General features: G+C 56.8%; 116 protein-coding genes and 1 other RNA gene (2 of these 117 only partly in view). 29 read left to right on the top strand and 88 right to left on the bottom strand.

Annotated elements, in window-relative coordinates; all coding sequences use genetic code 11:
* Positions 1 to 75: the 3' portion of a catalase gene (locus LG203_RS01705; RefSeq protein ID WP_230344214.1), read on the top strand. Its footprint begins 1392 nt before the window's first position; the window shows 75 of its 1467 coding nt (coding positions 1393–1467); the start codon falls outside the window, past its left edge; the stop codon is at positions 73 to 75.
* Between the two features lie 90 nt (positions 76 to 165).
* Here the strand turns inward: LG203_RS01705 and LG203_RS01700 are convergent, their stop codons facing one another.
* Both LG203_RS01700 and bamE read right to left on the bottom strand, forming a co-directional pair.
* On the bottom strand, positions 166 to 804 hold the full coding sequence (locus tag LG203_RS01700; RefSeq protein WP_230344213.1) for a hypothetical protein: 639 nt from the start codon (positions 802 to 804) through the stop codon (positions 166 to 168).
* Positions 805 to 824: 20 nt separating this feature from the next.
* On the bottom strand, positions 825 to 1130 hold the full coding sequence (gene bamE / locus LG203_RS01695; protein WP_230344212.1) for an outer membrane protein assembly factor BamE domain-containing protein: 306 nt from the start codon (positions 1128 to 1130) through the stop codon (positions 825 to 827).
* A 162-nt stretch (positions 1131 to 1292) separates the two neighbouring features.
* On the opposite strand from bamE, the gene LG203_RS01690 reads away from it, so the two are divergent.
* Positions 1293 to 2351: an NAD(P)-dependent alcohol dehydrogenase gene (locus LG203_RS01690; RefSeq protein ID WP_230344211.1), complete on the top strand. Its 1059-nt coding sequence runs from the start codon at positions 1293 to 1295 to the stop codon at positions 2349 to 2351.
* Between the two features lie 109 nt (positions 2352 to 2460).
* Positions 2461 to 3396 (top strand): DUF808 domain-containing protein, encoded by a 936-nt coding sequence (locus tag LG203_RS01685; RefSeq protein WP_230344210.1) that lies wholly within the window; start codon positions 2461 to 2463, stop codon positions 3394 to 3396.
* Positions 3397 to 3448: 52 nt separating this feature from the next.
* Here the strand turns inward: LG203_RS01685 and msrB are convergent, their stop codons facing one another.
* The 6 genes from msrB to murJ all read right to left on the bottom strand — a co-directional run bounded on the left by msrB (position 3449) and on the right by murJ (position 10371).
* Positions 3449 to 3934 carry a peptide-methionine (R)-S-oxide reductase MsrB gene (gene msrB, locus LG203_RS01680; protein WP_230344209.1) on the bottom strand — a complete coding sequence of 162 codons (486 nt, stop codon included), beginning with the start codon at positions 3932 to 3934 and terminating at the stop codon, positions 3449 to 3451.
* On the bottom strand, positions 3910 to 4545 hold the full coding sequence (locus tag LG203_RS01675) for a sulfite oxidase-like oxidoreductase (protein WP_230344208.1): 636 nt from the start codon (positions 4543 to 4545) through the stop codon (positions 3910 to 3912). Before LG203_RS01675 ends, msrB begins: the two co-directional genes overlap by 25 nt.
* Positions 4546 to 4598: 53 nt before the next feature.
* The gene (lspA, locus tag LG203_RS01670) at positions 4599 to 5054 is read right to left on the bottom strand and encodes a signal peptidase II (protein ID WP_230344207.1); all 456 of its coding nucleotides are present in this window, start codon (positions 5052 to 5054) and stop codon (positions 4599 to 4601) included.
* On the bottom strand, positions 5047 to 7851 hold the full coding sequence (gene ileS / locus LG203_RS01665) for an isoleucine--tRNA ligase (RefSeq protein ID WP_230344206.1): 2805 nt from the start codon (positions 7849 to 7851) through the stop codon (positions 5047 to 5049). The genes lspA and ileS overlap by 8 nt, the downstream gene beginning before the upstream one ends.
* A 73-nt stretch (positions 7852 to 7924) precedes the next feature.
* Positions 7925 to 8833: a bifunctional riboflavin kinase/FAD synthetase gene (locus LG203_RS01660; RefSeq protein ID WP_230344205.1), complete on the bottom strand. Its 909-nt coding sequence runs from the start codon at positions 8831 to 8833 to the stop codon at positions 7925 to 7927.
* Positions 8833 to 10371: a murein biosynthesis integral membrane protein MurJ gene (gene murJ, locus LG203_RS01655; RefSeq protein WP_230344204.1), complete on the bottom strand. Its 1539-nt coding sequence runs from the start codon at positions 10369 to 10371 to the stop codon at positions 8833 to 8835. The genes LG203_RS01660 and murJ overlap by 1 nt, the downstream gene beginning before the upstream one ends.
* A 328-nt stretch (positions 10372 to 10699) precedes the next feature.
* Between murJ and rpsT the strand changes: the two genes are divergently transcribed.
* Positions 10700 to 10963 carry a 30S ribosomal protein S20 gene (gene rpsT / locus LG203_RS01650; protein WP_013441347.1) on the top strand — a complete coding sequence of 88 codons (264 nt, stop codon included), beginning with the start codon at positions 10700 to 10702 and terminating at the stop codon, positions 10961 to 10963.
* A 251-nt stretch (positions 10964 to 11214) separates the two neighbouring features.
* Here rpsT and LG203_RS01645 read toward each other — a convergent pair whose 3' ends face one another.
* From LG203_RS01645 to rplU, 6 genes are all read right to left on the bottom strand, one after another.
* A complete protein-coding gene (locus tag LG203_RS01645) occupies positions 11215 to 12372 on the bottom strand; it encodes a 5-(carboxyamino)imidazole ribonucleotide synthase (protein ID WP_268867307.1) in 1158 nt (385 codons plus the stop codon).
* The gene (purE, locus tag LG203_RS01640; RefSeq protein ID WP_230344203.1) at positions 12369 to 12869 is read right to left on the bottom strand and encodes a 5-(carboxyamino)imidazole ribonucleotide mutase; all 501 of its coding nucleotides are present in this window, start codon (positions 12867 to 12869) and stop codon (positions 12369 to 12371) included. Before purE ends, LG203_RS01645 begins: the two co-directional genes overlap by 4 nt.
* An 11-nt stretch (positions 12870 to 12880) precedes the next feature.
* Positions 12881 to 13999 carry a glutamate 5-kinase gene (proB, locus tag LG203_RS01635; protein WP_230344202.1) on the bottom strand — a complete coding sequence of 373 codons (1119 nt, stop codon included), beginning with the start codon at positions 13997 to 13999 and terminating at the stop codon, positions 12881 to 12883.
* Complete coding sequence (gene cgtA, locus LG203_RS01630) at positions 13980 to 15032, bottom strand: Obg family GTPase CgtA (RefSeq protein ID WP_230344201.1); 1053 nt, start codon at positions 15030 to 15032, stop codon at positions 13980 to 13982. Before cgtA ends, proB begins: the two co-directional genes overlap by 20 nt.
* Positions 15033 to 15158: 126 nt before the next feature.
* Complete coding sequence (gene rpmA / locus LG203_RS01625) at positions 15159 to 15416, bottom strand: 50S ribosomal protein L27 (RefSeq protein WP_013441342.1); 258 nt, start codon at positions 15414 to 15416, stop codon at positions 15159 to 15161.
* Between the two features lie 34 nt (positions 15417 to 15450).
* Positions 15451 to 15765, bottom strand: a complete 315-nt coding sequence (rplU, locus tag LG203_RS01620; RefSeq protein WP_013441341.1) for a 50S ribosomal protein L21 — start codon at positions 15763 to 15765, stop codon at positions 15451 to 15453.
* 213 nt (positions 15766 to 15978) lie between these two features.
* On the opposite strand from rplU, the gene ispB reads away from it, so the two are divergent.
* The gene (gene ispB, locus LG203_RS01615) at positions 15979 to 16947 is read left to right on the top strand and encodes an octaprenyl diphosphate synthase (protein WP_328486291.1); all 969 of its coding nucleotides are present in this window, start codon (positions 15979 to 15981) and stop codon (positions 16945 to 16947) included.
* Positions 16948 to 17067: 120 nt separating this feature from the next.
* Here the strand turns inward: ispB and LG203_RS01610 are convergent, their stop codons facing one another.
* Positions 17068 to 17388: a hypothetical protein gene (locus LG203_RS01610; RefSeq protein ID WP_041361967.1), complete on the bottom strand. Its 321-nt coding sequence runs from the start codon at positions 17386 to 17388 to the stop codon at positions 17068 to 17070.
* A 145-nt stretch (positions 17389 to 17533) separates the two neighbouring features.
* Here LG203_RS01610 and LG203_RS01605 point away from each other — a divergent pair, with 145 nt between their 5' ends.
* The 5 genes from LG203_RS01605 to LG203_RS01585 are packed head-to-tail and all read left to right on the top strand — an operon-like array spanning position 17534 to position 20470.
* Positions 17534 to 18409, top strand: coding sequence for a prepilin peptidase (locus tag LG203_RS01605; RefSeq protein WP_230344199.1), 876 nt, complete (start codon positions 17534 to 17536; stop codon positions 18407 to 18409).
* A 1-nt stretch (position 18410) separates the two neighbouring features.
* Positions 18411 to 19019: a dephospho-CoA kinase gene (coaE, locus tag LG203_RS01600; RefSeq protein ID WP_230344198.1), complete on the top strand. Its 609-nt coding sequence runs from the start codon at positions 18411 to 18413 to the stop codon at positions 19017 to 19019.
* 54 nt (positions 19020 to 19073) lie between these two features.
* On the top strand, positions 19074 to 19832 hold the full coding sequence (gene zapD, locus LG203_RS01595) for a cell division protein ZapD (protein ID WP_230344197.1): 759 nt from the start codon (positions 19074 to 19076) through the stop codon (positions 19830 to 19832).
* Positions 19820 to 20014: a DNA gyrase inhibitor YacG gene (locus LG203_RS01590; protein ID WP_041361966.1), complete on the top strand. Its 195-nt coding sequence runs from the start codon at positions 19820 to 19822 to the stop codon at positions 20012 to 20014. Before zapD ends, LG203_RS01590 begins: the two co-directional genes overlap by 13 nt.
* Before the next feature lie 12 nt (positions 20015 to 20026).
* On the top strand, positions 20027 to 20470 hold the full coding sequence (locus tag LG203_RS01585; RefSeq protein WP_230344196.1) for a copper chaperone PCu(A)C: 444 nt from the start codon (positions 20027 to 20029) through the stop codon (positions 20468 to 20470).
* Between the two features lie 35 nt (positions 20471 to 20505).
* Here the strand turns inward: LG203_RS01585 and LG203_RS01580 are convergent, their stop codons facing one another.
* From LG203_RS01580 to LG203_RS01540, 9 genes are all read right to left on the bottom strand, one after another.
* A complete protein-coding gene (locus tag LG203_RS01580) occupies positions 20506 to 20943 on the bottom strand; it encodes a hypothetical protein (protein ID WP_230344195.1) in 438 nt (145 codons plus the stop codon).
* Positions 20930 to 21880, bottom strand: a complete 951-nt coding sequence (locus tag LG203_RS01575) for a Nudix family hydrolase (RefSeq protein WP_230344194.1) — start codon at positions 21878 to 21880, stop codon at positions 20930 to 20932. Before LG203_RS01575 ends, LG203_RS01580 begins: the two co-directional genes overlap by 14 nt.
* Positions 21877 to 22773: an ATP-binding protein gene (locus LG203_RS01570; protein ID WP_230344193.1), complete on the bottom strand. Its 897-nt coding sequence runs from the start codon at positions 22771 to 22773 to the stop codon at positions 21877 to 21879. Before LG203_RS01570 ends, LG203_RS01575 begins: the two co-directional genes overlap by 4 nt.
* A gap of 25 nt (positions 22774 to 22798) precedes the next feature.
* A complete protein-coding gene (gene argJ / locus LG203_RS01565; RefSeq protein ID WP_230344192.1) occupies positions 22799 to 24025 on the bottom strand; it encodes a bifunctional glutamate N-acetyltransferase/amino-acid acetyltransferase ArgJ in 1227 nt (408 codons plus the stop codon).
* 148 nt (positions 24026 to 24173) lie between these two features.
* Positions 24174 to 24377: a DUF1289 domain-containing protein gene (locus LG203_RS01560; protein WP_230344191.1), complete on the bottom strand. Its 204-nt coding sequence runs from the start codon at positions 24375 to 24377 to the stop codon at positions 24174 to 24176.
* Positions 24378 to 24565: 188 nt separating this feature from the next.
* Positions 24566 to 24841, bottom strand: a complete 276-nt coding sequence (locus LG203_RS01555; protein WP_230344190.1) for a hypothetical protein — start codon at positions 24839 to 24841, stop codon at positions 24566 to 24568.
* On the bottom strand, positions 24841 to 26232 hold the full coding sequence (locus LG203_RS01550) for an ammonium transporter (protein ID WP_230344189.1): 1392 nt from the start codon (positions 26230 to 26232) through the stop codon (positions 24841 to 24843). The genes LG203_RS01555 and LG203_RS01550 overlap by 1 nt, the downstream gene beginning before the upstream one ends.
* Before the next feature lie 77 nt (positions 26233 to 26309).
* A complete protein-coding gene (secA, locus tag LG203_RS01545) occupies positions 26310 to 29048 on the bottom strand; it encodes a preprotein translocase subunit SecA (RefSeq protein ID WP_230344188.1) in 2739 nt (912 codons plus the stop codon).
* A 111-nt stretch (positions 29049 to 29159) separates the two neighbouring features.
* On the bottom strand, positions 29160 to 30038 hold the full coding sequence (locus tag LG203_RS01540) for a M23 family metallopeptidase (protein ID WP_230344187.1): 879 nt from the start codon (positions 30036 to 30038) through the stop codon (positions 29160 to 29162).
* A gap of 27 nt (positions 30039 to 30065) precedes the next feature.
* Here LG203_RS01540 and LG203_RS01535 point away from each other — a divergent pair, with 27 nt between their 5' ends.
* Genes LG203_RS01535 through LG203_RS01515 form a run of 5 tightly spaced genes read left to right on the top strand, consistent with a single transcriptional unit; the run spans position 30066 to position 33603 of the window.
* Complete coding sequence (locus LG203_RS01535; RefSeq protein ID WP_013441323.1) at positions 30066 to 30488, top strand: DUF721 domain-containing protein; 423 nt, start codon at positions 30066 to 30068, stop codon at positions 30486 to 30488.
* Positions 30489 to 30542: 54 nt separating this feature from the next.
* On the top strand, positions 30543 to 31334 hold the full coding sequence (locus LG203_RS01530) for a sulfite exporter TauE/SafE family protein (protein WP_230344186.1): 792 nt from the start codon (positions 30543 to 30545) through the stop codon (positions 31332 to 31334).
* A gap of 13 nt (positions 31335 to 31347) precedes the next feature.
* Positions 31348 to 32100 carry an ABC transporter ATP-binding protein gene (locus LG203_RS01525; protein ID WP_230344185.1) on the top strand — a complete coding sequence of 251 codons (753 nt, stop codon included), beginning with the start codon at positions 31348 to 31350 and terminating at the stop codon, positions 32098 to 32100.
* Positions 32097 to 32909, top strand: a complete 813-nt coding sequence (locus tag LG203_RS01520; RefSeq protein WP_230344184.1) for an ABC transporter permease — start codon at positions 32097 to 32099, stop codon at positions 32907 to 32909. The genes LG203_RS01525 and LG203_RS01520 overlap by 4 nt, the downstream gene beginning before the upstream one ends.
* A 34-nt stretch (positions 32910 to 32943) precedes the next feature.
* Entirely contained in the window at positions 32944 to 33603 is a 660-nt protein-coding gene (locus LG203_RS01515; RefSeq protein ID WP_230344183.1) for a uracil-DNA glycosylase, read from the top strand.
* 78 nt (positions 33604 to 33681) lie between these two features.
* Here the strand turns inward: LG203_RS01515 and ppa are convergent, their stop codons facing one another.
* From ppa to LG203_RS01455, 11 genes are all read right to left on the bottom strand, one after another.
* Complete coding sequence (gene ppa / locus LG203_RS01510; RefSeq protein WP_230344182.1) at positions 33682 to 34209, bottom strand: inorganic diphosphatase; 528 nt, start codon at positions 34207 to 34209, stop codon at positions 33682 to 33684.
* 42 nt (positions 34210 to 34251) lie between these two features.
* Positions 34252 to 35106 (bottom strand): carbonic anhydrase, encoded by an 855-nt coding sequence (locus tag LG203_RS01505; RefSeq protein WP_328486282.1) that lies wholly within the window; start codon positions 35104 to 35106, stop codon positions 34252 to 34254.
* Between the two features lie 59 nt (positions 35107 to 35165).
* Complete coding sequence (locus LG203_RS01495; RefSeq protein ID WP_230344181.1) at positions 35166 to 36065, bottom strand: phosphoribosylaminoimidazolesuccinocarboxamide synthase; 900 nt, start codon at positions 36063 to 36065, stop codon at positions 35166 to 35168.
* Between the two features lie 62 nt (positions 36066 to 36127).
* Positions 36128 to 36541 (bottom strand): phosphate-starvation-inducible protein PsiE, encoded by a 414-nt coding sequence (locus LG203_RS01490; protein ID WP_230344180.1) that lies wholly within the window; start codon positions 36539 to 36541, stop codon positions 36128 to 36130.
* 167 nt (positions 36542 to 36708) lie between these two features.
* Entirely contained in the window at positions 36709 to 37785 is a 1077-nt protein-coding gene (fba, locus tag LG203_RS01485; protein WP_230344179.1) for a class II fructose-bisphosphate aldolase, read from the bottom strand.
* 9 nt (positions 37786 to 37794) lie between these two features.
* Positions 37795 to 39231, bottom strand: a complete 1437-nt coding sequence (gene pyk, locus LG203_RS01480; RefSeq protein ID WP_230344178.1) for a pyruvate kinase — start codon at positions 39229 to 39231, stop codon at positions 37795 to 37797.
* Positions 39232 to 39362: 131 nt separating this feature from the next.
* Entirely contained in the window at positions 39363 to 40544 is a 1182-nt protein-coding gene (locus LG203_RS01475) for a phosphoglycerate kinase (RefSeq protein WP_230344177.1), read from the bottom strand.
* A 10-nt stretch (positions 40545 to 40554) separates the two neighbouring features.
* Positions 40555 to 41553, bottom strand: coding sequence for a type I glyceraldehyde-3-phosphate dehydrogenase (gene gap / locus LG203_RS01470; protein ID WP_230344176.1), 999 nt, complete (start codon positions 41551 to 41553; stop codon positions 40555 to 40557).
* A 74-nt stretch (positions 41554 to 41627) separates the two neighbouring features.
* Positions 41628 to 43613, bottom strand: a complete 1986-nt coding sequence (gene tkt, locus LG203_RS01465; protein ID WP_230344175.1) for a transketolase — start codon at positions 43611 to 43613, stop codon at positions 41628 to 41630.
* Positions 43614 to 43813: 200 nt separating this feature from the next.
* Positions 43814 to 44809, bottom strand: coding sequence for a GGDEF domain-containing protein (locus tag LG203_RS01460; RefSeq protein ID WP_230344174.1), 996 nt, complete (start codon positions 44807 to 44809; stop codon positions 43814 to 43816).
* Positions 44810 to 44864: 55 nt separating this feature from the next.
* Positions 44865 to 45416: a thioredoxin family protein gene (locus tag LG203_RS01455; RefSeq protein ID WP_230344173.1), complete on the bottom strand. Its 552-nt coding sequence runs from the start codon at positions 45414 to 45416 to the stop codon at positions 44865 to 44867.
* Between the two features lie 171 nt (positions 45417 to 45587).
* On the opposite strand from LG203_RS01455, the gene LG203_RS01450 reads away from it, so the two are divergent.
* Positions 45588 to 46319, top strand: coding sequence for a 16S rRNA (uracil(1498)-N(3))-methyltransferase (locus LG203_RS01450; protein ID WP_230344172.1), 732 nt, complete (start codon positions 45588 to 45590; stop codon positions 46317 to 46319).
* On the opposite strand, the gene LG203_RS01445 is transcribed toward LG203_RS01450, so the two are convergent.
* Positions 46316 to 47650, bottom strand: a complete 1335-nt coding sequence (locus LG203_RS01445) for an Nramp family divalent metal transporter (RefSeq protein WP_230344171.1) — start codon at positions 47648 to 47650, stop codon at positions 46316 to 46318. The genes LG203_RS01450 and LG203_RS01445 overlap by 4 nt on opposite strands.
* Positions 47651 to 47801: 151 nt before the next feature.
* Here LG203_RS01445 and argA point away from each other — a divergent pair, with 151 nt between their 5' ends.
* Together argA and LG203_RS01435 are read left to right on the top strand one after the other, a co-directional pair.
* Positions 47802 to 49373: an amino-acid N-acetyltransferase gene (gene argA, locus LG203_RS01440; RefSeq protein ID WP_230344170.1), complete on the top strand. Its 1572-nt coding sequence runs from the start codon at positions 47802 to 47804 to the stop codon at positions 49371 to 49373.
* 116 nt (positions 49374 to 49489) lie between these two features.
* Positions 49490 to 49915, top strand: coding sequence for an Hsp20/alpha crystallin family protein (locus LG203_RS01435; protein ID WP_230344169.1), 426 nt, complete (start codon positions 49490 to 49492; stop codon positions 49913 to 49915).
* 139 nt (positions 49916 to 50054) lie between these two features.
* On the opposite strand, the gene LG203_RS01430 is transcribed toward LG203_RS01435, so the two are convergent.
* Positions 50055 to 51725: a formate--tetrahydrofolate ligase gene (locus LG203_RS01430; RefSeq protein ID WP_230344168.1), complete on the bottom strand. Its 1671-nt coding sequence runs from the start codon at positions 51723 to 51725 to the stop codon at positions 50055 to 50057.
* Between the two features lie 91 nt (positions 51726 to 51816).
* On the opposite strand from LG203_RS01430, the gene argB reads away from it, so the two are divergent.
* The 3 genes from argB (at position 51817) to slmA (ending at position 53989) form a co-directional block, all read left to right on the top strand.
* A complete protein-coding gene (gene argB, locus LG203_RS01425) occupies positions 51817 to 52701 on the top strand; it encodes an acetylglutamate kinase (protein ID WP_013441302.1) in 885 nt (294 codons plus the stop codon).
* Between the two features lie 13 nt (positions 52702 to 52714).
* Entirely contained in the window at positions 52715 to 53344 is a 630-nt protein-coding gene (locus LG203_RS01420; RefSeq protein WP_230344167.1) for a pyrimidine 5'-nucleotidase, read from the top strand.
* Between the two features lie 81 nt (positions 53345 to 53425).
* Positions 53426 to 53989 (top strand): nucleoid occlusion factor SlmA, encoded by a 564-nt coding sequence (gene slmA, locus LG203_RS01415; protein WP_230344166.1) that lies wholly within the window; start codon positions 53426 to 53428, stop codon positions 53987 to 53989.
* A 152-nt stretch (positions 53990 to 54141) separates the two neighbouring features.
* On the opposite strand, the gene LG203_RS01410 is transcribed toward slmA, so the two are convergent.
* The 33 genes from LG203_RS01410 to LG203_RS01250 form a co-directional block, all read right to left on the bottom strand.
* The gene (locus tag LG203_RS01410) at positions 54142 to 54495 is read right to left on the bottom strand and encodes a PEP-CTERM domain protein (RefSeq protein WP_230344165.1); all 354 of its coding nucleotides are present in this window, start codon (positions 54493 to 54495) and stop codon (positions 54142 to 54144) included.
* 316 nt (positions 54496 to 54811) lie between these two features.
* A complete protein-coding gene (locus tag LG203_RS01405) occupies positions 54812 to 56035 on the bottom strand; it encodes a multifunctional CCA addition/repair protein (protein ID WP_230344164.1) in 1224 nt (407 codons plus the stop codon).
* Between the two features lie 13 nt (positions 56036 to 56048).
* Entirely contained in the window at positions 56049 to 56996 is a 948-nt protein-coding gene (locus tag LG203_RS01400; RefSeq protein WP_230344163.1) for a complex I NDUFA9 subunit family protein, read from the bottom strand.
* A gap of 2 nt (positions 56997 to 56998) precedes the next feature.
* Positions 56999 to 58966 (bottom strand): lytic transglycosylase domain-containing protein, encoded by a 1968-nt coding sequence (locus tag LG203_RS01395; RefSeq protein ID WP_230344162.1) that lies wholly within the window; start codon positions 58964 to 58966, stop codon positions 56999 to 57001.
* 137 nt (positions 58967 to 59103) lie between these two features.
* Positions 59104 to 59286, bottom strand: a complete 183-nt coding sequence (locus LG203_RS01390; RefSeq protein WP_230344161.1) for a hypothetical protein — start codon at positions 59284 to 59286, stop codon at positions 59104 to 59106.
* Positions 59287 to 59302: 16 nt separating this feature from the next.
* Positions 59303 to 60232, bottom strand: coding sequence for a UDP-3-O-acyl-N-acetylglucosamine deacetylase (gene lpxC, locus LG203_RS01385; protein WP_230344160.1), 930 nt, complete (start codon positions 60230 to 60232; stop codon positions 59303 to 59305).
* A 243-nt stretch (positions 60233 to 60475) separates the two neighbouring features.
* A complete protein-coding gene (gene ftsZ / locus LG203_RS01380) occupies positions 60476 to 61648 on the bottom strand; it encodes a cell division protein FtsZ (protein ID WP_230344159.1) in 1173 nt (390 codons plus the stop codon).
* Between the two features lie 80 nt (positions 61649 to 61728).
* Positions 61729 to 62967: a cell division protein FtsA gene (ftsA, locus tag LG203_RS01375; RefSeq protein WP_013441291.1), complete on the bottom strand. Its 1239-nt coding sequence runs from the start codon at positions 62965 to 62967 to the stop codon at positions 61729 to 61731.
* A gap of 37 nt (positions 62968 to 63004) precedes the next feature.
* Complete coding sequence (locus LG203_RS01370) at positions 63005 to 63760, bottom strand: cell division protein FtsQ/DivIB (RefSeq protein WP_230344158.1); 756 nt, start codon at positions 63758 to 63760, stop codon at positions 63005 to 63007.
* Positions 63750 to 64712, bottom strand: a complete 963-nt coding sequence (locus LG203_RS01365) for a D-alanine--D-alanine ligase (protein ID WP_328486274.1) — start codon at positions 64710 to 64712, stop codon at positions 63750 to 63752. The genes LG203_RS01370 and LG203_RS01365 overlap by 11 nt, the downstream gene beginning before the upstream one ends.
* Positions 64713 to 65645, bottom strand: a complete 933-nt coding sequence (gene murB / locus LG203_RS01360) for a UDP-N-acetylmuramate dehydrogenase (RefSeq protein ID WP_230344157.1) — start codon at positions 65643 to 65645, stop codon at positions 64713 to 64715.
* On the bottom strand, positions 65642 to 67039 hold the full coding sequence (gene murC, locus LG203_RS01355; protein ID WP_230344156.1) for a UDP-N-acetylmuramate--L-alanine ligase: 1398 nt from the start codon (positions 67037 to 67039) through the stop codon (positions 65642 to 65644). Before murC ends, murB begins: the two co-directional genes overlap by 4 nt.
* Complete coding sequence (murG, locus tag LG203_RS01350) at positions 67036 to 68142, bottom strand: undecaprenyldiphospho-muramoylpentapeptide beta-N-acetylglucosaminyltransferase (RefSeq protein ID WP_230344155.1); 1107 nt, start codon at positions 68140 to 68142, stop codon at positions 67036 to 67038. The genes murC and murG overlap by 4 nt, the downstream gene beginning before the upstream one ends.
* Entirely contained in the window at positions 68139 to 68405 is a 267-nt protein-coding gene (locus tag LG203_RS01345) for a hypothetical protein (protein WP_230344154.1), read from the bottom strand. The genes murG and LG203_RS01345 overlap by 4 nt, the downstream gene beginning before the upstream one ends.
* Entirely contained in the window at positions 68402 to 69565 is a 1164-nt protein-coding gene (gene ftsW / locus LG203_RS01340; protein WP_230344153.1) for a putative lipid II flippase FtsW, read from the bottom strand. Before ftsW ends, LG203_RS01345 begins: the two co-directional genes overlap by 4 nt.
* Positions 69562 to 70944: a UDP-N-acetylmuramoyl-L-alanine--D-glutamate ligase gene (murD, locus tag LG203_RS01335; RefSeq protein WP_230344152.1), complete on the bottom strand. Its 1383-nt coding sequence runs from the start codon at positions 70942 to 70944 to the stop codon at positions 69562 to 69564. Before murD ends, ftsW begins: the two co-directional genes overlap by 4 nt.
* A gap of 17 nt (positions 70945 to 70961) precedes the next feature.
* A complete protein-coding gene (locus tag LG203_RS01330; protein WP_230344151.1) occupies positions 70962 to 71114 on the bottom strand; it encodes a hypothetical protein in 153 nt (50 codons plus the stop codon).
* Between the two features lie 2 nt (positions 71115 to 71116).
* Entirely contained in the window at positions 71117 to 72220 is a 1104-nt protein-coding gene (gene mraY, locus LG203_RS01325) for a phospho-N-acetylmuramoyl-pentapeptide-transferase (RefSeq protein ID WP_230344150.1), read from the bottom strand.
* Positions 72221 to 73594, bottom strand: a complete 1374-nt coding sequence (locus LG203_RS01320) for a UDP-N-acetylmuramoyl-tripeptide--D-alanyl-D-alanine ligase (protein WP_230344149.1) — start codon at positions 73592 to 73594, stop codon at positions 72221 to 72223. It abuts the gene before it with no gap.
* Positions 73591 to 75024 (bottom strand): UDP-N-acetylmuramoyl-L-alanyl-D-glutamate--2,6-diaminopimelate ligase, encoded by a 1434-nt coding sequence (locus LG203_RS01315; RefSeq protein WP_230344148.1) that lies wholly within the window; start codon positions 75022 to 75024, stop codon positions 73591 to 73593. The genes LG203_RS01320 and LG203_RS01315 overlap by 4 nt, the downstream gene beginning before the upstream one ends.
* Positions 75024 to 76754: a peptidoglycan D,D-transpeptidase FtsI family protein gene (locus LG203_RS01310; protein WP_230344147.1), complete on the bottom strand. Its 1731-nt coding sequence runs from the start codon at positions 76752 to 76754 to the stop codon at positions 75024 to 75026. The genes LG203_RS01315 and LG203_RS01310 overlap by 1 nt, the downstream gene beginning before the upstream one ends.
* On the bottom strand, positions 76751 to 77023 hold the full coding sequence (gene ftsL / locus LG203_RS01305) for a cell division protein FtsL (protein WP_230344146.1): 273 nt from the start codon (positions 77021 to 77023) through the stop codon (positions 76751 to 76753). The genes LG203_RS01310 and ftsL overlap by 4 nt, the downstream gene beginning before the upstream one ends.
* Before the next feature lie 5 nt (positions 77024 to 77028).
* Positions 77029 to 77994: a 16S rRNA (cytosine(1402)-N(4))-methyltransferase RsmH gene (rsmH, locus tag LG203_RS01300; protein ID WP_230344145.1), complete on the bottom strand. Its 966-nt coding sequence runs from the start codon at positions 77992 to 77994 to the stop codon at positions 77029 to 77031.
* The gene (mraZ, locus tag LG203_RS01295; protein ID WP_230344144.1) at positions 77991 to 78437 is read right to left on the bottom strand and encodes a division/cell wall cluster transcriptional repressor MraZ; all 447 of its coding nucleotides are present in this window, start codon (positions 78435 to 78437) and stop codon (positions 77991 to 77993) included. The genes rsmH and mraZ overlap by 4 nt, the downstream gene beginning before the upstream one ends.
* Before the next feature lie 350 nt (positions 78438 to 78787).
* Positions 78788 to 79090: RNase P RNA component class A (gene rnpB / locus LG203_RS01290), an RNA gene on the bottom strand.
* Positions 79091 to 79139: 49 nt separating this feature from the next.
* Positions 79140 to 79400: a hypothetical protein gene (locus tag LG203_RS01285; protein WP_230344143.1), complete on the bottom strand. Its 261-nt coding sequence runs from the start codon at positions 79398 to 79400 to the stop codon at positions 79140 to 79142.
* 129 nt (positions 79401 to 79529) lie between these two features.
* On the bottom strand, positions 79530 to 81446 hold the full coding sequence (locus tag LG203_RS01280; protein ID WP_230344142.1) for a peptidase U32 family protein: 1917 nt from the start codon (positions 81444 to 81446) through the stop codon (positions 79530 to 79532).
* A 77-nt stretch (positions 81447 to 81523) separates the two neighbouring features.
* Entirely contained in the window at positions 81524 to 82741 is a 1218-nt protein-coding gene (locus LG203_RS01275; RefSeq protein WP_230344141.1) for a hypothetical protein, read from the bottom strand.
* A 30-nt stretch (positions 82742 to 82771) separates the two neighbouring features.
* On the bottom strand, positions 82772 to 83581 hold the full coding sequence (locus LG203_RS01270) for a transglutaminase family protein (RefSeq protein WP_230344140.1): 810 nt from the start codon (positions 83579 to 83581) through the stop codon (positions 82772 to 82774).
* Positions 83582 to 83603: 22 nt separating this feature from the next.
* On the bottom strand, positions 83604 to 84551 hold the full coding sequence (locus LG203_RS01265) for an alpha-E domain-containing protein (protein ID WP_015829359.1): 948 nt from the start codon (positions 84549 to 84551) through the stop codon (positions 83604 to 83606).
* Positions 84552 to 84652: 101 nt separating this feature from the next.
* Positions 84653 to 86083 carry a circularly permuted type 2 ATP-grasp protein gene (locus LG203_RS01260; protein ID WP_230344139.1) on the bottom strand — a complete coding sequence of 477 codons (1431 nt, stop codon included), beginning with the start codon at positions 86081 to 86083 and terminating at the stop codon, positions 84653 to 84655.
* A gap of 151 nt (positions 86084 to 86234) precedes the next feature.
* Entirely contained in the window at positions 86235 to 87914 is a 1680-nt protein-coding gene (locus tag LG203_RS01255; protein WP_230344138.1) for an ABC1 kinase family protein, read from the bottom strand.
* 56 nt (positions 87915 to 87970) lie between these two features.
* Positions 87971 to 88288: a hypothetical protein gene (locus LG203_RS01250; protein WP_230344137.1), complete on the bottom strand. Its 318-nt coding sequence runs from the start codon at positions 88286 to 88288 to the stop codon at positions 87971 to 87973.
* A gap of 131 nt (positions 88289 to 88419) precedes the next feature.
* Between LG203_RS01250 and LG203_RS01245 the strand changes: the two genes are divergently transcribed.
* Complete coding sequence (locus LG203_RS01245) at positions 88420 to 88965, top strand: C40 family peptidase (protein ID WP_230344136.1); 546 nt, start codon at positions 88420 to 88422, stop codon at positions 88963 to 88965.
* A gap of 66 nt (positions 88966 to 89031) precedes the next feature.
* Here LG203_RS01245 and LG203_RS01240 read toward each other — a convergent pair whose 3' ends face one another.
* Both LG203_RS01240 and LG203_RS01235 read right to left on the bottom strand, forming a co-directional pair.
* Positions 89032 to 89820 carry an EAL domain-containing protein gene (locus LG203_RS01240; RefSeq protein WP_230344135.1) on the bottom strand — a complete coding sequence of 263 codons (789 nt, stop codon included), beginning with the start codon at positions 89818 to 89820 and terminating at the stop codon, positions 89032 to 89034.
* Positions 89821 to 89938: 118 nt separating this feature from the next.
* Positions 89939 to 90214: a SelT/SelW/SelH family protein gene (locus LG203_RS01235; RefSeq protein WP_230344134.1), complete on the bottom strand. Its 276-nt coding sequence runs from the start codon at positions 90212 to 90214 to the stop codon at positions 89939 to 89941.
* Between the two features lie 197 nt (positions 90215 to 90411).
* Here LG203_RS01235 and LG203_RS01230 point away from each other — a divergent pair, with 197 nt between their 5' ends.
* The 4 genes from LG203_RS01230 (at position 90412) to LG203_RS01215 (ending at position 95182) form a co-directional block, all read left to right on the top strand.
* A complete protein-coding gene (locus tag LG203_RS01230) occupies positions 90412 to 91827 on the top strand; it encodes a S41 family peptidase (RefSeq protein ID WP_230344133.1) in 1416 nt (471 codons plus the stop codon).
* A gap of 16 nt (positions 91828 to 91843) precedes the next feature.
* Positions 91844 to 92500, top strand: a complete 657-nt coding sequence (gene coq7, locus LG203_RS01225) for a 2-polyprenyl-3-methyl-6-methoxy-1,4-benzoquinone monooxygenase (RefSeq protein WP_230344132.1) — start codon at positions 91844 to 91846, stop codon at positions 92498 to 92500.
* Positions 92501 to 92518: 18 nt separating this feature from the next.
* Positions 92519 to 92833, top strand: a complete 315-nt coding sequence (locus LG203_RS01220) for a DUF2322 family protein (protein WP_230344131.1) — start codon at positions 92519 to 92521, stop codon at positions 92831 to 92833.
* 225 nt (positions 92834 to 93058) lie between these two features.
* Entirely contained in the window at positions 93059 to 95182 is a 2124-nt protein-coding gene (locus LG203_RS01215) for a TonB-dependent siderophore receptor (RefSeq protein ID WP_230344130.1), read from the top strand.
* Between the two features lie 77 nt (positions 95183 to 95259).
* Here the strand turns inward: LG203_RS01215 and LG203_RS01210 are convergent, their stop codons facing one another.
* From LG203_RS01210 to LG203_RS01135, 16 genes are all read right to left on the bottom strand, one after another.
* Positions 95260 to 95643: a VOC family protein gene (locus tag LG203_RS01210; RefSeq protein ID WP_230344302.1), complete on the bottom strand. Its 384-nt coding sequence runs from the start codon at positions 95641 to 95643 to the stop codon at positions 95260 to 95262.
* A gap of 17 nt (positions 95644 to 95660) precedes the next feature.
* Complete coding sequence (locus LG203_RS01205; protein ID WP_230344129.1) at positions 95661 to 96083, bottom strand: OsmC family protein; 423 nt, start codon at positions 96081 to 96083, stop codon at positions 95661 to 95663.
* Positions 96084 to 96146: 63 nt separating this feature from the next.
* Complete coding sequence (locus LG203_RS01200; protein WP_015829351.1) at positions 96147 to 96614, bottom strand: FKBP-type peptidyl-prolyl cis-trans isomerase; 468 nt, start codon at positions 96612 to 96614, stop codon at positions 96147 to 96149.
* 200 nt (positions 96615 to 96814) lie between these two features.
* Complete coding sequence (dacB, locus tag LG203_RS01195; protein WP_230344128.1) at positions 96815 to 98260, bottom strand: D-alanyl-D-alanine carboxypeptidase/D-alanyl-D-alanine endopeptidase; 1446 nt, start codon at positions 98258 to 98260, stop codon at positions 96815 to 96817.
* A 2-nt stretch (positions 98261 to 98262) separates the two neighbouring features.
* The gene (locus LG203_RS01190; RefSeq protein ID WP_230344127.1) at positions 98263 to 99594 is read right to left on the bottom strand and encodes an adenosylmethionine--8-amino-7-oxononanoate transaminase; all 1332 of its coding nucleotides are present in this window, start codon (positions 99592 to 99594) and stop codon (positions 98263 to 98265) included.
* Positions 99595 to 99615: 21 nt separating this feature from the next.
* Positions 99616 to 100188, bottom strand: a complete 573-nt coding sequence (locus LG203_RS01185; RefSeq protein WP_230344126.1) for a hypothetical protein — start codon at positions 100186 to 100188, stop codon at positions 99616 to 99618.
* Between the two features lie 116 nt (positions 100189 to 100304).
* Positions 100305 to 101789 (bottom strand): efflux transporter outer membrane subunit, encoded by a 1485-nt coding sequence (locus tag LG203_RS01180; RefSeq protein ID WP_230344125.1) that lies wholly within the window; start codon positions 101787 to 101789, stop codon positions 100305 to 100307.
* Positions 101786 to 103792 (bottom strand): MacB family efflux pump subunit, encoded by a 2007-nt coding sequence (locus tag LG203_RS01175; RefSeq protein WP_230344124.1) that lies wholly within the window; start codon positions 103790 to 103792, stop codon positions 101786 to 101788. The genes LG203_RS01180 and LG203_RS01175 overlap by 4 nt, the downstream gene beginning before the upstream one ends.
* Complete coding sequence (locus LG203_RS01170) at positions 103789 to 104952, bottom strand: efflux RND transporter periplasmic adaptor subunit (RefSeq protein WP_230344123.1); 1164 nt, start codon at positions 104950 to 104952, stop codon at positions 103789 to 103791. Before LG203_RS01170 ends, LG203_RS01175 begins: the two co-directional genes overlap by 4 nt.
* A gap of 82 nt (positions 104953 to 105034) precedes the next feature.
* On the bottom strand, positions 105035 to 105679 hold the full coding sequence (locus tag LG203_RS01165) for a hypothetical protein (protein ID WP_230344301.1): 645 nt from the start codon (positions 105677 to 105679) through the stop codon (positions 105035 to 105037).
* 93 nt (positions 105680 to 105772) lie between these two features.
* Positions 105773 to 106135, bottom strand: coding sequence for a DUF3325 family protein (locus LG203_RS01160; protein WP_230344122.1), 363 nt, complete (start codon positions 106133 to 106135; stop codon positions 105773 to 105775).
* On the bottom strand, positions 106132 to 107757 hold the full coding sequence (locus tag LG203_RS01155; RefSeq protein ID WP_230344121.1) for a PepSY-associated TM helix domain-containing protein: 1626 nt from the start codon (positions 107755 to 107757) through the stop codon (positions 106132 to 106134). The genes LG203_RS01160 and LG203_RS01155 overlap by 4 nt, the downstream gene beginning before the upstream one ends.
* Positions 107754 to 108146, bottom strand: a complete 393-nt coding sequence (locus tag LG203_RS01150) for a DUF3649 domain-containing protein (protein WP_230344120.1) — start codon at positions 108144 to 108146, stop codon at positions 107754 to 107756. Before LG203_RS01150 ends, LG203_RS01155 begins: the two co-directional genes overlap by 4 nt.
* 84 nt (positions 108147 to 108230) lie before the next feature.
* On the bottom strand, positions 108231 to 110714 hold the full coding sequence (locus LG203_RS01145; protein ID WP_230344119.1) for a TonB-dependent siderophore receptor: 2484 nt from the start codon (positions 110712 to 110714) through the stop codon (positions 108231 to 108233).
* Between the two features lie 96 nt (positions 110715 to 110810).
* Entirely contained in the window at positions 110811 to 111857 is a 1047-nt protein-coding gene (locus LG203_RS01140; protein WP_230344118.1) for a FecR family protein, read from the bottom strand.
* Complete coding sequence (locus tag LG203_RS01135) at positions 111854 to 112378, bottom strand: sigma-70 family RNA polymerase sigma factor (protein ID WP_230344117.1); 525 nt, start codon at positions 112376 to 112378, stop codon at positions 111854 to 111856. Before LG203_RS01135 ends, LG203_RS01140 begins: the two co-directional genes overlap by 4 nt.
* A gap of 210 nt (positions 112379 to 112588) precedes the next feature.
* Between LG203_RS01135 and LG203_RS01130 the strand changes: the two genes are divergently transcribed.
* The 3 genes in view from LG203_RS01130 to LG203_RS01120 are tightly spaced (at most 12 nt apart) and all read left to right on the top strand, a layout consistent with a single transcriptional unit that may run on beyond the window.
* Positions 112589 to 113851, top strand: a complete 1263-nt coding sequence (locus LG203_RS01130; RefSeq protein ID WP_230344116.1) for a PepSY-associated TM helix domain-containing protein — start codon at positions 112589 to 112591, stop codon at positions 113849 to 113851.
* Positions 113852 to 113863: 12 nt separating this feature from the next.
* Positions 113864 to 114391 (top strand): sigma-70 family RNA polymerase sigma factor, encoded by a 528-nt coding sequence (locus LG203_RS01125; protein WP_230344115.1) that lies wholly within the window; start codon positions 113864 to 113866, stop codon positions 114389 to 114391.
* Positions 114392 to 114393: 2 nt separating this feature from the next.
* Positions 114394 to 115343 carry the 5' portion of a FecR family protein gene (locus LG203_RS01120; RefSeq protein WP_230344114.1) on the top strand. 67 nt of this gene lie beyond the right edge of the window, so the window shows 950 of its 1017 coding nt (coding positions 1–950); the start codon lies at positions 114394 to 114396; its stop codon lies off the right edge, out of view.

Below are 115343 nucleotides of genomic sequence, written 5' to 3'. Positions count from 1 at the left end.
GTACTGGCCCAGTTTGAAAAGGCCGACCCGGCTTATGCTGCTGGCGTGAAAAAGGCGATTGCTGCTATTTCGTAATTCTTCGCCATGAAAAAGCCCCTCATCCTTTTGGAATGAGGGGCTTTTTTTTGCCTCGGCAATGCTTGGATGCCGGGGCAGAAAGCTTACTCAAGGCAGATAGCGCGTTTTGCAGGTTTTTTTGCTTTCATCACAAAGCGTAGCCGACTTGAGGGATTCACGATAAAGCTTGGCATGCGCCGCATCGATCCCCCATAGCGAACTTTGCTTCTCGGCTTCGGATTGCGGGCGCCAGCTGTATTGCACTTTGTAAATGAAATTCTTGCTTTCGTAAAAAGCGACGAAAGCGCCCTCCCCCAGCGGGGCATTTTCGGACGGTTTTCCACAATATCCCCCGCCGAGTGCAGAATAAAGGCCGTTGGCCGTCGTGGTACGCATGGTGATCTCCTCATATCCCGCACATGAGCTAGACAAGCGCTTGACCATGCCTATCAATGCCACGTCCGCCACCTTGAGTTTTGCATCGCGAATTTCCTTCATGGTCTGAGCCGATGGATAGGGTTTTCGGACAATCGAAAGATGCCCCGTTTTCCATGTCTCGACATCCTCCCCAGCCGGCGCGTACTCCACAAAATATTCACCCGTGGAATCACCTTCCATCCAGACAATATTCCAGCCAGGCGGTGGCGTCACATCCAACCGCTCGCCTTTGACATTGAACGGCATGCCAGCCACAGTATCCGCGAGAGCAGGCTCGACCATCTGAAGATGGATGGAAAAAACCAACATTACGAGAAAAATTATCCTGATCATTGAGAGCAAGTTCCTTCCACTTTGTCGATAAGCTTGGTTTGCGGGTTAATGGTGACTTGAAGGTCGTTTTTTGCTTGCCTAACATCTTCGTTATCCTGCCAACCAAAGACGACGGAGCCTTTGCTAAGGCTCACAAAATAAGGATCCCCCATGAGCTTTACCACTTCGTCCTGTGTCATTCCCACCTGCACTTTTTTTCCATCAGCACAGTTGATATAAGGCGCGATAGCGCAAGAGGTTTGCAAAAACAGAATGGCGATATAAAAATAAAATCTAAGTCGGAGGCCTCCAAGAGGTATCAAGCTCTAACTCCATGTCATAACGATTGTTTCAATTTGCGGAATTGTGATTTCAAGACTGCATCATTTATTGGAACACCAGACTATTGCATACTGTCCCACATCAGGTTGTGCCGTTCGGCACAGCCTCTTCTGTTTTATAACAATTCTGCGGAGGTTATCCCCATGGCAAAAGCAATCGGTTATGCCGCTTACGATCCCAAGAAGCCGTTGGCCCCTTTTAGTTTCGAGCGTCGCGAGGTAGGCGCCAATGACGTCGAAATCGAGATTCTGTTTTGCGGTGTTTGCCACTCGGATTTGCACCAGGTGCGGGATGAATGGGGCAATTCGACTTTCCCCATGGTGCCGGGACATGAGATTGTGGGCCGTGTGACCAAGGTCGGTAGCGCCGTCACCAAGTTCAGGGCGGGGGATCTGGCTGGTGTTGGCTGTCTGGTGGACTCTTGCCGCAGTTGTCCGGATTGCGAAGACAGTCTGGAGCAATACTGTAACCACGCGGTTTTTACCTACAACTCGCCGGACAAGCAAATGCCCGGGCAATCCACCTATGGCGGTTACTCCAACCTGATCGTGGTGGAGCAGCGTTTTGTGCTGAAGGTGTCGGAAAAACTGGACCTGGCAGCGGTCGCGCCTTTGCTGTGTGCTGGCATTACCACCTATTCCCCCCTGCGCAACTGGAAGGTCGGCCCTGGTCAAAAAGTCGGTGTGGTCGGCCTCGGTGGATTGGGGCACATGGCCGTGAAGTTTGCGCATGCCTTTGGCGCTCACACCGTGCTCTTCACTACCTCGGCCAGCAAAGTGGAAGATGCGAAGCGCCTGGGCGCGGATGAAGTCGTGATCTCCAAGAACCCGGAAGAAATGGCCAAACACGCGCAGAGTTTTGATTTCATTCTGAATACGGTCGCCGCACCACACGATCTGGACCAATACACCTCCCTGCTCAAGCGCGATGGCACGCATTGCCTGGTAGGCGTGCCGGATAGCCCTCACCCGACGCCGAACATTGGCAACCTGATCTTCAAACGCCGCTCTCTGGCGGGCTCGCTGATTGGCGGTTTGCGCGAAACCCAGGAAATGCTGGACTTCTGCGCCGAGCACAATATCACCTCGGATATCGAGCTGATCAACATGCAGGACATCAACAATGCATTTGAACGCATGTTGAAGAGCGATGTGAAATACCGCTTTGTGATTGATCTAGCCAGCCTGAAACAGGCCGCCTGATAAAAAAAACGATGCATTACCCGCCCCCGCCGCCCTGCGTCGGGGGCTTTTTATTATCTGCCAGACATTCAGGTACACTGGCGACTCATTTGATACACAGGACAACATCATGGCCGGTAGCAGCTTGCTCACCCTGATCGACGACATTGCCACCATACTGGATGACGTTTCCGTCATGACCAAGGTAGCCGCCAAGAAAACCGCAGGGGTACTGGGCGATGATCTGGCACTCAATGCCCAGCAAGTAGCGGGAGTCAAAGCTGACCGCGAACTGCCCGTGGTGTGGGCCGTGGCCAAGGGCTCCTTCATCAACAAGCTGATACTGGTGCCAACCGCGCTGTTGATCAGCGCTTTTTTGCCCTGGGCCATTACGCCCTTGCTGATGCTGGGCGGCGCATTTTTATGCTTTGAAGGGTTTGAAAAGCTCGCGCACAAATTCCTGCATGGCGCCGAAGATGAGACCAGGCACGCCGCACAAGTGCAGGCACTCAGCGATCCGGCGGTCGACATGGTGCGTTTTGAGCGTGACAAGATCCAAGGCGCAGTGCGCACCGACTTTATCCTGTCAGCAGAAATCATTGTCATCACACTGGGCACCGTGGCGGGTGCCACACTTGCCAAGCAAATCTCGGTACTGACAGGCATCGCCATCATCATGACGGTCGGTGTGTATGGCCTGGTAGCGGGCATCGTCAAACTGGATGACGGCGGCCTCTATCTGGCCCAGCGGCGCGGAAAAACATTATTAGCCGCGTTAAGCCGTGGCCTGGGTCGCTTGCTGCTGGCAGGCGCACCATGGCTGATGCGTACGCTTTCCGTCGTCGGTACGGCGGCAATGTTCATGGTAGGCGGTGGGATTCTGGCGCATGGCTTGCCATGGCTGCACCACATTGCGGCAGATGTACAAAGCACGGTGAGTGCCTCTGCAGGCAATGTCGTTGCCTTGCTGGCGACGATTGCACTTGATGCCTTGATCGGCATCGTGGCAGGTGGATTGATTGTGCTGCTGGTGACCCTTATCCAGCGGCTGATACGCCGCAGGTAGCCTGCTGGCAAAGGCGGTAGCCGGAACTCCGGAGAGAAGGTCTGGAGTGCCCTCAGCCCTGAACGGGGTGCAAAGGCTCGAAGCTTAGCGAAGCAGAGTTGATGCAATAGCGCAGCCCGGTAGGTTTCGGGCCATCGGGGAACACATGTCCGAGATGCGCATCGCACACATTGCAAATCACCTCGGTGCGTATCATGCCGTGGCTGATGTCGCGTTTTTCACGCACATTGGCCGGATCCAGCGGCTCAAAATAGCTGGGCCAGCCACAGCCCGCATCAAACTTGGTATCCGATGCAAAAAGGGGCGTATCACAGCATACACAGCGATATACCCCAGGCTCAAAGCGAAACGCATATTCGCCGGTGCCCGGGCGCTCGGTGGCGGCCTGGCGGGTGACTTCATATTGCAATGGCGTCAGTTGGGCGCGCCATTCCTCATCGGTTTTGATGACGGTTGCCATGATGTTCTCCTCACGATCAGCCTGACGCTTGGCCATCAGGGTTTCGATCAGTTTTAACCGAAGCGCTGTTCGAGCCATGGGTCCGCCTCGTTATGATATCCACGCACTTCCCAGAAACCGGGACGGTCTTCGGCATGCAGTTCAATGGCCTTCAGCCACTTTGGGCTCTTCCAGGCATAGCGTTTGGGCACAACCAATCGTACCGGCCCACCATGCTCGATACTCAGCGGCTGACCAAACACGCTGTGGGCAATGATCACATCATCATCCAGCAAAGCTTCCAGCGGCAGGTTGGTGGTATAGCCATCGTAGCAATGCAAGGTCACAAAGCCTGCCTCGGGCAAAGGCCCTGCCTGCAGCAACAGTTCGCTGGCCGAGATACCAGCCCATTCCATATCCAGTTGTGACCAGCGGGTAACGCAGTGAAAGTCCGACACGTCTTCCACCTGCGGCATGGCCTGATAGGCCGTCCAATCCAGTGTGATGTCGTTCTGCACCAGGCCAAACACCCGCAATGACCACTCCTGCAATGGGATTTCAGGCTGGATGCCCAGATCAAGCACGGGAAAATTCCTGACCTCGGTCTGCCCGGCAGGAATACGCGCGTTGGCGCTGACCTTGCCCGGCTTTTGCAAACCACGCTGGGCGACGGCGACTTTGGCAGCGATCAGTTTTTCCCAATCCGGCATGTAATGGCTCCTGTGGACTAGCCCGCCCGGGGCCTGTCGGTTAGAAAATAAGGTCAGGACTTCTTTTTAAAGCTGTCCAGAATTAGCAGGGCGACGCCCACGCAGATCGCCGAATCGGCCACGTTAAACGCGGGCCAATAGTAACTCTGGTAGTGGAAGAACAGGAAATCCACCACATAGCCCAGTGTCAGTCGGTCATACAGGTTGCCCAGCGCCCCGCCTAATACTAGGGCCAGCGCAAAACAGAAAAGTTTCTGTGAGGGATGGCGACGCAGCATGAACAGGATAATGCCCGATGCAATCAGGGCAATCGCACTGAAAAACACACGCTGCCAGCCGCCCGCCTGACTCAGGAAGCTGAATGCCGCCCCCTCGTTGTGGTAACGCACCAGATCAAAAAATGAGGTGATGGGCAGATGCTCGCCATACGCAAACGCCTTCACCACCAGATGCTTGGTGTACAGATCGAGCGCGATGACCGCCGCGCTAAGCGCCAGCCATTTACGCATGCTGACGTGGCTCACCGGCACCAAACAGATTGCTGACGCAGCGGCCGCAGAGGGTCGGGTGGTCGGCATGGGCACCGACATCGGCGCGGTAATGCCAGCAACGATCACACTTTTTATACTTGCTAGGCACTACGCTAACACCGTCAACCGCATTGTCAGAAGACTTTTCCAACCTGACGTCTGAAACGATAAAGACAAACTTGAGGTCGTCACCCAGAGAAGAAAGAGCATCAAAAGCTGATGAAGCATCAATTTGAAGCTCTGCCTGCAGCGATGAACCGATCAGCCCTTGCGATCGCTGAACCTCCAACTCCTTCATGACAAAGGATCTGAACTCTCGTATCTTTTCCCATTTTTCAAGCAACCCTGACTCTTCCATAGCAGGAAACTCATACCACTCTTCCTCAAACACGCTATCGTCCGCGCTCAAGCCCAGCGTCTGCCAGATTTCATCCGAAGTAAAGCTGAGGATAGGCGCCATCAAGCGCATCAGCCCGTGCGTGATATGGTAGAGCGCGCTTTGCGCAGCACGGCGCGCATGCGAACTGGCACCGGTGGTGTAGAGGCGATCTTTCAGGATATCCAGGTAGAAACCACCCAGGTCTTCTGAGCAGAAGCCGACAAATTTCTGCACCGCGAGGTGGAACTCATACTTGTCGTAATCCTTGACGATGGATTCCTGCAGTTGCGTGGTCAGCACCAGCGCATAGCGGTCAATTTCCAGCCATTGATCCACTGGCAGCAAATCCTGGCTGGCATCAAAGTCAGCCAGATTGGCCAGCAGGAAGCGCAAGGTATTGCGGATGCGACGATAGCCTTCGGCCACGCGTTTCAGGATTTCATCGGAGATGGTCAGCTCGCCGGAGTAATCAGTGGAAGCCACCCACAGACGCAGGATATCGGCGCCATAGGTGTCCATCACCTTTTGGGGCGCGACGACATTGCCCTTGGATTTGCTCATCTTGTGACCAGCGCCATCCACGACAAAACCATGTGTCAGCAAGGCGTTATACGGCGCGCGGCCATCGATGGCACACCCCGTCAGCAGGCTGGACTGGAACCAGCCACGATGCTGGTCCGAGCCTTCCAGGTAAAGATCAGCCGGGCTGCGCAGCTCTTCGCGCCGCTTCAGCACGGCTGCATGCGTGGCGCCGGAATCAAACCAGACATCCAGGGTATCGGTGACTTTTTTATATTGCTCGGCATTGTCCGGGACATGTTGGGCGAGGAAGGCAGCGCCATCCAGCGAGAACCAGGCTTCGACGCCCTGTTGTTCCACTTGCAGCGCAACGGTTTCCAGCAGGCGCATGGTCTCAGGATGCAGTTCGCCGGTTTCCTTGTGCACAAAAAGCGGCATGGGCACGCCCCAGTTGCGCTGACGCGACACGCACCAATCCGGACGATTCTTGATCATGGCTTCAAGGCGCGCGCGGCCCCATGTCGGGAAGAATTCGGTGGCATCGACCGCCTGGTTGGCATGTTCGCGCAAGCTGGTGCCGGTCTTGTCCTGGGCATTCATACCGATAAACCATTGATGCGTCGCCAGTTGCATCAACGGCGTCTTGTGGCGCCAGCAATGCGGGAAGCTGTGATTCAGACGGGCGCTGGCAAACAGCACTCCGTTTTCCTGCAGCTTGGCGAGGATGACCTTGTTGGCTTCCTGACGGCTGAGGCCGCGAATGGCGTCCAATTCAACCAGGTCACTCGTGAAGAATTTGCCATCGCCGCCGAGCAGTACACGCGGCTTTTCACTGGGGTAATGAGCACGCATTACCAGCCAGTCGTCGTTACCGTGGGCCGCTGCCGTATGCACCAGGCCGGTACCAGCATCGGTAGTGACATGTTCCCCCGTGATCACAGGCACCTGGCGATTATCGAAGGGATGTTGCAGCATGAAGCCCATCAGGCTTGCGCCTTTGCAACTGCCCAGCGTCGTCGCGTCTTCTTCGCCGTAGCGCGTGAGCGTGGCTTCAGCCAAGGCATGTGCTAATACCAGCAAGCCCTTGCTGGTGCGGATCACATCATAGTCCAGCTCAGGATGCACACTCACCGCCTGGTTGGCAGGCAGGGTCCAGGGCGTTGTCGTCCAGATAACAGCATACACGTCACCGTCCAATCGCGTATCAAAAACGGCACTCAGCGCGGCATTGTCAATAAAGCGAAACCCCACATCTATGGCAGGAGAATTGACATCTTCGTACTCCACTTCGGCTTCGGCCAAGGCGGAGCCGCAGTCCACGCACCAATGCACGGGCTTGCTGCCCTGATACAGGTAACCATTCTGATAGATCTCGCCCAGGGCGCGCATGATGTCGGCCTCGGTCTTGAAATCCATGGTCAGGTAGGGATGATCCCAATCGCCCAGCACGCCCAGACGGATGAAATCCTTCTTCTGGCGTTCGATTTGCTCCTTGGCATATTCGCGACACAACTCGCGAAAGTGGGCAGGATCGATATTCTTGCCGTGCTGCTTTTCCACCATCAGCTCGATAGGCAGGCCGTGGCAATCCCAGCCCGGCACATAAGGCGCATCAAAACCGCTCAGGGTCTTGGATTTGACGATGATGTCCTTCAGGATTTTGTTGACGGCATGACCGATGTGAATATCCCCGTTGGCATAAGGCGGGCCGTCATGCAGGATGAATTTCTGCTTGCCCTGACGTGCCTTGCGGATGCGCTGGTAAAGTTTTTTATCCTGCCAGGCTTTCAGCCAGCCTGGCTCACGCTTGGCGAGATCGCCACGCATGGGGAAGCTGGTTTCCGGCAAGTTAAGCGGGTATTTGGTTTCGTCGGTCATGAACACGTGTCTTTAAGTTGAGCCGTATGGTTTGCAAAAGTGAAACGGTATTATAAAAAGTCAGGCACCCTGATCAGCCACCTTGGCTTGCAAAAAAGGTGCGGGCCTGAGCACTATCCAGCGCTATCTGTTGCTTGAGCGCATCCAACCCGGGGAACTTCATTTCCTCACGCAGCTTTTTCAGGAAGCTGACATGGACATGGCGGTCGTAAAGGTCGCCGCTGTAATCCAGCAGATGGACCTCAAGACTCAGGCGCGGGGTTCCGGCAATGGTCGGGCGCACGCCAAGATTGGCCACACCCGGCAAACCGTCCAATTTTACCGCATATACCCCGGTCAGTGCAGGCCGTTCGTGCCGCATGTGTATGTTTGCAGTGGGAAATCCCAGCTGGCGCCCCAATTTTCGACCATGCACGACCTTGCCGCTGATGCTGTAATAGCGTCCCAGCAAGGCACTCGCTAGTGGCAAGTCGCCGTCATGTAGCGCCTGACGCACGCGCGTGCTGGATATGCGATCGCCATCCAGTTGAATTTCCGGCACGCTTTCCAGTGAAAAGCCGGCCTGGCGCAGATCATCCAATCCACCCTGGCGCCGCGCACCAAAGCGAAAGTCATCGCCCACTAGAATGGCATCGGCATTCAACTGCCCACGCAGAATATCCTGCATGAAGGCAGAGGCCTCAAGCGCGGCGAAGCGCTGATTGAAATGGCAAACATAGACATCTGCCACACCAGCGTCGATAAAGTGTTCTAACTTCTCACGCAGTGAGGTCAACCGCGCTGGCGCTTGCAGAGGGGTGAAGAATTCGCGTGGATGCGGTTCAAAGGTCATGACTACAGGCTGCAGACCTCGCGCCGCGGCCACTTGCACCAGCTGGCGCAACAGCGCCTGATGGCCTAGGTGCACGCCATCAAAATTGCCTATCGCCAGCGCTGCGGGTAAGCGTTGCCCGCTATCAGGAAAATGCCGGAATACCCGCATCAGATAGCCACCCGCCGCATGAAGTCTTTCGGCCGTATGCCCATAAGCCATAGCGCGGCAAAATAAGTAACAGCCCCCAACCCGACCAACATGGCCACGGAAGTCAGTTTGGCCAGCAGCTTGAGATGCATCCAGTGCTGGTTATCGCCCATGGCGACATACAACACGCCCCCCATCACGGAAACCGCAACCAGCAACTTGAACATGAACCCCCACCAGCCGACTTGCGGTTTATAGATATTGGCTCGGCGCAGGTAGAAATACAGCAGCCCGGCATTGAGGCAAGCCCCCAGGCCGATAGCCAGTGCCAGCCCGGCATGCTTGAATGGACCGATAAACAGAAGGTTCATCGCCTGCGTCGCCAGCAAGGTGAAAATAGCGATCTTCACCGGAGTTTTGATGTCCTGACGCGAGTAAAACGCAGGTGCCAGCACCTTGACCAGAATCAGGCCAAGCAGCCCCAGGCTGTATGCCATCAGGGCCTGCCGTGTCATCCACACATCCTGTTCAGAAAACGCGCCATAGTGGAACAGGCTCGCCACCAGCGGCACGGCAATCACCGCCAGCGCCACCGCCGCTGGCAAGGCCAGAATAAAGGTCAGCCGCAGCCCCCAGTCGAGCAATTGTGAGTATTCGCCATCGGCCTTGTCAGCAAAGCTTTTGGACAGGCTGGGCAAGAGGATAGTCCCGAGAGCCACCCCCAGAATGCCGGTAGGAAACTCCATCAGACGGTCTGCGTAGTACAGCCAGGAGACACTGCCAGTCTGCAGAAACGAGGCAAAAATGGTATTGATGAGCAGTGATATTTGCGCAATCGACACCCCGAAAACCGCCGGGCCCATCAAGCGCAGGATACGCCATACCCCCTCATCCCCCAGGCCCAGTCGTATGCGTGGCAGCAGCCCGATCTGGCGCAAATATGGCACTTGATATACCAGCTGCAACACGCCTCCGGCAAATACCGCCCACCCCAGCACCATCACGGGAGGATCAAAATAAGGGGCAAAAAACAGCGCGGCCACAATGAACGTGATATTGAGCCAGACTGGCGTAAAGGCAGGCACGGAAAACTTGCTGTAAGTATTCAGCACGCCGCCCGCCAGCGAGACCAGCGAGATAAAGAAAATGTAGGGAAACGTCACCCGCAACAGTGCCACGGTCATGGCAAATTTATCCGGCTCGGCTTCAAAGCCAGGCGCACTGATATACACCACCCAGGGCGCTGCCAGCATGCCCAATATCGTCACGACGATGAGCGCCAGACCCAGCAAGGTTGCCACGTGATCCACCAGAAGGCGGGTTTCCTCGTGGCCACGCCGGTTTTTATATTCAGCCAGCACCGGCACAAAAGCCTGCGAAAATGCGCCCTCTGCAAACAGGCGACGCAAAAGATTGGGGATTTTGAAGGCGACAAAAAAAGCATCGGTATAAATACCGGCGCCAAATACACGAGCGATGAGCGTGTCACGCACAAAACCGAGGATGCGCGAAACAAAGGTCATGCTGCCGACAGTAGCCAGAGCTTTTAGGAGGTTCATTACGCCAGTATTTTCAATTAATATTCTGCCACCGCCGTGGGTTGGCGCGGAGCCATCTATAATGCGCGTGGGCTGCGAAGCCACTCATCAAGTCCAAAACCTGAAAATTACTCATGGTATTCGGGCCAGAGACCAGGGAACCAATCCCGGAATATTGCTTTTGCAAGCCAAGATCAGCAGCGCAAATAAAGCCATGAATACAAGCGCATGATTTTAGCATGTCCATATGGCAAGCCTAAAGCGCAACATGCGCGAGACAACTTGCACGATGGCAAAAAAACGGCTAATATGCTCGGCTTCGAATTTACAAACTTGATTAGGATTATCCATGGCTAATAGCGCACAGGCGAGAAAACGTGCCCGTCAGGCAGTTAAGCAACGCGCCCACAACGCCAGCTTACGTTCCACTCTGCGCACCGCGATCAAAAAGATCATCAAAGCGGTTGAAGCAGGTGACAAAGCTGCCGCACAAACTGCTTACATCGAAAATGTAAGCGTGATTGATCGTATCGCGGACAAGAATATCATCCATAAGAACAAGGCAGCTCGCCATAAGAGCCGCCTGTCAGCCTCTATCAAGGCCATGGCGTAATATTCAAGTTACATAGATGCAAGCAAAAAAGCCGAACAAATGTTCGGCTTTTTTATTGGGCGCTTGCGCCATGCGCTTACTCATACCATTCGCGGCTCAGCCCCTTCTCGTGCATGGCGGGAATTAAATTCCACTTCATTCAGCCCAGGATCAGGACACAGCACCGCCCGATCTTAAATGTCGGGCAACAAAAAAGAGGGCACAAACTTCGCGCCCTCCACACTTCACCATTCAATCCAGTTTCCGGATCATTACTCACCAATACCTAACGCTTCACGCGCCTGCATGGCCAAGCCATAAGCATTGTCCGCATTCGCATCCACCACCGTGAAATGTCCCATCTTGCGCCCAGCGCGCGGCTCATGCTTGCCATACAAATGCAGCTTGAGCGCTGGCACGGCGAAGGCTGCCGCCCAATCTGGTTCGCCTGCCTGCCAGATATTGCCGAGTATATTTACCATCACAGACGGACTATGCAAGTGGGCATCACCCAAGGCATGCCCGGTCAGCACACGTACTTGCTGTTCAAACTGGTTGGTCACGCAACCATCCAGCGTGTAGTGCCCGGAGTTGTGCGGCCGCGGAGCCATCTCATTCACCAAAATCTGGTCGCCACAGACAAAAAACTCCACCCCAAGCACGCCGACATATTCCAGCTTCTGGGCAAGCTCAATCGCCAGTGCCGTGGCCTTTTCGCGCAATGCATCATCACACCGCGCCGGAGCAATGCTGACATCCAGAATGCCGTTCAGATGGCTGTTTTCTGCCACTGGGAACGCAGCCACATGCCCATGCACATCACGCGCCAGCACTACAGAAACCTCAAGGTCCAGCGCCAGCATTTTCTCCAGCACGCAGGTTTCGCCACCAAACTGCTCAAAAGCGGCTTCGGCTTCCTCGCGTCCAGTCACACGTGCCTGCCCCTTACCGTCGTAACCAAAACGCGCGACCTTTAAAATTGCCGGATAAATCGTTGCATCCACTGCGTCAAAATCTGCAGCGGATTCAATCACATGAAATGGTGCTACTGGCAAACCAGCATCACGAATAAAGTTTTTTTCCAGGACGCGGTGCTGTGCCGTAGCAACTGCAGCAGCAGCCGGACGGACGATACGGGTCTGCTCAAAAAACTCCAGCGTTTCAGCTGGGACATTTTCAAATTCGGTAGTAATCGCAACACAGCTTTGCGCCATGGATTCGAGCGCTTCGCGATCATCGTAAGGCGCGCACAAATGCACATCCGCAATCTTGCCTGCCGGGCTATTCAGGTCAGGGTCGAGCACAGTCACCCGGTAGCCCATTTCATGCGCAGCAATCACAAAAAAACGGCCCAGTTGGCCGCCGCCCAGCATGCCGAGCATGGCAGGCGGCAAAATCTTGGAAGAAAGTTCAGCTAATTTCACGCTCAAGGTTGCTCCGATAATTGCATGGCAAATACTTTGTCGGCCTGGGCCGCACGGAATTCATTCAGCTTGGTGGTCAGCGCAGCATCCTGTGTCGCCAGCATGGCGATGGCAAACAAGCCAGCGTTTGCCGCCCCAGCTTCGCCAATGGCAAAGGTGGCCACAGGGATACCCTTGGGCATCTGCACAATCGATAACAGGGAATCTTGCCCCTGCAAATGCTTGGAAGGCACAGGCACGCCCAGAACAGGCAATATGGTCTTGGCAGCGACCATGCCGGGCAAGTGAGCAGCCCCACCAGCACCGGCAATAATCACCTTGAAGCCACGCTCAGCGGCCTGTTCGGCAAACTCGAACATCAGGTCTGGAGTGCGATGAGCCGACACCACGCGGGCTTCATATGCGACACCAAAATCCGCCAGCATTTGCGCCGCGAGCCGCATGACGGGCCAATCGCTATCAGACCCCATGATGATGGCGACTTGCGCCTGTGTTGTAGACATGGAAGCTACCTTTACAAAAGAATAAGATTATCGCGGTGAATCAGTTCGGCTTCATCCACATAGCCCAGTATCTGGGCGATATCCGCACTGGGCTTGCGCAGGATGCGCGAGGTTTCACTGGCACTGTAATTAACCAGACCACGCGCAATCTCGTGCCCTTGCTGATCAAAACACGCAACCGCCTCGCCACGCTCGAAGGTGCCCTCTACTGCAACCACGCCAATAGGCAGCAGGCTTTTGCCATCATCACGTAACGCTTTAACTGCACCTTCGTCCATGACGACCCTGCCGGAAAGACGGAGGTGATCTGCCAGCCATTGTTTTTTGGCCAGCAATTTCACCTGGCCCGCCTGCAGATGCGTCCCCACCGCTTCACCTGCCGCCAGACGAACCAGCACCTGCGGTTCGCGGCCTGAGGCGATCACGGTATGGGCACCACTCCGTGCTGCACGCTTGGCCGCCAGTATCTTGGTCAGCATGCCACCGGTACCGACACTGCTGCCCGCGCCACCTGCCATGGCTTCCAGTTCAGGAGCACCGGCCACCGCGTGATTAATGAATTGGGCATCGGGATTTTTGCGTGGATCGGCCGAGTACAACCCTTGCTGATCGGTAAGAATAACCAGCGCATCCGCTTCAATCAGATTGGCCACCAGCGCGCCCAGGGTGTCGTTATCCCCAAAGCGGATTTCGTCGGTGACGACCGTATCGTTTTCATTAATGATGGGGATAACACCGAGATCAAGCAGGGTACGCAATGTGCTGCGTGCATTCAGGTAACGCTTGCGGTCGGCCAGGTCATCATGTGTCAGCAGCACTTGGGCCGTATGCAGGCCGTGCTTGCTGAAGCAGCTTTCGTACATCTGCACCAGGCCCATCTGCCCAACAGCCGCTGCAGCCTGCAACTCATTAACCGCCCTGGGGCGTTTTTTCCAGCCTAGGCGCTGCATACCTTCGGCAACAGCTCCACTGGAAACCAGCACCACTTGCCGCGACTGCTTTACCAGATGCGAAATCTGGTCTGCCCAGGCGGCAATCGCCTGACGATCCAGGCCCTCACCATTATTGGTGACCAGACTTGAACCTACCTTGACGACAATGCAGTCAGCCTCAAGCAGCAGGGAGTCCATCTTGATCCTCTTGCGCATGCTCACCTGCGCGTACAGATTCGATATGTTCCATGATGGCGTAGGTCAGCTCTTTGCAACCGATGCCTGCCAGCGCCGAAATGGCGAACACACGCCCTTCCCAGCCATAATCCCGCACAAATGCCGCGACCACCTCGGCACTGTCAGACAGCATGTCGACCTTATTCAGCACCAGCCAACGTGGCTTTTGATAAAGCGCCTCGTCGTATTTGCGCAGCTCTTCCACAATCGCACGTGCTTCTTTCACCGGATCGACCGCCTCATCAAAAGGCGCAATATCGACAAGGTGCAGCAACAACCGCGTGCGTGCCAGATGTCGCAGGAACTGGTGACCGAGACCGGCCCCTTCGGCAGCGCCTTCTATCAGCCCGGGAATATCGGCGATGACAAAACTGCGATTGGTATCCACGCGTACCACGCCCAGATTGGGATGCAGCGTGGTAAAAGGATAATCAGCCACCTTGGGCTTGGCCGCAGAAACCGAGCGAATAAACGTCGATTTGCCTGCATTGGGCATGCCGAGCAAGCCCACATCAGCCAATACCTTCAGCTCGAAATAAAGCTCAAACTCTTCGCCAGGCTCCCCCTTGGTACATTGGCGAGGGGAACGATTGACACTGGATTTGAAGTGAATATTGCCCAGGCCGCCATTGCCGCCTTTAGCCAACAAGGCTTGCTGCCCATGCTCGGCAAGGTCGATCAACACCTGCTCGGTGGCCTTGTTGCTGATCACCGTGCCCACGGGCACGCGCAGAATCAGGTCTTCACCACCCGCGCCATACTGATCCGAACCGCGACCATTTTCACCGCGCTGGGCGCGGAATGTTCGGGTGTATCGATAATCCACCAGAGTATTGATGTTACGGTCAGCGACCGCATAGATGGAGCCACCACGACCGCCATCGCCGCCATTGGGACCGCCCATGGGCTCGTACTTTTCGCGCCGGAAGGTGGCTACGCCATTACCGCCGTCACCAGCGTAGACCTTGATGGTTGCTTCATCTATGAATTTCATGTTTTCCAGTCAATCTCAATATCGACAAGCGCGGCTTATTATAGCAAGCCGTTTTTTCCGACATGCACGCCTGAAATAAAAAAGCCCTATCTGTGCGATAGGGCTTTTACCAACCTGTGCTGCGGATTAAGCAGGGATGATGCTGACCAGCTTGCGACGCAGAGCGCCCTTAACTGAGAAAGCAACCTTGCCATCCACCTTGGCAAACAGGGTGTGATCCTTGCCCATGCCGACATTGTCACCAGCGTGCATGCGGGTGCCACGCTGACGAACAATGATGCTGCCAGCAGAAACCAATTGGTCGCCGAAGGCTTTCACGCCCAGTCGCTGGGCCTGTGAGTCGCGGCCGTTACGGGAACTACCGCCTGCTTTTTTGTGTGCCATGTTTTATTCCTTATCTCAAGTAACTGCAGCCGAATTACTTGGCAGCAATGTTTTCGATCTGGATTTCAGTGAAATCCTGACGATGACCCTGGGTCTTGCGATAGTGCTTGCGACGACGCATCTTGAAGATCAAGACCTTGTCAGCACGACCGTGTGCGACCACCTTGGCCTTGACAGTGGCACCAGCGATGACAGGAGCACCGATAGTAACGTTGTCGCCGTCAGCAACCATTAATACTTGGTCGATGGTGATGTCGCTACCGACTTCGCCCACCAACTTCTCAACCTTAAGTTTGTCGCCGGCTGCTACACGGTACTGCTTACCGCCGGTCTTGATGACTGCATACATGATCTAGCCTCGTTCGCTACGCATTCAAATGAATCGAGCATTATACGGAAAATTGGACGTTTAGCAAATCTTAATGCGCTTTTCCGCAAACAATTCGCCATAACGTCGACATTATGCCGCAGACGTTGCGCAAGGCCAACAAGCACGGGACAAGCGCTGTATAAGGCCAGACCCTATATGTTAAAATGCCGCATCTAATTCTGGCTGATACTCGTGTCCCTCGCTTTTATACAATCCTGCATCGCTCAAGACATGCAAGCAGTCGACGCGGTGATTCGCAAATCTCTCCATTCCGATGTTGTTCTGATCAACCAGGTTGCCGAGTACATCATCAACAGCGGGGGCAAGCGCCTGCGGCCGGCGCTGGTTCTTCTCTCGGCCGGCGCGTTTGGCGAGGTAAATGCGCGCCATCATGAACTCGCCGCCGTTGTGGAGTTCATCCACACCGCCACCTTGCTGCACGACGATGTCGTCGATGAATCTGCCATGCGCCGTGGCCGCGCCACTGCCAACACCTTGTTTGGCAATGCAGCCAGCGTGCTGGTGGGCGACTTCATCTATTCACGTGCTTTTCAGATGATGGTCGGCGTTGAAAGCATGCGCGTGATGGAAGTACTGGCAGAAGCCACCAACATCATCGCAGAAGGCGAAGTGTTGCAATTGCTGAACGTACACGATGCCGACATCACCGATGAGGCATACCTCAAGGTCATCCATTACAAAACAGCCAAGCTGTTTGAGGCTGCCACCCGACTGGGCGCGATTATCTGCTCAGCCTCCGAGCAGGATGAACAGGCGATGGCGGAGTACGGCATGCGGCTCGGCACTGCATTTCAATTGATTGATGACGTATTGGATTTCAGCGGCGACAGCCAGGAAATTGGCAAAAATCTGGGGGACGACCTGGCAGAAGGCAAACCAACACTACCTCTGCTGATCGCCATGCGTCTGGGTACTACTGCACAAGCCCAGACCATACGAAAAGCGATTGAAGAGGGTGGCCTGGATGAACTCCCCGCGGTCATGCAAGCTGTGCACGACACTGGCGCGCTTGATCAGGTGCGCGCGATTGCACGGCAGGAGGCCAAGGCGGGGTGCGACGCGATTCAGCATCTGCCGGACTCTCCTTCGCGCCAGGCCCTGTTGAAACTGGCCGAGTTTGCCGTTGACCGCACGTTCTGAATTAAACACACACGCGCAAACAAAAACGCCACCAGCCCTGAAAGGGCGGTGGCGTTTTTTATTCGACCTCAAGCCAGCCCGGCATCAAGCAGCCGGGAAGGCGATTAGCCCAATGCCTTATTAATTCAATACAATCTGCTCACCACTATCAGCGCGATAGTAGCTAAGGTGGGCGCAGGGGCTGGTATCAGGCGTGAGCGCTCCATCAAACAAGGCACGCCCATCAACATCCACCACGGCATACCCGTTATGGTAGAGCGTCACTTCGGCCTGCTGCCGTCCTTGCCGCATGGCAAAGCTCATGTATCCGTCGTCCTCCTCTTCTCCATAGACTTCCCAGTTGGAGCGGCCGGTCAACTGCTCCATCCATCCTGGAAGATCAACCTCTACGCGGCAAACGACCGGGGCTTCCCATGCAGCTTGGACAGTGTTTTCCATCATTCGCTTCCTTTCGTTTCAAGTGGTTGGTTAAGGTGTAAGTGGCGTCGATAGGGCGCAATTTCAAGTGTGACTGTACCCGACAGTGGATAGTTGCTTATATCTGTATAACGGTGCGATGATGCAGAAAGTTTAATGGAACAAGCGTATGCCCGACGTCATCAGCGATTTTCTTCAGGTATTGCAGGACTCCCCTGCCTTTTTTATTGCCGTTTCTGCCCTGCTTGGGCTTCTGGTGGGCAGCTTTCTGAATGTCGTCATTCATCGGCTGCCTAAAATGATGGAAGCGGAATGGCGACTGAATTGCCAGTCACTCGACGGGCAGGCACCCTCAGAACCCCCGAAAAAATTCAACCTGCTGACGCCACGCTCCAGCTGTCCACACTGCGGGCATGCCATCACCGCGCTGGAGAACATCCCCGTCATCAGCTACATCGGCCTGCGCGGAAAATGCCGCGCTTGCAAAGCGCCCATCAGCTTACGCTACCCCGCGATCGAGCTGCTCACCGGTCTCTTAATTGCTTTGGTGAGTTGGAAACTGGGCTATTCTGGCATTACCGTAGTTGCCTGGTTGTTTGTCTTTGCATTGATTGCCCTGACGTTCATTGACCTGGACACCCAACTGCTGCCGGATGACATCACGCTCCCTTTGCTATGGCTGGGCCTACTGGTCAATCTTAACGGCGGATTTACCGACTTACCCTCCGCCGTGACTGGCGCTGCGGCCGGATATCTCATCTTGTGGAGCATCTATTGGCTGTTCAAACTGATAACAGGCAAAGAAGGCATGGGCTACGGCGACTTCAAACTGCTTGCCGCCATCGGTGCTTGGTTTGGCTGGCAAATGCTGCCCGCCGTCATCCTGCTTTCCTCACTCGCGGGCTCCTTGATTGGCATAGGCTTGATTCTATTTGCCCGCCATGGTCGCAGCACGCCCATACCATTTGGCCCCTACCTGGCATTAGGCGGCATTGCCGCCTTGTTCTTCGGCCCCACCCTGGCAAGCTTTTACCTCGGCGGCTAACATGATCGTAGGACTGACGGGCGGCATCGGCAGCGGGAAGTCGGCAGCAGCAGCACAGTTCGCTGCTCTGGGCGTCCCTGTCATTGATGTCGATGTCATCTCGCACCAAATCACCGCTCCGGGACAAGCAGCCGTATTGGCGATAGCCGACGCACTGGGCGATGACATGCTTAGCGCGGATGGCAGCCTCAACCGCTCGGCTGTGCGCAGCAAGGTATTTCAAGACGCATCGGCGCGCAAGCAGTTGGAGGGCATATTGCACCCGGCCATCTATGAAGAGGCGCAACGCCAACTGCAACAGGTTTGCAACACCGCGCCTTACTGCATTATTGTAGTGCCCCTCCTTTTCGAGAGCGAACGCTACCAGCAGCTGATAGATCGCAGCCTGCTGATTGATTGTGAAGAATCCATACAGATTGCCCGCACCATGCATCGCAGCCAAATGTCTGAAATCGAAGTGAAAAACATCATGGCAGCCCAGCTACCACGCGAAACCCGTCGGCAACTTGCAAATGACACCATACTCAACAATGGCAGCCTGCAAGAATTACAAGAAAATGTCATTGCCTATCACCAAAAATACATTAATCCTTGCATAGTTAGCATTTAGATTTCATAATCCACCGTAACTTTAAAAACGCTAAGCGCTCAGCCAAAAAAGCCCGTGCCCAGTTACGATTACCCATTTAATGAACGTATCCGGACGCTGCTGCGCCTGGAGGATCTGTTCACTAAAGTGCTGCACAATATGGCGGCCGGGCATGAGTATCACCATCACTGCGCGCTGCTCTCCCTGTTCCAGATTCTCGATGTTATTGATCGCGCCGAACTCAAGGCGGATTTGTTGCAAGAGCTGGACAGGCAAAAGATCGTCATGAACAGCCTTCTTGGCAATCCTTCCATCGCTGAAAAGGTACTTACCGACCTGATCGGCGAGATTGAAAATACCAGCAAGACATTACGCCAGAACACGACCAAGCTTGGGCAAACCCTGCGCGATAATGACTGGCTGATGAGCATCAAACAGCGCGCTGGCATTCCGGGCGGCGTATGCGAGTTTGACTTGCCCTCCTACCATTACTGGCTGGGGCTGGGGGAAGACAGACGCCGTCAGGATCTCGACAACTGGTTGCAGCCATTGATCAGCATTTACGATGCCTTGCGCATCATCCTGCATATCCTGCGAGGCAGTGGCAATACCGTTGCCTTAACAGCGACCAATGGCGTTTACCAGCAAATGCTGGGAGGCTCAAAACCCGCCCAGATGCTGAGGCTGCAGGTCGACGATGATGTCGAATGCTTCCCGGAAGTCAGTGCCAACAAATACGCCATCAACATTCGTTTCAATAGCCTGGACTATGCGCAAAAGCCGCGTGCATGCGATAAAAACGTTAACTTCACCCTTACCCTGTGCAACCTGTAAAACCCATAAAAAAACGCTTGGTCACCTGTCCGCAATGCCAAGCCGTATCCGAATACTCCGTCGAAAATCGTTTTCGTCCCTTTTGCTCCGAGCGCTGCAAGCTGATTGACCTGGGCTTGTGGGCAGATGAAGGTTACCGTATTGCACAGCCCATAGAACCTGACGAATTCCTGGAAGAATAAGGAGTCATGCCCATGTTCAAACAGCTTAGATGTATCGCGCTATGCCTGTTACTGTCTGCCACCCAGAGCGCCTGGGCGGCCGATGCATTGCGCATCAGCCATGACTGGGTGCGTGCCACCGCACCGGGACAGGCAGTAGGCGCAGCCTACATGACACTGACCAGCACAGAAGACGCCACCCTGATCAAAGTGGAAAGTGATGTTGCAGGATCGGTAGAAATACACAGCATGACCATGAACGACGGTGTCATGCGCATGCGCATGTTGGAAACCTTGCCATTACAAGCGCAGCAAGCGGTCAACCTGGAACCGGGCGGCTTTCACCTGATGCTGTTTGATCTCAAGGGCCCGCTGAAAGCTGGCGCGAATGTTACGTTCAAATTGCATGTGCAGGACAGCCACGGCAAGCAGCATGTCTACACGCACAGCAGTCTGGTAAAAACGGCGACGGATTAGTCAGCGCCGCGGACCAGCGGCCATCAAAACACCCCTTAGCGCGGCTCCGCCTTGAAGGTGAACTGGTAGCGCTGCAGCCCGGTCGCCGTTTCCACATCAACACGCGCAATCCAGTCACTGCGCCCCTGCACACATACCGGCAGCGTAATATCCCCATGCCAGCGGCCATCGGGTTTCTGCAGCAGTCGGTATCTATTCAGTCCCATTTCCATGCCGTCCATGGCAAAACTGGCATGGACAGCCTGGGCACCCGCCATGGCGACATCAATACCAAAAGGCTTCAGCACCGCAGGCGGTGAGGCAAACACTACATGCAGGTTCTGATCACCACATCCGTCAACCGGTGCGGGGCAATATAACAACTTGATACTCTGCGGCACCGCTGGGGCACGCATATAGAAATAAAGCGCGGCCGCGCCCACCATAAGCAACAGCGCCAATACCGCCCATTTTCTGCGCTTAGCTGTTTTCATTCCAACACCCTCTCAACATGGCAATACCGTGCGCACCATGACGCCACGCCTCTGACAGATGGCATTTCTGCAAACCACCCAATGCATAGACTGGCAAGGCGTAGCCGGCAATGCCCTCGGCAAACCCATGCCAGCCCAGGGGCTTGGCATCTGGATGGGACAAGGTAGGCAGCACAGGGGAAAACACGACAAAATCGAGCTCAAGCTGAGCGGCGCGGGCGAGCTCGTGTGCATCATGACACGAAGCCCCCACCACCAAGCCTTCAGGCTTCTGCGGCAACGCCATCAGCGCCTGGCTGCTGAGATGCACGCCATCGGCATTCACCCTGAAAGCCAATTCCGGCGAGGCATTCAGCAATACCCTGGCACCGTAAGTGCGCGCCAGCGCAATAACTTTAGCGGTAAATGCCTGCAGAGCCTCTTCGTCCAGTTGCTTTTCGCGCACCTGTATCAGCTTCAACCCGCCTTGCAATGCCCGCTCCAGCCGGGCCAGAAACACCGGCTCACCAAGCCCTTCCAGCTGCGTAATGGCATACATGGAAGGCAAGCTCAACATGCGCAGCAAAGGCTCGTTCGCAGGCAGCAAAGGGCCGACATCCACCGCGGAAGGCCACTGCCAGGACAAGGCCTGTCCTTCGCGTCCATGCGGCTCGCCAGTCCAGCGCCGCACCTGATAGAAATGCAGTTGAACGGTACGCTCGGGATAAGCAAAGCGGCGCGTAATCCAGGGATAAGCCTCGACAATCTCGGTGCCGAGTTCCTCTTCAATTTCACGCTTAAGCGCTTGCAATACGGATTCGCCCTGCTCGATCTTGCCTCCGGGAAACTCCCACCACCCAGCCCAGGGTTTGCCTTCGGGGCGCTGCCCCAGGAGCACTTTGCCATCTTCCCGCACCAGCACGGCAACGGCCGCATGCACCACAGGCTTATCGGTCATTGTGCATCCGGAGGATTGCTCACGGCAGCCAACTCACTCAACTTGGCCTGCCCGGCATAATCACGGGCAAATTGCGAGGCAATACGACCACTGCGCGAACCGCGAGCCAGCGCAAACTGCAAGGCCGCCTGCCGCGCATCTTCGGTAAACGGCGTAACACCATGGTATTCCAGCCATTGCTCGGCAACACGCAAATAGTCTTGCTGGCTGAACGGGTAGAACGACAGCCACAGGCCAAAGCGCTCTGATAGGGAAATTTTTTCTTCGGCAGTGTCGCCGGGACGTATCTCTTCGCCCAGATGCTGGGTTTCGAGATTTTCTGCCATGTACTCCGGCATCAGATGACGGCGATTGGAGGTGGCATACACCAGCACATTATCCGAGGTCGCCGAGACCGAGCCATCCAGCACCACCTTGAGCGCCTTGTAGCCAGGCTCACCAGCATCAAACGTCAGGTCATCGCAGAAGACAATAAAGCGCTCGGGACGCTCGCGCAAAATCGCCACGATCTCGGGCAATGACACCAGATCCTGCTTTTCCACTTCTACCAGCCGCAAACCATGCTGGGCAAAGTGGCTCAGCACCGCTTTCACCAGCGAAGACTTTCCAGTACCACGCGCGCCGGTCAGCAACACATTATTGGCCGGCAGGCCACGCACAAACTGCTCGGTGTTGCGCACGATGCGCGCCTTCTGTTCATCCACATTTTGCAGGCCATACAGGCTGACATAATGCGGGTGATGCACGGCTTGCAGATAGCCGCGCCCCTGATGCGCAACCCAGCGCCAGGCGATCGCACTCCAATCGGTATCCTGCGCCTGCGGCAGCAAGTGCTTTTCCAGACGGTCGAGCAGGCGCTCGGCTTTCTGTATCAATTGTTCAATATCTGCCATGGATGGCCTCGTCTGAATTCAAGAATCAGGAGCGATAGTCTGCATTGATCTTGACGTAATCATAGGAAAAATCACAGGTCCATACGGTCGCTTTCGCATTGCCGCGATTCAGCACCACCCGCACGGTGATTTCCGCTTCCTTCATGACGGCTGCCCCCTGCGCCTCTTCATAGCTGGCAGCACGGCCGCCATATTCCGCGACCAGCACATCGCCCAAATAAAGCTGCATGGCGTTGACATCCAGGTCAGCAATCCCGGCATACCCGATGGCCGCCAGAATACGGCCCAGATTCGGGTCCGAAGCAAAAAATGCCGTCTTGATCAGCGGGGAGTGCGCAATGGCATAGGCTACCTTGCGGCATTCTTCGCGGTCTTTGCCGGCTTCAACATGTATCGTCATGAATTTGGTGGCACCCTCGCCATCACGCACAATGGCTTGCGCCAGTTCAACGGCGACTTCTGTCATCACCGCACGCAAGGCCTCAAACTCACTGCTGCTTTCGCTAATTTCCGCATTTCCTGCCTGGCCCGTCGCCATCAGGATCAAGGAGTCATTGGTGGAGGTATCGCCATCGACGGTAATACAGTTGAACGAGTGGTTTACCGCGTGATCAATGATCGCCTGCAAAGCAGACCGACTAACTGCGGCGTCGGTCGCCACATAGCCCAGCATGGTCGCCATGTTGGGATGTATCATGCCAGAGCCCTTGGCAATACCGGTCACCGTCACCAGTTTGCCGCCCAGCGTGACCTGACGCGATGCGCCCTTGGCCACGATATCGGTCGTCATGATGGCTTCGGCCGCATCCAGCCAGCCATCTGCGCGTTGATCTGCCACGGCCGCCGGCAACCCTGCTATCAGGCGATCAATCGGTAAAGGTTCCAGAATGACGCCAGTTGAAAATGGCAGAATTTGCTCAGCCTGGCAGCCCAGCAACTTCGCCAGGGCATCGCAGGTTTCGCGTGCATGCCGCATGCCGGGCTCGCCAGTACCTGCGTTGGCATTGCCCGTATTCACCACCAGCGCACGGATTTCATTTTCACCGGCCAGGTGTTCACGGCAAAGCGTGACAGGGGCAGCACAAAACCGGTTCTGCGTGAATACGCCAGCCACGCGCGTTCCTGGGCTCAGTTGCATCACCAGCACATCCTTGCGGTCTGGCTTGCGGATATGCGCTTTGGCATATCCTAGCGTAATGCCGGCAACCGGCTTCAGGGTAGTTGCATCAGGAGCAGTAAGATGAACAGGCATGTGGAGGTTTCCCGAAATATGGACACGAAATTAGAAGGTAGTCGCGATTTTACCCGATCACCGCGACAAGGGCATGACATGCAGACTGAGACCCACCCTGAGCGTCATTCCTCCGCGCGAGGTGTAGCAAGCAAATGAGAAGACAGGATCAGTCGTCGAACCGGGCAATATCGATCTGCCGCTGCGCCAGCCGCTCCTTCACCTCGTGGCGCTGTTGTGGCGACATATCCCACCACTCGCGAATCTCATCTATGGTGCGAAAGCAACCTTCGCATAAACCAGTCTCTTCATTCATGGCACAGACGCCGATACAAGGCGAGGATACAACAGTGGCATTAGGATCAGAACTCATGGGAAACAACCTCTGGAGAATAGCCTCGGGATTATAACAAACATGCAGCGAGCTATAGGCGCAGAAAACCCTGGAGATGGATAGTGCAATGGAAAGAAGGTAGTGCAGGCCAGGATGAGACCACCTGAATAATCACATGGACCCAGCCTGTCGGCAGCAAGCAACTCCGAAGATGTGATCTGGCAACACTACCGCAATGTGCCGATATAGCGCTTCTTGACCGTATCGACGGAAGGGGCGGCGGCCTCGGTTCGGGCAGGGACTTGCTCCCCATTTAGCAAAGCCTGATAGCGTAGCGCCTGGCGCGCCAGTTCGTCATTGCCCTGTTCAACCGCGAATTTGATGATCGCACGGGCATATTCTTCATTCTGCGCCATCCACTCGATATCAATGACACGGTTGGCAACCCGACGCAAGGAAACATAGAGATGTGCAGCAATCGCTGTTTTTTCAGTGTCCGCCATCAGACGATACGCTCCGCATGTTGGGAAATATCCAGCCCATCTTCCTCATCTTCGGCACTCACCCGCAGCGGACTCATCAGGTTCACAAACAAGAGGATCACCCAAGTGCCAACGCCGCTATATACCAGGGTGGCAATCACCCCTGTGGTTTGCGCGATCATGTTGCCATGCATGCCACCCACGACGGGATTCGCCAGCAAACCGGTAAGCAAGGCACCCACAATGCCGCCTATGCCATGAATACCAAATACATCGAGCGCATCATCCGCGCCCAATACCTGCTTCAGGCCCGTGGCGCCCCAATAACAGGCGATCCCGGCCACCAGCCCGATGATCAAGGCGCCACCTGCATCCACAAACCCTGAGGCGGGTGTAATCGCGACCAGGCCCGCCACAGCCCCCGAGCAAGCGCCAAGCAAGGTCGCGCGCGACTTCACCCACCACTCCAGCGCCATCCAGGTTAATACCGCCATGGCAGTCGCCACTTGCGTGACCAGCATGGCCATGGCGGCGCGACCATCCGCAGCTACGGCAGAGCCTGCGTTAAATCCGAACCAGCCGACCCATAGCAGGGAAGCCCCGAGCAAGGTATAGGTGAGATTGAATGGCGGAAAAGCGACCCTGCCATACCCCGACCTCGGCCCCAGCACGTAGGCACAGACCAGACCGGCAATACCCGCGTTGATATGTACTACGGTACCACCCGCAAAGTCGAGCACGCCCTGCGCAGCCAGCCAGCCGCCGGGTTCCCACACCCAATGCGCAACCGGCGCATAGATCAGCAAGCTCCATAGGGCGATAAAAAGCAGCATCGCAGGAAAGCGGATACGCTCGGCAAAGGCGCCTGTCAGCAGGGCTGGCGTAATGATGGCAAACGTGAGCTGAAACATGACAAATACAGCTTCAGGTACGCTGGAAGCGATATGGCTGACGCTGATCCCGGTGCCATCCGGGCTGAAACCCAGGCCATGCAGCAACGCACGATCAAAACCGCCAATAAAAAAACTGGATGGCGTGAACGCCAGGCTGTAACCCACTACCACCCAGACCAGGGTGACCACACAGGTGACCGCCAGACTCTGGAAGGCGGTCGAGAGCACATTCTTTTTGCGCACCATGCCTGCGTAAAACAAGGCAAGCCCGGGAAGGGTCATCAGCAGCACCAAGGCCGTGGCAGTCAGCATCCATGCCGTATCCCCGGCACTGATCTGTGTCACCGGCACCATGCCGGGGCCGCCAGATGCGGCATGGGCGATCACGGGCATTAACCCGGCCAAGCTGCCAACGCCCAGCCTTACACCCGCCATCTTGCTGCTGACTGCCATCAATATGCCCTCACCTTCTGCTTTTTGCCCGGTCTGACGTCTACCGGGCGCTTCTTTCACAAGCATATTGACGCAAAAGCCATGCCACCAATAAAAAACCCGGCCATCAGCCGGGTTTTTCAAGCCAAACATTAAGCGATCAATCAGCTCAGTTTGCCATGGCACTGCTTGTACTTTTTACCAGAACCACATGGGCATGGATCATTACGCCCCACCTTGATGCCTTCGCGCTCAAAGGGCTGACTCTCTTCGGCAGCCGATGCATCGGCAATCGCCAGTGGATCTTCACTCACGCTGGCACTCGCATCAAAGTCAGCATGCTGATACTGTACGTTTTCCAGTTCCACCGGCTTTTCTACGGCTTCGACATCAGCTTCATTACGCACTTGCACCAGCATGGTGATCTGGGTGACTTCACGTTTTACGGTATCCAGGAGGGCAGCGAACAACTCAAATGCTTCGCGCTTGTACTCCTGCTTGGGATTTTTCTGCGCATAAGACCGCAGGTGTATGCCCTGACGCAGATGATCCAGCGCTGCCAGATGCTCGCGCCAATGGTTATCCAGGCTTTGCAGCATCACAGCGCGTTCAAACTGGCGCATGACATCGGCACTGGCCTGTTGCTCCTTGGCGGCATACGCTGCCTCCGCCGCATCCAATACATGCTCACGCAGGGTTTCTTCATGCAGGTCAGGATTCTCTTCCAGCATTTTTTGCAGAGGAATATCCAGACCAAGATCGGCCAGCAGGACTTTCTCCAGGCCTGCAATATCCCATTGCTCCTCCAGCGTGCCGGGCGGAATATGGGAAGCAAAAATGTCATTGACCACATCTGCACGCATGGCAGCGATGGTCTCGCCCACATCGGCGGCTTCCAGCAATTCATTACGCTGCTGGTAGATCACCTTACGCTGATCATTGGACACATCATCGTACTCAAGCAGCTGCTTGCGAATATCGAAATTGCGGCCTTCCACCTTGCGCTGTGCATTCTCGATGGCGCGCGTCACCCATGGGTGCTCAATCGCTTCGCCATCCGGCATTTTCAGACGTTCCATGATGGCGGATACGCGATCAGAAGCAAAAATACGCAGCAACTGGTCTTCCAGCGAGAGATAGAATCGGCTGGAACCTGGGTCACCCTGCCGGCCAGAACGGCCGCGCAACTGGTTATCCACGCGGCGTGATTCATGGCGCTCAGTACCAATAATATGCAGGCCACCTGCAGCCAGCACAGCGTCATGCTGCTTCTGCCAATCGGCCTTGATGGCGGCGATACGGGCTTCCTTGTCAGCGTCGCTCAGGCTTTCATCGCTGCGCACCAGCGCAATCTCTGGCTCAGGATTGCCCCCCAGCACGATGTCCGTACCACGGCCCGCCATGTTGGTAGCAATCGTGATGACGCCAGGACGGCCCGCCTGCACAATGATCTGTGCCTCGCGCTCGTGCTGCTTGGCGTTCAGCACCTGGTGCTCCAGCTTGGCTTCATTCAGTAGATGCGAAATCAGTTCGGAATTTTCAATCGAAGTGGTACCCACCAGCACTGGCTGCCCACGGCTCTGGCAGTCCTTGATGTCTTCAATAACGGCACGATACTTCTCGCCTGAGGTGCGGTAGACCTTGTCCATCATGTCTTTGCGTTGCATGCCACGATGGGTAGGAATCACGACGGTTTCCAGACCATAGATCTGGTTGAATTCGTAAGCTTCGGTATCGGCAGTACCGGTCATGCCGGACAACTTGCCATACATGCGGAAATAATTCTGGAAGGTGATGGATGCCAGCGTCTGGTTTTCTTTCTGAATCGCCACGCCTTCCTTGGCTTCAACCGCCTGATGTAGGCCATCGGACCAGCGACGACCCGGCATCATGCGGCCGGTGAATTCGTCCACGATCACGATTTCGCCATCGCGTACCACATAGTGCTGATCGCGGTGGAAGAGGGATTGCGCGCGCAATGCGGCATACATATGGTGAACCAGACTGATGCTGGCGGCATCATAAAGACTGGCACCTTCGGACAGCAAACCGGCCTCGGCCAGCAGCTGCTCGGCATGCTCATGCCCGGCTTCTGACATCAGGACCTGATGGGATTTTTCATCCACCCAGAAATCACCCTCGCCCTCTTCTTCCTGCTGACGCTTGAGCTTGGCGGCGATGCCATTCATCTGCACATAGAGGTCGATGCTGTCATCGGCCTGACCAGAGATAATCAGCGGAGTACGGGCTTCGTCAATCAGGATGGAGTCGACTTCATCAATCAGCGCATAGCTGAGACCGCGCTGCACGCGTTCCTGCGAGGTGAACACCATGTTGTCGCGCAGGTAGTCAAATCCGAATTCGTTATTGGTACCGTAGGTGATGTCAGCGGCATATGCCTCTTGTTTGGCATCATGTGACATCTGCGAGAGATTGATACCGACAGTCAAGCCCAGGAAATTGTAAAGACGGGCCATCCACTCGGCATCCCGTTTTGCCAGGTAATCGTTGACGGTAATGACATGCACGCCCTTGCCGGTCAGCGCATTCAGGTAGGCCGGCAATGTGGCCACCAGGGTTTTACCTTCCCCGGTACGCATTTCAGCAATCTTGCCGGCATTCAGCACCATGCCACCGATCAACTGCACGTCAAAGTGACGCATGCCCAGAATGCGGCGACTGCCTTCCCGTACCACCGCAAAGGCTTCCGGCAACAGCTTTTCCAGCGATTCGCCGTTTTGATAGCGCTGCTTGAACTCCTCTGTTTTCGCTTTCAGCTGTTCATCGCTCAGGCCCTGCAATGCAGGCTCCAGTGCATTTATTACCTGCACATTCTGTGCGTATTGTTTGACCAGCCGCTCATTACGGCTACCGAAAATTTTCTTGAACAGCGTGGATAACATGCAATAACACCAACTTTCCGCCCCAAGGACGGAAACCTCTAGGTTGACTTAAACAGTTTCTGGATATGTAACAATGCCAGCAACAACGCGCATCCACCCATGATGGACGACTTAATTCAGCAAATATTTCCTTGGGTCCAACGGAGCGCCATTCAGGCGCACCTCAAAATGCAGATGGGCACCTGTAGAACGTCCGGTAGTACCTACTCTGGCGATCATTTGGCCTTTTTCAACCCGGTCACCCACCTTTACCAGCAATTCGGAGGCATGGGCATACCGTGTTTCCAAACCTGCACCATGGTCAATCTTGACGATTTTACCATAATCGGGCGTCAGCTCTGACGTCGTCACAATGCCCCCGGCAGCCGCGTATATAGGGGTTCCTACTTCGGATGTAAAATCCAGCCCTTCATGAAAGGCCATCTTGCCGCTGAAGGGGTCCAGGCGCCAGCCGTAACTTGAAGAGTTATACGCGCCATTCACGGGATGACCATTGGGAAAAGCACTTTTCTGCAGGTTCTGCTGCATCATGAAGGCTTCAATCGCGCTTAACTGGTCCTGCTTGCGTTCCATCTCGAACAAGAGTTCGGATATCTTCCCCTGCAATTGCGGGACATCCAGTCCATACGCGCGCACTTCGGGGCCGCCGCGCCCAGGTTCGGGCTGCGCGTCTACAGGAGTGGATGGCGAGATACCCGCCATGCCGGAAAGTCGCTCGCTGGTCGCATCCAGTCGCATCATGCGCGCCTGCAATTCACCAAGCTGCATGGCCAGGGCATCAATGTGTTCTTGTGTATTGGGGGAAACAAGGTGCAAGGCGGCGGGAATAAGCGCCTTGACGCCATGGTGCTTGCCATCTGCCTGTGGCAGAATAAGCAGGGATGTGAGCAGGGCTATGCCTGCTATCAAAAGCGCCAGAAATAGTACGACTTGCCCCAGAGTGAGAACCCTGGGTTTTGCCATTGTGTCAGAGACAATAATGATATTCACGCAATTCCCCTTTGAGAGCCCATCGGCATGCGCAAGCTGAACGCGTTATTCAAAGATAATGCCAATCTCGAAGCATTGACCAGCTTGTCGGACAGTTTGACTGCCTCTAAAAACGCCTGGAATGCCGTGGTGCCTGCTCAGCTGGCGCGCTATACGCAACCCGGTGTCATCAAGCACAAGCGCTTGACCGTGTATGCCCATAACGGCGCAATTGCGGCAAGACTGAAGCTTTTATTGCCAACTTTAATCAGTGGGCTGCAAAAGCAAGGGGTTGAAGTTACTTCAATTCGGGTGGAAGTGCAAGTGCAATCTGGCACGCGTGAAACACCCAAAATACTGCGTACATTGAGCGCGCAAGCCGCAGAAAACCTGGATGATCTGGCACAGAAACTCAAAGGTTCCCCGCTGGGGGAAGCGCTGAGCCGACTGATCAGCCGGGCAGAAAAATAAGCCTGCCCCTCCCCCTTCTGAAACTAATCTCTTAACGCAAGCTCTGATCAGACTATGGAATTTTTGTACTATCTGGCAGCAGGTGCTGCAACCGGCGTGCTGTCTGGCCTTTTCGGCATAGGTGGCGGCGTAGTCATTGTATCCATCCTCGCTTATCTGTTTGCAGGCCTGGGGTTCCCCGAGAGTCATATCATGCACATGGCGCTGGGCACTTCGCTCGCCAGCATTGTGTTTACGTCGCTGTCATCAGCACGAGCCCATCATCGCAAGGACAATGTGGATTTCCCCCTGGTCAAGCAACTGGCACCCACTATCGTGCTTGGCACCTTGATTGGCAGCCTGCTGGTCGCGCAGATACACAGCCATGCCCTTCAAGCGATTTTTGCAATATTCCTCACGGCGGTAGCATGCCAGATGTTATTCAAACTAACCCCAAATCAGGCCCGACGTGCCCCTGGCCCTTGGCTGAATGGGGTCATGGGTATCGTCATCGGCTTTATCTCCAGCCTGGTGGGCATCGGTGGCGGCACGGTATCCGTCCCCTATCTGCACTATTGCAACATCCCCTTGAAACGCGCCATTGGCACCTCTGCTGCCATCGGCCTGCCTATCGCCATGGCGGGGACCATAGGCTATATCTACACGGGCTGGAACGTGTCCGGCTTGCCCACCAACAGCCTGGGCTTCATTTACCTGCCTGCGCTGGCGGGGATAGCACTGGCCAGCATTATCACCGCTCCCTGGGGCGCGGCCCTGGCACATCGCTTGCCGACGCCGATTCTGCGCCGCCTGTTCGCCTGCCTGCTGCTGGCACTCGGACTCAACATGCTGTGGAAAGTCATATGAGCGGGGATGCAGCATGAGCCTTGATACCAGCAAGGATACCGTGATTGAAGTCAGCAGCCTGTACAAGCACTTCGATCAGGTCACCGCGATTAATGGCCTGGATTTCACCGCTCGGCGGGGAGTGACCACGGCATTGCTCGGCGGCAATGGCGCAGGAAAAACGACCACCATCGCCATGCTGCTGGGATTGCTGCTCCCCAGCAGTGGCAATATCCGCATATTGGGCGAAGACATGCTGAAGCACCGGCACCGCCTGTTACATCGCATGAATTTTTCATCGCCTTATGTCGACTTGCCACAGCGCCTTACCGTGCGGCAAAACCTCACGGTCTTCGGGCATCTCTATCGCCTGCCCGCACTGAAGCAACGCATTGCCAAACTGGCAGAAGATCTCAACCTCAGCCAACTCCTGGATCGGCCTTACGGCAAACTCTCCGCAGGACAGAAAACCCGCGTTTCCTTGGCAAAGTCGTTGATCAACGAGCCGGAAGTCCTGCTGCTGGATGAGCCGACGGCCTCGCTGGACCCGGACACGGCCGACGCCATCCGCACGCATCTGGAGCAATATCAGCAACGCACCGGCGCCAGCATATTGCTCGCATCGCACAACATGACCGAAGTCGAGCGCATGTGCAGCGATGTGATCATGCTGCGCGCAGGCAAAGTCGTCGACACCGGTTCGCCCGACGCCTTGCTGGCACGCTACGGCCGCACCTCCATGGAAGAGGTCTTTATCGATATCGCACGGGACCGCGCCCCACAATGAGCAAACAAGACATCCATTATTCACCGCGCCGCATCGGCGCCATTGTGCTGCGCCATCTTTATCTGATGCGCACTTCCTGGCCGCGCGTGCTGGAAATGGTCTACTGGCCTACGGTGCAGATGATCCTGTGGGGCTTCATCACCCTGTTCCTCAAGGAAAACAGCCATTACGTAGCGCAGGCAGCCGGCATTCTGCTCTCTGCCGTGCTGCTGTGGGATGTGCTGTTTCGCAGTCAACTCGGCATTGCCCTGGTATTCATGGAAGAGATGTGGTCGCGCAACCTGGGGCATCTCTTTGTCAGTCCCCTGCGTCCTTATGAAATGGTCTCGGCGCTAATCGTCATGAGCCTGATCCGCACCCTGATCGGCATTGGTGGCGCGGCGCTGGTCGCCATTCCGCTGTTCCATTACAACATCTTTGATATGGGGTTGCCGCTCATCGCCTTCTTTTTCAACCTGATCGCCATGGGCTGGGCCGTGGGTTTGCTGGTGTCCGGCATCGTCTTGCGCTACGGCCTGGGTGCCGAAAGTGTGGCCTGGATTGCCGTGTTTGCCATTCAGCCCTTGTGTGCGATTTACTACCCTGTGTCTACCTTGCCGCACTGGCTGCAGCCGGTAGCCTGGGCGTTGCCTGCCAGCCACGTGTTTGAAGGCATGCGCGAGCTGCTATTGCAAGGTACCTTCAATATGCATTATCTGGTCAATGCCATGCTGTTGAACATTCTGTATCTGGGTGGTGGCATCGCCGCCTTTCTGGGCTATTTCCGCGCCGCTCGCCGCCGCGGATTGCTGCTGCAAATCGGCGAATAAGCGCCAGCCCTCCACCCGTCCTGCCGGAGTCCTCATGCATTCCCCTGAAACCATCCCGTCCGCCTGGGCCGAGTTGTTACCAGAACTGGCACAGCAGTACGCCAGTATTCGCGAGCAGCTGCGCGACGAAACCGATATACGGCCTCGGCCCGGCCTGTGGTTTGAGGCATTACGAGCAGTCAACCCGCAAGAGACACGCGTCGTCATTCTGGGCCAGGATCCCTATCACGGGGAGGACCATGGCATACAGCAGGCGCATGGGCTGGCGTTTTCGGTGCCCGAAGGTGTGCGCCCGCCGCCGTCACTGCGCAATATCCTCAAGGAACTGGCGAGCGATATTGGCGAGCCGCATATTGAGGGCGGCAACCTCAGCAACTGGAGCAAGCAGGATGTGCTGCTGCTGAATGCCTCGCTGACGACGCGCGGCGGTGAAGCTGGCGCACATGCGTCCTACTGGCATGCCTTTACTGAACGGTTGATGACATGGCTCGGCCAGCGTGAGCAGCCCCTGGTGTTTATCCTATGGGGCAGTCACGCGCAACGCCATAAATCCCTGATCGCCCCGCAGCACCGCATCATCGAATCCGTTCACCCCTCGCCGCTTTCCGCACATCGCGGATTTTTTGGCAGCCGGCCATTCAGCCAGACCAACGCTGTGCTGGCCGACTGGGGGCAAACGCCCATACACTGGTAAGCCAGCCTGACACATGCCTCGCGGACAATAAAAAACGGCGCCTTATGCGCCGTTTTTTATTGAAAGCTTAAGCAGAGATTACTTGCTGTAGCGTGCCACGCTGGCCAGGATTTCCGCCTTGGCTTCATCGGTGCCAACCCAGCCGCCAACCTTGACCCATTTGCCTTTTTCCAGATCCTTGTAGTGCTCAAAGAAGTGGGAGATAGGTGCCAACTGGAACTCAGGGATATCCTGATAGCTTTTCACATCCTTGTACTGCGGGCACACCTTATCGACAGGCACGGCCAGCACCTTGGCATCCACGCCACCGTCGTCTTCCATGGTCAGCATGCCAATCGGGCGGCAACGAATCACCACACCGGGCTGCAAAGGAATAGGGGTAATCACCAGCACATCGGTCGGGTCACCATCTTCTGCCAGGGTATGGGGAATATAGCCATAGTTACAGGGATAGTGCATGGAGGTGCCCATGAAACGATCCACAAAAACCGCGCCGGATTCTTTATCCACTTCAAACTTGATCGGCTCGCCGCGCATCGGGATTTCGATGATGACGTTGAAATCGTTGGGGATATCCTTGCCTGCTGGCACATTGTTCAGTGACATTACTTGATCCTTTATCAAAAATAGGGTGATTCAGTTGTTATTTTAAACCAGCGTCTCGAATTTGAGCTGATCAGCATCGTAGGCTTTCATTTCGCCGTTAATGATGTCGAAATACCAGCCATGCAGCTTGATGAGCCCCTGTTCAACACGGGAGCGGATGAACGGGAATGTTTGCAGGTTTTCCAGCGAGACAACGATACCCGCCATCTCGCAGGCACACAGCTTGTCATCTGCCGTCTCATGCCCATGCTCGGCATTCACGCGGTCAGCCGCCCGCTTGGCCATACCGACCCAGGGCTTGATGAATTCGCCTTCCATGCCTTCAGGAATGCCCTCAAACAAGGCCTTGATACCGCCGCACTGGCGATGCCCCAGCACGATGATGTGCTGGACTTCCAGCGCGCAGACGCCAAACTCCAGCGCCGCACTTACGCCGTGGTAGCCGCCCCCCTTCTCGTAGGGAGGAACCAGATTCGCTACGTTACGCACCACGAACAAATCGCCAGGTTTGCAATCCAGCACGATGGCCGGATCCACCCGGGAATCTGAACAGGCAATCACCAGCGTGCTGGGCTTTTGCCCCTGGCTCAGTTCGGCAAACAATTGCTGCTCGTCCGTGACGAAGTAGTTGTCGTGAAAACGACGATAACCATCGATCAACTTCTGAAAATCAGTCATGCAGGTCTCTTTCTTCAATTGTGCCCGGCACTCCTCAACCACCCAGGATGGGATCATGCGTAGCGCCAGATATACCAGGCCGGGAATGATGATCAGCTCATCCAGTTGGCCGATAACGGGAATAAAATCAGGTATCAGGTCAAATGGCATGACCAGATACGCCAAGGCCAGCCACAGCAATGCCTTGGCTGCCAGCGGCGTCTGTGGATGCGCCAGCACCCGCTTGTAGACCTGAAACTCGGTCTTCAGCGTGCTGGCGAGCTGTTTCAGCTTCTGTTTCAGCTGGACAACTCGTGGCCCGTCAACTTGCGATAGGCTTCGCGGTATTTGTCCGCGGTTTTCTGCGCAACTTCGGCGGGCAGTTCAGGGCCGGGGGCAACTTTGTTCCAGCCAGTGGATTCCAGCCAGTCGCGCACATATTGCTTGTCAAAGCTGGGAGGGTTGCTGCCAACCGCGTATTGCTCGGCTGGCCAGAAACGCGAGGAATCCGGCGTGAGCGCTTCATCAATCAGATAAAGCTCACCAGCGGCATCGAGGCCAAACTCAAACTTGGTGTCGGCGATGATGATGCCGCGTGTCAGCGCATAGGCAGCGGCTTCGGTATAGAGCTGAATACTGATGCGGGCCACTTTTTCGGCCAGCGCTTTGCCCAGCAGCTGGGCGCATTTTTCCAGCGTGATATTTTCGTCATGGTCGCCCATCTCTGCTTTGCTGGATGGGGTGAACAAGGGCTGTGGCAATGGCGAAGCTTCTTGCAAACCTGCTGGCAGGGCGATGCCGCATACGGTGCCCGAGGCTTTGTATTCTTTCCAGCCAGAACCCACCAGATAGCCGCGGACAATGGCTTCGATCGGCAGCGGCTTCAGCTTTTTGACCACCAGGGCACGCCGCGCCAGCTGGGCTTTTTCCGCAGGATCTGACACCACGCTTTCAGGCGCAATGCCGGTCAGGTGATTGGGCACGATATGTCCCAGCTTATCAAACCAGAAATTGGCAATCTGGGTCAGCACGGCACCCTTGTCCTGAATCGGTGTTGGCAAAATCACATCGAAAGCTGACAGGCGATCAGTCGTCACCAGCAGCATAGTTTTGTCGTCGATGTCGTAAATATCCCTGACCTTGCCCTGGTTGATCAGAGGCAGGCTGTGAATGCTGGATCGCATGAGAGGTGCTGTCAAAACGGATTCCTTAATCAATATGCGTTAATGCGGTCTGTGGCACGGTTATCTGAATCACGGCGCTATTTGGATTGCAGATCCGTGCCATCGGTATATGGGAAGCGCACGTGGCCGTAACGCACCAGCAAAATCGCCATGGCGATCAGCAGGATGGAGGCCGACACAGCAAAAATACGCCAGGCATCCAGCTCCTTGATATCCAGTACCAGATAGCGCGCCAGGGCAATAATGCCGATGTAGAGCGGATAACGTACTGGCAGCTTGCCCGAACCCAGGTAATGGTTGAGCATGGTCATGACTTCCAGGTAGAGGAACAGCAGAAGCAAATCGCCCACTGTGACTGCCCAGGCCTGCCAGATATGGGCGATCTGCTGGTAGGTAGCGACCACCGTCGCCAGCGCGATCACAATCAATACAATCTGCTCAACAATGCCCAGGCCATACTGGCCAAGGCTGCTAAATTTATTTGGTCTCATGCTGGCGCTCCCCAAGGTTTTTTACTTGATATTGTCTTTTTGCCATGAACGGCTGCCTCAGACTCACAAGGTGAATCCCGGCATGCTGGCCTGAGCGCTATTTTACCTTACAACCACACCCGCACGATATGCAGATAAGCAAGCACTTACGCAACAATCACAATCCCCTAGCGAGGCTGCACCAACGCGGTCAACTCGCCTTGCCGATAGCGGCGGGCCATCTCGGCGCATGCCACAGGCCGTATCCGCGACGCCTGCCCGGCCGAGCCAAATGCCTCGAAACGCGCCCGGCAAATGCTGGCCATGCCCTGCGTGGCAGCCGTCAGCAACTTGCGCGGATCAAGCTCGCGATTGTGCTGTCCGCCATGCAAAAATTCGCGGGCTGACCCAATAAACGCCATGCGCAGATCAGTATCAATATTCACCTTGCGCACGCCATGCCGTATGCCCTGCACAATTTCATCCACCGGTACACCGTAGGTTTCAGGGATATCGCCACCATGGGCATTGATCAGTTGCAGCCACTCCTGCGGCACCGAGGATGAACCGTGCATGACAAGATGGGTGTTGGGCAAGCGGGCATGAATGTCACGTATGCGCTCGATGGCGAGGATATCGCCGCTGGGCGGCCGACTGAATTTATAAGCGCCATGCGAAGTACCAATGGCAATCGCCAAGGCATCCACATTGGTAAATCGTACAAAATCGGCGGCCTCTTCCGGATCGGTAAGTAGCTGGCTGTGGTCCAGGTGGCCTTCGGCACCCACACCATCCTCCTCGCCTGCCATGCCGGTCTCCAGCGAACCCAGCACCCCGAGCTCGCCCTCCACGGACACACCAACGGCGTGGGCAATATCCACTACCCGACGCGTCACTTCCACGTTGTAGGCAAAATCCGCAGGGGTAGAGGCGTCTTCACGCAGTGAGCCATCCATCATCACGCTGGAAAAGCCCAGCCGTATGGCCTGCACGCAAACATCCGCCGAGGCGCCATGATCCTGATGCATGACCACGGGAATATGCGGGTAGGTTTCAATGGCGGCCAACACCAGGTGCTGCAGGAATATCTCGCCTGCGTATTTACGTGCCCCCGCGCTGGCTTGCAGGATGACCGGGCTATCCACCGCATCGGCAGCCTGCATGACCGCCTGTATCTGTTCCAGGTTATTGACGTTGAACGCAGGCAGGGCGTAGCCGTATTCGGCTGCGTGATCCAGTGCCTGCCTGAGAGTAATGAGTGCCATGGCAAACTCCTAACTTTGGCGATGTTCCCCTACTTGGACAAGTTTCATGGTATTGGTGCTGCCAGCCTTGCCGATAGGCTGGCCAAAGGTCAGCAAAATATAATCCCCGTTGGTCACCACGCCCCGCGATACCAGCTCTTCTTCTGCATCAAACAGGATACGGTCAATATCATGACTGCCCACCTCCATGCGATACGGGTAGACCCCACGGCATAACGTCAGCTTGCGCCGCGTGTTTTGCTCTGGCGTCAACGCATAGATGGGCACATTGTTGTTGGCGCGCGATAACCAGATGGCCGACTTGCCCGATTGCGTCAGTGCGGCTATCGCCTTGACGTTGAAATGCCGCGCGCTGTAGCTGGTGGCCATGGCAATCGCTTCATCGATTTCATCAAAGGTATCGCGTCCCAGGCGACGCACGCTGTCGTCGTAGTATTCTTTCTCGGCCTCCTTGCACACGCGGTGCATGGCCGACACGGCTTCCACCGGAAACTGACCGGCCGCGGTTTCCGCCGAGAGCATCACTGCATCGGTACCATCCAGCACGGCATTCGCCACATCCGACACCTCCGCCCGGGTTGGGATGGGGTTGAGGATCATGGATTCCATCATCTGCGTGGCGGTAATCACCAGCTTGTTCTTGGCACGGGCCAGCCGGATCATGCGTTTCTGCAAACCGGGCACCACGGCATCGCCCACTTCCACCCCCAGATCTCCCCGTGCCACCATGATGACGTCGGCCGCATCCACAATCTCCTCCAGCGCAGGTATCGCTTCTGCCCGTTCGATCTTGGCGACGATATGGGCATGGCCGCCTGCCGCCTGCACCAATTGTCGCGCCAGTTCGACGTCCGCCCCGCTGCGTGGAAACGAGATGGCGATATAGTCGGCGCTCAGGGCGGCAGCGGTCTTGATATCCTCGCGGTCTTTTTCCGTGAGCGCTTCGGCCGCCAAGCCGCCGCCCAAGCGGTTAATGCCTTTGTTATTGGATAGCAGGCCACCCACCTTGACCGTGCAATAGACGGCACTACCCTCAACCGAATCCACGGTAAGCACGATACGGCCATCGTCCAGCAGCAGCACGGTACCGGTCACCACTTCCTGTGGCAGGGTTTTGTAATCGAGTCCGACACGCGATTGATCGCCCAAGGGGCAATCTGCATCCAGAATGAAGCTGTCGCCGGGACGCAGTAGTATCTTGCCATCGGCAAACTTGCCAATACGAATTTTGGGGCCTTGCAAATCGCATAACACGCCCACCGAGCGCCGTCGCGCCCGCGCCAGCTCCCGCACCAGTTCCGCCCGGGCAATATGGTCCGTCGCCTGCCCATGTGAAAAATTCAGCCGCACGACATCCACACCGGCATCCAGCATGCGTTCCAGCACGTCACGCTCACTGGATGCGGGCCCCAGCGTCGCCACGATCTTGGTTCTGCGTAATTCCATTGCTACCTCCTGAAGTGGTCATCGTCTGCGGACCGCAAACACTGCCACCTGAAACCAGATTACAAATAACGGCCGCCCATAAAAAAAGGGGCGCGAGCGCCCCTTTTGCTGAATACCCGCGCAATAACTGCTTAACCGCGTGCGCGTGCCTCCAGGATTTCGACTGCTGGTAGCGGTTTGCCTTCCAGAAACTCCAGGAAAGCGCCACCCGCCGTTGAAATATAGGACACCTTGTCATAGATATCATACTTCTGAATCGCGGCAATCGTGTCGCCGCCACCCGCCAGAGTAAACGCCTTAGTCTGGGCAATGGCTTCCGCGATACGTTTGGTCCCTTCACCAAACTGATCAAACTCAAACACCCCTACCGGGCCATTCCAGACCACGGTGGCAGCATTCATGATGATCTCCGCCAATTCCTCAGCAGATTTCGGGCCAATATCAAAAATCATCTCGTCTGCGGCCACGTCACTCGCGTCTTTCAGCACCGCAGGCTCGTTGGCATCGAATTGCTTGCCGACGACCACATCCACGGCAATCGGCACGGCTGCACCACGTGCGGACATTTTGTCGATCAGCGCCTTGGCTGTGGGCACCAGATCATCTTCGCACAAGGACTTGCCGACTTCATGTCCGGTGGCCTTGAGGAAGGTGTTGGCAATGCCACCGCCAACAACCAGTTGGTCGACCTTTTCAGCCAGGCTTTCCAGCACCGTCAGTTTGGTCGACACTTTGGAACCGCCGACAATCGCCACCATGGGCCGGGCCGGACAGAGCAGGGCTTTGCCCAGCGCATCCAGTTCCTCTACCAGCAGAATGCCGGCAGCGGCCACTGGCGCAAACTTGGCAACCCCGTGCGTGGAAGCTTCTGCCCGGTGCGCAGTACCAAAGGCATCCATCACAAATACATCGCACAGCTTGGCGTATTTTTGTGACGTTTCATCGAGATTCTTCTTCTCGCCCTTGTTAAAGCGACAGTTTTCCAGCAGCACCAGTTCACCGTCAGCCACCTCAAAACCACCATCCATCCAGTCCTTGATCAGGCGCACAGGCTTACCAAGCTTGGCAGCAATGACATCAGCAACCGGCTTGAGCGAGTTCTCTTCGGAATACACGCCCTCTTCCGGACGCCCCAGATGAGACGTCACCATGACCTTGGCGCCTGCCTGCAGCGCGTGCTCGATGGTGGCCATGGATGCGGTAATACGGGCATCCGAGGTCACTTTGCCGTCCTTGACCGGCACATTGAGATCAGAACGAATCAGGACCTTTTTACCCTTGAGGTCCAGATCGGTCATTTTGATGACTTTCATGCCCAGCTCCTTATTTAGCGACGTGCTGCACCAGGCGCATCAGGTTGCAGGTGTAGCCGTATTCGTTGTCGTACCAGGCCACGACTTTGACAAAGGTCGGATCAAGCTGAATGCCAGCATCGGCATCAAATACGGATGGACAGGTTTCACCACGGAAATCAGTGGACACCACTTTTTCTTCGGTATAGCCCAGCACGCCTTTTAGTTCGCCTTCAGCAGCGGCTTTCATCGCGGCGCAGATTTGCTCGTAGCTGGTTTCTTTTTCCAGTTCTACGGTCAGGTCGACCACGGATACATCCGAGGTTGGCACACGGAAGGCCATGCCAGTCAGCTTTTTGTTCAAGGCAGGAATCACCTTGCCCACGGCCTTGGCAGCGCCGGTGGACGAAGGAATGATGTTTTCCAGAATGCCGCGACCACCGCGCCAATCCTTGTTGGATGGGCCGTCGACGGTTTTCTGCGTTGCGGTGGCAGCGTGCACCGTGGTCATCAGGCCGCGCTTGATGCCGAAGGCATCGTTCAACACCTTGGCTACCGGTGCCAGACCATTGGTCGTGCAGGAGGCCGCCGATACAATCGCTTCGCCCTGGTAGCTGGCGTGGTTAACACCATAGACAAACATGGGGGTATCGTCCTTGGAAGGAGCCGATTGCACCACTTTTTTGGCACCCGCATCGATATGCTTCTGGCAGGTTTCCTTGGTCAGGAAGAAGCCAGTACATTCGATCACGATATCCACGCCCGCCTCATCCCACTTGAGGTTGGCCGGGTCCTTTTCGGCGGTCAGGCGGATTGTCTTGCCGTTCACCACCAGATGATGGCCCTCGACGGCGACATCACCCTTGAATTTACCGTGCACGGAATCATGCTTCAGCATATAAGCCAGATAGTCCGGCTCAAGCAGGTCATTGATCGCGACTACTTCAATATCGGTGAAATGCTGGGATGCTGCACGAAACACCATACGGCCAATGCGGCCAAATCCATTGATACCAACCCTGATTGCCATTTGTCTTCCCTTTCCCTGATAAAGAAAAAGGGAGCCAACACTAGACTGGCTCCCTTTGACTTAACTACACACTATTACAGTACGGATTTTACGGTTTTCACAACATTTTCAACCGTGAAACCGAAGTGCTTCATCAGCACGCCGCCTGGAGCGGACTCGCCGAAGGTGTCGATACCGACCACAGCACCTTCCAGACCAACATACTTGCGCCAGAAGTCAGGGTGCGCAGCTTCCACTGCAACACGCTTCACGCCTGGGGTCAGCACGCTGTCCTTGTAAGCCTGGTCTTGTGCATCGAATACGTTGGTGGATGGCATGGAAACCACGCGCACCTTGGTACCAGCCGCATTCAGCTCAGCAGCAGCCTTGATGGCCAGATCCAGTTCTGAACCGTTGGCGATGATGATCACATCAGCCTTGCCAGCCACGTCGGAGAATACATAACCCCCCTTGCGGATCAGGTCAATTTGCGCAGCATCGTGCTTGATGCCAGGCAGATTCTGACGGCTCAGCACCAGGCTGGTTGGACCATCGGTACGCTCAACAGCAGCCACCCATGCCACAGCAGTTTCTGTCGCATCAGCAGGACGCCATACGTTCATGCGTGGGATGTAACGCAGACCGGAAGTGTTTTCCACTGGTTGGTGGGTTGGGCCGTCTTCGCCTTGACCGATAGAGTCGTGAGTCAGCACGTAAACAACACGTTGCTTCATCAGCGCGGACATACGCATGCCGTTCTTCATGTAGTCGGAGAACATGTGGAAAGTACCGCCGAATGGCAGCAAGCCACCGTGCAGTGCCATACCGTTCATGATCGCAGCCATACCGAATTCACGTACACCGTAGGAGATGTAGTTACCTGGCTTCTTGCCATCCACATGCACGAAACTGCCAGTGCTGGTCAGGTTGGAGCCGGTCAAGTCAGCGGAACCGCCGAGGAATTCTGGCAGGACTTTAGCCAGTTCGCCGATCACGTTTTGTGATGCCTTGCGGCTGGCTACGCCTTCTGCTTTTTCGTTGAAGTCGGCGATCATCTTGGTGGTCGCTTCCTTCCAGTTTGCTGGCAGTTCATTTGCCATGCGGCGCTTGAATTCAGCAGCTTCTGCAGGGAAAGCCTTGGCGTATGCATCGAACTTGGCGTCCCATGCAGACTCGGCAGCAGCACCCTTGGCCTTGGCATCCCAGCCTGCGTATACGTCTGCAGGGATGACGAATGGCTCGTGGTTCCAGCCGATGTTGGCGCGAGTGGCAGCCACTTCAGCGTCACCCAGTGCGGAACCGTGGCAGTCATGGCTGCCGGACTTGTTTGGAGAACCCTTGCCGATGATGGTCTTGCAGCAGATCAGGGATGGCTTGTCGGTTACTTTCTTGGCAGCATCGATCGCAGCCTGGATCGCAGCAGAGTCATGGCCGTCAACAGATTGAACGTGCCAGCCGTAAGCTTCGAAACGCTTGGCGGTGTCGTCGGTGTACCAGCCTTCGATATGACCGTCGATGGAGATGCCATTGTCATCCCAGAATGCCATCAGTTTGCCCAGACCCCAGGTACCGGCCAGTGCACAAGCTTCGTGGGAAACGCCTTCCATCATACAGCCGTCGCCCAGGAACACGTAGGTGTAGTGGTCAACGATGTCGTGGCCTGGCTTGTTAAACTGGTTGGCCAGCAGCTTTTCGGCCATGGCAAAACCAACGCCGTTGGCAATACCCTGACCCAGAGGACCAGTGGTGGTTTCTACGCCAGGAGCGTAGCTGTATTCAGGGTGACCTGCACACTTGGAATGCAATTGACGGAATGTCTTGATGTCGTCGATGGAAACATCGTAACCAGTCAGGTGCAGCAGGGAGTAAATCAGCATGGAGCCGTGACCATTGGACAGCACGAAGCGATCGCGGTTAGCCCATTGAGGATTGGTCGGGTTGTGGCTCAGGTTGTGGTTCCATACTACTTCTGCAATTTCCGCCATACCCATAGGCGCGCCTGGGTGCCCCGAGTTGGCTTTCTGGACGGCGTCCATCGAAAGCGCACGGATGGCGTTTGCTAAATCTACACGAGTTGCCATTAAAATCTCCCACGGTTAAAGAGAAAAAAGGCATCTACCCGGCCGTTTCAGCCGGCTAGAAGCCTTACCTCAAATTCTTTTGGAAATCCCCTGATGCAGGGAATGTAACGCTATATAACGTTGTTGCTGCGGTACGCGTTCAGTGCCTAATTATTCCTTAGAACCCACTTTTGAGCAATACCGCCGTTTAATCAAAAGGACTAGAAAAGCTCTACTCCCCCTTCGTTTCGCTTGTTTTCCAGAGCACCTTCCTCCACCAGCCGTTCATAATTGCAAACCCGGTTACGGCCGTGATGCTTGGCATAATACAAAGCCACATCCGCCCGATCGATGATATGCGAAGACACATCGTAAGCCATGATTTCGGTATACCCGGCACTCACGGTGATGCGGCCCACCTGCGGAAACTCGAATTCGGCAACCCGTTCGCGGAAGCGATCGAGCACCATCTGCATTTCGTCCTGGTCATGACATTCAAAAATGGCGACAAACTCTTCGCCCCCAAAGCGGAACAGCAGATCGTGATCGCGCAGGCTGTACGTCATTTGCTGCGCAAATAGCAAGAGCACTTCATCCCCCAGCAGATGCCCATACTGGTCGTTCACCTGTTTGAAATGGTCAATATCAAAGATGGCCATATAAAAATGCAGGCCCAGTGCATCATCCTCGCGCTGATGCCGATGTTGCACGCGCGTTACCACCTTGTTGACCTTGTGCTCGAAGGTCTTGCGATTGAGCAAGCCGGTGAGGGTGTCCTGCTCGTTATCATTAATCAGCGCGATGAAATTCTGATACACCTGCAGCAACATGCCAGTGATCTGATCAAAACCAGCCACTTCAGGTGCGGTAACGCCGATAACCGCCAGCGGCTTGTTTTTGGCACAGGAGACAGGATATAGGGTGACAGTTTCGCCATCTTGCCGCACATATTGCTGACGCTGGCCCGTCGCGACGCACTGCTCCAGCATCTGCTGCAAATCTGCAGGAATTTGCGCGCTAGGGATATCCGCACCCTCCATTACGGTAAGGGCAAATTTCTTGGTTTGCGCATCCTCAAGCTTGTATATGGCGACGGCACCCGGTGCCACCAGCTCAAACAATGCATGGGCGAGCGAAATCTCCAGCGCGTTGACATCGCGTTCGCTGGTAAGCGCTATCAGCTTGGCTAACACCCCTTGAATGGTGGGCGAGTACAATGCAGACTCAGTAATTAATGAAGGAATATACAAGCTCAAGCTTTATTCAAATGACTCACTCTTTCCACTTGAGTGAGCAGCCTATACTGGCAATTTGTTCACGTGGCCCCTGACCAGTGGCCGCAATTTGCGCCATGGCGCGGTATAAATCCCTGCTACTCTCTGGTGCAAGCTCCTTGCGCGATGCATCAAAACGACCGCGATACTGCAGTTCGAGATCGGCATTAAAGCCAAAGAAATCAGGCGTACACACTGCCCCATAAGCGCGGGCTACATCCTGAGTCTCATCAATAACGTATGGAAAGCAAAAACCGTACTCAGCAGCAACTTGCCGCATACGATCCAGACCATCCTCCGGGTAAGCAACGATATCATTGGACTGTATGGCAATCGTATTGATACCCTGCGCCTGCAGTTCACGCACATCATTCACCAGCCGCTGGCGTATGGATTGCACATACGGACAATGATTGCAGATAAACATGACAAGTGTGCCACGCTCACCACGAATATCGGCCAAGGTCCAGATTCGCCCATTCACGTCAGGCAGACTGAAGTCAGGTGCCTTCCAGCCGAAGTCACATACCGGGGGATTTACGCTTGCCATTTGTACCAACTGCTCCTGTTTTGCTTTAGTGCGAGTGCTTTGCCGTGCCTGCCTGAGCGTTGCGCCTTCCTGCCCTGCAGGAAAATGCCGCGTGGCGATCAGATAAAAATTCGCCGTCAGCAAGCTGATCTTTTAAAATAATCTGCAATACTAACATTCACTTAGGCTCTTATGTCCAGCCCCCGCTTTTTCTCTGACGTGCCCTTGACCAGCAACAGCTCCATTTCCCTGCCCGCCACCGCAGCCAACCATGCAGTCAAGGTGCTGCGCCTGCAAGCTGGCGATTCCCTGCGTTTGTTTAATGGCGATGGCCATGACTACAGCGCCGTAATCGAAACCATCCGCAAAAACGAGGTCATTGTCAAAACCGGGCAAGCTGCCACGGTCGGCAATGAGTCCACCCTCAAGATTACGCTGGCGCAAGGCATTTCAGCGGGTGATCGCATGGACTTCACGATACAGAAATCGGTAGAACTGGGCATCCACGCTATTCAGCCCATCAGTTGCCAACGGAGCGTGGTGAAGCTCAACGGCGACCGGGCGGACAAGCGTCGCGAGCATTGGCAAAACGTCGCCATCTCGGCTTGCGAGCAATCGGGCCGCGCCTTTCTGCCCAAGGTGGGGCAAGCAACATCGTTGGCAAAATGGCTGTCAAACGCCCCACCATTTGCCACCCGCATCACCCTGGATCCGCTGGCAAGCACCCGCCTGCAAGACCTTCCGATTCCACAGGGGCCCATATGCCTGCTGATTGGCCCCGAGGGCGGACTGACCAGCGAGGAGATTGCCATGGCCGGCTCACAAGGCTTTACCGGAGTACAGCTGGGCCCGCGCATCCTGCGCACGGAAACTGCGGCACTTGCTGCGCTTGCCGCCATCCATACGCTATGGGGCGATTTTTAAGCCACAAAAAATCGGAATACCAGCCAGGCATTCAGCATGGAAATCATCAGGAACAGAAACCACGCCAGCGCCTGGCTCACCCAGCCAATGGCAAATTCCCCCATCACCTTGCGATTGCTGGCGAGCCGCATCAATGGGTAGATGGCAAATGGCAGCTGAAAGCTCAGTACCACCTGACTAAGCACCAGCAGCTTACCCACCGCACCTTCACCCCACAACGAAACTCCGATGAACGCCGGAATCAATGCCAGACCCCGGGTAATCAGACGGCGTTGCCAGCAGGGAATCTTAAGGTTAAGAAACCCCTCCATGATCACCTGACCCGCGATCGTGCCAGTCAACGTAGAGCTTTGCCCAGCCGCCAGCAAAGCCAGACCAAACAGGACGCCCGCGGCAGCCGTGCCCACCACCGGGCTCAGCAACTGGTGGGCATCCTGAATATCTGCCACGTCGCTGTGACCGTTGGCGTGAAAAGCCGCGGCTGCCAGCACCAGAATCGCCGCATTGACGAAAAAGGCCAGGCTGAGCGACACCACGGTATCAATCGTAGAAAGCTGGATGGCCTCGCGCTTGTCAGCCGGGTGATCGCTCACCACGCGCGTTTGCACGATGGAGGTATGCAGGTAGAGGTTATGCGGCATCACCGTCGCCCCCAAAATACCGATGGCGAGGTAAAGGGCCTCTGCATCGTGCAAGGCGGCACCCGATGGCACCAGGCCCGCGGCAGCCGCAGCAAAATCCGGCCCCACCAGCCAGAGCTGCACCACAAAGCACAAGCTGATGGTCATGATCAGCCCCAGCACAATCGCCTCCACCTGACGAAAGCCTTTACCCTTAAGGCCAAGCACGATCAGCGTATCAAAGGCGGTCAACACCACCCCCGTCAGAATCGAGCAGCCAAATAGCAGATGCAGCGCCAGTGCCGCGCCCAGCACTTCCGCGAGATCGCAGGCAATAATCGCCAGCTCCGCCATGGCCCATAACGTAAGATTGACCGGGCGGCTGTAATGATCACGACACAGCCGCGCCAGATCGCGGCGGCTGGCAATGCCCAGGCGTATGCACAAACCCTGCAGGAAAATGGCGATCAGGCTGGAGCTTAAAATCACGAAAAGCAGCGCATAGCCATATTTGGAACCCGCCTCGATATCGGTTGCCCAATTACCCGGATCCATATACCCCACGGCAATCAGAAGACCGGGGCCGGCAAATTTCAGCAGCTTTTTCCAGAATGGCAGCCCAGGGGCCAGTTGAACAGTGCCACGAACTTCGGACGGACAAAAAGGCGCTGTTGCTGTGCGAGGCAGCCGGGCAAGCAGGGATCTGATCATGAAGCCACCGATATTGATGTTATTGAAATGAAGGCAAATCAACGCTGTTTATAGCATCGCCCTTGCCACTCGGCAAGAGAGCTCCATTTCATTAATTGCAAATTACGCAAAATTTATATAAAGTCTGCGCATTACATAAAAGGACATTGCCATGTCGCTCGGCCAAGCCATCCGCAAACGGCGCAAAACCCTCGCACTCACCCTGCAAACACTCGCTGCCAATGTAGGCACCGATAGCGGCAACCTCTCCCGCATCGAGCGCGGGGCGCAAGGGGTTTCCGAGTCCATGCTGCGCAAGCTGTGTCATGCACTGGACTGCACACCCGCCCAGCTATACGCACAGGCCGACACGGCCACCACCCCCGCGACAACACCGCGCCCCATGCAGCATCCACAGGATTTTGTGCGCTGGTTCCGCTCGGCTGCGCCGTATATCCATGCCTTTGGCGGCCGGACGTTTGTGATCGCCTTTGGTGGCGAAGTCGTTGAAGACGGACAGTTTACCGCCCTGTCGCATGACCTTAACCTGCTCGCCAGCCTGGAAGTGCGGCTGGTGCTGGTACATGGCGCCCGCCCTCAGATCGAATCGCGCCTGAAGCGCGCCCGCATCGAAACCCGTCTGGTCAATGGCCTGCGGGTGACCGACGCGCAAGCCATGGAAGCTGTAAAAGAAGCCAACGGCGCGATTCGGGTAGAAATCGAGGCCCAGCTCTCCATGGGCATCGTCAACTCCCCGATGGCGGGCTCGGATATCCGCGTTGCCAGCGGCAACTTTGTCACGGCACGGCCCCTGGGCGTGCGCGATGGCGTGGATCTCCAACATACGGGCACGGTGCGCAAGGTCGATGCCATTGGCATCCAGAAACGGCTGGACGATGGCGAACTGGTCTTGCTATCGCCACTGGGTTATTCACCAACCGGCGAAGTATTCAACCTGACGCTGGAAGATGTGGCCGTGAGCGCCGCGGCCGCCCTGGATGCAGACAAGCTGATCTTCCTGATGGATGCCAATGGCGTACACAACGTACGCGGCGAACTGCTGCGTGAAATGACCGCGCTCAAAGCCAAAAACCTGCTACGCAATGTGGAAAACAACACCCAGGGCAGTGGCGCGCAAAATTTCAGCGAAGATGAAGCGTATTACCTGCCGGCCGCCGTGCGTGCTTGCGACCAAGGGGTGGCCCGCACCCACCTGATCAGCCGCCATATTGATGGCGCGATTCTGCAGGAGCTGTTCACCTATGACGGCATTGGCACCATGGTGACCGAGCAGCCGCTGGAATCCATGCGCGAAGCGGAAATTGGCGATGTGGGCGGGATATTGCAACTGATAGAACCACTGGAAGCCGAAGGCGTGCTGGTGCGGCGCGGTCGCGAACGGCTGGAGATGGAAATCAGCCGCTTTCATGTCATGGAACACGATGGCCGCATTATCGGCTGCGCGGCGCTTTACCCATTCCCCGAAGAAAAAACCGCAGAGCTCGCCTGCATGGCGGTCCATCATGCCTATCGCCGGGGCGGACGTGGCGACAGGCTGCTGCAATATTGCGAAAGCATTGCCAAAGAGCAAGGGCTGAAATCGGTATTTGTCTTGACCACCCACACCGAGCACTGGTTTGAAGAGCGCGGATTCATCGAGCGCGATGTGAACGCCTTGCCGCAGCAGCGGCAGCAGCTTTACAACCTGCAACGCCGCTCCAAGGTATTTACCAAGCAACTGTAAAAGCCAGACCGCAGGGCGGCGAAATATAGATACGGGTAAGGGCTTGAAAATAAAAAGCCCGATCCCATTAATGACAACAGGAACACAATTCCCAATGTCATTAAAGGAGATTAAACATGGCCAACCTTACCCGTTTCGATCCCTTCACCGTCAGCGCCCCGGATCCGTTTGACGATGTCTTCAAGGGCTTTTTCCGTCCAGTCAGCGCAGAGCGCTCCGCCGTATTGAAAATTGACGTGCAAGAACACGACGACCACTACACCGTGCATGCTGATCTGCCCGGCGTAAAAAAAGAAGACATCCACGTCACGATTGATGGCAATCGCGTGGCCATCAGTGCGGAATCCAGACGCGAACAGGATGTCAAGGAAGGCGGACGACTGCTACGCAGCGAACGTCACTACGGCAAACTGTCGCGCAGTTTTGAGCTGGCGAATGAACTTGACGACAGTCGCGCCGAAGCCCAGTACCGGGATGGCGTACTGCAATTGGTGCTGCCGAAAAAAGCGGCAACCAGCGCCAGAAAACTCACCATCAATTAAGCACCCCTCCGCAATATGCCCAGCGTGATCACAAGTCGCCTGGGAGCGAAGCCCCGGCATATCACCGGGGCTTTTCTTTTTTATTCCCATAAGACTTTTTCGTACACATGTGAAACGCGCCAGCCTTAAACAGGTCGGATCAAAACAAACCGCTCACCCGCCCATCATCATCAATATCAATACGATTCGCCGCAGGCTCGGCGGGCAAGCCCGGCATGGTGTTCACGCCATCGCAAATCATCACGATAAACTCGGCGCCGGCACATAGCCTGACTTCGCGCACGGTAAGGGTATGGCCAACAGCCACTCCGCGCAGAGCAGCATCGGTACTGAAGGAATAGGGGGTCTTTGCCACACAGACGGGGTAATGCCCGTAACCGGCCTCCTGCCAAGCCTGCAATTGCGCTCGGACCTGGGCAGACGCCGCAATATCGGCAGCCCCATACACCGTGGTTGCAAGCTTGCGCAGCTTTTCCCAGAGCGTATCTTCGTCCGCATAGACAAAACGCATGGCTGACGCACCCGCTGCCAGTCGCACCACTTCATGTGCCAGCGCCTCCGCCCCGGCGCCCCCATCAGCCCAGTGCGTACACATCACCACATTTACGCCCTGCTCTGCCATGCAGGCCTGCACCAGCGCCAGCTCCGTCTCGGTATCCTGCGCAAAGCGATTCAGCGCCACCACACAGGGCAGGCCGTAATGCGTGCTGACGTTTTCCACATGCTTTTGCAAATTGGCCAGTCCTTGCTTGAGGGCGGGCAGACTCTCCTGCGCCAGAGCAGCGAGCGGCTCGCCGCCGTGATATTTGAGCGCCCGCACAGTCGCCACAATGACACAAGCCTGCGGCCGCAGGCCGCTCTTGCGGCATTTGATATCAATGAATTTTTCGGCACCCAGGTCGGCACCGAACCCTGCTTCGGTGACCACATAATCGGCGTGCTGCATTGCCAGCCGCGTCGCCAGCACCGAGTTGCAGCCATGGGCAATATTGGCAAACGGGCCGCCGTGTATCAGAGCCGGAGTATGTTCCAGCGTTTGCACCAGATTGGGCTTGATCGCCTCTTTCAGCAATACGGCCATGGCCCCCTGCGCCTGCAACTGCCCCGCCGTCACCGCCTGTCCATCCGCGCGATAGCCCACCACGATATTGCCCAGCCTGCGCTTGAGATCGGCCAGCGAAGAGGCAAGGCAAAGAATCGCCATGACTTCGGAAGCCACTACGATGTCAAAGCCATCTTCACGCGGATAGCCATTGGCCTTGCCGCCCAGCCCGACCACGACCTGGCGCAGTGCACGATCATTGGTATCGAGCACCCGGCGCCAGGTAATGCGCCGTATATCCAGTCCGAGCGCATTACCTTGATGAAGGTGGTTATCAATGAGAGCGGCGAGGAGATTATGCGCCGCCGCAATCGCGGCAAAATCGCCAGTGAAATGCAGGTTGATATCTTCCATCGGCATGACTTGCGCGTGACCACCACCCGTCGCCCCACCCTTCATGCCGAATACCGGTCCCATGGAAGGCTCACGCAAACAGATGCACACCGATTTTCCTATGCGCTGCAAGGCATCGCCCAGCCCAATGGTGGTGGTGGTTTTGCCTTCGCCAGCAGGAGTCGGGCTGATGGCGCTGACCAGAATCAGCCTGCCCAGCTTCCCGTCCGCAGGCACGGGCAGCTTGTGCAGATTGACCTTGGCTTTGTGGGCGCCATACATCTCCAGCGCCGTGGCAGGCAGCCCCAAACGAGCCGCGATGTCCTCCATGGGATGCATGCTGGCCTGCTGCGCAATTTCAATATCAGATGTCATCGCCATACCCCTTGTTTTTTAGCAGATTACACCATCTCAAATGCAGCCGTTCAAGGTAAAATGCACAGCATTGCCAACGCCGAGACACCACATGCTGAACGACACCACCTCCGCGCAAAAAGCCCAGACCCTCGCGGAAGCCCTGCCCTACATCAAACGTTTTTTTGACAAGACCATCGTCATCAAATACGGCGGCAACGCCATGACCGACCCACACCTCAAGGAATGCTTTGCCAGCGATGTCGTGCTGCTCAAGCTAGTTGGCATGAACCCCGTCGTCGTCCATGGCGGCGGCCCGCAAATCAATGAGCTGCTGGACCGCCTGGGCAAAAAAGGCGAGTTCATCCAGGGCATGCGCGTGACCGATGAAGAAACCATGGATATCGTGGAAATGGTGCTGGGCGGCCAGGTTAACAAGGAAATCGTCAACCTGATCAACCGTAACGGCGGCAAGGCTGTGGGTCTGACCGGGCAGGATGGCAACTTTATCCATGCGCACAAGCTGATGATTCCCAACAAGGACAAGCCTGACGAAATGATCGACATCGGCCAGGTCGGGGAAATCAGCGGCATCGACCCCAGCCTGATCCAGTTTCTGGATAGCGGCGACTTTATTCCGGTGATCGCGCCTATCGGCGTGGGCACCGAAGGCGAAACCTACAATATCAACGCCGATGTCGTGGCTGGCAAGCTGGCCGAAATCCTGGGCGCAGAAAAACTCATCCTGCTGACCAATACGCCTGGCGTGCTGGATAAGGAAGGTAATCTGCTGACCGGCCTGACACCCAAGCAGATTGACGATCTGGTAGCCGATGGCACCCTTTCCGGCGGCATGCTGCCCAAGATCAGCTCGGCGCTGGATGCGGCCCGCAGCGGCGTCAAATCGGTACACATCATCGATGGCCGGGTTGAACACGCACTGCTGCTGGAAGTGCTGACCGATGAAGGGGTAGGCACCCTGATCAAGGCGAAGTAAAGCAGTCAGCCCCTTGCGCCCTATCTGGATCTTTGATCTGGACGACACGCTGCACGACGCGTCCGCCCATATCTTCCCGCACCTCAATCAGGCCATGACGCAATACATCATGGATACCCTGGCGCTAGACGAGACAGAAGCCCATGCCTTGCGCCAGCGTTACTGGCGTATTTATGGTGCCACGCTGAAAGGGCTCATGCGCCACCATGGCACTGACCCCTACCATTTTCTGCTACGCACGCACGAGCTGATGCACCTGCCCGACATGGTGGTCCATGCCAGACGCTTGCGTCATGCCCTGCTGCGCCTGCCTGGTCGCAAAGTCGTGTTCACCAACGCCCCCATGCAATACGCACTGCGCGTACTCAAGCTGATAGGCGTGGAAGACATGTTCGAGATTGTGCATAGTGTCGAGTCCACCCGCTTCCACCCCAAGCCTTCCGTGCGCGGCTTTCAGAGCTTGCTGCGCACCCTGCATGCAAATCCCGGCCAGTGCATCATGGTCGAAGATAATGTGCCCGCATTGCGCACTGCCCGTCGCCTGGGCATGAAAACCGTGCACATCACCCGCCGCCTGCACAAGCCGTGTTATGTATCCGCCAGACTAAACAGCGTGTTAGCGCTTACTCGTCACACAATATAGAAACAGCAAGCAGTCAGCTATTTCACTGAACGACGTTTTCCCCTAAAATCCGCTAACCTGATTACCTAGCAAGGATGAGCAATGGCTGGAGAACGCAAACAACAAATTCTGGAAACGCTGGCAAAAATGCTGGAAACGCCCAAGCGCGAAAAGATTACTACCGCCTCTCTGGCTGCTCGCCTGAATGTGTCTGAAGCGGCGCTTTATCGTCACTTCGCTGGCAAGGCCCAGATGTTTGGCGGCCTGATCGAGTTTATCGAGCAAACCCTGTTTGGCTTGATCAACAAAATCACCACGGAAGAAACAGAGGGCATGAAACAGGCTCAGCGCATTGTGACCATCCTGCTGCTGTTTGCGGAAAAAAATCCGGGCATGACGCGTGTACTGATCGGTGACGCGCTGGTGAATGAAGATGACGCGCTGCAAACCCGTATCAATCAGCTGTTTGATCGCATTGAGTCCACCCTCAAGCAAAGCCTGCGTATTGCAGAAACCCAGACCGGGCGTGAACTGCAGCCTGAGGCCAAGGCTAACTTGATGCTGTGTTTTGTCGTGGGTCGCTGGCAGCAATTTGCCAAAAGCGGATTCAAGCGCAAACCCATGGAGTTTGTACAGCAACAACTCGGGCTACTTGTTAACCAATAAAACAAATAAAACAGCTTACCTGACAGAACAGCGGTTCAACCCGTCGGTAAAAACACGCGTTCACCCAAGGTGACTCAAAAACAAAAAGGCGGAACATGTCCGCCTTTTTTATCGCCGTTAGAAACAGCCAATGAATGCTATCGACTCAGCGACTACAGTCGTGATCGGCGATACCCCACAAACATCAGCAAGCCGAGGCCCGTCAGCAGCATCACCGCCTTGGGTTCTGGCACAGGGCGCAATGCCAGCTCTGTCGACTGGGTTGGCACCACTGGCGCATCAAACAGAATATTGGCATCCGCAGTTCCCGTCATGGAAAACCGGTCAGTGCGACCAGTGTCTGCCATGGCCAGCAAGGTCGCGGTATTGTTGGTCAACGCTACCGGCTCGCTCATATTGAAGTTGGCAGGTGCCCGGCTGTCCGACATCTCTGCGGCCAGCGCGGCGTGAGTAAGGGAAAGACCGACAACCGCGGCGATCAAGGTAGTACCAAGTGCTCGTTTCATGGTGCAGGCTCCTTAAGTTACGTTTGGTGTAACTTAAGCAATCGTCGTGCCAACTCTCACCCATCACATGTTTCAGGCAAAAAATCGTCAAACAGCGCTTAAATGCAGCGATTTATATCACCCGTCAGACGGTGTTCTGGCTGGCATGCACAAAGCGCGAACAATATGCACCACATGCATGCCTGATCCACAACCATACGCGTGCCACCTGCCTGCAACTGGCGTCCCTCTTGGCTTGCATTGAAGGTGGGCTGAATGATAGCCAAGCCATGTCCTATTCGCCGCGCCTGAAAGTGTCACCGCATGGTGACGCTTTTCAGGAATGGCGGACGGCCGACACTTCCTGCAAGGCACTCAGCCTGGCTGCGAATACGGCACTTTTGATCTCTTCCGGGTGGGAAAACTGTCGGGCAATGGCGCCAGCATCGACTTGCTGCACGGCATGTAGCAGGTGTTTGAGATAGGCGGCCTCAGGGAAAGCTTTGTGCTCAAAACCGGCACGGCCACGTGAGTCGCTCTCGCAGGCTTTGAGAAATTCCTCAAATCGTGTCGGCTGGCGCAAGGCATCGAGCTCCTGAAAAAAATGCAGCAAGGTGTCTGGCCGCATGGCATTGACCTGATGCACCTTGCCATGAAACTTGGCTACCAGCTGCGCGAGCTCGCGGCAATCATTGGGCACGCGCAGGCGCTTGACCACATCCTTGAGCAGATCCACGCTACGCAATTCATGGCCGATATGCCGTGGCCAAATATCCGGCGGCGTCGTGCCCTTGCCCAGATCATGCGTCAGTGCGGCAAACCGTACCGCCAATGAATACCCTTGGCGGGCCGCATAATCAATCACCATCATGACATGCACGCCAGTGTCGATTTCGGGATGATGCTGTGCCGGTTGCGGCACGCCCCACAAGCGATCCAGCTCGGGAAATATTTTCTGCAAGGCCCCGCAGGCACGCAGCATCTCAAACATGCGCGAGGGTTTAACCTCCATCAGACCCTTGGCCAACTCCTGCCAGACACGTTCCGGCACCAGGGCATCCACCTCGCCATCCGCGACCATCTGCTGCATCAGGGTCAGGGTTTCGGGAGCCAGGCTAAATTCGGTAAATCTTGCGGCAAAACGCGCTGCCCGTAAGATGCGCACGGGGTCTTCGGCAAATGCCGGGCTGACATGCCGCAATATGCGCGCATCCAGATCCGCCTTGCCATGGTAGGGATCAATCAGACTGCCATCATCCGCACGCGCCATGGCATTGATGGTGAGATCGCGTCGTGCCAGATCTTCCTCCAGCGTGACATCAGGAGAGGCATGCACCTCGAAACCTTTGTATCCCTTGGCAGTTTTGCGCTCAGTGCGGGCCAGCGCGTATTCCTCATGGGTATCCGGATGCAGGAAGACAGGGAAATCCTTGCCGACACGGCGGAAACCTGCCGCCTCCATCTCCGCAGGCGTACTGCCGACCACTACATGATCCTGATCCTGCACGGGCAGGCCCAGCAAGGCATCACGTACGGCCCCGCCCACAACAAAGGTTTGCATGAGCAACTAAGACCTAGCGCCCAGCAAGGCCGCGAAAACGGTTATAGGCATTGCGTGGCGTGTCATTGGTCAGGTATTCAGGCACCACGGCTTCCAGCGCGGTAGGTGTTACGCCCAGCACGGCGGGGAAAGGCGCACTGGTCACGCTATCCACCTCCATGGAGCTCAAATTGTCGCGCGTCATCAGCTTGATCGGCATTTTTTCCAGGGCGTAGGCTTGCAGATAGGAAAGTTTGTCATTCAGTCCAACCACCATGCGCTTTTTGCCGAGTACAAACGCGACGAACAGAATGAGCTCTTTCATGGTGTACACGCGTGGGCCGCCCAATTCGTATACCTGACCAAAAGTCTCGGCATTTTCAATGGCATTGGCAAATGCCTGGGCTACATCCTCCACCCATACTGGCTGAAAACGGGCCTGGGGTTTCGCCAGGGCGACCACAGGCATGAGCTTGACCAGGCTGGCAAACAGATTGAGAAAACTGTCATTGCGGCCAAAAATGACCGATGGACGGAAAATGGTGACATTCAGGCGATCCGCATTCGCCAGCACTGCAGCTTCGCCTTTTGCCTTGGAACGCAGATAGGCACTGGGCGCATCGGGCGCCGCCTGCAGGGCGCTCATGTGCAGCAGGCGACAGACACCCAGCTTCACACATAATTGCACCAGCCGGCTGGGCAGCTCGGCGTGCATGGCCTCAAAGCTGGCCTTGCGACTTTCATGCAGAATGCCTATCAGGTTGATCACGCCATCGCAGCCTGTCAGATGCGTACGCAGCGCTTGGTCATCCATGACATCGCACTCCACCACCTGCACATTGGGCAGCAAAATCAGATGCTTGCTGGCTTCACGCCGACGCGTCAACACCTTGACCAGATAACCGGCTGCACTCAAACGGTGAACGATTGCGCTACCGACAAAGCCGGAACCTCCGAGTACACATATTTGTTTTATTTTCATGCTTAGTTTTCCGCCTCTTCCGTCGTCATAACCCCTCCGCCGCCGCCCACTGTGCCGAGCCGCTGCTTGAGGCTTAGTATTTTAGTGCCCAGGCGATGCGCATAATAATAAGCATTGCCCATGACCTTCTGCACATAGTTGCGCGTCTCGCTGAAAGGAATGGTTTCGGCATAGATTGCCCCTTCCAGCGGTTGATCCGCCATCCAGCGCCGGGCGCGCCCCGGTCCTGCATTATAGGCCGCCGTTGCCATCAGGGATTGCCCGCCCATCAGGTCCAGCGTGTAACGCATATAGTAAGTCCCCAGCTGCACATTGGTATCCAGCTGGTGAATCATGGTGTTCTGGTAATTATCCAGCCCCATGCGCTTGGCGATCCACTTGGCGGTGGCCGGCATCACCTGCATCAGGCCGGAAGCACCTACGCCCGACTTGGCATAGTGCATGAAGCGGCTTTCCTGACGGGTCAAACCATAAATCCAGGCTTCATCCAGCCCCTGTTCCTTGGCAAATCCGCGCACGATTTCGCGATAGGGCGTAGGGTAGCGCAAGGAAAAATCGTGCGTGCTGGTGGTCTTGTCGGCGGTAATAATCGCGAGGTCATACCACTCCTGCTTGGCGGCCAGTTCGGCAGCGGCAATCATCTGCTTGTCATCAAAGCCCGTGGTCGCTGCGGCCCACTCGGTGCGCGACTCCCAGCGCATGTCATAGCGCTGCAGCTCCATCGCACGCTGTATGCCAGGGACAGCACTCACGGCTTCCACTTCTGCCGAGGTGGGCCGATAGCTGGCAGGTACCGCGCTCAGCACGTCGCCCAGCTCGTCTTCCGCCAGCAGGCCGTAATAGCTCCGCTCACGCGACAACGGTACCAGCAGGGCATTGGCGGCAGGGATCTGCTTTTGCTCCTTCAGCGCGCGGCCTTTCCAGTAGCGCCAGGCGGCTTCCTGTTGCTGCGTAGCTGGCATTTCAGCAATGGTGTTCAGCAATCGCGACCAATCACTGACACGCAGCGCGGCGCGCGCTTTCCAGGCCATCTGTTCCTTATCCAGGGCAGCCGCAGGCACGCGGTCATAAAAGCTCAGCGCGGCAGGGTCATGACGCCGCGCGGCATGCAGGGCTAACCGACTCCAGAAATAATCCTGCTCGGCGGGCTCGAACGATGCTTGCAGCTTTTGCCACATATCCAGCGCATACAAGGGCTGCGTGCGAGCCAGGCGGTCCAGGGCATAAAGATTGAGCTCGCGGCCATAGCGGGTTTTCAGACTCAGTGTTTTCTTTTCCAGTGCTTGCTGCGGATTCTGATAGGTTTTGTCCAGCAGCTTGAGCGCAGCGGCATCCATCGTTGATATGCGCTGTGCCACCAGTTTGGCCGGACTCACCTTGTTATCAGCCATGAGCAGGCGAAACTTTTCCCAGATCAGGTCATTGCTCAGGGCTCCGCTTTTCTGCATGCGATCGTACAAGGCGAGGCAATTGACCGGCTGCTCGGCGGTGCTCATCCAGAGTGTCCGGCCTTCCGCCAGGGCATCGCTATCGCCACGTATGGCACGGCCTTCAAGCGCATAACAGCTGACCCCGGCGTCATCCCGCTTCAGGGCAGGCAGCTCATCGAAAAAGGTGGTCCATTCCTGACGCTTGGCGAGGCCCTTGAGCCACTCGCCGCGCACGCGGTCGGCAAATGGCATATCGGCGTATTGAGAGAGAAAAGTGCGTACCGTCTGGCTGTCGGACTGGTTGAGTCTCAGCAGCATCAGCCAGTAATCGGCATAAGGGGCGAGCAGATAGTCTTGTGCCTGCATCTGTTGCAAGTCACGTTCCAGGGTAAGGTCATCCCGGTTTTTGTAGGCGATGCGGGCATCGTTGAACAACTCCTCGTTGCTGGCAGCATGCGCTGCGGGCACAAGAAGTACAGACGCCGCCGTGGACACCATGAGCATGAAAGCAAAACTGAAAACTGCGGAGTACCGTTGCATGGGTAAAGCCTGTGTCGATTACTACTGAGAAAAGCATAGCACAGGGCTACTGGCTATGGGGCACGAATAGGACCGGTTTTGCCACGCAATCTGCCGAGGCAAGCAAGTCCAGAGACCTGGGAGTTACAACAATGAAATCAGAACAGAATAATGCGGCCCATGGCCATGATGACAGCAGCCACGAACAGCAAAACACCCGTGAACTTGATCAATTGCCAGGAGAAGCGAAGGTAGCGTTTATCGCCAGACAGCAGGTAAACCGCCAGGGAGACAGCCACCGCGATAACCCCGATGACCAGTAAAAGTCGCAGGACCAGCATCAGGGTTTACCCGATTTCAGGCGTATTGCAATACAGGTGGCATGCCGATGGGCGCCTGAAAACCACTAGGCGCTTCTTCGGTACGCTCGAAGGTGGCATATTCCCACGCTTCCTGATCGGCCAACAGATCGCGCAACAGCTGATTGTTCATGGCATGGCCAGATTTATAGGCGGTATACGCGCCTATTACCGGATGGCCCAGGACATAGAGATCGCCAATGGCATCCAGCACCTTGTGCTTGGCGAACTCATCGTCATAGCGCAAGCCATCATTATTCAGCACGCGGTATTCATCGAGCACGATGGCATTATCCAGACTACCGCCACGTGCCAGGCCGTTGGATCGCAGATACTCGACTTCATGCATGAAGCCGAAAGTACGCGCACGGCTGATCTCCTTGATATAGGAGTTATCGGCAAAATCAATCACGACGCGCTTGCCGCTGTGTTCAAACACCGGATGATTGAAATCGATGGTGAAGTCCAGCTTGAAGCCGAAATAGGGGTCAAACCGCACCCACTTGTCGCCATCCCGGACTTCCACCGTTTTCTTGATACGAATGAATTTCTTGAGCGCAGGCTGTTCGACTATCCCTGCCTGCTGCAGCAGGAAGACAAACGGACCGGCACTGCCATCCATGATGGGCACTTCGCCGGCGGTCAGGTCGACCTGTACATTATCTACACCAAGGCCGGCCAGGGCTGACATCAAATGCTCGACGGTGGCTACGCGACTGCCGCCATGCTCCAAGGCTGAGCACAAACGGGTATCGGTAACGAATTGAGGTTGCACCTTGAATGCCGCCGTATCGGGCAGATCGACACGACGGAACACAATTCCGGTATCGGGCGCAGCCGGGCGCAAGGTCATCTCGACCTTGTCTCCTGTATGCAGCCCGACGCCGGTGGCGCGGATCACGGTTTTCAGTGTGCGTTGTTTCAACATGATTTCTTACACCCTGGGTATACAACCCGTTAACACTTGGGCCGCAGCGTTAAACACTGCGGCATTAACCTCAATTATTTCAACATCATAGCATATGCGCCGCCATAGCCGGCAGCTTTCCTCAGGCGACAACCCCATGGTTTTCGCCTGTTTTACTGGCTTTTACATTCGGGGTTGCCCCCTGCATCAACGCTGACAGCCTGCGTCCTGACGACACCAGGTCAGACGTTGATGCTGTACTGGCTAGTCAGCCTGTTTGCGCAGGAAGGCAGGAATATCGTATTCCTCCACACCAGACAGCTTCATCGCTTCAACCTGAGCACGGCGGCCGTTGCTGCTGAATACCGCTGGGCTTTCGTCTTCCACAACGCCACCACCCACAAACATCGGCTGGTTGGTCGTACCATCACGCACCTGCGTCATGACGCGCAATTCAGGTTTTTGCTGACGACGGCCCGCCACAATGCCATTCAGACCAGTAGCTACCATGGTCACGCGCAAGCCATCCCCAATGCTTTCATCCACCACGTTGCCCACGATGACGGTCGCATCTTCTGCAGTGAACGCCTTGATGGTGTTCATCACGTCATAATATTCCTTCATCTTGAACGAGGTGCTGGCGGTGATGTTCACCAGAACCCCACGGGCGTTAGCCAGATTCACATCTTCCAGCAGCGGGCTGGCAACGGCCTGCTCAGCGGCAATGCGAGCGCGATCTGGACCAGTAGCCAGTGCGGAACCCATCATGGCCATGCCCATTTCGGACATCACGGTACGCACGTCGGCAAAGTCGACGTTGACCAGACCTGGGCAATTGATGATTTCGGCAATACCGGCCACGGCGTTATGCAACACGTCGTTGGCGGCCTGGAATGCTTCGAGGAAAGGCACATCTTCACCCAATACCTGCATCAGCTTCTCGTTCGGGATGATAATCAGAGAATCCACATGCTTGGAAAGTTCCTCCAACCCTTCTTGTGCAACCTTGGTGCGCTTGCCTTCAAAGGCAAATGGCTTGGTCACGACAGCAACGGTCAGAATGCCCATTTCCTTGGCCACTTCGGCAATGATAGGAGCAGCGCCGGTGCCGGTGCCACCGCCCATGCCAGCGGCGATGAACAGCATGTCCGCGCCATCAATCACTTCCGCGATGCGATCACGGTCTTCCAGTGCGGCTTCGCGGCCGATTTCAGGACGAGCACCAGCGCCCAGACCCTTGGTAATATCCGTCCCAATTTGCAGCACGGTCTTGGCATTGCTTTTCTTCAATGCCTGCATGTCGGTATTGGCGCAAATGAACTCCACGCCCCCTACCGCTTTTTCGATCATGTGGGCAACGGCATTGCCACCGCAACCACCCACGCCGATAACCTTGATAACCGCCTCTTGCGAGTCCCTGTCCATAATTTCAAACATCTGTACATCCTCCTTGTTGTCTGCCTAACAAAATCTGCCTGTAAATCACGATCTACTACTGAAGCTGCTACTGCCTGCCACTAAAAATTGCCCTGGAACCAGCTCTTCATCCTGCTGAAAATCTGGCTCAAGGACGTGGATTCCATTTGCCCTTGCAGCTGACGCTCGATCTGCTGCTTGCCCATCAGCACCAGGCCGACGCCTGTTGCATAGCGGGGATTGCCGACCACTTCTGACAAGCCGCCTACATAACGCGGCATGCCCAGACGTACCGGCATGTGGAAAATCTCTTCACCGAGCTCGACCATGCCGCGCATCATGGCGGAGCCGCCGGTGATGACAATGCCGGAAGCAATCATCTCCTCCATACCACTGCGACGCAGTTCGCCCAGTACAAACTCATACAGCTCAACCACGCGCGGCTCGATGACTTCCGCCAGGGTCTGCACCGACAATTCGCGCGGATCACGGTTATCCACCCCGGGCACTTCCACCACTTCGCGTGGATCCGCCAGCTGGCGCAAGGCACAACCATGCTTGATCTTGATTTCCTCGGCGGATTGCGTAGGCGTGCGGAACGCCACGGCCACGTCATTGGTAATCTGGTCACCGGCAATCGGCACCACCGCGGTATGGCGAATCGCGCCTTGCTTGAACACGGCAATATCCGTCGTACCGCCGCCGATATCCACCAGGCAAACACCCAGCTCTTTTTCGTCTTCGGTCAGCACCGCCATGCTGGAAGCCAGCGGTTGCAGAATCAGGTCCGTGACTTCCAGACCGCAGCGCTTGATGCATTTGACGATGTTTTGCGCAGCGGCCACGGCGCCGGTGACGATATGCACCTTCACCTCCAGCTTCATGCCGCTCATGCCATGCGGTTCGCGCACATCCTCCTGGCCGTCGATAATGAATTCCTGCGTGAGGATATGCAGAATCTGCTGATCGGATGGCAATGCAATCGCACGCGCCGTTTCAATCACGCGGTCCACATCCATCTGCGTGACTTCGGCATCCTTGATTTTCACCATGCCATGCGAATTCAGGCTCTTGATATGGCTGCCGGCAATACCGGTAAACACCGTGCTGATCTTGCAGTCCGCCATCAGTTCGGCTTCTTCCAGCGCGCGCTGGATGGCCTGCACGGTGGAGTCGATATTGACCACCACGCCTTTTTTCAAGCCGCGCGAGGCATGCTGACCGAGACCAATGACTTTCAGTCCACCGTCGGGCTGCAACTCCGCCACAATGGCGACGATCTTCGATGTGCCGACATCCAGTCCGACGATAAGATTCTTATCATCTCTAACCCTGCTCATTGATTTCTCCAGTATTTCAATTCATTCATTGTGGTGCTTATGCCGCCCGCGCTTTGGCTGTTATCGGCTCGTTCGTGGCCGGTTTCCCGTCCTTGCCTGTCTCAGGCTTGCGTACTGCAAACCCGTTCGGATATCGCAAATCGGCATAGCGCACCGCTATGCCAAGCTTGGAAAGCGTGCCTTGGTATACATCCGCAAACTTTTCCAGCCGCTCATCCATCTGCTCACGCCCCAGCTCAATCACCATGCCTTTGTCAGTGCGTATCTGCCATGCGCGCCGCGGCGTCAATACCAGCTCACTGACGCGCATGCCCGCTGTTGCCAATAACTGGCTGTATTTGCCGTAGTGCTCGGCGACTTCATGTACGCCATCACCGGGACCATAAAACACCGGCAGGTCGCTATCCGAAGCCGCATGAAACAGCTCACCATAGGTATTCACCAGCGCAATATCGCCCCAGCGTGCCAGCTCCCTATGCTCTTCTACCGTCACCTCCAGCTTGTCCGGCCAGCGGCGGCGTACAGTCACCGACCTTGCCCATGGCAGTTTTTCAAACGAACTGCGCGCCTGCTCCAGGTCCATTGTGAAAAAATTCCCCTGCAAGTGGCGGCTGACAATCAGCTTGATCTGCTCGCGCGTCACATGGTCCAGCGAGCCATCCACCCGCACCTGACGAATAGGAAATATCGGCAGGTGCACCACCACAAACAACGCGCCATACAGCATCAGCACCGCCGCCAGCGCAAACAGGAAGTTAGCGATCCAGTTCAGGACCTGGGGTTTATCCCACACGCGCCAACTCCAGTATGCGGATCACCAATTCGTCAAAGCTGATGCCATTGGCTTTGGCGGCCATCGGCACCAGGCTGTGGTCTGTCATGCCCGGCGACGTATTCACTTCCAGGAAGTAATGGCGACCGCTTTCATCCATCAGGAAATCCACACGGCCCCAGCCACGGCCACCAATGGCTCGGAAAGCTTGCAGCGCTTCAGCGCGGATGCGGGCTTCCTGCTCGGCGGGCAAACCGCATGGGCACAGGTACTGCGTGTCATCGCGCAGATACTTGGCTTCAAAGTCATAAAATTCGTTGGCCGGCACGATACGGATGATGGGCAGAGCTTCATCGCCCAGAATGCCCACGGTATATTCGCCACCACCGACAAAACGCTCGGCGATCACCAGTGGATCGGACTTGGCGGCAAGTTCGTATGCCGCTTTCAGTTGGCCGGACTGCTTGACCTTGCTGATGCCGATGCTGGAGCCTTCATTGGCTGGCTTGACGAACAGTGGCAGACCCAGGCGCTGCTCCACGGCGGCAAAGTCGCTGCTGGCATCCAGCAGCTCAAAGTCCGGCGTTGCAATCCCCGCCGAGCGCCACAAGAGTTTGGTACGCCATTTATCCATGCCCACGCTGGAGGCCAGCACACCACTGCCGGTGTAGGGAATGCCCATCAACTCCAGTGCGCCTTGCACCGTGCCATCTTCACCAAAGCGGCCATGCAGCGAGATAAACACGCGATCAAATGCCAGCAGTTCATGCAAATCGCGCTCGGCAGGATCAAAGGCAGCAGCCTCCACGCCCTGACGCAACAGGGCAGCCAGCACCGCACCGCCGCTCTTCAGGGAGACCTCGCGTTCGCCGGAGCGCCCGCCCATCAATACCGCCACTTTTCCAAAATTTTTCATCATCACATCCGCTGGTTCATGTGTTTGCAGGTAAGCCTTGCAGGCTATCCTGCGCATTTACACTTCCCGCTCTCCTGTTTCCGTCTCGCCTATCACTCTTACTTCCTGCTGCAACTCAATGCCAAACTTGGCTTTTACCGACTCGCGCATATGCGCAATCAGCTGTTCAATTTCTGCCGCCCTTGCCCCACCGAGGTTAACGATGAAGTTGGCATGCTTTTCCGATACCTGCGCCCCACCAATCTGGTAACCCTTGAGGCCGCACTCTTCAATCAGCCGCGCGGCATAATCGCCTGGCGGATTGCGAAAGGTCGAACCTGCATTCGGCTGGTTAAGCGGCTGTGTCGCGAGCCGCCTTGCCAGCAATTGCTTGATCTTTTGCTCAGCCTCTTCCGCATCGCCCGTCGCCAGACTGAACCACGCGGCAATAAACCATTCCTGCTCGCCCAGCCAATGCTCAGGCTGACCAGCCAGCGCCACATGCCGATAGCTGGCATGAAACTCGGCACGGTTGCGCTCATGCAATTCGCCCTCACGGTCCATGGTCAGCACACGCTGCACGATGTCCCAGGTTTCGCCGCCATGGCAGCCTGCATTCATGGCCAGCGCACCGCCCACGGTGCCGGGAATGCCTGCCATGAACTCACCCCCCTGCAAGCCTTGCCGGGCGCTGAAGCGGGCCAGCTTGGCGCAGGTCACGCCCGCTTCGGCATAGAGCTCGCCATTCACCATCTCCAGCCCGGTCAGTACGTTATGCATCACGATCACCGTGCCGCGCACACCGCCATCGCGCACCAGCAGATTGGAACCGAGACCAATGAAATGCACGGGCTCGTCCTTGCTCATCGTGCGCATGAATTGCTGCAAATCCTGAAGCCCCGCCGGAATATACAAACGATCCGCCAGACCACCCACGCGCCAGCTGGTATAGCGCTCCAATGGCGCATTCAGCATCAGTTCACCTTGCATGGGGATCTGCTGGGCCATCATGCCGTCGCGGCCTCCCGTGTCTTGGCGGCCACCTGGCCAATCGAGCCTGCGCCCATCACAATCACCACATCGCCATCCTGCGCTACGCCCAGAATGGCTTCTGGCAACTCGGCGGTCGTCTCGACAAACAAGGGTTCCACCTTGCCTGCCACGCGAATGGCGCGTACCAACGCACGACCATCGGCAGCGACGATAGGCGCTTCACCTGCCGGATATACATCGCTCAGCAACACGGCATCGGCGCTCGACAGCACTTTTACAAAATCCTCAAAGCAATCCCGGGTCCGCGTGTAACGGTGCGGCTGGAAGGCCAGCACCAGACGGCGATCAGGGAATGCGCCACGGGCAGCGGCAATCACCGCCTGCATTTCCACCGGGTGATGGCCGTAGTCATCAATCAGCGTAAATTTGCCGCCATTGCGGGCTGGCACTTCGCCATAGCGCTCAAAGCGGCGCCCCACACCCTTGAACTCACGCAGCGCCTTGATGATGGCGGCATCGGGTACATTCAGTTCGCTCGCCACGGCAATCGCCGCCAGGGCATTCAGCACGTAGTGATTGCCGGGCAGGTTGAGCGTGACATCAAACTCGGTGGTCACGCCGTTAATGCGTTGCACCGTGAAGTGCATGGTGCCGTTATCCGCGCGCACGTTTTTGCCACGGATGCGGGCATCTTCCGAAAAGCCATACGGCATGATCGGCTTGGTCACGCTGGGCAAAATGGCCCGGATGTTGGGGTCATCAATGCACAGCACGGCCATGCCCCAGAAGGGCAGCTGCTGCAGGAACTCGACAAACGCGCCCTTGAGCTTTTCAAAGTCGTGCCCGTAGGTATCCATATGATCGGCGTCGATATTGGTGACCACCGAAATCACGGGCGACAGGTGCAGGAATGAAGCGTCGGACTCATCTGCCTCCGCCACGATGAATTCACCGGTACCGAGGCGCGCATTGGCGCTGGCGGCTTCCAGACGACCACCGATGACAAAGGTCGGGTCCATGCCCGCTTCGGCCAGAATGCTGGCGATCAGGCTGGTGGTGGTGGTCTTGCCATGCGTGCCTGCCACGGCAATGCCCTGCCGGAAACGCATCAGCTCGGCCAGCATCAGCGCCCGTGGAATCACCGGCGTATTGCTGGCGCGGGCGGCGATGATTTCCGGATTGCTCTCGTTCACCGCACTCGACACCACCACGACATCAGCATCGCTCAGATGCGCGGCTTCATGGCCCTGGTACACCTTGGCACCCAGGCTATTGAGGCGCTGGGTGGTGGCGTTGCTCGCCAGGTCAGACCCGCTGACGCCAAAGCCCAGATTCAGCAGCACCTCGGCGATACCGCTCATACCCGAGCCGCCTATGCCGACAAAATGCACGTTTTTCACTTTATGTTTCATATCGCAGCTCCACCCCGGGATGCCAGGGCCATACTTTCCAGTTCATTGGCGATGGTCTCGGTCGCCTGTGGGCGGCCCAGACTGCGCGCTGCCAGCGCCATTTCCAGCAGCCGCGTGCGATTCAGTTCCTGCAGCAAATTGGCCAGACGTTGCGGTGTCATTTCCTGCTGCGGCAGATGCACGGCAGCGCCTTGCGCCGCCATCCAGGCCGCGTTGTCACGCTGGTGCGAAGTGGTCGACACTACCAGTGGCACCAGGATGGAAGGCACGCCTGCCACTGCCAGTTCACTCACCGTAATGGCACCGGCGCGGCACACCAGTACATCTGCTTCGCTATACGCCTTGGCCATGTCTTCAATAAAAGGCAGCACCTCAGCTTCTACGCCTGCAGCGGCATAGGCCGCCCGCAACATATCCACCTGATCAGCCCCAGACTGATGGGTTACCGTGGGGCGCTGCTCCATGGGAATCAGCGCCAACGCACGTGGCAGGTTTACATTCAGCACTTGCGCACCCAGACTGCCGCCCACCACCAATAGATGCAGCGGGCCCTGACGTTTGGCGTAACGCTCTTCCGGCGCAGGCACTGCCACAATCGCAGCGCGCACAGGGTTGCCTGTCACACGGGCCTTGACGGCCATGCCACCCAGGCCGCCTTCGCCGCCTTCAAAACCAAACAGGATGCGATTGGCGGACTTGGCCAGGGCGCGATTCGACATCAGCAACGCTGCATCCGCATTCACCAGTGCCAGCGGCACCTTGCACAAGCGGGCAGCCCAGCCACCCGGCACGGTCACATAGCCGCCCATACCGAGCACTGCGGCGGGCTGCAACTGGTTGATCAGCTTGCAGGCTTGCCATGTGGCGGCCAGCAGCTTGAATACGCCCTTGGCGGTATGCAGCCAACCCTTGCCGCGCAGCCCGGAAAAATCCAGCCGTGTCATGGCAATGCCACTGGGCGGCACCAGGCGGTTTTCCATGCCATGCGTCGTGCCCAGCCAGTGCACCTGCCAGCCGCGACGCTGCATCACATCGGCAATTGCCAGACCAGGCATCACATGCCCGCCCGTGCCAGCCGCCATGATCAGGAGCGTCTTGCTCATGCTGGCAATCCTTTCTGCAGGCTGGCGTTTTGGCTACAGCCGCTGCGCTTAACTGGCATGCGCCAGTTAGCCTTCGCCGAAACAGACGCCTGATTCTCCTGCACCATCATTACGGGAGGCCGCGTCATCATGCTGGCAATCCTTTCTGCAGGCTTGGCGTTTTGGCTACGGCCGCTGCGCTTAACTGGCATGCGCCAGTTAGCCTTCGCCGAAACAGACGCCTGAGTCTCCTGCACCATCATTACGGAAGGCCGCGTCATCATGCTGGCAATCCTTTCTGCAGGCGTCTGTTTTCCCAATCGATTCTTAGCAGCACGGCCAGGGCGATGCAGTTGGCGAGGATGCCGCTACCGCCGAATGAGAGTAGCGGCAAGGTCAGGCCTTTGGTGGGCAGGAGCCCCATGTTCACGCCCATATTGATGATGCCCTGCACGCCGATCCACACCCCTATGCCTTGGGCCAGCAGGGCTGAGAAGTAACGCTCGTTACCGATGGCTTCTTTGGCGATGCCAAAGGCGCGCAGAATCAGCCAGGCGAAGAGCGCGATCACAACCATGACGCCGACAAAGCCCAGCTCCTCGGCGATCACGGCCAGCAGGAAGTCGGTATGGGCTTCGGGCAGATAAAGCAGTTTTTCCACGCTGGCGCCCAGGCCGACACCAAACCACTCGCCGCGACCAAAGGCGATCAGTGCGTGCGACAGTTGATAGCCCTTGCCGAACGGATCAGCCCAGGGGTCCATAAACCCGATCACACGCTGCAGACGGTATGGCGAACTCCAGATCAGGCCGACAATGGCAATCGGTAACAGGGTCAGCAGGCCAGCAAAAATACGACCATTGATGCCACCCAGCCAGAGGATGGAAATGGAAATGGCGGCAATGACGGCAAATGCGCCAAAGTCAGGCTCGCGCAGCAGCAGCCAGCCCACCAGCAGCATGACAAACACCATGGGCAGGAAGCCTTTGGTAAAGCTGTCCATCACGGCCGATTTGCGGATGGTGTAATCCGCCACGTAAATGGCGGCAAACAGCTTCATGAATTCCGATGGCTGCAGATTGATGATGAACAGCGACAACCAGCGCTGACTGCCATTCACATTGCGGCCCACCCCGGGGATCAGCACCAGCACCAGCAGCGCAATGCCGGTCAGGAAAAGATAAGGGGCCATTTTCTGCCACATGGCTGTCGGCACCTGGAAGGCCATGAGCCCAGCCCCCAGGCTGATAACGATGAATATGGCCTGACGGATCAGGAAATAGGTGCTTTGATGGCCGGTGGCCTTGTCTGCTTCGGCCAATGCGATCGAGGCGGAGTACACCATCACCAGGCCAATGCCCAGCAATATCAGTGTGACCCAGACCAGGCCCTGGTCGTAGGTGGCGCTATTGAAACGCTCGCGGCTGCCGAGGGTGATCATCATGACTGGACCTCCTCGTGACGCGTCACCAGATCAGCCACGGCGGCGATAAAGACTTCGGCACGATGGGCGTAATTGCGGAACATGTCGAAGCTGGCGCAAGCAGGTGACAGCAGAACGGCGTCGCCGGCCACGGCGGCGGCGTAGGCCTGCTGCACCGCATCTTCCATAGACTCCGCGTGCAGGCGTGGCACCGGGCTGCCTTGCAAAGCGGCCTCTATCAGTGTGGCATCACGGCCGATCAGCACCACAGCGCGGGCATTCTGGTCTACCGGCTCACGCAGCGGACTGAAATCCTGGCCCTTGCCATCGCCACCGGCAATCAGCACCACCTTGCGTGGCAAGCCAGCCAGCGCTGCGCAGGTCGCGCCCACATTGGTACCCTTGGAATCATCGTAAAAGGCAATGTCATGCAGATCGGCTACCCACTCCACCCGGTGTGGCAAGCCTTTGAATTCGCGCAGCACATGCTGCAATGGTGACCAATCCAGTCCGATGGCACGGCACAGAGCCAGCGCTGCCAGGGCATTGGCCGCATTGTGCAAGCCAGGGATACGCAGCTCTTCCACATGGAGAATGGGGTGAGCACCTTGTGCCAGCCAGAGTTGATCGTGCAGGGCCAACAGGCCATAGGCATTGGATTCGACAGGCAGATCCAGACCAAAGGTCACCACGGGCTGATCCGGCAAGGCCATGTCGCGGCACCAGACATCTTCGCGGTTGAGCACCTGTACGCCAGCACCCTTGAGTATGCGTGCCTTGGCGGCGGCGTATTCCGGCATGCCGGGATAACGATCCATATGATCTTCGGTCACGTTCAGCACGGCGGCCGCGTCTGGCGCCAGACTGCTCGTGGTTTCGAGCTGAAAGCTGGAAAGCTCCAGCACGTAGACATCGGGTGCGCCGTCGGTTTCCACCTGCCGCAGGGCATCGAGCACGGGCAAGCCGATATTGCCTGCCACCACGGTCTTCAGGCCGGCTGCCTTGCACATTTCGCCCACCAGCGTAGTCACGGTGGTCTTGCCATTGGCACCGGTAATCGCGATCACCTTGCTGCTACGCGGGCGGAACTGGGCAAACAGCTCGACATCGCCTACAACCTGGATACCATTGCCCAGCGCCTGTTGCACTTCCGGCTCGGCCAGCGCCACACCGGGGCTGATGACCACCAGGTCGGCCGCGTTGAACATGGACGAACGGAACGGCCCGGTATATACCGTCAGCTGCGGGAACTCCGCCTTGAGCGTATCGAGATTGGGCGGCGTCGTGCGCGAGTCGGCAACAGACAGCACGGCGCCTTGGCCGCGCAGCCAGCGCAAGGCCGAAAGGCCGGTATCACCCAGCCCCAGCACCAGCACCTGTTTGCCTGCAAGATCGCGCATGATGGTCTTTGTTTTCCTTAACGCAGTTTCAATGTGGATAAGCCGACCAGCACCAGCATCATGGTGATGATCCAGAAGCGGATATATTGGTTTGGTGTCGCCATCACATGCGAGCCCTGACTCGCATGTGAGTCTCCCCCAACACAAAATATCGTGCGCTTCGTCTTCATATTTATCTCAGTTTCAAAGTCGACAGGCCGACAAGTACCAACATCATGGTGATGATCCAGAAGCGCACGACGACTTGCGTTTCTTTCCAGCCCTTTTGTTCATAGTGGTGATGCAGCGGCGCCATCAGGAAAATGCGACGGCCGGTGCCATACCGCTTTTTCGTGTATTTGAAATAAGTGACCTGCGCAGCAACGGACAGCGTTTCCATTACAAACACGCCGCCCATGATGAACAGCACGATTTCCTGGCGCACGATTACCGCCACCACGCCCAGTGCGGCACCAAGCGCCAGCGCACCCACATCGCCCATGAACACTTCGGCGGGGTAGGCGTTGAACCAGAGAAAGCCCAGACCGGCACCGGCCATGGCAGTACAGAACACAGCCAGCTCGCCCGCGCCAGGAATATAGGGTATGCCCAGGTACTTGGAGAAATAGAGGTGGCCTGCGGCGTAGGCAAAGATCGCCAGTGCGCTGGCAACCAGCACCGTAGGCAAAATGGCCAGGCCATCCAGGCCATCGGTCAGGTTGACGGCATTACTGCTGCCAACGATGACGAGATAGGTCAGCACAATAAAACTGGCAGCACCCAAGGGAACGGTGACGGTTTTAAAGAAGGGGAAAATCAGCGTGGTTTCCGCTGGTATGGTCGCTGTGTGCCAGAGATAAAACGCAGCGCCAAATCCCAGCAGGCTCTGCCAGAAATATTTCTCCTTGGCCGAGAGACCTTTGGGATTGCGGTGTACCACCTTGCGCCAGTCATCTACCATGCCGACGATACCAAAGCCCATGGTGACGATCAGCACCACCCAGACAAAGCGATTGGTCAGGTCTGCCCACAACAAGGTGGAGATACCAATGGCCACCAGAATCAAGGCACCGCCCATGGTGGGGGTGCCGGCCTTGACCAGATGCGTCTGCGGACCATCATCACGCACGGACTGCCCTACCTTGTAATGAGTCAGCTTGCGAATCAGGCCGGGGCCAACGATAAACGAGATGGCCAGCGCGGTCAGCGTCGCCAGCACGGCGCGCAGGGTAATGTAGTTGACGACATTAAAGCCACGAACATCTTGAGCCAGCCAGCGAGCAAGTTCCAGTAACATCTAGTGCGCCTCCTCTTTCGTATTATTCTGTTCACTCACAATCAGCTGCACCACGCGCTCCATACGCATGAAGCGCGAGCCTTTTACCAGCACCACGGTATTGGCGTCCATCTCGTGGCATAAACCTGCCACCAGTTGCTCGGGCGTTTTGTAATGATGGGCGGGATCGCCGAATGCCTTGCTCATTTCCAGGGACAAATCTCCCAGGGTATACAAGCCATTAATGCCTGCTTCGCGGGCGTATTGGCCAATTTCGGTATGCATGGCAGCGGCGGTTTCACCGAGTTCACCCATGTCTCCAAGCACCAGAAGACGCTTGCCTGGACGGGCGGCGAGCACGTCAATCGCCGCTTTCATGGAGGCCGGATTAGCGTTGTAGGTGTCATCAATCACCAAGGCCTGCCCGATGCCGGCGCGATGCTGCAGGCGGCCATCCACACCATTAAAGGCTTCCAGCCCCTGGGCAATCGACTCCGGCCTTGCTCCCATCGCAATGGCGACGGTACTGGCCGCCAGCGCATTACGCACGTTATGCAAGCCAGCCACTTGCAGGTTGAATGCAATGCCGCCTATCGGCGACTTCATGTAGACATAGCTGCTATCGGCGCGCAGCTCGTAATTGGCACTGACATCGGCCATCTTGGCCAGACCAAAGGTCAGGATGTCGTGCTCGCCCGCGAGCTCTGTCCACAGTGGCGCATAGAGATCGTCGGCATTGATGACGGCAACACCTTCCAGCGCCAGCCCTTCAAAGATTTCACCCTTGGCGCGGGCAATGCCCTCCACCGAGCCCAGCCCCCCCAGATGCGCACTGGTGGCATTGTTGACCAGTGCCACAGTGGGACGCGCCATCTGGCTCAGGTAGCGGATTTCGCCAAAATGGTTCATGCCCATTTCCGCCACGGTGTATTTGTGTGGCGGACGCAGCCGCAGCAAGGTCAGCGGCAGGCCGATGTCATTGTTGAGATTGCCACGCGTCGCCAGCACCGCATTGCTGTCTCCGGCCTCGGCACGCAGAATGGAAGCCACCATTTCCTTGACGGTAGTCTTTCCATTACTGCCGGTAATCGCCGCCACCGGAATGGAGAAGCGATTGCGCCAGACGGCAGCCAATTCACCCAGCGCCAGACGGGTATTCTTGACCACGACACCAGCGACCATGCCCGACTGGACTTCGGCCACCAGCGCGGCAGCAGCACCCGACTGCAGCGCCTGCAGTACATAGGTGTGACCATCAAACCGTTCCCCACGCAGGGCAACAAACAGCTGCCCGGGCACGATATTGCGACTGTCGGTTCCGACGCTGGTAAACAGCACGTCTTCCCCCACCAGCTCGCCGCCAACTGCAGCCGCCAATTCCGACAAACGCATCATGCGACGGCTCCCAATAATGTTGTGACGACATCGACATCGCTATACGCATGCCGAATGCCTTTGATTTCCTGATACGTTTCATGCCCCTTGCCCGCCACCAGCACCATGTCACCGGGTGCAGCCTGCTCAATGGCGTGGGTAATGGCAGCACGGCGATCCACCATGACTAGATGCTTTCCACCCATGCTGGCGGTAATGTCCGCAATGATGTTTTCGGGCGCTTCGCTACGCGGATTATCGGTAGTGATCACGACGCGATCCGCCAGACGATCGGCAATGGCGCCCATCATCGGCCGCTTGCCAGCATCGCGGTCGCCACCGCAGCCAAACACACACCACAGCTTGCCGCGCGTTTGCTCACGCAAGGCGGTCAGCGCATTTTCCAGCGCATCCGGCGTGTGGGCGTAATCAATGACGACGACGGGCCTGGCGTTGCCACCGTATTGCTCCATGCGGCCCGGCACTGGCTTTAATGTGGCAATAGCCTCGGCAGCAGCTTCCAGCGGTACATCCATCGCCAGCAGGACAGCCAGTACGGCGAGCAGGTTATAGGCATTGAAACGCCCCATGACCGAAGCCTCCAGCATGACCTCTCCCCATGGCGTAGCCACCGACAGCCGCATGCCGGTTTCATGCAGATGCAGGCTTGTGCAATGCACATCACCGCTGTGCATGCCATAACTCAGCACCGGCCGACCTTCAGCCCGCAACTCCTGCAACAACGTGAGGCCATAGGCATCCTCAGCGTTCAACACCGACAGCTTGAGGCCAGGCCACTCCATCAGGCGGCGTTTGGCTGCAGCGTAGCTGTCCATGTCGCCGTGATAATCCAGATGATCGCGTGTCAGGTTGGTAAACACGGCAATATCAAAATGCACGCCATTGACGCGGCCCTGGTCCAGCCCGTGGGAGGAAACTTCCATGGCGGTGGCTACCGCGCCTTGCTTCAGGTATTCGGCCAGCAGGCCATGCAGGACAATAGGATCCGGCGTGGTATTGATGGCGGCAGCCAGCTGGCCGGGAAAGCCATTGCCCAGCGTGCCAATGACAGCGGTTTTGCGCTGCAGGCTATTCAGGCAATGTGTGAGCCACTGGGTGCAGGAAGTCTTGCCATTGGTACCGGTCACACCCACCATCCACAACGCGCGAGAGGGGTGACCATAAAATTCATCGGCGATTTCGCCTGCCTGCTTGCGCAAGTCTTTCACTGGCAGATTGACGGCCTGCAGATCATCAGGCCAGCTAAAGCCTTCAGCCTCCCACAATATGGCACCCGCACCATTGGCAATCGCCTGCGGAATATAGGCGCGGCCATCGGCAGCATCGCCAGGGTAAGCCACAAAAAGGCTACCCGCGGTGACCTTGCGACTATCGGAGGTCACGCTGGTTGGGCGTATGCCAAGATCATGCAGGGAGGCAAGGATGGTCATTACACCACCTCCTTGATTTCAGGCGCATCTTCTGGCGGGATCACGATATTGTCGTTGGGCGCATCCTGCGGCACAGCCAGCATGCGCAGTGCACCAGCCATGATGGCGCTGAATACGGGAGCCGCCACCGTGCCGCCGTAATATTGACCGCTACTGGGCTCATCCACCATCACCGCAATGATCAGGCGTGGGTTGGAAGCCGGTGCCAGCCCGACAAATGAGGAAACATATTTATCAGCCAGATAGCCGCCTGGCCCCAGCTTGTGGGCGGTCCCGGTCTTGCCAGCCACGCGGTAACCCGATATCTGTGCACGCGGGGCGGTGCCGCCTGGCTGCACCACCAGTTCCAGCATATCGCGCACGGCAAGCGCAGTTTTAGCGGAAAACACTTGCTGCCCAACCGGGGTTTCCTTCAGCTTCAGCAGCGAAACCGGTTTCAGCTCGCCATCATTGGCAAACACGGTATACGCGCGCGCCAGCTGCAATAGCGTCAGACTGATGCCGTGACCAAACGACATGGTGGCCTGCTCAATAGGCCGCCAGCCTTTATAGTTGCGCAAACGACCAGACGCTTCACCGGGGAAGCCGATGTGCGTCGGCGTACCAAATCCCATGTGGTTGTAGATACCCCACAGATATTGCGGCTCCAACGTCAGCGCCATTTTGGCCGACCCCACGTTGGAGGATTTCTGGATCACCTGCGCCACGGTCAGCATGCCTTGCGGGTGGGCATCATGGATGGTGGCTGGGCCAATGCGCAGAATGCCAGGGGCGGTCTGGATATGGGTGTCTGGCGTGAAATGCCCGGACTCCAGCGCAGCCGCAGCGGTAAAGGGCTTGAGGGTGGAACCAGGTTCAAAGGTATCGACAATGGCCCGATTGCGCGAACGCCCGGCCATATTGACCGGATTATTAGGGTTGTAAGTTGGCAGATTGGCCATGGCCAGCACTTCGCCGGTGCGGGCGTCCAGCACGATGGCGGCTCCGGCCTTGGCCTTGAACTGGTCTACCGCCTTGGCCAATTCACGATACGCCAGATACTGTATCTTGCGATCAATCGACAGCACCAGGTCATGCCCATCCTGGGGCACTTTGACTGCTTCCAGATCCTCGACGATATGGCCTTGCCTATCCTTGATGACGCGACGGCTACCTGACTTGCCAGACAGCCAGTCCTGATAGCGCAGCTCAAAGCCTTCCTGGCCATTTTCATCGATGCCGGTAAACCCGACCAGGTGCGCCATGACTTCACCAGCCGGATAATAACGACGGTACTCGCGCTGCATGAACACACCCGGCACGCCAACCTGCATGACTTGCTTGGCCAGCTCAGGAGGAATGCGGCGCTTGATGTAAACAAACTCGCGCGTGTTGTTGGCGAGTTTTTTGTTGAGTTCAGCGGGCTTCATCTTAAGCAGCGTCGCTATTTTACTGATCTGCCGCGGTGTTGCCTGCACATCGGGCGGGCTGGCCCAGATCGACTCGACAGGTGTACTGATCGCCAGCGGTTCGCCGAAACGATCCGTAATCATGCCGCGATGCGCTGGCAGCTTCATCGAGCGGCTATAACGTGCGTCGCCCTCTTTCTGCAGAAAGCCTTTATGCATGCTTTGCAGATAGATACTGCGGCCCAGCAGCGCGGCAAACCCTGCCATCACCACGATCAACAATACGCGGCGACGCCATGCTGGCAGCTTGATAACGGCGGGCTGGATCACGCGTGACCTCATGGCTGAGCACCTCGCGCCACCACCTGCACCCGCTTGGCATCTGGCACCTGCATATGCAAACGCTGATTGGCGATCTGCTCAATCCGGGCGTGCATGGCCCAGGTACTTTGCTCCAGCTGCAACTGGCCCCACTCCACGTCATATTGCTTGGCGGCATCTTCCTGCTGCTGCAACTCGATATAGAGTTTGCGCGACTTGTGCTGGGACGTGATGACGCCGAGTGCCGTCACGATCAGAACCATGAACAGGATGAGGTTGAGCCGCGTCATGATGGTTATGCCACCCCCGTACGCTCGGCCACACGCAGCACGGCACTGCGCGAACGCGGATTGCGCTTGATTTCAGCGGCACTTGGCTTGATGGGCTTGCCCACGGCCATCATACGTGGCTGTGGCAAATCTTTCGCCAGCACCGGGAAGTTAGCGGGCAAGTCGTCGCGATCCTGCTCGCTGCGCACAAAGCGTTTCACGATGCGGTCTTCCAGCGAGTGAAAGCTGATCACGGCCAGACGCCCCCCAGGAGCCAAGGCATCCAGGCATTGCGGTAAAACTAACGACAACTCCTCAAGCTCCTGATTGAGGAAAATCCGTAAAGCTTGAAAGGTGCGCGTCGCCGGGTCTTGCCCAGGCTCGATTTTGGGGATCGCCCCAGCCACGACCTTGGCAAGCTGTCCTGTAGTGGTGAGGGCATCCCCCCCTGTGCGTGCCGCAACAATCGCCCTTGCAACCTGTTTAGCAAACCGTTCTTCACCATATTCTTTAATTACCCCCGTAAGTTGTTGCTCGGACGCTTCCGCCAGAAACTCAGCGGCTGTTTGCCCACGGCTTTGATCCATGCGCATGTCCAGCGGACCGTCAAATCTGAAACTGAAACCGCGCTCGCCTTCGTCGATTTGCGGCGATGAAATTCCAAGATCCAGCAAGACCCCGTCGACCCGCTGGATGTCTTGGGCGCGCAAAACTTCGCCCAACTCGGAAAAGTGATGATGGTGTATGGAAAAACGTGGATCCTGAATGGACTGGGCTGCCGAAACAGCAGCCAGATCACGGTCTAGGCCCAGCAGGCGACCATCTGCGCCTAATTGCTCGAGAATTTTGCGGCTATGACCACCGCGACCAAAGGTGCCATCTACATAAATGCCATCGGGCTTGATCGCCAGGGCAGCGACCGCCTCTTCAAGCAATACCGAAACATGTGGGGACACAACGACTTCGGAGGGGGATTGTGAGCGCGCGCTCACAGTGAGAATCCTTCAAGTTCGGCTGGCAGCACCATTTCTTCGGCGGCCATCACCTGATCCAGCTGGGCTCGCCAGGCGTCCATGTTCCAAAGCTCAAAATGGCTGCCCTGACCAACCAGCATGGCCTGTTTTTCCAGACCGGCAAATTCGCGCAATACGGGAGACACCAGCAGGCGGCCTGCGCTATCCATGTCGATATCTTCAGCAAAGCCCACCAGCAAACGCTGCAAGCTGCTGGACTGGCGATCAAAACTGGACAGCGCCATCATTTTGGCCTGGATGGGCTCCCAGGCGGGCTGGGGGTAAAGCAGGAGGCAGCGGTGCGGGTGCGCAGTAAGCACCAGATGACCGGCGCACTGGGACAACAGGGCATCGCGGTGCTTGGCCGGCACGGCCAATCTGCCCTTGGCATCCAGATTCAATGATGTAGCACCGCGAAACATTTAAAACACGCACCCCTTTGCCAATTGTCGGGTTAGAAAAATTGCTGACCGCCCTTAGCATCGGCCAGCAATCTCCCACAAAAACCCACATTTCTCCACTTACGCCCACTATAGTTAAAAAAATTAGGGCATGCAAGCGGTTTTTTGCTATTTTTCCTTTACGGGACAATGACTTAGCGAATTTTGCTTATAAAAAATTAGTTGTTTAAAAATAAGGGGATAGCCTATTAACTGAAAGTGCTTTGTGAGAACAATCTTTGATGTGACTGAATCGTGAGGTACTCGATAATCAGGTGGGGAAAAGTGGTGTAAATCGGGTCAAAAAACTGGGGGAAATCGGTAAAAAAGGAAAAGGAAGTTGGCCGATAAGCCGGGTTCTGTCGCATCTTGCGATGCGTGACAGTCATTCATCTAGGCGCACGATTGCTCGTACGCTCAAGCAACCTACCCGGTAGCAGCGCGAGCCACGCCTTGCTACCCTATTTGGTCTTGCTCCGGATGGAGGTTACCGCGTTTCACCGTAACTTAATACGCTCGTCTCTGTGGCCCTATTCCTCGCCTCACGGCGTACGGCCGTTAGCCGTCATCCTGCTCTGCGGAGCCCGGACTTTCCTCCCCCCACTTGCGCGGGCGGCGACTGTCCAGCCAACTTCCGCGTGCATTCTAACACGCGAGCGCATGAGAGTCCGGCGCGACCCCACCTTACCAGGAAGAAGGCGGCGGCCCCGGCGGTGCGTTCTGTGGACGGCCTTCAGGACCTGCCGGTGGACGCGGATGGCATTGCTGCAATGCCTGCGGCGTTTTGGCAGCCTGCACGCAGGCAAGCTCGGCATTAAGCCGCTGAATGGCCGCCTGCCTGGCGGCAGCAAAATCTTGCGGGGGTGGAGGCGGCGGTGCGTCTGCCGACGCGAGTGAGGCCGACGACAGCAACGCGATGGTAATAAGGATATTGGTGGAACGCATAGCAAGAACTCCCAGATAAAGGAGCCATGAGTATAAGCAGACAGCCAAGGACGATCAGCCGGGTTTACCGGTTTTTACAGCGTTGACACGAATTTATTCCCCCCAGGCTGTCATTGCCGCATGATGCACTCATGGCCGCTTGGCAAAAAACTGCACAGGCTGCGGCGGCGGCATGGCGAGCACAGGCTTGCGCACCTTGCCCATAACATGCATCTCACACCGTTTGCAGTCAAACTTGAGGGTGATCCTGTCCTTGCCGCTGATCAGCGTCATGGGCTCGGCGGTAATCGTCCCCTGCACCCCGATAACACCTTTGGCCTCCTTGGGGCACATGGCGTAGCTGTAGCGCAGACAGTGCTTGGTAATCATGACAGGCACTTCACCCAGCTCTTCATTGGCTTCATAGGCAGCGGCAATGGCGCTGACACCATGCTTTTCATAAAACGCGCGCGCATGCTTGTTGTAGACGTTGGCGAGATAGCTCAGGGTATCTTCCGGATAAACCGCGGGTGGCTGGGCGGGAATAGCCGGTTGCGGGCGGGGATAGGTTTGCAGCCGCGTTTCTTCCAGCGCAGATACCGCATCGCGGCGCAGGCCGTTAATGATGGACGCCGCCAGAAACCAGGGCTGTCCAAGCTCAAGCCGGATATCTCTGGCCTGAAAATCGGTATTACCCAGCTTGGTCAGGTTATCGCGCAAGCTGGCATAGGCTTTCTCGGCCTGCTGGGCAGGCTGCTTTTCCGCCAGACATTGGGCGTGGGCCGTCACGCCATCTTCGTCGACCAGATCCAGCGCAAAACCATCGCGCGTTTCATAAAACACCATATCGACGCTGATGCGGCGGGTGGCAGAGTCTTTTTCCAGCAGACGCATATAGGCTTGGTCGCGATTGCGATACAGCGTCATGTTGCGGCGTATGTCCGCAGGCATTTCATTCGGATACAGGCGCTTACCGTTGACGGTATTGATGCGCATGCCGACCAGCTCTTTATGTACATCAAAAAAGCACACGCCATCGCCGTTGTGCAATTCCAGCTGACTTTCCACCTCAAAATAATCCGGACCGACTTTGGTCACCTTGCCGATTTCTTCTCCGGCAAACTTGGGCGTATCAAACGCGCCCACATCTTCGCCACGGCCATGGATGAAATACTCGGTGGTGCTGCGATTGAAGGTTTTTTCAGGTTGCGGAGTGAAGGTATAGCTGCAGCGCCCGGAAGACGCACGCGCATAGTCGGGCAGATCCAGCAGAATCTCATCCAGCAGCTGGCGATAATGCGCAGTGGCATTTTTGACGTAGGCCAGGTCTTTGTAGCGCCCCTCGATCTTAAACGAGCTGACACCGGCGTCGATGAGCGCACGCAGATTGGCACTCTGATCGTTGTCTTTCATGGAAAGCAGGTGCTTGTCTTTGGCGAGGATACGGCCTTTGCTGTCTTCCAGCGTGTATGGCAGGCGGCATTCCTGGGAACATTCGCCGCGATTGGCACTGCGGCCGGTATGGGCGTGACTGATATAGCACTGCCCACTGAAGGCAACACACAGCGCGCCATGGATGAAGAACTCGAGGTTGCATTGTGTCGCATCCGCGACTTTGCGGATGGTCTGGATATCCATCTCACGCGCCAGCACGATCTGGCTGAAACCCACTTGATCCAGAAACACCGCTTTTTCCACGGTACGAATATCGGTTTGCGTGCTGGCGTGCAGTTGAATGGGCGGAATGTCCATTTCCAGCAGGCCCATATCCTGCACGATGAGCGCGTCAACACCCGCTTCGTAAAGCTGCCAGGTCATGTCACGGGCAGCTTCGATTTCGTTATCATGAAAAATGGTATTGAACGCGACAAACACTTCGGCACGGAAGCGATGGGCGTATTGCACCAGGCGCGCAATGTCGGCGACGGAGTTTTCGGCCTTGGCGCGAGCACCAAATGCCGGGCCACCGATATACACCGCATCGGCCCCATGGCGAACGGCCTCAATGCCAAAATCAGCATTACGGGCAGGGGCGAGCAGTTCAAGTTGGCGACGGTGAGCGGTCATGGCGAAGGGCTAGGCTGGGGGGAAGCCCGCATTTTACCGCAAAGCGACCCTAGCGTCTGCGCACGGAGGGTGCACCATCAGACCACGGCTTGCACGCCCTCTTCGCGGCCTGCTGCTTCGGTAAGAACCGCAACGTTGTCCTTGGTAAAGAAGCCGTCGAAGCTGCCGAAGCGCTGCACATACTCAATGATGAGCGAAGAGTGTTCGGAAGCATTGGAGAAAATCTGTTTCAGCCCCTCACTCTTGGAGCCGATCACATCCAGCAGGAAACCTTTGCCCTGTTCGGCGATGGAGTTCACCACGTAATCAATATTCTCCAGCCCCTGCGTTTCGCCATCGCGCACGGCGATCGCCATGTGGTGCAGACGCGGGCCATAGTTGCGCACAAAGGTCTCGGTCGGCGAAGGCAGTTTTTCCAGATGGTTGACGAAATAAGGCGTGTTATTGGCAGTAAACACTTTGGCCGGACTCTTGGATTCCGGAATGCCATGCACGCTCTTAGTGACATTGGTCGACGAGTTCTGGTCGTGAATGTTGTAGGCGCCCCAGAAATAGTAGCTCGACCAGGACAGGTATTCCAGAATCGCCAGTTCGCGGTTCTGGCTATAGACGCGCGTCGCCAGGTGATCCAGTGGCAGCAGCAGTTGATCAATACCAAGCTTGGCCTGCGTATTCTTGGCCTGCTCGTAGACCGCCTGCACTTCATTATCGATGCGACTGACACCGAGCGCATACACTCGCAGTTCCTGCGGCTCGCGCTCCAGATAGGCAATGATGTTATGGGTATAGGGCGAGGGTTTGCTCACGGCCAGATTGCCAGGCAGCTCCAGCTTGCGCACTTCATCCTGGCTGAAAAAGCGGAATTCGCGCGCCTGTTGCAGACGGCTGACTTCGTGCAGATTGCTGACGCGCAACACTTCCCCCATGTAGCGGCTGTTGGGCTTGCGGGCGCCAACCGGGTATACCTCATTCAGGGCGCGGAAAATCCCGCGCAAGTTGGGGTCTTTGACTTCGCGCACCAGAATATCTGGCGACTCCAGATCAATCCGCAGAATATGCGTCCAATGGCTTTCGCTTTCCAGCGTGACCAGGTAATGATACGGCGTCATCAGCGCCAGCTCGGCGATGTACTGGATGGAGTGTCCAGGATCCACCGTAATCATCAGCGCATCTATTTCGTGAATCATGTCAGTCAGGCCGACACGGTCACGCTCTTCCAGCAGGCGCACCAGATATTCTTCAAAAAATGGCGAGTTTTCCTTATCGCCGTGACGGGCAAAGCCGAGAGAGTTCATGTGCTGATTCCTTGGGTATGACGGTGGCGCTTATTGCTGGGCTTGCTGCTGCATCTGATGGACAACGACCTTGACCGACATGGTTTCCACACCGCCACCATTGCGCACGCCGCTAATGGGGCAGGCATCACGATAATCCAGACCGGTCGCCAGCCGCACATGCACGCCATTGGTACGGCAGCGATTGGTCACATCGAAACTGATCCAGCCAATGTCGTCCAGCCAGGCATCGGCCCAGGCATGGCTTTCCATCAGGCTGCCATCCGGGGTGAACAAATAACCGCTGACATAGCGCGCCGGCACGCCAAGATAGCGGCAGCAGGCAATAAAAATATGGGCATGATCCTGACAAACACCCGAGCCCAGGGCAAACGCCTTGGCCGCAGAGGTTTCCACCGCCGTCTGCCCTTTTACATACGGCACACGGTCAATGATGGCATCCATCAGAGCTTGCAGCGCCGCAGGCTCCTGCAGTTTCGGATGCGTGACCTTGAACCCGTCAACAAAGGCCGTCAGGTTCTCGTCCATCTCCGTCAATGGCGTAGGACGCAGATAAATCGGCGTGGGCAAGCCATCATTGATAGGCAATACATTCAGACCGGTTTCCACTTCGCCTGATGCCACGATACTGATCTCTTCATGCGGCGCATCCACCACCAGGGTGTGAGCATGATTGCCGTAGGTATCCTTGTGCGGTTGCAAATGGCCATTAACGCGAATTTCCCAGCGCAATACCTGCTGGCCGAAACCGTTTTGTGGCGTCAGACGCAAAAGCTGGATGGTGTAATTCACCACCTCGCTGTATTGATAGGTCGTGCGATGTTCAATATTAAGTAGCATTGCCGTAACCCGTTAGTTCGCCTTAGCCGCCGTGCACATTGAGATAGGTACGCTGGATTTCGCCACCGAGCCTGTTATTGCTGACAATAAAGTCTTCCAGGAATTCGTGCAGCCCGTCCTGGAAAATATCGCGCATGCGCGCATAGCGCAGCTTGGCATGCAGCTCGCCTGCCAGTCGGCGGCATTCATTATTCTGCCGTCCAGATAGCTGCCCCAGAATAATGGTGATTTCGTCGTAACAAGCCAGCAGCGAACGCGGCATATCCCCCCGCAGCACCAGCAGCTCCGCCACCCGCCATGGCACGATGGTATCGCTGAATACTTTCTGGTAAGCCTGGAAAGCGGACACCGAATGCAACACCGCACTCCACTCGTAATAATCCACCGCGCCCCCAACTTCTTCGCCTTCGGGCAACAGCAAATGGTATTTCACATCCAGCAACCGGGCGGTGTTGTCCGCCCGCTCGATAAACGTCCCCAGCCGCACAAAGCGGAACGCATCATCGCGCAACATGGTGCCAAAGCTCACGCCGCGAAACAGGTGCGAGCGGGATTTGACCCAGTCACAAAACACGCTAAGCCCGCTCTCCACCAGCCGAATACCGATGAACTGACTGAATTCCAGCCAGAGGGTGTTGATGTTTTCCCAGGTTTCGGAAGACATGGCCACCCGCACCGCCCGTGCATTCTCACGTGCACTGCGCAAGGAGTTGTAAATGCTGGACGGATTGGCATCGTCCATGGACATGTACTGGATGACGTTTGCGGCCGTGTACTCACCGTAATTTTTTTCAAACAGTTCAGTGTTGCCAGCAATCTCCACCGCGGGTTGCCACAATGCCGCTTCACTCTGGGCCGCATTCGGCACCAGTGACATGTTGTATGTCACATCCAGCACACGTGCCATATTCTCGGCACGCTCAATGTAACGTGCCATCCAGTAGAGGTGATCCGCCGTTCTGCTTAACACTTTGAACCCTTTTCCGAGAGGTCCGGCGTTGCGTTGCCGGAATTCCCTCTTTTTTTACATTATCGTAGCGGCCTGCAACTGCTTAAGCTTCAAGTCCGCGCTTACATGCCGGTGTCATTCAGCACCCAGGTGTCCTTGGTACCGCCACCCTGGGATGAGTTGACCACCAGCGATCCCTCTCGCAATGCCACACGGCACAAGGCTCCTGGCACCAGGGTAACCGTCTTGCCGGAAAGCACGAATGGCCGTAAATCCACATGCCGGGGCGCAATGCCCTGCTCGACCAGTGTCGGGCAGGTGGAAAGCGCCAGCGTTGGCTGGGCAATGTAATTGGCGGGATTGGAAAGAATACGCAAACGGAATTCCTCAATCTCCTTCTTGCTGGCGCTAGGCCCCACCAGCATGCCGTAACCACCAGACCCCTGCACTTCCTTCACCACCAGCTCAGGCAGGTGATCTAGCACATACTTGAGGTCATCTTCCTTGCTGAGTTCATACGTGGGCACATTGGAAAGGATGGGCTCTTCACCCAGGTAAAACCGGATCATCTCAGGCACATAGGTATAAGTCGCCTTGTCATCGGCAACACCGGTACCCACGGCATTGGCCAAGGTAACCCCACCGTTGCGGTAGACCGTCAGCAAACCGGGCACCCCCAGCATGGAGTCGGGGCGGAAGCTCAATGGGTCAAGGAAATCATCATCTATGCGGCGGTAGATGACGTCGACGCGTTTGGGGCCTTCGGTCGTGCGCATATACACCGCATTGTTGCGCACAAACAGATCCTGGCCTTCGACCAGCTCGATGCCCATCTGCTGCGCAATAAAGGCATGTTCAAAATAGGCGCTGTTATAGGCGCCTGGCGTCAGCAGCACCACCGTCGGCTCTTGCACGCCGGGCTGGGCCACCGCGCGCAGATTATTCAGCAGGACTTGCGGGTAATGCTCGACCGGCGCGATGGAATAACGGCGGAACAGTTCGGGGAAAAGTCGCATCATCATCTTGCGGTCTTCCAGCATGTAGGAAACCCCGGATGGCGTGCGCAGGTTGTCTTCCAGCACATAAAACTGGCTTTCGCTGGTGCGCACGATATCGACACCGGCGATATGGGCATATATGCCATTCGGCACGTCCACCCCATGCATCTCGGGGCGGTATTGGGTATTGGCGAGGATACTGGCCGGGACAATGCCTGCCTTGATGATGTCCTTGTTGTGGTAGATATCATTAAGGAACATGTTCAGCGCGCGCACCCGCTGAATCGCCCCATCCGACAATACCTTCCACTCTTTGGCCGCCAGCAGTCGCGGAATCACATCAAATGGGATCAGGCGCTCGGCACCCGCGGTTTCACCGTAGACATTGAATGTAATGCCTACGCGGCGAAACAGCAGCTCGGCTTCCTGCCGCTTGCTTTCCAGCTGTTGGTGGGGAACATCGCGCAACCAGTCAGCATAGGCGGTATAGATCTCGCGTACCGCCCCCGCTGGCAGTTGCATCTCATCGAATGCAGTTTGAAGGGTAGTATCCATGACTTAGCTTACGCAAACCGCGTGCCAGCGCATAATGTCGATAGAAATCATCATCTTGAAGAGGAACTCCTAACAACACATGAGTTTTTGCACCAATTTGGGGCGACCCGTGAAACGGAGTGCCCCGCCGTAGAGCTGCCGCAAGTTTTGCTCAATCCCGCCCGGATCGCCAGATGGAAATCACCAGCATGACGCCGATAACAAAGGCCAGGAAAAAGCCAATGAAGCCAAAGGCTGGCAAGCCAAACAAGGTAGGACCACCGCGCACCGTCATGACGATAGACGAGCCTACAATCAGCGCCGCCGTAATCATGGCCATGGTAAGACGATTAGTACTGTGATCAAGCTGATGTCCAAAGTGATCCAGCCGCTTAAGATCGAGATTTATCTTCAGCTTGCCGCGCCCGGCTTCTTTCAGTACTTGCGAAACATCGCCCGGCAACTCGGTGATTGCACTGGCAATACTGCTGATGCCACGTCGCCCGCGCTTGAACAGGGTGCTCGGCATATAGCGATCAATAATGATTTTTTTCACGAATGGCGTTAGGTGGCTGACAATCTGGAAATCGGGGTCCAGCTGCCTTCCCAGGCCTTCCAGCGTCACCAGCGCCTTGAACAACATGGTGAGGTCAGGCGGCACCGACAGGTGATTCTCACGCATGATGGTCGTCAGGTCATTCAGCAAGGCACTGAATTTGAGATGCTTGAGCGGCGCATTGTCATAATTGCAGATGAATTCATCGACATCAGCACTCAGCTTGGCCTCGTCCACATCAGCATCCCCTGCCCAGATGATGAGGATATCGCGCAGGGTTTCAATATCGCGTGACACCAGCGCTGCCAGCAAATCGGCAATTTCGCCACGGCGCTCAAACGAAATACGCCCCACCATGCCGCAATCGATAATGGCAACACGGTTGTTTTCCAAATAAAAAATATTGCCAGGATGCGGATCGGCATGAAAAAAACCATCAATCAGCACCATCTTCAGCACCGCATTGGCACCACGCTCAGCCAGCAATTTCAGATCAAGCCCAGCCTCACGCGCTTCTTGCAGTGCATTGCCAGCGATGCCATCAATATGCTCCATGACCAGCACGCTCTCGCTGCTGAACTCCCAGAATATCTTGGCAAACTTGACGTTTTTATCCTTGGCAAAGTTATGGGCAAAGCGTTCGGTATTGCGCCCTTCCAACGCCAGATCCAACTCGCGCTTAAGCGATTTGGAAAACTGACTGATGATTTCCTCGGGCTGAAAGCGGCGCGCCTGCTCAAACTCAGCCTCCACCAGCTTACCCAGATGCATCAGCAGTCGCAGGTCGGCATCAATGCTTTGCTGCACATTCGGGCGACGGATTTTAAGTACCACCGGCGTGCCATCCTGTAACTTGGCAAGGTGGACCTGGGCAATGGAAGCGCCCGCAATCGGCTCTACCTGAAAATCACGAAACACATCAAACGGCGAACGGCCCAAGGCTTTTTCCAGCTCGGGTAGCAGCGCCTCAAAGGCAACCGGCGGCACTTGATCCTGCAGCTTGGCGAATTCGGCAATCCAGTTGGGAGGAAAAATATCAGGGCGGGTTGCCAGCACTTGCCCCAACTTCACGAAAGTGGGACCCAGCTCCTGAATGGCAAGACGCGCGCGCACTTCGGATGGCAAGCTCATGACCTCTCGCGACGCCTCTGAATTCAGGGCATTGCCAGCCCGGCGAATGAAGCTGCCTCGCCCAAGACGCTTGGCGACATCGCCCCAGCCATAGCGCATCAATATGCCAGCAATGGCCCGAATACGGCGGAAGTCGCGGATGACGAAAAGGGTGGCACGAATCATGGGCGTTAACTTATATCCTGTTGGGTGTGTGAAATTAGCGCTACTTAAAATTATGGCTACTTGAGGTGCGAGGCCTTGCGCTCCAGCCTGTCCGCCAGTTTGATCAACCGTCGGGCAGCGCCATGAGCCAATCTGGCTTTTACTCTGCCAGCCGCCCGGCCTGCCATCTTGCCGCCTTCCCGCGCGGTACTGCGGAGTTCGTTGACGACACCTTTGGCAATCAGGCGCAAGCGTTGCCTGGTGCTCACCCCCATATGATGTGCGTAGTCGGCCAACGTACCCTGCAAGCCATCATGCGGTCGCTGCACATCATGCGCCAGCTGGGGTGAGGAATAGCGAATATTGCGGAATTTCATCAGGGAGTGATTGCGCATACCAGGCTCCGGCGTTGGTGATGTCTTGAGCCTGATTCTACACTATGGTTCCTTGGCAACCGAAGACTGAAAATAATTTCACGTTGCGTCAAGGGTTTACAACACGCGTCTTTTGCTTTTAGAATCGGGGCATGCGTTTCACATGCTTATTCATTTTTCTGGGCCTGATTTTCAGCAGTCTTTGCCATGCGGCAGAGACGCGTGCAGACAATGGCAATGCCAAGTCTTCGTTTGCTGCTGACACGGCAGGCTGGTCCGACACGGCGCAGGAAGTGCTGCTCAATGCCCTCAGCCTGACCGGCATTCAGTACAAATACGGCGGCAACTCTCCTGACACCGGCTTTGATTGCAGTGGTTTTGTGCGCTATGTGTTCAAACAGGCAGCGAGCCTTACCCTTCCGCACAATGCGCGCGCCATCAGCCAGTTGGGGCAGTCTGTATCAAAAGACGAGCTGCAACCCGGCGACCTGGTATTTTTCAATACGCTGAAATCGGCGTTCTCTCATGTGGGTATTTATCTGGGTGACAACCGCTTTATCCATGCACCCAGTACAGGTGGCGGCATTCAGGTAGTGGATATGAAAGACGCCTACTGGGCCAAGCGCTTCAATGGCGCCCGACGTATTGACCCAAGTGAAACCGAATCCATCCAGTCCAGTCAGCCGTCCCTCAAGTAATTCTGCTTCAAATCTCCCCCGCTACAAGTTTCTGTTTCCACTGCCCTTGGTTGATATCTGATCGTTTTAAAGCTTGGCCGTAATCTCTTGCCGTGCAAACAAACGACCCTGCACATAATCCACACCAAAACGTTTCGCCCATTCAAACTCTTCGCAGCTATCAATGCCGCTCATGATGACATGCACCCCTATGCGCCGGGCCGCGCTCACCATCCAATCCACCATAGCCTGGGCCGCATTTTCATTCATGCTGCGCAGTTGCTGACCATTAAACTTGATCACCGTGGCATCCATGAAGGCACTCAGTGAAAACATTCCCCATCGCACGCCTACATCCTCCAGTGCAACCGACGTGCCGCTCTGCTGCAACAGCTCGATCATGCGTTGCGAACGCTGGGCATCCGCCAGATTATGATTTTCGACAATATTGACCAATAGCTCGCGTTCCGTCCATGCATGGGGCTTGAATAGCTGCAAAAACGGATTGTCGAGATGATCACCGCCTTCAAAAAAGCTGTCGATATCCAGATCCAGCATCAGCCAACCCTGGCCTGGGGCCTGTGCTATCTGCAGGCGCTTCATCTCCAACTCGGTATAAAACAGCAACAACGGATTGCGATGCAGACTGGCGAACATGCGTCCGGCATCCAGCACTTGCTGCTCGGCATTCCAGAATCTGGCAGAGGCTTGATAGCCCATCACCTCACAAGCCTGCACGTCGACAATCGGTTGATACTCCACCCCAAAGCGCCGGGACATCACGACATCCAGCATTTCGTGAGCTGGCAATTCATGGGGATCCAACGCCTGGCTGGCAAACAACGCCTTTAGCTCGAGTCGATTAATCGCATTCATTTATTTCACCTCAATCAGAATGGCATACAACCCAATTCTATTTGAGAATGATTATTATTTAAAGATAAAATTTGTAAAAGATACTCTTCTTATTTCTCGTCACTGAATCAATCCACTCCTAACGATCGCTATGTCCAAGGGATCGCTCTGGATCAATGCGATCCCGGATCAGCTGCTTTAATTCTTTGGATTCAGGAAAGCGCTCAGCCTGTTTTCGTGAAAAAATGGTTTCGCCATTCAAGCGCACCTCAAAAATGCCACCCGTACCCGGAACCAGCGACACACGTCCGATGTCCGATTCGAAGGTCATCAACAACTCCTGTGCCATCCAGGCCGCTCTTAGTAGCCAGCGGCATTGGGTACAGTACTCAAGTTCAATATGATGTGATTTCATGACCGCCTCAAAGTTAGCAAGATGTTAGGTATGCAAGATTTTGACAAATAGCGTAAAAAACCGCTCAAAAGGACTCAGCAGCTTTGCAAGCTCCCATTAAATAGCGGAAAATATGCGAGCTTTGCGTTAAGCTCAATTTTAATCTGATTAACCATTAAGTACTTCCTATTACTTTTCCCATGAAGGAATCGTGTCACATGCGCGCAAAATTCGAAAAATTCGGCCTCATCACTGCGGGTGCTGTTCTGGGCATCATGCTCAGCCTCAACTACTCCGCCGTCGCCGATAAGGAAACCAAACCACAACTGCCTATCGACGATTTGCGCACCTTCGCCGAGATTTTCGGCAAGATCAAAAGTGACTACGTAGAGCCGGTGGAAGACAAAAAGCTTCTCACCGAAGCCATCAATGGCATGCTGTCGGGGCTGGATCCTCACTCGGCCTATCTTGATGCCGATGGCTTCAAGGACCTGCAAGCGGGCACGCAAGGCGAGTTCGGCGGCCTGGGGATTGAAGTTGGCATGGAAGATGGTTTCGTCAAGGTGGTTTCCCCAATTGAAGACACGCCCGCCTACAAGGCTGGCCTCAAGAGCGGCGACCTGATCGTGAAGCTGGATGAAACCCCCGTAAAAGGCATGACGCTGAATGACGCCGTCAAGCGCATGCGCGGCAAGCCAGACACCCCCATCACGCTGACCATTCTGCGCAAGGGCGAAGCCAAACCCATCATCGTGACCCTGAACCGGGCCGTGATCAAAACGCAAAGCGTGAAATTCAAGCTGACCGAACCTGGTTATGCTTATGTGCGCATTACCCAGTTCCAGGAGCATACGGGGGAAGACTTGGCCAAGGCGCTCAAGACCATGCGCGATGAAAACAAGGAACCGTTCAAGGGCCTGATTCTGGACTTGCGCAATAACCCAGGCGGCTTGCTGAACGCTGCCGTTGGTGTATCGGCTGCATTCCTGCCCAAGGGTGACCTCGTGGTATACACCGAAGGCCGTACGGAAGATGCCAAGATGCGCCTGACGGCACAACCTGAAAACTACGTGCGCGGCGGTGGTGATTACCTGCGTAACCTGCCAGCGGACATCAAGACCGTCCCCATGGCAGTGTTGGTGAATGGCGGCTCCGCTTCAGCCTCTGAAATTGTGTCCGGCGCTCTGCAAGATCACAAGCGCGCCGTCATCATGGGCACCCAGAGCTTTGGCAAAGGCTCCGTTCAAACCATTCTGCCCATGAATAACGGCACCGCCATCAAGCTGACGACTGCGCGCTACTTTACGCCTAACGGTCGCTCCATCCAGGCCAAGGGCATCGTGCCTGACATTACGGTGGAAGAAGGTACGATCAACACCGTCGAGCAAGGCATGAATCTGCGCGAGGCTGACCTGTCGCATCACCTTTCCAATCCGAAAGATGGCGATACCCCGGTGACGATTGAAACACCAAAAACACCAGCCAACAGCCAGGATGATGCCAAGCCAGCCGACAAGGATGGCAAGGACAAGGCCAGTGACAAGGCTCCCATGGAGCCAGGCTCCAAGAACGACTACCAGTTCACTCAGGCACTGAACCTGCTCAAGGGCCTGCAGATTCTGCAACGCAAGTAAGACCGAACCCGCCGCCATGCAATATGGCGGCGGTTTTCATTGGAAAGTCATCATGCTGGACAAACTGATCATCGAGTTAGACAAAGGCTTGCGCACGGTATTTGCCGAAGCGCACAGCCAACGCCCATATCCCGATCAAACCATTCCGGAATCTCCGCTGAGTGCGACTGAAAAGCGTCATGCGGCATCCCTGATGCGCATCAACCACGTGGGCGAAGTCTGCGCACAGGCGCTGTATAACGGCCAGGCTCTGACAGCGCGCAATCCGCAAACCGTGGCGGCCTTGCAGGAAGCCTCGCGGGAAGAGACCGAGCATTTGGCATGGTGCGAAAAGCGCATCCGAGAACTGGGTGGCCGCAAAAGCCTGCTCAACCCACTCTGGTACGGTGGCTCGTTTGCACTTGGTGCATTGGCTGGCGCCTTAGGCGACAAATGGAATCTGGGCTTTCTGGCGGAAACCGAACGTCAGGTAGGTAGGCATTTGCAATCCCATCTGCAAACGCTGCCTGAGCAGGATGCCAAAAGCCGCGCAGTTGTTACCCAGATGCAGGAAGACGAAGCCAAGCACGCCGAAACTGCCGTGGCACAGGGCGGAGCTGAGCTTCCACCTCCGATCAAGTCCGCCATGCAAGCCGCATCTAAAGTCATGACCACCACCACCTATTATCTTTAAGCGCATTTTCAAAACAACATGAAACCTTTTAGCGAAATTCTGAGTACCCTTGCCAGTGCAGATCATATTCAATCCATCGCCCTTTTCACTCCTGACCAGCAACCCGCAGGCTTGATTGAAAACAAACCAGGCAGCCAAGGCTCGCTCAAGGTATACCAGCATCTGCTGAAAAAACATGGCGCCATCACCCCCGCCGCGGCTCAAGAGGGCCTGGAGCTATATGCCGAGCATACCCAGGATGCGCAGGCCAACCCCGGCAAGCATCCCAATATTGATCGTTTGCTAGATGTGATTTCTCGCCAACAAACCTTGAGCGCGACCATCACCGAGTAGTTTCCTGCCTGATGTTGCAGATCCGCAACATCAGGCATTCTGTATTAGCGGATTCACCCCCATCAGCCCTTAAAGTTCCCTTACAGATGTAAAAATCCAACACTTTTACATTTACACCATTCCAAATTCAGATGAAAACAATTATCATTTGATAAATTAACCACCTGCACCAGCCAGCCAAATCTAGCCCGCCCGTGCCTCACAACAAGCCTCATGAGGACACCCATGCAACAAAAAGCTCTTGCGCTGGCGCTCTCCGCCATCTGGGCAGCCAACAGTTTCGCTGCTGACCAAACTGCTGAAAACACAAGCACCCTTCCGGAAGTGAAAGTAAGCGCCCAAGCCGAAGACTCGGCCCCACAGGCTTCTGAAAAAACAAAATCCTATACGGTGAAATCCACAGAAACTGCGACCCGTTTGAATACGAGTTTGCGGGAAACACCGCAGTCGATTTCTGTCGTCACACGCGAGTTAATGGATGACTTCAAGCTCACATCCATTAATGATGTGCTGGACATGACCACCGGCATTAAGGTTGAACGGGCCGAAACCGATCGTACATATTACACAGCCAGAGGCTCAGACATTACCAACTTCCAGATAGATGGACTTGGTGTGCCGTTCCCGGACGGGCTATTAATTGGTGATATAGATACTGCAGTCTATGATCGAATTGAGGTCTTACGGGGTGCGACAGGCTTATTATCCGGCACAGGAAACCCATCAGCCACCATCAACTTTATCCGCAAACGCCCGACACAAGAATTTCAGGCCAAGATTGATCTGACCGTCGGATCCTGGGACAAGCGCCGGGTAGATATGGATGTCTCTGGCCCATTGAATGAGGCCGGAAATGTGCGCGGCCGCCTGGTTCTTTCCAACCAGGATCGTAACTCATACCTGGACCGCTACAGTCAGGAGCGGAATGTCGCTTATGGCGTAATTGAAGCAGACATTACCGATAACACGACGGTGACATTTGGTCACACCTATCAACAGAATAATACCAACAGCCCGATGTGGGGCAGCCTGCCACTGCTTTACTCGGATGGCTCAACCCGCCATTACAGCAGATCAGCATCTACATCTGCAGACTGGAGCTACTGGGATACAACCAACAATATTACCTTCGCTGAGCTGACCCACCTGTTCAATAACGGCTGGAAACTGCGCACCCAGCTAACCCGCAAAGAAATGACTGGAAATGCCAAACTTCTTTATGTTTTTGGCAATGAAGACCGCAGCACAGGAACTGGCTTGACCGGCTGGCCAGGTGCATATCGCGACTCCTACAAAGAATTGATTGCGGATGCCTATGTATCTGGCCCATTTCAATTAGCGGGTCGTGAACATGAGTTGGTAATTGGCAGTAACTGGTCGCGCTCCACTTATGATGAGCACGAGAAATCAGCTTCCTACACAACGATCGGTCTCAGCAGTTTCGATAATGCGGGCGACCTGCCAGAGCCTACCTGGGTGACAGGCAGCTCGGCTTCCTTTGACGTCAAACGCCTTAACACCTATGCCGCAGCCAAATTCAATGTCACTGACAAACTGAAAATCACCACTGGCGGAAACATGTTGAGCTATGAGCTGACCGGAGTAAGTTATGGCGTCAGCAGAGAATCGGAAGCCAATAATAAAATCACTCCGTATGCCGGAGCAGTCTATAACCTGACAAATGAACACTCTCTCTATGCCAGCTATACCGGCATCTACAATCCAGAAACCAAACTGGACAGGAACCTCCAGCCACTGGCGCCAATGAAAGGCAAAAACTATGAAGCCGGCATCAAAAGTCAGCTGTTCAATAACCTGAACACATCTTTTGCAGTATTTAAAACTGAACAAGAAAATCTGGCTCAGTCCACTGGCACAGTGATAGGCAACACCACCATTTATGAAGGTATCAACGCCACCACCAAGGGGTATGAATTTGATATGTCAGGTGAGGTAACCCCAAGACTGAAGATCACCGGCGGGTACACCCGGTTGGCCAGTGTAAAAGGTGACAATGATGAGAACGTCAAGCCTTACACCCCAAGGCAGCTGCTAAGACTAACCACTGTCTACCAAGTGCCTTTTATCGAAAAACTGAAAGTCGGCGCGAGCGTTAATTGGCAAAGCGAAACGCATGTAGATATAGGCACTACACGATATAAGCAGGATAGCTATGCACTCTTGAACCTGATGGCCAATTATGAAATCGATAAACACTGGAGCGCGGCGTTAAACATTTATAACCTTACCGACGAAAAATACCTCACCAGTCTGATGTGGGCCAATGGTGGTCAGAGCTATTACGGAGCTCCCATGAACGCTAGCGCCACCCTCACCTGGAAATATTAAACAAGTTAATAAATCACCCACACAAAAAAGGCCTCGCATTTGCGGGGCCTTTTTGATTCCTAACCGCAGGTTGCACTCTACAGTTTGTTCGCAATCGGTGGATGATAAATAAACTGCACCAGATTGCCGCAAGGGTCAAAGCAGTAAAGACTGCGCGCGCCATCACGATGCGTTTTCGGCGCCTGCGCGATGCGTACGGCATTGGCAGTCAGGTGTGCATGCCAGGCATCCACATCCTCTGGGGTCCGCAAGATAAATCCCAGATGATCCAGCCGCTGCGGGCCATCCAGCGTTTTCTCTGCCGCCAGCCGGTGCAGGGCGACATTGTCATTGCCGGAGGTCAGGTAGATATTGTCCGGATCGGGCTGCCACTCTTCGGCCATGCCGACCACATCGCGGTAAAAATGCAGGCAAGCCTCAAGATCATGCACAAACAATGCAACATGATGCATGCCCAGCATACCGCCTGGGCGTGTACTCACAGCGCGGCCTCCACCACTTCAAAGTCGTGGGTGATCTCTGCCGCCTTGCCGAGCATGATGGATGCCGAGCAGTATTTTTCGGCAGACAGTTTCACCGCACGCTCAACCTGCGCTGGATTCAGGCCTTTGCCTGTCACCACAAAATGCACATGAATTTTGGTAAAGACTTTGGGCACCTCGTCGGCACGTTCGGCGCTAATGTCAGCGACGCAATCCGTCACCGGTTGCCGGGCTTTTTTGAGGATGGTGACCACGTCAAACGACGTGCAGGCGCCCATGCCGATCAGCAGCATTTCCATCGGCCGCATGCCCAGGTTACGGCCGCCAGCATCCGGTGCGCCATCCAGAATCACGGCATGTCCGGTCTCGGACTCGCCCATGAAGCAGACATTTTCCACCCACTTGATTCTTGCTTTCATACTTGCTCCTACCCGCTTACGGGCTTGTGTTGAACCGGCCAACCCATGGCCGGTTCAGACAGATTACTTGACGTTCAGCAGTTCCACATCGAATACCAGCGTGGCATACGGAGGAATCACACCGCCCGCACCGCGCTCGCCGTAGGCCATGTGCGATGGAATGATCAGGGTACGCTTGCCGCCCACCTTCATGCCGACCACGCCCTCATCCCAACCACGGATCACTTGCGCGCCGCCGAGGTAGAAAATGAAAGGATCGCGACGATCCACCGAGCTATCAAACTTAGCGCCATGGCCTTCTGGCTTGCTGGGGTCATACAGCCAGCCGGTGTAATGCACGGTGACGTTGAGGCCGGGTTCGGCTTCACGGCCGGTGCCGACTACCTGGTCGATCTTGACCAGTTCGGTAATGGTTTTGCTCATGGCGGGTTTTTCCTGTGTTGAAGATGTTCCGTTATTGTCAGCACTGCATCCGCTGGTCGCAAACATCGCCAGCAACAATGCGCTGGCAAAAAGACTTACATGTTTCATTGCGTACTCCAAAATTTAGAGGCTAATGTTACAAAACCCGGTGATAGGCGAGTTTCTGGCTGAAGTGCTGCAGAAGCAGGCGACATTGCGGCTGCATACACGCCTGTTTCCGAGGGGATTATGATACCCGAATTCAGCATCGGTTCCGTAGCCGGGCGCCCGCTAGCGGCAAAGGTAACGTAAAGCAGGGTAAAACAGCCTTACTCGTCATGCCGATATATCCAGCCTATCAAGGCATCCTGCGCCGCCCGGCTGGCGGCCGCTCGCGGATGGTTAACCATGAACACCATCAGCCAGCGCTGACCGTGCTGGTCGAGCACATACCCGGCCACCGAGCTAACTCCATTCAACGACCCGGTTTTAAGATGTGCCCGCCCCTGCACTGGCTGGCCCTGCATGCGCTTGAGCAGGGTACCATCCACACCCAGCACCGGTAGCGATGACATCAGTTCCGGCATCCATGGCCCGGCATAAGCATCCGCCAGAACCATCCCCAGGTGGCGTGGACTGATGCGCTCTACCCGCGACAGCCCAGCGCCGTTTTCTATCATCAGTTCGGGAAAGCGGTAGCCTTTTTTAGCCAGCCATTGCCGCACGGCATTCGCTCCAGCCTCTTCCGTGGCTGGCAGCGAGCCCTGTTGGGCGGCAACGGTCAGCAGCAATTGGCGCGCCATCAGGTTGTTGCTGTATTTGTTCAGGCGCCGCAGTACATCCGCCAGTGGCAGCGGGGATAACTGTTCCGTGATCTTGACCGCTTGTGGTGGCAGTGCCTGCAAACGCACCTCGCCATGCAAAGATCCGCCCAGCGATTGCCACAGGCTCTGGAACAGCTGATAGGTATATTGCGGGCCATCCAGCACGCTGAGCTCAAGATACTTTTCACCGCAGTCTGCCGAAAACGTCCCGCTCAATGTGATGCTTACACCACGCACCGGAGCATTTGCCGCCTGCGGCTCAACTTTGGGTTGCACCTTGTATTGCAGGCGGCTGCGCCAGTCGCCACAACTATCGCGCGTGACCTGCAAACGGTTTTGCACCACCACCCCAGGCAATGCCGGCTCGGCGCTCACCTCCACCCTGGCCGGGCTATCGGCGGATACCGCCAGCCGCAGGCTGCTGGCTTGCAGATTGATGACCAGCGCCGAGGCGGTCACGTTGTAAGCGCGGTAGCCATCGCCATCAAACGCCGCAGCATCCTGCGCCTGCGGGGCGAAATAGCTGTTATCGATGATCAGGTCACCCGTAATCTCACGCACGCCCAGCTGTCGCAACCGGCTCAGCAAGCGCCAGAAATCTTCCGCCATCAGCGCAGGATCGCCCTCGCCACGCAGAATCAGATTGCCCTGCAGCACGCCATCCACCAACGGACCATCCCGATAAATCTCGGTACGCCAGCGGTAGGCCGGGCCCAGCATATCGAGCGCGGCATAAGTCGTGAGCAGTTTCATGGTGGATGCCGGGTTAAGGGCGGCATCGGCACGATGCGCAATCACTGGCAGGGGAAGGTCCAGCCGCTGGGCATAGACCGCCACATCATCATCTGCCAGACCAGCCTGCTGCAGGGCCTGGCTCACGGGCAAGGGCAATACGGCGTGCGCAGGCACAGCCAGGCCCAGCACGCAGCAAAACAGCAGGCGGCGCAACACGGCTAACCCAGCTTGCGCAGAATCTGCGCGGTATGGTCGAGCAAGGTGGACATCTCCTCCGGCGCAATGCAATACGGCGGCATGAAATACACGGTATTGCCTATCGGCCGCAGGATAAGCCCATGCTGCAAGGCCTCAAGGTAAAACTGGCGGGAGAAATCGGGATGGGTCGACGCAACATCAAACGCCCAGATCATGCCGCGTTGCCGGAGGTGATGGATGGACAGATCCTGCAAGGCCTGCAATTGCACATTCATCGCCGCCGCTTTGTCGCGGTTGCGCGCAATGACGTCTTCCTCAGCAAAAATATCCAGGGTGGCCAGGGCCGCACTGCAGGCCAGCGCATTGCCGGTATAACTGTGCGAATGCAAAAACCCGCGCGCAGTGCTGTCATCGTAAAACGCCTGGTATATGGCATCCGTCGTCAGGCATACCGACAAAGGCAGATAGCCACCGGTGATGCCCTTGGAAAGACACAGGAAGTCGGGCCGAATGCCGGCCTGCTCGCAGGCAAACAGCGTACCGGTGCGGCCAAAGCCCACGGCAATTTCATCGGCGATCAGATGCACATCGTACTGATCACACAAGGCGCGCAAGCGTTGCAGGTAAGCCTCGTGATACATGCCCATGCCGGCAGCGCATTGCACCAGCGGCTCCACGATCACGGCAGCGGTAGTGGCATGGTGCTGTTGCAGATGGGTTTCCAGCGCATGGGCACAACGCAGGGCATAGGCTTCCGCGCTCTCGCCTGCTTCTGCCAGCCGCCAGTCCGGGCTGGGAATCTGGATGCTCTGCCGCAGGAGGGGCGCGTAGGTATCCTTGAAAATAGCCACATCGGTCACGGAGAGCGCACCCAGGGTTTCGCCGTGATAGCTGTTTTGCAGGCTGATAAAGCCGGTTTTAGCACTGGCCTTGCCTTGGGCAAGGCCAAGGTTGCGCCAGTAATGAAAGCTCATCTTGAGCGCGATTTCGGTCGCCGAAGCGCCATCCGAGGCATAGAAACAATGCCCCAGCCCGGTGAGTGCTGCCAGCCGCTCGGACAACTGCACCACGGGTTCGTGGGTAAAGCCCGCCAGTATCACATGCTCCAGCTGATCCATTTGCTGGCTGATGGCCGCCTTGATGCGGGGATGATTATGGCCGAACAGATTGACCCACCACGAACTGACGGCATCGAGATAAGCTTTGCCATCCATGTCATACAGCCACACCCCTTCCCCGCGCTGTATGGGCACCAGCGGCAGGTGTTCGTGATGTTTCATCTGGGTGCAGGGATGCCACACCGCATGCAGGCTACGCGCCAGCAGCTGTTGATTACGGCTCGCTTCAGTCATTGAAAATGCAGGTGGCTTTCATTAATGCAGAACAGCGGGCACCACATGCTGATCGATCAGCAGCGGGCCATCGGCAAAGCCCAGATCCCATTGTGCTTCGCGGGTGGCGAGTTGCAGCATGCTGCCCAATGCCATGCCAAGTTCAGGGCTCAGGGAAAAATGCAAGGTCTGACCATCGGCGGCCGCCAGCTCCAGTGTCGGTTTATCCGCTTGCTCGGTAATCATGCGGCATACGCTAATCAGCAAGGGCTCATCGCCCAGCTGCTGGCTGCGTTCTTCATAGGCGCCGGTCATGTCCAGGCTTTCGCTGACTTGCTGTGCCAGCGTCAGCTCGCGCATTTCTTCGGCAAAGGCCTGCATGACCTGCGCCGCAGCGGTAGGGTAAATCGGGGCGGGGGCGATATCAGAGACAGCCGCCGCTGGCGCTGCATCGCGATGCAGCAGTTTCCACAAGGAGCGCACGATGCGGCGGGTCAGCCATACTGGCACTTCCACATCGTCCGCCAAACCTATCTTCAGCAGCAGTCGGTCTTCCTCGGCGTTGTAGCCCAGATTGAGCTGCTGGATCGCCGCATCCGTCAATGCGTCCACCATCATCATCTCCATCATCTGCCTGAGAGGCAGGGTAATTGTTTCAGATGGAATTGTGACACAGGCGGCCCGTCATCCCAAGGCTTTGCGGTGAATACCCCCCTTATTCAACGCCGGAATCACGAGGCGGATGGCGGCGCAAGTTGCCAGCCGCCGCCCAGAGCCTTGAACAAGGCCACGCGCCCTTGCAGGTTGGCCAGGGTAAGCTGCACGGCCTGATCCTGGGCGCTATACCAGGTGCGCTGTGCATCCAGCATCGTCAGCAGGGTATCGGCACCAGCCCGGTAGCGGGTTTCCGCCAGGCGAAACGCGCGTTCGGCCTGGGCCAGCTCTTCGCTTTGCCAGCGCCGCTGTTGCTCAATCGCCTGCACCGCATTGAGCGCGGTTTCCACATCGCCAAACGCCGCCACAATCGCCGCGCGGTAGTTTTGCAATAGCTCGGTACGCTGCGCCAGTGCCAGGTCGCGCCCAGCCGCCAGCCGCCCAGCGTTGAATACCGGCGCGGTCAGCGCAGCGGCCACGCTGTAGATCGGGTGCGCCAGCATGTCACTCCATTGCTCGCCGCCAACCCCCAGGCTACCGGTGAGTTGCACACGCGGCAACATGGCCGCGCGGGCAGCCAGGGCATTGGCATCGGCCGCCGCCAGTGCCGCTTCGGCGCGGGCAATATCCGGTCGCCGCACCAGCAACTGTGCAGGCAGTCCCGGCGTAATCTGCGGGGTTTGCACGCCCTGCAATCCCTGACCGATGATCACCAGCTCCGCCGGTGGCAGTCCGATCAGCACCGCCAGCGCAGTTTTTCCATCAGACAACTGCTGGCGCAGGGTTTCCAGCGTGCGCTGCTGACTGGCGAGCAAGCCGCGTTGCTGGGCGACCTCCAGCGCGGTTGCTGCCCCAGCGCGATAACGCGCTTCCACCACTTCCAGCACCCGGCTGGCATTCGCCACATTCAGTTCAGCAATCGACAGGCGCTCGGCCAGCCCCAAGACCTGCAGGTAAAGACGTGCCACGCCACTGGTCAATGTCAGTTGCACGGTGTCGAGATCATGGCGGCTGGATTGCAGCTGATAGCGCGCCCGGTCGCGCAGCGCACGGTTACGCCCCCAGAAATCCACCTCATAACTCGCGGCCAGCGCCACGGTGTGGCTGGAACCATCCGCCGTGCGATGGCTATCGAAATACTCCTCCCGACTGGCGTTAACGCCAAGGTTAAGCTCGGGCAACAAAGGCGCACCGGCAATCCGCGCCTGGGCGACTGCCTGCTCCACCCGTGCAGCAGCCGCTTGCACATCAAAGCTGTCGCGCTGGGCACGGGTCAGCAGCTGATTCAGCTCATCACTGCCAAAACCGCGCCACCACTGTTGCGAGACAGCATCGGCGGCCACGCTCGCTGTAGCATATTGCCAGCGATCGGGCACCGAAGTGGCTGGCAAGGGTTGCGGCAGTGTGCTTGAACATGCACTCAGGGTGGTCGCCGCAATCATCGTCATGCAGCCAAGCAACCGCCAGCTCTTCGTCATGGCGAGCAGGGCGGATGTGCCGCTCAGGCGTCGCACTACACCAACCGCATTCATAGGTATATCCAGATCAGAAAATTGCATCATTCGCTCGCCAATGCCACTACCGGGTCCAGCTGCGCCGCTTTTTTGGCAGGCGTGTAGCCAAAGATCAGGCCCGCCAGCATGGCAGAGCCAAAAGCCCCCAGAATGGCACTTATTGAAAATATGATAGGCACACCAGCCACCACCAGCACTGCACCAATCAATAGCCCCAGCACCACGCCCACCGCACCGCCCACCAGCGAGACCAGCATGGCCTCGGTGAGGAACTGCCGCATGATGTCGCGCTGACGGGCGCCTGTTGCCATGCGGATGCCGATTTCACGGGTGCGCTCACGCACCGTCATCAGCATGATGTTCATGATGCCAATGCCGCCCACCAGCAGCGAAACCACCGCAATCAGCCCCAGCAGCAGGGACATGGTGTCACTGGCTTTGGCCTGGCCCTTGATGAACGAAGCGGCATTGAACAGGCGGTAATCCTTGATATGGTGCCGCGCCAGCATGAGCTGATCCACCGCCTGCTCGGTTTCATGCATCAGCGCCGGATCATCCAGCGTAATGGCGACCCAGTTAGGGTAAGGACTGCCGAAAATCTGACTGCTGGCCGTGGAGTATGGAATCACCACGCGATTGTCTTCATCCTGCTGCCCGCGGCCCGCGCCCTTTTCTGTCAACAGGCCGATCACCTGAAACGGGATATTGTTCAGCAGCACATATTTGCCGAGCGGATCCACCTCATCCGGGAACAAGGCTTTTTTCACACTGGTGCCCAGCAGCACGACTTTTGCCATGCTGTTTTCATCGGTGATATTGAAAAAACTGCCACGCGCCACGTTCCAGTTGATGGTCAGTGGAAAATCCACGGTGACACCGCCAATTTCGGTCCTGAAGTCCCGGTTGTCATAGCGCGCGGTATAAAAACCTTCCAGATATGGCATGGCGGCCAGCACATTAGGAATCTCGCGCACCGCAGCCACATCATCCAGCGAAATGCGCCCGCCATTTTGCAACGCACTTTCGCCTTGCGGCTCCAGGTAAAGATTTTTGGAGCCGAACATGGAAATCTGCGACAGGATATTGCGCTTGGCGCCATTGCCCACCGCCAGCATGACGATCACCGCCGCCACACCAATCACAATGCCGAGCAAGGTCAGCGCCGTGCGAAAGCGGTTGATCGTCATCACGCGCCAGGCGGCGCGGCAGGCCTCGCGCAGATCACTCCAGAATACCGGACGTGCCGTGCTGCCCTGCTGCATGGCCGCGACCAGTTGCTGGGGGGAACCCAGCAATGAAGCCGCGGCGGGTGTGGTATTCGCAATCGAAGACGACACCGATGTCTCGTCGCTGGCAGAAGCTTGAGAATCCGCCACCACCTGCCCATCGCGCACTTCGATGATGCGCCTGGCCTGCGCGGCCACTTCACGATCATGGGTGATCAACAAAATGGTATGCCCGGCATCGGCCAGCGCATTGAGCAAGGCCATGACTTCCTCGCCACTACGGCTATCCAGCGCGCCGGTGGGCTCATCCGCCAGAATGATACGGCCGCCATTCATCAGCGCGCGCGCAATCGACACTCGCTGCTGCTGACCGCCGGAAAGCTGGCTGGGCCTGTGGTCAAGGCGGTCGCCCAGCCCCAGCCGCTGCAGCAGGCTGATGGCACGCGCCGCGCGCTCGGCATCGGGCAAGCCGGCATAAATGGCGGGCATTTCCACATTTTCGCGGGCGGATTCGGTGGGGATCAGGTGATAACCCTGGAACACAAAGCCAAAGGCTTCGCGGCGCAACCAGGCCAGAGCATCGGCTCCCAACCCGGCAACATCCAGCCCGGCGAACAGATACTCGCCGCTGGTCGGCCGGTCCAGACAGCCCAGCAGATTCATCAGGGTGGACTTACCGGAACCCGAGGCGCCGACGATGGCCACGAATTCGCCCGCATGAATGCTGAGCGAGATGCCGCGCAACACTTCCACCTCGGGCGCATCGCCGCCGCCATAGCACTTGCGGATGGCGCGCAGCTCGATCAGCGGAATGTCCTCACTCACCACTGAAACCTCTCGGCCCAGTGGCTGACATTGCGTTCACTTGTCACGACTTGATCGCCGGGCTGCAAGCCCTGCAAGACTTCGCCATGAATGCGGTCCTGCAAGCCAATGCGCACCTCGCGCACTTCAATCTTGCCCGCCTTGTTCAGCACGCGCGCTTCATAGACGCCGGGCGTCTTGATATGCAGGGCCTGCATGGGCGCCATCACCACATCCAGCGCCTGCGACACTACAAAAAATACCTGCGCCGTCATTTGCGGCATCAAGTCGCCATCGGCATTCGCCACATCAAACAGCACGGTGTAAGTCACCACCTTGCCCACGGATGAGGCGGCGGGTTTGGTTTCACTGCTCTGCCCCTGCCCGGCGGGCGTGGGTGGGGCGGGCAGCACTTGCCGCACTTTGCCCTGCCAGCGGCGCTGCTCGGTACCCAGGCGAGTGAAATACACCGGCATGCCGGGCTTGACGCGCGTCACATCGACTTCAGAAACTTCCGCCCACACCGTCATGCTGCTGAGATCGGCAATGCGCAGGATCATGGGGGTCTGGTACGTGGCATTCAGGGTTTGCCCTTCGCGCGCCTCCAGCGATACCACGGTACCGGCCATAGGCGCATAAATGCGGGTGTAGCCCAGTTGGGCCTCATGCCCCTTGAGCGTGGACTGGGCACCCTCAATCTGCGCACGCAGACTCTCTACACGGGCTTCGGCAGCGCGCGAGCTGGCAAGAGCGGTCTGCACGTCTTCTTCACGCGTGGCGTCGTCTTTTGCCAGTTGCTGCTGACGCCGGTGTTGCTGCCCGGCCAGTTCGCTTTGCGCCTGGCTTTCCATCAGCTGCGCCTTGAGAGCGGCCAGTGTGGCTCGATCGCTATCAACCACCGCCTGCTGAATGCTGGGGTCTATCTCGATCAGCAGCTCGCCTTTTTCCACATGGCTGCCGGGGGCCACGTGTATGCGGCGTATCTGCCCCGAGACCTGGGCGCCAACATCGACATAACTGCGCGGCTGCAAGGTACCCAGTGCGCTAACGTTGATCTCGATGTCACCCTTGCTCACGGCCTGCGTATCACGCTCCACCGTGTCGCGCATGGTCCAGACCAAGGCGCCGGTCAGTGCTATCCCCAAGACCAGCAGTCCCCATCCATATGTTTGCTTCTTCATGTCATCCACCTTTTCGCCGATTTTTTCGGCTCTTACTTTCTATGACGGATGAGCAAGCGAAATGGGTACTGCCTGCGCGGGTTTATTTGCCAACGACAAAACTCACGGTCGCCACATGGCGCACGTCATCGTATTTTTTACCCTCCAGTTCCACCGTGCCATTGACCTTGGCCGTCACTTCCAGCACATAGCGGCCGGGGAAAGGCGTAGTGATGGTCACGCTGCCATCAGCGGCCGCCTTGAAGCTGCGCGTCCAGCCTTCGGAGGTGTAGACGTTGATCTGATCAGCAGGCACCTGCTTGCTTTTCCAATACAGGCGGAAGGTATTGCCGCCCGCCTGATCCGGCACCAGTTCCAGGTCATTCACTGGCTTGGTGTCCTCACGCCCGGCCTTGGCCTGGTAAAACAGCAGACCGCCGTTGGATGACTGGCGCTTGGCTGTAAAGCGCAGATCGCCGCCTTCGCGCAGGTTGGCAATGGTGTAATGGCGGTCGCTCATGGTGGTCGCAAGCGATTTGTTATCCGCCATAAAAGCACGGGCATCGCCCAGCAATTCGGCACTGGCAGCCGGGCGATCCGGCTGCAGCTCCCCCAGATAGGCATGAGCCGTGGCACCATCCCGCTCCAGCCAGACATAATCGGCATGGGCCGACAGGCTGAACAGCAAGGCCGACAACAACAAAGCGCCGGTACGGACAACAGCAAAACGCGAGAAAATAGAGTGCATCAAGATGGATTACCTTCCGTGTGAAACGTCAAAAACAAACCTGCCAGGCAAAAGGCAACGCCCGGCAAGGCGAACATGAAGGGCGAGCATGCCTTAAACCCAATACGCCCCCAACATGCCGATGAGTATCAGCGACAGGCTCAACATGGCCAACCCGCGCGCCAAGGCTGGTGCATAGGTCAGCAGCAAGGCCAGCAACATGGCCGCTGCCGTGAGGTTACCCAGCCACAGCACACTTCCCGGCCCAGCCCCTTCCAGACGGATCGCCAGATACAAGGCAGCAAACAGCCATGCCCATGCCGCCACAGGGATAGCGCGCTTTAGCGCCGCCAGCACGGAAGAGGCGTGTCCGCGGGCAAGCTGCTTGTGATGACGCTCCATGCCATAAGCCAGGCTGGCCAGCCCCAGATACGCCAGGACAAATGTCACCAGGTAAAGCCAAGTGCTTTTCATCATGCCACCTCCGTTTCAGCCAGTTCAGGCGGTGCAGAGCGCTGAGGGTTGCGTACCTGGCTGCGCACCTTGCCCGTACGCCACGCCGCAAAACAGATGGCCGCGCCCAGCAGCATGGCGGTGATATCAAACCCGGCGACGGCAACCGGCCCATGCTGCAAGGTCGTCAACAAGGCAGATTGTGGCGTCAGCATGGCATTCAGCACGGGCAGCGCCAGCCACATCAAGCCGCCCAGCCAGAGCATCAGCTGCCACATATGCCGGCCCGGCCGCCACTGCGCCAGCAGCAGCACGGCGGCCCAGGCGATAAACACACAGTGAATCTCCCACTCCTCGCGGGCCGCCAGCCCCATCGGCAGCATGCGGTTCGCCCAGAAAAACGTGGCAAAGGCGATGGGCAGACCTGCAATCGCGCCCAGATTCAGTCCCTCGACCAGCCGCAATCCCCATGTTGGTGGCAGGCCGCTTGCCAAGCGCTTGGCCTGCGCCTGACGCTTTTTCACAGTCCACAGCACCGCCCCGCTGGCTATCATCAGGCACCCCCCCAGGCCACTGATAAAAAACAGGGCACGCAGCAAGGGCTGGGCAAAATTCGCCTCGTGCAGGCTGCGCATGGCGGTGGCGGTCTGTACCACCGCGCGTTGTTCCGCATCCACCTCATGCAGCAGCTTGCCGCTGACGCCATCAAAGGTGAGCGACATGCCGCTCTCAATCAGGCCGGCATTCCCGGCTTTATCGAGGCTGACACTGGCGGCGGCATCGTTGGGATTGTTGATATGCATATGGTCAACATTCGCTCCGCCCTCAGCCCCCTGCCAGATGCGTTGCGCCTCGGTCACCAGACCAGCGATGGAGGTCAGCGTTGCCGGACGGCCGCTGGGCTCAGGCGCTGGCTCCTCGCGGAACAGCTCGCCGAAAAATGCCTGGTTGTTGCCTTGGTAGGCGACGACAATCGGCGTAGGCATGTAGAGATACATCAGCAGCATGAGCCCCGTGTAGGTAATCATCAGGTGATAGGGCAAGGCCAGCACACCGGTGATGTTATGGGCATCCAGCCACGAGCGCTGCCCCTTGCCGGGCCTGAAGGTAAAAAAATCCTTGAAAATGCGGCGATGGATGATCACGCCCGTGATCAGCGCCACCAGCATGAACATGGCGCAAAAACCGACGATCCAGCGCGCCAGCGTGACTGGCAGGTAATGCAGATCAAAATGCAGCCGGTAGAAGAAATCGCCGCCCTTGGTTTCCCGCACCTCCAGCGGCAGGCCAGTATCAGGATTCAGCATCTCATCGTGAAAGCGTTCACGCGTGGGCTCTACTCCCGGCGGCAGCTTGTCTTCCCAGAAAATCTGCAGGCCCTGGCTGCGCTCATTGGGAAAGCCGATAAACCATTGCTTGGCATCGGGCGAGCGCTGTTGCAGGGCGATCACCGCACGTTCGGCCATATGGGCCTGGCTATCCTGACTGGGGGCAATAGCATGCAGTTCGGGCTGCATCCACAAGGTAATCTCGTTGCGATAATAGCTGGCCGTGCCTGCCGCAAAGATCAGCAGCAACACCCAGCACACCAGCAAGCCCGCCCAGGTGTGCACCCACGCCATGGAGGCTCTAAATGCATCTTTCATTTCACACTCCACCACAAACCCAGCCCGGCTGCCATCAGCAGCGAAGGCAGCAACATGCCACCCCATGCCCGCCAGGCACTGCGCGTGGCAAACACCCAAAGGACGGCACAGGCATAGATCAAAAAGGACAATAGCATGGACAGCAACACCGACTCCGCGCGCGACATCGGCAATACCAGTGCCAGCACGGCGATACTCAGCAGCGTCAGCACATAGGCGCCGATAATCGCCGCCATCACACGAGAGAACACCGCCCAGCGCATGCCGGTTGCGGATGTGCCCGAGGTTGATTTACGCGCAGCGAGGTCAGATTTACGCTGCGCCTGCCCGGACTTGCGTGGCACCAGCCCGGTGTCACTCACCTCATTGCCTTCGTCATACACCTGCATCCATGCATCCTTTACAAAAAAACAGGCCGGCACCTGAAAACAACCAGGTACCGGTCACGGGTTAAACCACCCTAACGACGCGCCTCAGAACTGATACTTGAGTGTCAGCATGGCATTGCGCGGCGTACCGAAATAGCTCGAGCTGGTCGTGCTGTAATACGACTTATCGAACACGTTGTTGATATTGAGCGCAGCCGACAGATGGCTATCCACCTGATAGCGCGCCATCAGGTCGACCACGGCATAGGCATCCTGCGTGAAGCGCTGGTCGCCATTCGCCCCCAACTCATCGGTGTAGGTCTTGCTCTGCCAGTTGGTGCCCCCACCCACCGTCAGCTTGTTCAGCACACCGCTCATGCGATAGGTCGTGAATAGCTTGATGGTGTTCTGCGGAACATAGGTATTCAAAAGCGCGCCGTCTTTATCCTTGGCGCGGCTATGCGAAACACCTGCCACCACTTGCCAGCCCGGGCGAAGTTCACCACTGACTTCAGCTTCAAAACCCCGGCTCTTGGTGCCGGATACGGCGCGATACACCGCGTTGTTGTCGACTGTGACGCCAGGAATGATCTGTGCCAGATTGTCCTGCTGAATCTCAAACACGGCGGCGCTGAAGTTGAGCTTGCGATTAAAGAATTCGCTTTTGACGCCCGCTTCCTTGCTGCTGCCGGTCAAGGGATCCAGAAATGTACCGTCAGAGCCACGGTTGGTTTGCGGCTTGAAAATATCGGTATAGCTCGCATACACGGACCAGGTACGGTTGAGGTCATACACCACTCCGGCATACGGCGTTACCACGCCGCTTTCACTGCGGGCATCGGTGGCATTCTGCGTACCACTGGGGCCCCAGGAGAAGTTGCGCGTGCTCCAGTTGCTGATACGACTGCCGATCATGATGGAAAGATCATCCACAGGCTTGAGGCGCACCGTGGTATAGGCACCGGATTCATGGCTGTCAAACGCACCGGAGCCCGTTACCGGGATATCGTCGTAGCCAGGCGTATCGCCATTCCAGGTATAGATATTGTCGATAGCACTAAGGGCCCAGCCATGACTGGTTGTTCTACCCCAGCTGGTTTTGGAGGCGGTGACGCCGACCACGAGCTCATGCTCACGCCCAAACAGGCTGAATGGACCCGTGGCATAGGCATCAATACTGTTCTGCTTGGGTTTGGCCAGCCAGCTGGTCTTGTACATGCCCGTCCCAGTGCCATCCGGATTGGGAGCATTCCAGATGGCATAGCCCAGCAGGGCGTCGTAATCGCTACGGCGCTGGTTGACCACCACCTTGGCCAGCCAGTCGTTGTCAAACCGCTTTTCCAGCGAGGCAAAGTACGAGCGCTGCTCATGATTGAAATCTGCCCAGTTGGCAGAGGAATTGGCCGATCGCGACCAGTTGGTCCGGCTGCCATCGCTGAAGAACAAGGGCAGGCCGGCACGGCTGGCGCTATTGGAGGTGTATTTCTGGTATTCCATGCCAGCGGTAAACAGCAAGCTGGGGGTGAGGTCGACTTCCAGAATGCCGTAGAACATTTCCTTGTCCGAGCTCATGCGGTCGATAAAGGAGTTGCTGCTCTGGCGCACCGCCACCATGCGGCCACGCACGCTGCCATCTTCGTTCAGCGATCCCGAAATATCCGCTTCGCCACGGAAGTTATCCCAGGAGCCCGCCATGCCGGTGACCGAAGCCTGAAACTCCTTGGTCGGGCGCTTGCGCACCAAGTTGATGGCGGCGGAAGGCGTGCCGACGCCACTCATCAGGCCAGTTGCGCCCCGCACCACTTCTACCCGGTCATAAAATGCCAGGTCGGAAACCTGGTACTGCCAGCTTTCGCTGGTCGACAGCGGAATGCCGTCTATCATGTAATTTTCAACGGCGAAGCCGCGCGAGTAATACTGCACGCCATCCGTCACTTCAGAACCAGCCTGGTTGACACTGATGCCCGTGGTCTGGCGCAACACATCCGACAAGCCCAGCAAGGCACGGTCATCCATTTGCTGGCGCGTGATCACGCTCACCGACTGCGGCGTTTCACGCAGGGACAAACCCAGCCGGGTAGCGGTGTTGGTCTCGCCCGTGGTGTACGAACCGGTGTTTTCGGTGACGGCCATTCTTTCCTCATTTGCGACCACGGCAACTTCCGGCAGCGTCTGGTCACGCACCGCATCCGACTCAGGCACGGCCGTTTTGGGCGCGGCTTCCAGCACGTAGCCGGCGGCATTGCGTTTTACCTGCAGGCCACTGCCATCCAGCAAGCGGGCAAAGCCTGCGTCCACGTCGTACTGTCCTTGCAGGCCAGGCGAGTTCAGGTTTTTCACCAGCCCGGCATCATACGAAATCAGCACGCCAGCCTGCTGCGCGTAGCGGTTCAACACCTGAGCAAGACTGCCCGCAGGAATCTGGTAACTCTTCTGCGCGACTTCTGCTGCCTGCGTGCTTGCCGACATGGCAAGCATGGAACCCAGGGCCAGATGTACCGCCAGACAGGCGGGCTTCAATCGTGTCCACGCTGCCGCTTTCGCAGGCATGCGCGCCTGCCCCTTCCTACTTTTCTGATACTGCTTCATGTGCTCCCCTTTTGTGATGGTGTCTACACAAGCTATGACGTAGTCACCCGCAAAAGCGGAACTGCATGTGCTGCATTTCTTGCCAGTTTTTGCCTGTTATTGCGATGAACCCTGCGCAGGCCCATTGCCTACCTGGTCGGCCGGGGCAGGCTTTTCCACCTTCTCCACCCAGGTGAGCCAGGGCGTCAAATGGCGGATGCGCAGCGGGAAGCTGCTCGCCAGCAACTGCAGCGCCCGGTCCGTATCCTCCAGTGGCAGCAGGGCAGAGACGTGCATCGCATCCATATCGGCAGTGCGATACATGACAATACCGCGACGGTAGCGCCACAGACTGTCTAGCACCTGATTCAGAGGCTGATCCTGCACCATCAGCTGATGCGCACTCCACGCTGCGGCCACGCCTTCAGCATCAATGGCTACCGGCGTGCTGACATGGGCGGGAGACAGCACGACCTGCTCGCCAGCCATCACCACCCGCGCACCCTCTTGCCCTTCTGCACGGGCTTCCACCTTGGAGTGCAGCATGGTCAGCGTGGTCCCGCTATCGGTCAGCGTCACCACAAAGCGCGTACCGAGCGCGCGCATGGTGCCATGCGGGGTTTGCACGATGAATGGGCGCTGTGGGTCAGGCGCGACATCCACCAGAATCTCGCCCTTGAGCAGCGCTACCTTGCGCTCGTGCGCGCTAAACTTGATATCTACCGCCGTGGCACTGGCCAATGCCAGATGCGATTGATCCGGCAACACTTCGTTTTTCCACTCGGCGGTATCGGTACGCAGATCGGCGAACAGGGCCGACCACGGATTGAACAACTGCCAGCCGCCTATCATGACGCCCAGCAGCAAGATCGCAGCAGCCGCGCCCCGCCAGCCACGACCAGCAGAGGGTTTGTGCAAGGCTTGCCGGAGCACGGCGCGTTGAGAAGCATCCCCCGCCACTGAATTCAGCTTACCGACAAAGCCGCGCATGGCACCCACGGCACGTGCGTGAGCAGGGTCCGCCGCCATCCAGGCATTGAACGCGGCTTCATCTGCCACGCTGGCCTCCCGGCTGGCCAGCAGTACCAGCCACTCTGCGGCCTGCCGTACTATCGCAGCTCGCGCTTCGGCCTGATGACCGGGCTGATAAGCCAACTCGCTCATGGCTGCACCTGCTCCAGCGCATCGTGGCAATGCACCAGCGCCTGCACCAGATACTTGCGGACCATGCGGGTGGATACCGACAGGCGGCGGGCGATTTCGTCATGCCCCAGCTCTTCCAGCTGCGCCATCAGGAACGCCTGGCGCGGCTTTTCAGGCAAGGTTTCCAGCACAGAGACCAGATACGCCAGCGCACGCACCGCCTCCAGCATCTTGGCCGGGTCGGGCGCATGCGCATGCTCCAGCTGCGCCGTCAGCTCTTCCAGATACAGGGCTTCAATTCTCTTGTGCCGTGCATCATCAATCAGCAAACGGGTGGCCGTACGCGTTAAAAATGCCCGCGGCTCCTGCAACATCAGCAGATCGCGCGAAGCCATCAAGCGCAAGAATGTATCCTGCGCGATATCCGCCGCTCCATGCGCGCAGCCCAGCTTTTTGCGCAGCCAGCCCTGTAGCCAGCTGTGATGCTGGGTATAAAGCATTTCTGCCACATCGCGACGACGGGGACAAAGAATCAGGGACATGGCCGATATATACAGTTGAGAATAATTATCATTATATGAAACAAGCCAGCATCCTACAACCGTTCAATCGTAAAGTCGGGATAAGACCCCAGCGCGCAAACGCATGATCAAGCTCTGCTTTCCTGCAGCATCACTACTCAGCACAAAATGAGAATGATTTGTATTTGATATGTATAATATCTCCTAAATCTCGTTACTGCTGGATGCCTCATGCGTAAACCACTCGCCCTGTTACATCGCTGGTTTGGCCTTGCCACCGCGATTTTTCTGTTTATTGCCGGTCTTACTGGCGCCATCATTTCCTGGGATCATGAGCTGGATGCGGCGCTGAATCCGCAGCTCTTCGAAGTGCAAGCCCCGACGCATGGCATCCCTCAGCCGTCCTTGCAACTGGCCAGCGAGATCGAGGCGGCCAATCCCTCCATCATGGTGACCTACCTGCCGCTGGCGACAGAAGCCGGGCATGCCTTGCAGCTATTCGTGCAGCCGCGGCTCAACCCGGCCACAGGCAAGCCCTATGCGCCTGACTTCAACCAGATGGCGGTGAATCCCTACACCGGCGAGGTGCAGGGCAAGCGCATGTGGGGCGAGATTTCGCTTAGCGCTCAAAACCTGCTGCCGTTTTTGTACAAGCTGCATTACAGCCTGCATATCCCCGATGGTTTCAATCTTGAGCTGGGCGTCTTGTTCATGGGGATTATTGCCATCGTCTGGACGATAGACAGCCTGATTGCCTTGTGGATTTCCTTCCCCAACCTTGCGAGCTGGCGCAAATCGTTTGCGTTTCGCTGGCAAAAGGGCGGCTATGCACTCAACTTTGATTTGCACCGCTCGGGCGGCGTGTGGGTCTGGGGCTTGCTGCTGATCATGGCGGTAACATCGATCTCGATGAACCTGGGTACGGAGGTCATGCGTCCGCTGGTGAACCGCATTTCGCCGCTGACCGCCAGTCCATTTGACACCATTACCCCCAGTCCGCTGGACAAACCGCTGACGCCCGTCATCTCCCGGCAGGCGGTGCTGGATCGTGCCACCAGCGAGGCACGAAAGCGCGGTTGGGAGGCCCCTCCCGGCGCCATTTTCTGGTCGCCCCAATTTGGCGTATACGGCGTGGGCTTTTTTGAAGCTGACAATGACCATGGCGATGGCGGACTCGGTAATCCCTGGCTCTATTTCGATGGCAAGACCGGCGAATATGCGGGCGCCATCGTGCCGGGCACGGGCAGTGCCGGCGATATCTTCATGCAAGCGCAGTTCCCGCTGCATTCAGGCCGCATTCTCGGCTTGCCGGGGCGCATCCTGATCTCGCTGATGGGGGTGGTCGTCACCATGCTTTCCGTCACCGGCATCATTATCTGGGCCCGCAAGCGCAAGTCACGCCTGCATCAGAGTCAGCGCGCCGCGTCTACAGCCGCCATCGGCAAACGCCATCTGGCGCAGCATGACGGTTCCAAGCCCAGCCCAGCGAATTAATCTGCCACGACCATGCTGAGCTCCCAGATTCATCTGCGCAATCAATGGCTGAGCCTGCTCTATCATAACCATCAGGGCTGGCTCATGGGCTGGCTGCGCAAGAAGCTGGGTTGCCCGCACCATGCAGCAGATATTTCACAAGACACCTTCAGCCGTTTGCTGGCGCAGGATGACATCCCCGACATCCGCGAGCCCCGGGCCTATCTGCTGGTGACCGCCAACCGGCTAATGATCAATGAATTCCGCAAGCGACAGGTGGAGCAGGAAACCCTGCAAGCCGTGGCGCTGCTCAACGCCGATGACAGCAGCCATAGCCCGGAAACCATCTGCTCGGCGCGGCAATTGCTGGCGCAGGTATTGCTGATGCTAAGCGAAGAATTGGATGAAAAAGCCCGGCGCGCCCTGCTGCTCGCCCGTGTCGATGGCATGGGTTACCGCGAAATCGCTGCCACCATGCAAGTCTCGGAAAGCAGCGTCAAGCAGTACCTGTCGCGGGCGCTGGTGCATTGCCATGCCCGGCTCTACCCCGGCGCGCCCTGAGCATGCCAGACGACATGCCATCTGCATCGCAATCTGCTTCAGCCGCCTCGGCCATGCCGGAGCCGACGATGGCCGAGGTGCGCCAGCAAGCCGCCGAATGGCTGATCCAGCTGACGGAAGCGGATACCGAAGCGCAACGCGCTCAATTACAGGCAGCCTGCCAGGCATGGCAACAGCGTCACCCGCGCCATGCCGAGATTTTTCGCCAGATGGAAACCCTGTGGCAAAGCCTGGCAGACCATGCCGACACAGCAAAATCCGAACGCAGCAAGGGTGGACGCAAAGCGCTGATCGGCACCGCCCTGAGTGCCTTGCTGCTGCTGGGCGGCCTGCAACTTCCCAGCAGCCGCTACTGGCTGGCGGATGAACGTACATCGACTGGCGAAATTCGCCAGATCAGCCTCAGTGACGGCAGCCGCATCACCCTCAACACGCACAGTGCCGTGGATATCCGCTTTGACGCTCACACCCGCACCATACGCCTGACCGAGGGCGAAGTGCTGGCCGAAGTGGCACACGATCCGCAGCAGCGTCCCTTTATTGTGGAAAATCGCGATGGCTCGGCAACGGCTCTCGGCACGCGCTACCTGGTGCGGCAGGATGCCGACAGCAGCACCGTCACCGTGCTGGAATCCACGGTAGCCGTGAAGCCTCGCCATTCCGCCACCATCAGCAAGGTATATGCCGGCAAACAGCTGCGCTTTGACACCCAGCAGGCATATACCCTGATGCCCGCCCCAGCACTCGCCGATAGCTGGCACATGCAGCGGCTGGTGTTTGAAGATGCGCCGCTGAGTGCCGTGATTGCGCGACTGGCGGAATACCGCCCCGGCCTGCTCAAGCTGAGAGCCGATACACAGCCACTGCGGTTTACCGGGGTATTGCCCACCGATGATGGCGACAAGGCACTCAGTATCCTGCAACAGGCATTGCCTATCCGCATTCAGCGCTA

Origin of the sequence: Methylovorus mays (assembly GCF_020531915.1) — a bacterium.
In the GTDB taxonomy this organism is placed as follows: domain Bacteria; phylum Pseudomonadota; class Gammaproteobacteria; order Burkholderiales; family Methylophilaceae; genus Methylovorus; species Methylovorus mays.
This window is presented reverse-complemented; position numbering and strand designations above follow the sequence as displayed.

Bases quoted from the DNA above. Each gene is read 5' to 3' on its own strand.
- LG203_RS01430 (WP_230344168.1), bottom strand. From the start codon at position 51,725: ATGACATCTGATATTGAAATTGCGCAGCAGGCCAGCATGCATCCCATG.
- LG203_RS01135 (WP_230344117.1), bottom strand. From the start codon at position 112,378: ATGTCCCTGATTCTTTGTCCCCGTCGTCGCGATGTGGCAGAAATGCTT.
- LG203_RS01170 (WP_230344123.1), bottom strand. From the start codon at position 104,952: ATGAAGAAGCAAACATATGGATGGGGACTGCTGGTCTTGGGGATAGCA.
- LG203_RS01220 (WP_230344131.1), top strand. From the start codon at position 92,519: ATGAAACCTTTTAGCGAAATTCTGAGTACCCTTGCCAGTGCAGATCAT.
- LG203_RS01605 (WP_230344199.1), top strand. From the start codon at position 17,534: ATGCCCGACGTCATCAGCGATTTTCTTCAGGTATTGCAGGACTCCCCT.
- lpxC (WP_230344160.1), bottom strand. From the start codon at position 60,232: ATGTTGAAACAACGCACACTGAAAACCGTGATCCGCGCCACCGGCGTC.
- ileS (WP_230344206.1), bottom strand. From the start codon at position 7,851: ATGACCGACGAAACCAAATACCCGCTTAACTTGCCGGAAACCAGCTTC.
- LG203_RS01585 (WP_230344196.1), top strand. From the start codon at position 20,027: ATGTTCAAACAGCTTAGATGTATCGCGCTATGCCTGTTACTGTCTGCC.
- ftsA (WP_013441291.1), bottom strand. From the start codon at position 62,967: ATGAGCAGGGTTAGAGATGATAAGAATCTTATCGTCGGACTGGATGTC.
- LG203_RS01155 (WP_230344121.1), bottom strand. From the start codon at position 107,757: ATGAAAGATGCATTTAGAGCCTCCATGGCGTGGGTGCACACCTGGGCG.
- ftsW (WP_230344153.1), bottom strand. From the start codon at position 69,565: ATGATGATCACCCTCGGCAGCCGCGAGCGTTTCAATAGCGCCACCTAC.
- LG203_RS01190 (WP_230344127.1), bottom strand. From the start codon at position 99,594: ATGACTGAAGCGAGCCGTAATCAACAGCTGCTGGCGCGTAGCCTGCAT.
- LG203_RS01280 (WP_230344142.1), bottom strand. From the start codon at position 81,446: ATGACCGCTCACCGTCGCCAACTTGAACTGCTCGCCCCTGCCCGTAAT.
- argJ (WP_230344192.1), bottom strand. From the start codon at position 24,025: ATGCCTGTTCATCTTACTGCTCCTGATGCAACTACCCTGAAGCCGGTT.
- LG203_RS01405 (WP_230344164.1), bottom strand. From the start codon at position 56,035: ATGCAAACCTTTGTTGTGGGCGGGGCCGTACGTGATGCCTTGCTGGGC.
- LG203_RS01180 (WP_230344125.1), bottom strand. From the start codon at position 101,789: ATGATGCAATTTTCTGATCTGGATATACCTATGAATGCGGTTGGTGTA.
- LG203_RS01185 (WP_230344126.1), bottom strand. From the start codon at position 100,188: ATGGTGGACGCATTGACGGATGCGGCGATCCAGCAGCTCAATCTGGGC.
- murB (WP_230344157.1), bottom strand. From the start codon at position 65,645: ATGATGGCCCAGCAGATCCCCATGCAAGGTGAACTGATGCTGAATGCG.
- LG203_RS01690 (WP_230344211.1), top strand. From the start codon at position 1,293: ATGGCAAAAGCAATCGGTTATGCCGCTTACGATCCCAAGAAGCCGTTG.
- pyk (WP_230344178.1), bottom strand. From the start codon at position 39,231: ATGGAATTACGCAGAACCAAGATCGTGGCGACGCTGGGGCCCGCATCC.
- coaE (WP_230344198.1), top strand. From the start codon at position 18,411: ATGATCGTAGGACTGACGGGCGGCATCGGCAGCGGGAAGTCGGCAGCA.
- LG203_RS01475 (WP_230344177.1), bottom strand. From the start codon at position 40,544: ATGAAAGTCATCAAAATGACCGATCTGGACCTCAAGGGTAAAAAGGTC.
- LG203_RS01445 (WP_230344171.1), bottom strand. From the start codon at position 47,650: ATGATCAGATCCCTGCTTGCCCGGCTGCCTCGCACAGCAACAGCGCCT.
- murC (WP_230344156.1), bottom strand. From the start codon at position 67,039: ATGAAACATAAAGTGAAAAACGTGCATTTTGTCGGCATAGGCGGCTCG.
- LG203_RS01145 (WP_230344119.1), bottom strand. From the start codon at position 110,714: ATGAAGCAGTATCAGAAAAGTAGGAAGGGGCAGGCGCGCATGCCTGCG.
- LG203_RS01150 (WP_230344120.1), bottom strand. From the start codon at position 108,146: ATGCAGGTGTATGACGAAGGCAATGAGGTGAGTGACACCGGGCTGGTG.
- LG203_RS01560 (WP_230344191.1), bottom strand. From the start codon at position 24,377: ATGAGTTCTGATCCTAATGCCACTGTTGTATCCTCGCCTTGTATCGGC.
- LG203_RS01700 (WP_230344213.1), bottom strand. From the start codon at position 804: ATGTTGGTTTTTTCCATCCATCTTCAGATGGTCGAGCCTGCTCTCGCG.
- LG203_RS01550 (WP_230344189.1), bottom strand. From the start codon at position 26,232: ATGCTTGTGAAAGAAGCGCCCGGTAGACGTCAGACCGGGCAAAAAGCA.
- LG203_RS01310 (WP_230344147.1), bottom strand. From the start codon at position 76,754: ATGAGGTCACGCGTGATCCAGCCCGCCGTTATCAAGCTGCCAGCATGG.
- secA (WP_230344188.1), bottom strand. From the start codon at position 29,048: ATGTTATCCACGCTGTTCAAGAAAATTTTCGGTAGCCGTAATGAGCGG.
- LG203_RS01210 (WP_230344302.1), bottom strand. From the start codon at position 95,643: ATGCTGGGCATGCATCATGTTGCATTGTTTGTGCATGATCTTGAGGCT.
- LG203_RS01315 (WP_230344148.1), bottom strand. From the start codon at position 75,024: ATGACCATCCTTGCCTCCCTGCATGATCTTGGCATACGCCCAACCAGC.
- LG203_RS01160 (WP_230344122.1), bottom strand. From the start codon at position 106,135: ATGATGAAAAGCACTTGGCTTTACCTGGTGACATTTGTCCTGGCGTAT.
- tkt (WP_230344175.1), bottom strand. From the start codon at position 43,613: ATGGCAACTCGTGTAGATTTAGCAAACGCCATCCGTGCGCTTTCGATG.
- rplU (WP_013441341.1), bottom strand. From the start codon at position 15,765: ATGTATGCAGTCATCAAGACCGGCGGTAAGCAGTACCGTGTAGCAGCC.
- mraY (WP_230344150.1), bottom strand. From the start codon at position 72,220: ATGTTACTGGAACTTGCTCGCTGGCTGGCTCAAGATGTTCGTGGCTTT.
- LG203_RS01200 (WP_015829351.1), bottom strand. From the start codon at position 96,614: ATGAAACATGTAAGTCTTTTTGCCAGCGCATTGTTGCTGGCGATGTTT.
- LG203_RS01580 (WP_230344195.1), bottom strand. From the start codon at position 20,943: ATGAAAACAGCTAAGCGCAGAAAATGGGCGGTATTGGCGCTGTTGCTT.
- LG203_RS01275 (WP_230344141.1), bottom strand. From the start codon at position 82,741: ATGAACTCTCTCGGCTTTGCCCGTCACGGCGATAAGGAAAACTCGCCA.
- LG203_RS01515 (WP_230344183.1), top strand. From the start codon at position 32,944: ATGCATTCCCCTGAAACCATCCCGTCCGCCTGGGCCGAGTTGTTACCA.
- purE (WP_230344203.1), bottom strand. From the start codon at position 12,869: ATGTCTACAACACAGGCGCAAGTCGCCATCATCATGGGGTCTGATAGC.
- LG203_RS01330 (WP_230344151.1), bottom strand. From the start codon at position 71,114: ATGAAGACGAAGCGCACGATATTTTGTGTTGGGGGAGACTCACATGCG.
- proB (WP_230344202.1), bottom strand. From the start codon at position 13,999: ATGGACTCCCTGCTGCTTGAGGCTGACTGCATTGTCGTCAAGGTAGGT.
- murJ (WP_230344204.1), bottom strand. From the start codon at position 10,371: ATGAACCTCCTAAAAGCTCTGGCTACTGTCGGCAGCATGACCTTTGTT.
- mraZ (WP_230344144.1), bottom strand. From the start codon at position 78,437: ATGTTTCGCGGTGCTACATCATTGAATCTGGATGCCAAGGGCAGATTG.
- LG203_RS01240 (WP_230344135.1), bottom strand. From the start codon at position 89,820: ATGAATGCGATTAATCGACTCGAGCTAAAGGCGTTGTTTGCCAGCCAG.
- LG203_RS01660 (WP_230344205.1), bottom strand. From the start codon at position 8,833: ATGCGGGTATTCCGGCATTTTCCTGATAGCGGGCAACGCTTACCCGCA.
- msrB (WP_230344209.1), bottom strand. From the start codon at position 3,934: ATGGCTCGAACAGCGCTTCGGTTAAAACTGATCGAAACCCTGATGGCC.
- rpsT (WP_013441347.1), top strand. From the start codon at position 10,700: ATGGCTAATAGCGCACAGGCGAGAAAACGTGCCCGTCAGGCAGTTAAG.
- murD (WP_230344152.1), bottom strand. From the start codon at position 70,944: ATGCGCGATCTTGCAGGCAAACAGGTGCTGGTGCTGGGGCTGGGTGAT.
- LG203_RS01610 (WP_041361967.1), bottom strand. From the start codon at position 17,388: ATGATGGAAAACACTGTCCAAGCTGCATGGGAAGCCCCGGTCGTTTGC.
- argA (WP_230344170.1), top strand. From the start codon at position 47,802: ATGTCGCTCGGCCAAGCCATCCGCAAACGGCGCAAAACCCTCGCACTC.
- rpmA (WP_013441342.1), bottom strand. From the start codon at position 15,416: ATGGCACACAAAAAAGCAGGCGGTAGTTCCCGTAACGGCCGCGACTCA.
- LG203_RS01125 (WP_230344115.1), top strand. From the start codon at position 113,864: ATGCTGAGCTCCCAGATTCATCTGCGCAATCAATGGCTGAGCCTGCTC.
- LG203_RS01530 (WP_230344186.1), top strand. From the start codon at position 30,543: ATGGAATTTTTGTACTATCTGGCAGCAGGTGCTGCAACCGGCGTGCTG.
- ftsZ (WP_230344159.1), bottom strand. From the start codon at position 61,648: ATGTTTGAAATTATGGACAGGGACTCGCAAGAGGCGGTTATCAAGGTT.
- LG203_RS01345 (WP_230344154.1), bottom strand. From the start codon at position 68,405: ATGATGACGCGGCCTTCCGTAATGATGGTGCAGGAGACTCAGGCGTCT.
- LG203_RS01410 (WP_230344165.1), bottom strand. From the start codon at position 54,495: ATGAAACGAGCACTTGGTACTACCTTGATCGCCGCGGTTGTCGGTCTT.
- LG203_RS01320 (WP_230344149.1), bottom strand. From the start codon at position 73,594: ATGATGCGTTTGTCGGAATTGGCGGCTGCAGTTGGCGGCGAGCTGGTG.
- LG203_RS01575 (WP_230344194.1), bottom strand. From the start codon at position 21,880: ATGACCGATAAGCCTGTGGTGCATGCGGCCGTTGCCGTGCTGGTGCGG.
- LG203_RS01675 (WP_230344208.1), bottom strand. From the start codon at position 4,545: ATGCCGGATTGGGAAAAACTGATCGCTGCCAAAGTCGCCGTCGCCCAG.
- LG203_RS01230 (WP_230344133.1), top strand. From the start codon at position 90,412: ATGCGCGCAAAATTCGAAAAATTCGGCCTCATCACTGCGGGTGCTGTT.
- gap (WP_230344176.1), bottom strand. From the start codon at position 41,553: ATGGCAATCAGGGTTGGTATCAATGGATTTGGCCGCATTGGCCGTATG.
- LG203_RS01260 (WP_230344139.1), bottom strand. From the start codon at position 86,083: ATGGATACTACCCTTCAAACTGCATTCGATGAGATGCAACTGCCAGCG.
- LG203_RS01390 (WP_230344161.1), bottom strand. From the start codon at position 59,286: ATGCTGGTCCTGCGACTTTTACTGGTCATCGGGGTTATCGCGGTGGCT.
- lspA (WP_230344207.1), bottom strand. From the start codon at position 5,054: ATGCGTAAATGGCTGGCGCTTAGCGCGGCGGTCATCGCGCTCGATCTG.
- LG203_RS01490 (WP_230344180.1), bottom strand. From the start codon at position 36,541: ATGAGACCAAATAAATTTAGCAGCCTTGGCCAGTATGGCCTGGGCATT.
- LG203_RS01250 (WP_230344137.1), bottom strand. From the start codon at position 88,288: ATGCGCAATCACTCCCTGATGAAATTCCGCAATATTCGCTATTCCTCA.
- argB (WP_013441302.1), top strand. From the start codon at position 51,817: ATGCTGAACGACACCACCTCCGCGCAAAAAGCCCAGACCCTCGCGGAA.
- ppa (WP_230344182.1), bottom strand. From the start codon at position 34,209: ATGTCACTGAACAATGTGCCAGCAGGCAAGGATATCCCCAACGATTTC.
- coq7 (WP_230344132.1), top strand. From the start codon at position 91,844: ATGCAATATGGCGGCGGTTTTCATTGGAAAGTCATCATGCTGGACAAA.
- LG203_RS01535 (WP_013441323.1), top strand. From the start codon at position 30,066: ATGCGCAAGCTGAACGCGTTATTCAAAGATAATGCCAATCTCGAAGCA.
- LG203_RS01285 (WP_230344143.1), bottom strand. From the start codon at position 79,400: ATGCGTTCCACCAATATCCTTATTACCATCGCGTTGCTGTCGTCGGCC.
- LG203_RS01130 (WP_230344116.1), top strand. From the start codon at position 112,589: ATGCGTAAACCACTCGCCCTGTTACATCGCTGGTTTGGCCTTGCCACC.
- LG203_RS01520 (WP_230344184.1), top strand. From the start codon at position 32,097: ATGAGCAAACAAGACATCCATTATTCACCGCGCCGCATCGGCGCCATT.
- LG203_RS01365 (WP_328486274.1), bottom strand. From the start codon at position 64,712: ATGCGCAGGATAGCCTGCAAGGCTTACCTGCAAACACATGAACCAGCG.
- LG203_RS01450 (WP_230344172.1), top strand. From the start codon at position 45,588: ATGTCCAGCCCCCGCTTTTTCTCTGACGTGCCCTTGACCAGCAACAGC.
- LG203_RS01395 (WP_230344162.1), bottom strand. From the start codon at position 58,966: ATGCAACGGTACTCCGCAGTTTTCAGTTTTGCTTTCATGCTCATGGTG.
- LG203_RS01255 (WP_230344138.1), bottom strand. From the start codon at position 87,914: ATGATTCGTGCCACCCTTTTCGTCATCCGCGACTTCCGCCGTATTCGG.
- ftsL (WP_230344146.1), bottom strand. From the start codon at position 77,023: ATGACGCGGCTCAACCTCATCCTGTTCATGGTTCTGATCGTGACGGCA.
- LG203_RS01215 (WP_230344130.1), top strand. From the start codon at position 93,059: ATGCAACAAAAAGCTCTTGCGCTGGCGCTCTCCGCCATCTGGGCAGCC.
- LG203_RS01235 (WP_230344134.1), bottom strand. From the start codon at position 90,214: ATGAAATCACATCATATTGAACTTGAGTACTGTACCCAATGCCGCTGG.
- LG203_RS01165 (WP_230344301.1), bottom strand. From the start codon at position 105,679: ATGCACTCTATTTTCTCGCGTTTTGCTGTTGTCCGTACCGGCGCTTTG.
- LG203_RS01245 (WP_230344136.1), top strand. From the start codon at position 88,420: ATGCGTTTCACATGCTTATTCATTTTTCTGGGCCTGATTTTCAGCAGT.
- cgtA (WP_230344201.1), bottom strand. From the start codon at position 15,032: ATGAAATTCATAGATGAAGCAACCATCAAGGTCTACGCTGGTGACGGC.
- fba (WP_230344179.1), bottom strand. From the start codon at position 37,785: ATGGCACTCATTACTCTCAGGCAGGCACTGGATCACGCAGCCGAATAC.
- LG203_RS01270 (WP_230344140.1), bottom strand. From the start codon at position 83,581: ATGCTACTTAATATTGAACATCGCACGACCTATCAATACAGCGAGGTG.
- LG203_RS01685 (WP_230344210.1), top strand. From the start codon at position 2,461: ATGGCCGGTAGCAGCTTGCTCACCCTGATCGACGACATTGCCACCATA.
- LG203_RS01455 (WP_230344173.1), bottom strand. From the start codon at position 45,416: ATGGCAAGCGTAAATCCCCCGGTATGTGACTTCGGCTGGAAGGCACCT.
- LG203_RS01525 (WP_230344185.1), top strand. From the start codon at position 31,348: ATGAGCCTTGATACCAGCAAGGATACCGTGATTGAAGTCAGCAGCCTG.
- slmA (WP_230344166.1), top strand. From the start codon at position 53,426: ATGGCTGGAGAACGCAAACAACAAATTCTGGAAACGCTGGCAAAAATG.
- LG203_RS01555 (WP_230344190.1), bottom strand. From the start codon at position 24,841: ATGGCGGACACTGAAAAAACAGCGATTGCTGCACATCTCTATGTTTCC.
- LG203_RS01570 (WP_230344193.1), bottom strand. From the start codon at position 22,773: ATGGCAGATATTGAACAATTGATACAGAAAGCCGAGCGCCTGCTCGAC.
- murG (WP_230344155.1), bottom strand. From the start codon at position 68,142: ATGAGCAAGACGCTCCTGATCATGGCGGCTGGCACGGGCGGGCATGTG.
- LG203_RS01400 (WP_230344163.1), bottom strand. From the start codon at position 56,996: ATGAAAATAAAACAAATATGTGTACTCGGAGGTTCCGGCTTTGTCGGT.
- LG203_RS01435 (WP_230344169.1), top strand. From the start codon at position 49,490: ATGGCCAACCTTACCCGTTTCGATCCCTTCACCGTCAGCGCCCCGGAT.
- LG203_RS01205 (WP_230344129.1), bottom strand. From the start codon at position 96,083: ATGAAAGCAAGAATCAAGTGGGTGGAAAATGTCTGCTTCATGGGCGAG.
- LG203_RS01140 (WP_230344118.1), bottom strand. From the start codon at position 111,857: ATGAGCGAGTTGGCTTATCAGCCCGGTCATCAGGCCGAAGCGCGAGCT.